Raw genomic sequence first — 112,534 nt, forward strand, 5'->3', positions numbered from 1 at the left:
GACGCGCATCGAATATCGGCTCAACGGCGCAATCACGGTGGGCGATGCGCCTGTCAGCGGCGCGGGCGTGCTGCGTGTGGACGAAGAGAAGCGAATCGGCCTTGGCGAGCTCGGCGAGTTGCGCGTGGTCCCCGGCGTTTCGGACTTGCCCGCGCGCCTGTCCGAACTCGCCGCGCTCGAAGCGCAGCACGCGCAGTTGTTGCAGGCGCTCGGCGTGAGCTCGCTCGCTGAGGCGGAGCTCAGGCGCGAACAATGGAGAGCGCTGGTCGCGCAGCAAAAGAGCCATGCGAAGGTGCTCGAGGCGCATGCGCCGCAAGGCATCGACGCGCTGCGCGCCGCGTCCGCTTCGGCCAGCGCGCGTTTGCAGGCGGCCAGCGAACGGCTGGCGGGCTTGCCCGACGTGTCCGCGGCGCTGCCGCTCGACGAGGCGCGGCGCAGGGCCGAGTTCGCGCACGCCGCATGGGAGAGCGCGCGTAAGCTGTTGAACGATGCTGCGGAGAAGCGCTCGACCGGCATTGCCACAGCCGAATCGCTCGCGCTCCAGTTGCAGCGCAAGGAAGCGCAATTGAGCGACGCGGCGTTCTGCCGCGACCGCGCGCAATGGCAGGCGAAGATCGTCGAACAGCGCGTGCAGGTGGAGGCGCTAGCGAAGCAGCGCGAAGGACGCGAGCGCGAACTAGAAGCCGTGCGTCTGGACGATCCGGCGGCCGAGGCGAAGCGCTATCGGGCGTCGGCGGAACTGGCGCGTCAGGAGCAGCACGAGCGGCAGGTCCGCATTGCGCATTTGCGCAGCCAGTTGGAGACCGTCGGCGCGTCGGGGCTCGGGGAGCGGCTCGCCGCGCTCGAGGCAAAGATCGAGCAGGCCACGCGCCGCAAGGACGAGCTGAGCTTGCGCGCCGGTGCGTTGAGCCTGCTCGACGAAGTGCTCGTCGCCGAGCGCGACGCGGCGGTCGCGCAATTGCGAGCGCCGTTGACCGAGCGTCTGGGCCATTATCTGAAGCGGATCTTCCCGCAATCCACTCTTGCGCTCGGCGACGATCTGAGCCCCGCGACGCTCGACCGCTATGGCCGCGCCGATACGCTGGAGGCGCTCAGTTTCGGCACACGCGAACAGCTCGGTATTCTCACGCGCCTCGCGTACGCGGATCTGCTGAAGGCGTCGGGCCGGCCCACCTTGCTGATGCTCGACGATGCGGCGGTGCATACCGACGCCGCAAGGCGCGACGCGATCAAGCGGGCGCTGCTCGACGCCGCCTCGCGGCACCAGATACTGGTGTTCACGTGCCACCCGGAACTGTGGGACGACCTGGGCGTGAGGCAGCGCGCCATCGACGATATCAAGGCTGCGGCCTGAACCTTCACGCTGTGGGCGCCGCGCTCATTCGTACCAGCGCGGCGTGTACACCCACTGCGCGCCTTTGGTGAACTGCCGCGTGGTGGACGAGCCTACGATCACCATCGTGCGCATATCGACATCGGCAGAGCGCAGTTCCGCGAGCGTCACCGTGCGCAGCGTGGCGCCAGGTCTGCCGATGTCGCGCCCGAGCACGACCTGCGTGTTTGGCGCGCGGTACCCGCGCACGATGTCGAGCGCCTTGTCCAGTTGCCACGGACGCGCGCGCGAAATCGGGTTGTAAAACGCCATGACCAGATCGGCCTGCGCGGCATGCCGCAAGCGTTTTTCGATGATGCTCCACGGCTTCAGGTTATCTGACAGCGAGAGCATGCAGAAGTCGTGGCCGAGCGGCGCGCCGGCCTGAGCCGCGGTCGCCATCGCCGCCGAGACGCCGGGCACGATGCGCAGTTCCACGGCAGCCCATGCGCTGTTGTCCGAGGTGTCGAGCGCTTCGAGCACGGCCGCGGCCATCGCGAACACGCCGGGGTCGCCCGACGACACCATCACCACCGACCGTCCCGCGCTCGCCAGTTCGAACGCGTGGCGCGCGCGCTGTATTTCCTCGCGATTGTCGGTGCCGTGCACCTGCTGATCGGCGCGCAGCGGGCCAGCCATTTTCACGTAGGTCTCGTAGCCGAGGATGTCGGTGGCTTCATCGAGCGCACGGCGCGCGGCGGGCACCATCAGTTCGGCGCTGCCGGGGCCCAGGCCGATCACCGTCAGGCGGCCGCGCGAGCGGCCTATCGTGTCGGGATCGATGGCGAGAGGCGAAAGGGCGAGCGCGACGCCCTGGTCGCGCTCGTCGGGCAGCGTTTCGTAGGGGATGCGCAAGGCGGCTTCGAGAAGGCTCGCCGGTGAACTACTGCTGTCTTCCGTGTGAGCGTGTGCGACCCGCACTGCAGCAAACGGTTCGGCGAAGCGCAGCGGCACACCGAGATCCGCGGCGGCCTCGGCGAGCGCCGGTTTCGCCATATCTTCCGACGATGCCAGCAAAGCCGCGAGCGCCAGCGTGGCGAGGCCGTGGGCGTCGAGGGAAGCGCGAACGCGGGCCGCAATCGCAGACGCGCCGTCGGCACCCATAGCAGCGCCCAACGTCACCGCCGCAACAACGCTGCGCGGATGAATCACGAGCTCATCCTCGCGTCCATCCCACGCGCGCGGCGTCACGCGAATCGCGAGCCGCGCGGATGCCGAGCGGGGCAGTTGCGCGTCGTCGAGCCACGGCGCGTCGCCTTCGACACGCGTGCTCGCGCCCGCCAGCAGATCCGACACGAAGCGCTTGCCCTGGCCGATGTCGGCAAGCGCATAACCCGGCGGCGGATTCAGCACACAGGTGCCGAACCTAAGCTCACCACTCGTCGTAATCGCGGGCGATACAGCAAGCGCGGCTGCTATCTCGCGCGCCATCACATTGACGCCGGCAAGCCCGCCGAGCAGAGGCACGACCGCGCTGCCGTCTTCGGCGATAGCCAGCACCGGCGGTTCGGCGCCCTTGTTCGACAGCAACGGCGCCACGCAGCGGATCACGATGCCGGCTGCGCACAACGCGATAATCGGCGCGCCGCGCGCATATAGCTCGCGCAGGTGCGCGCCAAGCTCGCCATAGGCTACGTCGGCCTCCACGCGCTCGCGCAGCGCATGCACCTGCGAGCCCGCATACAGCGCCTGAATGCGCCGCGCGGTAGCAAGCGCGCCCGCGCCCAGGATCACGATGGCGGGCGGCGTCATCCTTGCCATTTTTCCCCCGGTACGACGAGCAGCGAGAAATACGGCGACGCCATCGGATCGACTTCGGCAAGCGGCACGATGCGCTGATTGCCCATCGTCGCGCGCTCCACATACAGCGCGCGATGCGCGAGACCCAGTTCGCCGAGCACGCGCCGCACCTTGTCGAAGTTGCGGCCTAGCTTCATGACGACGGCGGCATCGGAATCGGCGAGACGGCGGCGCAGTTCGTCTTCGGGCAGCACGCCCGACAGCACCGAGAGACTCTGGTTGCGATACACGAGAGGCGCGCCGAGCACAGCCGCGCCTCCGAGCATCGAGCAGACGCCCGGCACGACTTCGCTCTCATAGCGAGCCGCGAGCCGGTCGTGCAGATACATATAGGAGCCGTAGAAGAACGGATCGCCTTCGCAGATCACGGCGACGTCGCGGCCCGCGTCCAGATGTCCGCCGACGATTTGTGCAGCGGTGTCGTAGAAGTCCGCGATGATCGCTTCATACGAGTGCGGCGGCTCGAGCGCCTCGGTTGTGACCGGGTAGACGAGCGGCAGGCGCTGCTGTCCGTCGTGCAAATGCGCCTCGATGATGCTGAACGCGTTGCCCTTCTTGCCTTTGGCGACGAAGTACGCGACCACCGGCGCGGCCTTCAGCAGACGCAGTGCCTTGAGCGTGATGAGTTCGGGATCGCCCGGACCGACGCCGAGTCCGAAAAGACGCCCTACGGGTTGCTGCGCGACTGTCATTCGACCTCCGTCGCGAGTGCATTGACGGCGGCGGCCGCCATTGCGCTGCCGCCGCGCCGGCCGTGGACGACGACATACGGCACGCCCCGGCTGTCGGCTGCGAGCATCGCTTTCGATTCCGCGGCGCCGACGAAGCCCACCGGAAAGCCGAGAATCAGCGCGGGCTTCGGCGCGCCGGCATCGAGCATGTCGAGCAGATGAAACAACGCGGTCGGCGCATTGCCGACCACGACCACGCTACCTGCCAGATGCGGACGCCACAATTCGAGCGCGGCAGCGGAGCGCGTATTGCCGAGCTCGCGGGCGAGTTCGGGCACCTGCTCGTGCGTGAGCGTGCAGATCACGTCGTTGTTCGCCGGCAGCCGCGCACGCGTGATGCCTTGCGCGACCATGCCGGCGTCGCAGAGAATCGGCGCGCCTTGTGCGAGTGCCATGCGGCCCGCTGTGCCGGCTTGCGGCGAGAACGCAAGATCGTCGATCACGTCGACCATTCCGCATGCGTGGATCACACGCACGGCGAGCTTTTCGAGGTCGGCGGGAATGCGCGACAGATCGGCTTCGGCGCGGATCGTCGCGAAAGATTGGCGATAGATCTCCTGACCGTCGCGAATGTAATCAAGCATCGGTGTCACTCATCTGGGTCATGCGTCGATTCACTGCTGGCGAGCGGCGCGAGCGTGTCGGCGGCCTGCTCGATCGTCAGTCGGCGCGCGACGCATTCGCCGAAGCCCGGCTGTGCGTCGCGTCGATATAGGTCATAGATGCCCGGCGCCACGGCCAGAAGCGTGAACGGCGCGCGATGCGCGGCGGCGCAGGAGCGCATGCAGCCGCTCAGGTGCACGTCGACGCCGGCGGGCAGGCGCTTCGCGAGCGCGAGCGCATCTGTCTTGGTGTCGGCGAGGCTCTTTGCGCAGCCGCTCGAACCGGCACACGCGATGAGGCGTGCGGCCGGGTCATCGGCATTGCACGCGAAGCCGAGCGCTTTTAGCGCGGCAAGCACGACAGGCACTGCGTGCTTGGCGATGTCGGTCAGCAGCACGCTTTGCCACGGCGTGATGTGCAGCGTCGCGTTGCCGTGTTGCCGCGCCAGCGCCGCGAGACGCTGCAGCGTGCTTGCGTCGATGCGGCCGAGGAACGGCTGGCCGCCCACGTGCCATGTCCCCGCGCTACGCTGCGCGTGGGCGCCGACGCGCAGCGTGGCGTCGGCGGGTGTGCTGCGTCGCCAGTTTGCGAGGGCTGCGTCGCGCTCTAACGGGAAGTCGACGTAGGTTTGCGCGTGCTGCAACACTGCATCGACGGAATGGGTGGCGAGCAGGTGACGCATGCGTGTGGCGTCGGCCGGCGCGAGGTCGAGGAACGTGTGCAGCAGCGCGCGCACGAGCGCGGGGACTTGCGACGGCACGACGGACGCTAATGCGGCTGCTGAATGCATCGGACCCACAGGCGGGCAACCCGCAAGGCCGAACACGAAGTGGATTTCGCCCGAAGCATTGCGCGTAGCCGCGAGCCACACGTCATGCGGATGATCGAGCCGCGCAAGACGCTCGCCGCCATCCACGAGCAGCGCGAATTTCGGTGACAGCGCCACGAACCGCGCGTCGCTTTGCAACAGCGCGAGCAGCGCCGCGCAGATTGGTCTGGTGTCGAAACGGGCAGACGGGTCGCGGCCCGCCGTGGGACTGATCATCACGTTGCGGATGTCGTCGGCGGTGCAGGCGGTGAGGGCGGGCAACGAAGCGTCGTCGGCGGCAGCCGAAGCGGTGAGGGTGGGGAATGAGCCCGCGTGGGCATCGGCGCGAGCTGCGGCATTCGCATGCGCCAAAGGCCCGAGCCCCGCATCGACCAACGTCGCAATCAGCGCCGCCTCCTCGCCGCCACGAACGCCGCGCAGCTGCAGGTTCGCGCGATTCGTCAGCTCGATCACACCCGCCGCATGTCGCGCGCTCGCGTCTGCAATCGCCTCCGCCTGCGCCGCGCTCAGTTCGCCGCCCGGCAGCTTGATCCGGCAGATGCCGCCGTCGCGCGCGGCGACGATCCGCACCAGCCCCGGACACGCCGAGGGCCGCAGCGCAGGCGCCGCGTCAGGCAGGACAGAGGAGGACGAAGCTCGATTCAAGACGGACACCGCGGTTAGCGTCGCGCGACGGCCCGAGCAAGCAGTGAAGCGGCTTGGCTGCGGCATCGGTACACCCCGCCCGATGTTGGCTGGCACGAACAGTCTCGCCGGCAGGTCTCCTGGCTCGCAGGTCTTCGTCCGTCGCGGCCTTCCCGGTTAAACCAGTGGCGCTTGGCGCAGGCGGACTCGCTGCATACAGTTGCGGGGGCAGCCACGGCGCAATCTGTTCTGCGCTGTGTTCCCTGTTAGGCCCCGAAGGGCACCGGCGGCTGTATTATGCCTTTTTTCGGATGGCACAACGAGGCTGGACGCTTTGACCGGCGTGGCGCAGCGCATTGTTTGAGATAACACATGAGGAAGGATGCATGCCGGCGTGGCTGACGGTAGTGGGCATCGGCGACGACGGCTTCGCCGGTTTGGGACGGCCCGCGCGGCGTGCGTTGCTCGAGGCGTCGGTGATCTACGGCGGCGAGCGTCATCTGTCGATGCTGCCTGCGAGGCTCGCCGCGCGCCGTGCCGCGTGGCCGCGTCCGTTCGATCTCGCGCCGCTCTTCGCGGAGCGTGGCCGCCCGGTGTGTGTGCTCGCGAGCGGCGATCCGATGCTGTTCGGCGTCGGCGCGACGCTCATGCGGCAGTTGCCGGCTGACGAGTTGCGCGTGCTGCCGGCGCCTTCGTCGCTGTCGCTCGCTGCCGCGCGGCTCGGCTGGCCGTTGCAGGAGGTGGCCACGGTATCGCTGGTCGGCCGGCCTTTGCCGACCTTAAATGCGTATCTGCACGACGGCGCGCGCGTATTCGTATTGAGCGCGGACGGCGGCACGCCGGCCGCGCTCGCAGCCTTGCTGAGCGCGCGCGGCTTCGGCGCGACGCGCATGATCGTGCTCGAACATTTAGGCGGCGACGCCGAACGGCGCATCGACGGCCGTGCGGATCAGTGGTCCGCGGGCGGGGTCGCCGCACTGAATCTGATCGCGCTCGAATGCCACGCCACCGAAGGCGCACCGCGTCTGCCGCTCACGTGCGGTTTACCCGACGACGCGTTTCGTCACGACGGCCAGTTGACCAAACGCGACGTGCGCGCGATCACGCTCGCACGCCTTGCCCCGACGCCCGGTGAATTGCTGTGGGACGTGGGCGCGGGCAGCGGCTCGATTGGCATCGAATGGATGCGCGCGCATCCGGCTTGCCGCGCGATTGCCGTTGAGGCGCACGCGGAGCGGCAGCGCTTCATCGAACACAATCGCGACGCGTTGGGTGTGCCCGGGTTGCAACTCGTCGGGGGCCGCGCGCCAGAAGCACTCGAAGGATTGCCCGCGCCGGACGCGGTGTTCATCGGCGGCGGCGTGACGGCGCCCGGCGTGCTCGAAGCGTGCTGGGCCAATCTGCGCGACGGCGGCCGGCTGGTCGCCAACGCGGTCACCTTGCAGGGCGAGGCCGCGCTCGCAGCATGGCGGGAGCGCCACGGCGGCACCCTCACGCGTATCGCACTGGCCGACGCGCAACCGCTCGGCGGATTCGATACATGGCGGCAGGCGTTGCCGATCACCTTGCTCGACGTCGTCAAGCCTTCCAGCGGCGGTGATTCCGCGAGCCGTCAATCCCGCACTCAATCCGCGTAACCGCAATGCGCGACGAGACTCCTGAACAGCCCGCGCCGCTGCGCAGCGGCTACACGACCGGCAGTTGCGCCACTGCGACGTCGCTGGCGGCGGCGCGTCTGCTGCTCGCGGGCGTCGCGAGCGAGGTCGCCGAAATCGTGCTGCCGAAGGGCCAGCATGTACCCATGCCGCTCGTGTTCTGCCGCCTGACCAATGAGGGCGCCGAAGCCGGTACGATCAAGGACGCCGGCGACGACCCCGACGTCACGCACGGCGCCGTCGTGTTCGCGCGCGTGCGGCTCGTCGCGGAGCCGGGCGTGGTGTTTCGCGCGGGGCCGGGCGTCGGCACGGTGACGCGCGCGGGATTGACGTTGGCCGTCGGCGAGCCGGCCATCAATCCGGTGCCGCGCAAGATGATGACCGAGCACCTCGCGGAACTTGCAGCCGAGCACGCCTATCGCGGCGGTTTCGAAGTGACGATCGGCGTGGAGGGCGGCGAGGCGCTCGCGCAGAAGACGATGAACCCGCGCCTCGGCATTGTCGGCGGCCTCTCGATACTGGGCACGACGGGCATCGTGCGGCCGTTTTCCTGCTCGGCGTATATCGCGTCGATTCATCAGGGCATCGACGTCGCGCGCGCGAACGGCTATACGCATGTCGCCGCCTGCACCGGCAACGCGAGCGAAGACGCGATGCGCGCACATTACGGCTTGCCCGACATAGCGCTGATCGAAATGGGCGATTTCGTCGGCGCGGTGTTGAAGCACATGAAACGCGCGCCGGTCGAGCGCCTGAGCATTTGCGGCGGCTTCGGCAAGCTCAGCAAGCTCGCGGCCGGCCACCTCGATCTGCATAGCCGCAGTTCGAGCATCGACCTCGCGTGCCTCGCGGCATGGGCCGCCGAACATGGCGCCGACGAGACGTTGCAAGCCGCCATCCGCGCGGCCAATACGAGCCAGCAGGCTGTGGCGCTCGCGCATGCGCAGCAGGTGCCGCTTGCGGACATCGTCTGCGGACATGCGCTTCGCGTGGCGCGCGAGATCGTACCGCCGCAGGTGCATGTCGAGATGTTCGCGATCGACCGTCAAGGCAATCTGATTGGAGCCGCAAGATGACGCGGGTTTTGCTGCTCGGCGGCACCGGCGACGCATTGCAGATCGCGCGGCAACTTGCTCCTCGCGACGTGTACAGTCTCGCCGGGCTCGGCAAGGTGCCCGACGATCTGCCTTGCGCGGTGCGCGTGGGCGGCTTTGGCGGCAGCGAAGGCCTCCAGCACTACATCGAACAGGAAGCAATTGGGCTTGTGATCGACGCCACGCATCCGTATGCCGCGCAAATCAGCGCGAACGCCGTTGGGGCGGCGCGCTCGGCTCGCGTGCCATGTTGGGCGCTGCGCCGGCCCGCATGGCAACCGCAAGCCGGCGACGACTGGCGCATGGTCGATAACTGGAACGAACTCACGGCGGCACTCGCGCCGTTCAGGCGACCGCTCTTCACGCTCGGACGCGAGCCGCTCGGGCATCTGGACGAGATTCCCGCGCATCAGTTCTGGTTTGTGCGCTGTCTCGACTCTCACGCGGGTACGCCGCGCGCCCGCATACTCGCGGCGCGTGGACCGTTCACGCTGGAAGGCGAGCGCGCGCTCTTCGCGCTGCAAGGCTTTGACGCGCTGGTCAGCAAGAATAGCGGCGGCAGCGCGACTGAAGCGAAGCTCGAAGTCGCACGCGAGCGCGGTATGCCTGTCGTGATGCTGCGCCGCCCGCTCTTGCCCGCGGTGGATCGCGAATTCGCAAGCGCAGCGGATCTGCTAGCAGCGCTGCGTCCGTCGGACTGAATCGTCCGCATCAATTTTGAGGTCTTAAATGACGGTGTTTTTTATCGGCGCGGGTCCCGGGGACCCCGAACTGATTACGGTGAAAGGGCAGCGCCTCGTGCGCAGCTGTCCGGTGATTCTGTATGCGGGTTCGCTGGTGCCGGCAGCGGTGCTCGAGGGACATTCGGCGGTGCAAGTAGTCAACACAGCGGAGCTCGATCTCGATCAGATCGTGGCCTTGCTCAAGCGCGCACACGATCAAGGCCAGGACGTGGCGCGCGTGCATTCGGGTGACCCGTCGTTGTATGGCGCGATCGGCGAACAGATTCGCAGACTGCGCGAACTCGCGATTCCGTATGAGATCGTGCCCGGCGTGACGGCAACGGCTGCCTGCGCGGCGACGCTCGGCTGCGAGCTTACGTTGCCTGGCATTTCGCAGACGCTGATTCTCACGCGTTTTGCAAGCAAAACGGCAATGCCCGAAGGCGAAGAGCTCGCTGATCTCGCGCGGCATCGAGCGACGATGGCGATTCATCTCGGCGTGCGGCACCTCGCGCGTATCGTCGACGAATTGCGGCCGCACTACGGCGGCGCGTGCCCGATCGCGGTGGTTTATCGCGCGACCTGGCCCGACGAGGAGAAGATCACCGGCACGCTCGACGATATTCTCAGCAAGGTGCAGCCGACGCAGATCGAGCGCACCGCGTTGATTCTCGTCGGAGACGTGCTTGCCGCCGAAGGCTTCGCCAACTCGACGCTGTACGCCAAAAGCTAACGGGCTGGAGGCGCCCCGCGCAACCTGATAGCGGCATCACGGTGGTAGCCACGGCCCGGCCCTAGGCGTTTGAACGGCTCAGTCTTCCAGCGGTGACAGCGCCTCGAGCGGCACCTTTTTCTCCGCGCCGATGTTGATTGCCGGCACGAGCGTCAGCAGCACGACCACGAAAATCGCAATCGCGAAGATCGACACGAAGGTGAGGTGCAGCGATTGATGCAGCACCATGCGGATGGCGTCGCTGCCGCCCAGGCTCGCCGCCTGGTTCTGCAGCAGGCTCTTCAGTTGGTCCGATGTCACCGCCGCGCTGCCTTGCGAATGGCTCAATCCAAAGTTCAGCACGGCGCCGAACAGCGTCGCGCCGAGCGTGCTGCCGAGATTGCGCGAGAAGAGGTTCGACGCGGTCGCGCTACCGCGTTCGTCCATCTTCACGATCTCCTGGATCAGCATGAGGCAACTGACGCTCGAGATGCCCATGCCGAAGCCCATGACGAGCGAGCCCACCCCTGCGACCAACGGCGAGCCGCCCGGCGCGAGAAACAGCAGCAGCACCGCGCCGACGGGAATGAACGTGCTGCCGCCTATCAGCATGCGCCGCAAGCCGATACGGTGAAACGTCTTGGCCGCGAGCGTGGCGCCGGTCGGCCAGCCGACCATCATCATCGTGAGCGCCAGGCCGGCAATCACGGGCGAACGGTTCAGCACGCCTTGCACGTACATCGGCAGGAACGTGGTCGAGCCCATCAGGATCATGCCGGAGAGCAACGTGGCGCCATTGCATGCGGCAATCGGGCGGCGGCTCCACAGTGCGAACGAGATCATCGGTTCCCTGGCGCGGCGCTCCTGTAGCACGAACAGCAGCAGACACACGACGAATGCGCCGCCGGCCATCGATGCATGCGCGAGGTCGTCGTCCCCGGCATAGGTGAGCGCGGTCATCAACGCGGCGATCGCGGCCATGAAGAGCGCCGCTCCCGCGAAATCGATGGAAGGCCGCGCGTGCCGCTCCGATTCGCGCAGGAACGCAATGAAGCCCGCAGCCGATGCGAGGCCGATCGGCACGTTCATCCAGAAGATCCACGCCCACGACATGTTGCGGATGATGAAGCCGCCGACCATCGGCCCGACGACCGCTGAAATCGCCCATACGCTCGCGAGATAGCCCTGCACCTTGCCGCGTTCGCGCGCGGGGTACAGGTCCGCGACGATCGTCAGCGTGACCGGCTGAATGGCGCCCGCGCCTATGCCTTGAATCAGCCGGAACGCGATCATGGCCGGCATGGACCACGCGAAGCCCGCGAGCACGGAGCCGAGCAGAAAGATAGCAATGCCGGCGAGCATGATCGGTTTGCGGCCGTACAGATCGGCGAGTTTGCCGAACACCACAGTTATTGCCGTTTGAGCGAGCAGGAACGACGAAAACACCCAGCTATACAAGTGCAGGTCGCCAAGTTGCGCGACGATCTGCGGCATGGCGGTGGAAACGATGGTGGCTTCAATGGCGACCATCGCCATGGAAGCCATCACAGCGGCAATGACCAGAGGGCGCGACGATTGCGGATTGCGGGACATGGGGCGAAGTTGGTATCAGAATAGTGGATGCGCGTGCCCGAGAGTGCCTCGGCGACGGCCGACACCGAGTATGCACCTTGCGAGCAATCCGTGCAGTCTGTCGGTGCGCGCGCGGGCGTGGCACAGCGATTGCAACCGACGACATTCTTTCGACACATGGAGGGTCATTATGAGGATCGAATTCACCGGACGCCGTGAAGTGGTGGCGGCCGCGCGCGTCGCCTTCGAAGCCAATGTCGATGGAAAGGACGTCTGGTGCAGTGTCTCCCTCGACGCGCTGAACGATCATTTCGGCAACGGCGGGCCGTCGGCTCACAATCTCGTGGGCACCTTCGAGGCGAACCGCGCGCAGATCGAAAACGCCGCCAAGCGGGTGCTCGAAAAGAACGGCGGGCAATCCGTGGAACTCGAAACCCGCGACTTCGACAAGACGGGCCCTTGACGCCGCGTCGCGCGGGTCCGGCATGCGCCGGGCCTGACGCCGACGCACCGATATGCGGGATGAGCAGGAAGCGGCGCGCCTGCCGAGGGCGCGGCAACGCGGTATAGTCGCGCGCATCGCTCGCGGCCGCAGGCGGCGCGCCGCGCAGCGCAATTTCGACTACCTGGAGAACATCGTGCAGGAAATCATCGAGGGCTTGATCCGCTTTCAACGCGAAGTGTTTCCGCAGCAAAGCGCATTGTTCAAGCGCCTGTCTACCGCGCAAAGCCCCAACACGCTTTTCGTGACCTGCTCGGACAGCCGTGTGGTTCCGGAACTGCTGACGCAGGCGGAGCCGGGCGCGCTCTTTGTGATTCGCAATGCGGGCAATATCGTGCCCTCGTATGGTCCTGAGCCCGGCGGCGTATCGGCAACGGTCGAATATGCGGTGGCGGTGCTCGGCGTGCGCGACATCGTGATATGCGGCCATTCGAACTGCGGCGCGATGACCGCGATCACGACCAACACCAACCTGGAGCACCTGCCGGCGGTGGCGGGCTGGCTGCGTCACGCGGATGCCGCGAAGGCCATCAACGCGTCGCGCACCTACGAATCGGCCGCGCAACGCCTGGATGCGCTGGTCAAGGACAACGTCGTCGCGCAACTGGCGAACATCCGCACCCATCCTGCAGTCGCGGTCGGGCTCGCGAATAAGACGCTGCAACTGCACGGCTGGATTTTCGACATCGAGAGCGGTGTGATGCTCGCACTCGACGGCCGCAGCGGTAAATTCGTGCCTTTGCTTGAGAATCCGGACATTTTTGCCGTGTAATGTCCATGCTACGCACGGCTAGTCGCGCGGACCGTTGTAGCAGCGAAACGCGAGACTGATGCGCGGCCCGACGCTCTCGCCAAGCTTGGGAATGCCGTGATCGTGAGTGAACTGCGACGCGTAGCTCATGACGAGGCAACTGCCCGGCTCCAGCTCGACATGCACCGCGCGGCCGGGGCCTTTCTTGGGGCGGATCGTCATGCGGCGGCTCGCGCCGAGCGATACGATTGCGATCGGCGCGCCGCGCACCAGATTAGCCGTCTTATCGTTATGCGGCGCGACGCTGTCGTGTTCGTTGCGATACAGGTTGAGACCCACGCGATTGAATGGCGCGCCGACGAGTGAGCGCACTGCTTCGAACGCTTCGCCGAGCGGCGCGGGCAAGTCCGCGGATTCGCGCAGAAAAGTGGCTATCAGGCGGGGCACGGCCACCTCGCGCTCATACATCATGCGCTGATGGCTGCTCCAGCCGACGTTGTCCAGCAGGTCGACAAACCACCGTTGCGCGAGACCGGGCGCGATGGACTCGGGCAGGTAACGTATTCCGCCTTCATTGTCGCGGAACAGGCTGACCGGTTCCGGGGCAAACAGGTCGTGCTGGGACGCCATGATCGAATGCCGGGCGGGTACAACCGCGCCGGGAAATGACTGGTTCATGCGAGTCATTATACTGTGTTTTTATACAGTATTCCCGGCGCTGGCTAGTGTTGCTCTGCTTCTTGTCTCCTCGCGCCGTATGGGCCGGGCCGCCTGACCCGGGCCGACTTAGGCGCGCGGCATTACTCGCCCGGACTGTACAGGTCGAGCAGTTTCAGCGTGACGCCATTGGTCCAGCCGAAGCCGTCCTGAAGCGGATATTCACCGCCGCCGCCACCGCCCGTGCCTGCGCCTTCAACCACGTATTTCTCCACGAGCTTTTTGTCCGACGCATAGACGCCTTTTACGTCGGCGAGAAAGCGTGTACCGATCTGCTGCGCGAGCGCGTCCTGGCCATAGCGCTTAAGGCCCTGAATCGCGACCCAGTGCAGCGGCGCCCACCCGTTCGGCGCGTCCCACTGTTGGGTGGTGTTGTAGGTCGTGGTGACGAGGCCGCCCGGCTGCAGCAACGTAGACTGCACCTGCTGCGCGGTCTTCTTCGCGCGATCCGGCCAGGCAGCGCCGACGAACAGTGGAAACACCATGGCGGCCGTCTTGTTGTCCCGCGGTTTGGCGAGCTGCCAGTCATAGTCGCCGTAGTAGCCGTTCGGATTCCACAGGTAGCGGTTGATGCCGAGCGCACGCTTCGTCGCGCGTCCCGCGAATTCGCCGACACAGCGGAAATCGCGCGTCTCGCCGCAGCCTTTCGCGATGGTGATCTCCAGGTGGAACATCAGGCTGTTCAGATCGACCGGGATGATCGACGTGGTACGCACCGTCGTAAGTGTCATGTTGTCGCCGAACCAGCGCGAGCTGAAATCCCAGCCGCTTTCGGCGGTGGCGCGCAGTTCACGGTACACGTCGTTCGGATTGCGGCCGGTCGCCTTTTGCGCGGTCTGTATGTCCTCCAGATACGATTCGTCGCGAGGCGTGTCAAGCTCATCCCAATAGCGGTTCAGGACAGTGCGGTCGGGCATCACCACCACGTTGCGCGTGGCTGAGCCGGCCGGCGTCGAGCTCTCGCCCTGCATCCAGTAGCCGTATTCCTTGCGCAGCGCAGGCAGGTACTTCTGATAGACGCCGTGGCCTTCCACTTTAGCCGCGAGCTCCACCATGTGCGAGAAGAAGGGCGGTTGCGAGCGGTCGAGGTAGTACGTGCGATTGCCGTTGGGAATGTGGCCGAACTTGTCGATCATGTACGCGAAGTTGTCGAGCATGTTGTCGACGAGATCTTCGCGGCCCGCTTCCTGCAGGCCCAGCATCGTGAAATAGGTGTCCCAGTAGTAGCCTTCGCGAAAGCGTCCGCCCGGCACTACATAGGGCTTCGGCAACGGAATCAGCGAGCTGTTGGGCGGCGCGCTGGTGGTCGTGCGGGTCAGAGCGGGCCATAACCAGTTGATGTGCTCGCGCAGCGTCTGGTTAGCGGGCGGCGTGATCACCGGTTCGCTCGGCGGCGTGAAGTACTGGTTCACGAAGTTCGCGAGCGAGAACTGCGAGTTGTTCTTCTGCTGCTGATAAAGCTGCACGATGACGGCGGGGTCGGCATTCGGCGTTGCGTCGACGAAGGTCTTCTGGTCCGGATAGATCTGCGCCGTTTGCACCGCAGCAAAAAGCTCGCCATACAGTATGTCCGGCGCGGGCGGAAGCGTGCCGCCGACCTGCGTGTCGGCGTGACAGACCGATGAAAGACCAATGAGGAAGGCGACGCTCGAAACGGCAGCCGCGCGATGCAGGTACTTTGTGCGGGCACCAGGAAGGGAAGGCTGCGGGAAACCGTTGGGACAGCCAGGCATGCCGGGCGCGCGGCCGGCACAGCGAATGCTGCGCGCTTGCGATGACACAATCATGTCTCCTCCTGAAGGAATGGACAACAGGATTGGTCTGCCTCTCACACCCTCTGTTTTGATGACCTGCCGTGACCTGCGTTCGGGGCGTGGCTAGCATGGCACAAAACCGGCCTTGCTTCAAACTATGCGGGGTGAATTGCGTTGCCGATTCGTGCGACATGGTTCGATGCGTCGAACCGGTCGCGCGTCGATTATTTCGGATGGCGAATTGTTATGGAGAGTGGCGCCGCCCCGTGTTTACCGATCGGGGCTGCGACCGCCGTGGCCCGCCGCTCAGATACCCAGCCAGCGCGCGATGACAGGCATCAGCACCGGAACCACAAAAGCGGTGAACACGCCGTTGAGCCCCATACCGAGCCCCGCGAATGCACCCATCTGTTCGCTGACCTGAAAGGCGCGCGCCGTGCCGATGCCGTGCGACGCAATGCCAAGTGCGAAACCGCGCACTTCGGGCTCCGCGATTCTGAGCGCGTTGAGAATGGCGCGCGCGAAGACAGCGCCGAACACGCCCGTCGATATAACCAGCACTGCGGTTAGCGAGGGAATGCCGCCGATTTGCGACGCAACGGCCATCGCAATCGGCGTCGTCGCGGATTTGGGGGCGAGCGACGCGAGCGTCGGATGCGATGCGCCGAATAACGCCGCCACGCCGATTGCCGAGACAATCGCTGTCAACGAGCCGGCGACCAGTCCGCCGAAGAGCGGCAACGCATAGCGCCGCAGCTTCGGCCACTGACGATAGAGCGGCAACGCGAGCGCGACCGTCGCGGGACCGAGCAGGAAGTGCACGAACTGCGCACCTTCGAAATACGTTGCGTATGGCGTGCCGGTGATCTCCAACACTGCGACGAGCAGCGCGACCGCGACCAGCACCGGATTAGCGAGCGGATTGAAACGCGCCTTCGCATACAAGGTCTGCGCGATCAGATACGCGATCAACGTGATGGTGAGGCCAAGCAGCGGGCTCGCTGCAAGATAGACCCAGATCGCGCCGAGCTTCGGTAAGGCGGTCATTGTGCGGCCTCCGCGTCGGCGCGATCGTGCGATTGCCGGCGTTGCTGCCGGCGCATCAACGCGCGCGTGACGAGCGCGGCAACAGCAATTGCCAGCGTGGTGCTGACGGCAATCGAAACGATCACTGCAATTGCATCGCCGCGAATGCGGCTTGCCGAGACCATGATGCCGACGCCCGCCGGCACGAACAGCAGCGACAGATGCTGCAGCAATTCGAGCGCGGTGGGCTCGATGGCATCCGCTGTTTGCGGGCGCATCATGAGGAAGCCGAACAGCAGCAGCATGCCGATCACCGGGCCCGGCACCGGCAAATGGAACACGTAGGACACGCCTTCTCCAAGGCATTGAAAAGTAAGCAGGGCGGCCAGCGCTCCCAGCATGTCGATCTCCAGCGCACGAAACGGAACAGTGGGCATTGTGTACCATGCCGATAGTTTTGTGGTTCATGCGAGTTCATTGCCGCGCATCCCGCATCTCGCGACGCAGAATGCGTTCTATCGACTGCTTCAGTGGACGACGCCCATGCAAATCGAGCCGTTTCGAATCTCCGTGCCTGAAGACGACATCGACGATCTGCGTCGACGGATTCGCGCAACGCGCTGGGCGCCCGCGACGCCGTCGCCCGCGTGGCAGCAGGGCGTGGACGCGGCATGGCTGCGTGAGCTTGCCGCCTATTGGGCCGACCAGTTCCACTGGCGCGCGGCAGAGCAGCGCCTGAACCGGCAGCCGCAATTCATGGCCGACGTAGAGGGACAGCGAGTGCATTTCGTGCATCGGCGCGGCGTGGGCCCGGCGCCTTATCCGCTGGTTGTCACTCATGGTTGGCCGGGCTCGTTTATCGAATTCGAGGCTCTGCTCGAGCGGCTGTGCGACCCTGCCGCGTTCGGTGGCGATCCTGCGGATTCGTTCGACGTGGTCGTGCCTTCGCTGCCTGGCTTTGCGTTCTCACAGGCGCCCGCGCGGCCTGGCATGTCGGCGTTTCAGGTCGCGGATGTGTGGACGTCCCTGATGAACGGCCTCGGTTATAGCCGCTTCGGTGCGCAAGGCGGCGACCTTGGCGCCGGTGTATCTATTGCGCTTGCTGCGCGGCATCCGCAGGTGGTCGACGGCATCCACCTCAATTTTCTGCCTGGCTCCTACGAGCCTGCCATCGGCGCGACGCAACAACCGTTGAGCGCGGAAGAAGAGTGCTTTCTGCGCGACAGGAACGAGTGGGCCGCGCTCGAGGGCGGCTACTCGCATGTGCACATGACGAAGCCGCTCACGCTCGCAGCGTCGCTGAACGATTCGCCCGTGGGCCTCGCTGCGTGGATTGCTGAAAAATTCCGCGCGTGGAGCGATTGCGAAGGCGAAGTCGAGCGCGTGTTCTCGAAGGACGAGTTGCTGAGCAACATATCGCTCTACTGGTACACGCAGAGCATTGGACCGGCCATGCAGATGTACTGGGAAAACCGTCTCCAGCCGATGCGTTTCGCCGAAGCTCGACGCGTGGTGCCGCCGGTCGGTTTTGCACGCTTTCCGAAAGAGATCAGTCATCCGCCGCGCAGTTGGCTCGAGAGGACCTTCAACGTCACGCAGTGGACGGACATGCCAGGCGGTGGCCACTTTGCCGCAATGGAGAAGCCGGACCTGCTTGCAGCGGAGATCCGCAGCTTCTTCAGACCGTTGCGGACCTCGCGCGTCTGACCTGGCGCATCAGATCGTGCCGAACAGCGCGCGCGGACGATCTTTCAGCGTGCCGGCGAGGAGCCGTAAAGCACTGACAAGTTGATCGCGGCTCGCCGCACAGGCGAGGTTGATCCGCACGCCGTGCTCGATTTCCGAGCGGTCCACCGCAAATGCCGATGAGGGCATCACGACCACACCGCGCGCCTTTGCATTCGCGGCGAAGTCGTCGGCACGCCAGGGCAGAGGCAACTTCAACCAGACGAACATGCACGCAGGGTCGGCCTGCAACAATTCCTGCGGCAGCAATTCGCGCGCGAGATCGTGACGGGCGCGAATTTCGGCGAGTTGCGCGTCCATGATGCGGCGCGCCGTGCCGTCCTCTATCCACACGGAGGCGATCAGCATCGACATCGGCGCGGGCATCCAGGCCGTGGTGCGCACGGCTTCCGCACACAGCGCGGCGCTGTCCGGCGGACTCAGCAGATACCCGAGCCGCAAGCCGGGCGCGAGAATCTTCGAGGTCGCCGCGAGATGAAACGTGCGCTCGGGGCACAGACTCGCGATAGTCGGCAGACGCTGCGACACCAACGGCCCGTACACATCGTCTTCGATGATCGCCACATCATGCCGCCGCGCAATGTCGACGAGCGCCATGCGCCGCTCGAGACTCATGGTAATCACAGTCGGATTCTGCAGATTGGGCACCGTGAAGATCGCCTTCACCGGCATGCGCTTGCAGACGCGTTCCACTTCATCGGTGAGCAGGCCGTCGCGGTCGCTCGCAATGCCCACGATCTCGAACTGGAACACCGGCGCGAGGGCCTTCAGGCCGTAGTAAGTGAGCTGGTCGGCGAGAATCACGCCGTCCGTTCCGATCAGGCTGTTGAGCACCGCGTACAAACCATGTTGCGCGCCGCTCGTCACCACCACGTTCCCGGCCTCCGGCGTGAAGCCCGGCGCGGCCATCCACTGCGCGCCCGCTGCGCGTGCCCACAGAGGCCCCTGCGGCGGCTGGTATTCCTGCAACTGCGCATAGCGTGGATCGCGCGGCAATTCGGCAAGCGTGCGCGCGAGGCAGTTCAGAAATTCGCCGGTGGCGGGCCGATTGACGGTCAGGTCGATCGCTGCATTGCTCGCCGCCTGCGCCGGCTCCACGCTCGGCATCGCGCCGCCCGTGACGAGCGAGCCGCGCCGCTTGCTGCCGATCACGAGACCGCGCGACTGCAACTCCTTGTACGCGCGCGAGACGGTCGACACGTTGATGCCCAGGTCGGTTGCCAGTTGCCGTTGCGGCGGCAGACGGCTGCCGGGCGGATAGACGCCGCTGCGGATCTCGTTCTCGATCGAACTCGACACCTCGATGTACGTAGAGCGCTTCACCTGCGCGGACGACCCATTGGCGCCCCGCGCTGCGCCTTTTGCAGAAGCCATAAGAAACGACGTCTCCGTACAAAACTGCTTTGTCCGCGATTGTGCGGAGTTTTGGCGATTCTATACCAGTGGGCGACGGCTGCAAGAAATGAATCGGTGGAGTGCGGCAGTGCGGCTGCAAGTGGACGGACTTGCGGCGGACTCGCGGCGAGTCCGGCCCGGTCCGGGAGTCAGCATCCAGGGAAAGTGCCAGGCCACACAATCAGCGTTTTAATTGCACACAAAAAAATATTGTGTGATTCTGATGACATGGTTCGGGCCACTGCGCCCGTCGCCGTCTTGATCTGGAGAAACTTTCGATGCGCATCCAGCAGTCCGCAGCCCGGCAATATGCGCCGCCGTGTGTTTCCGCGCGGCGTGTGCGGCGCCTACCGAAAGGCCGCCAATAATGCCGCACATCGCGATCATTGGCGCGGGCTTTATCGGCCTCGCGAGCGTCGCGGCGTTGATGCGCGACGGGCACCGCGTCACGCTATTCGATCCGGCGGGAGTGGGGCAGGGCGCGTCGTTCGGCAATGCCGGAACGTTCGCGCCGTATGCCTGCATTCCGGTGAACAACCCGTCCGTGTTTCGCGATCTGCCGCGTTTTCTGCTCTCGAACGACAGTCCGTTCCGCTTGCGCTGGGGTTATCTGCCGCACCTCGCGCCGTGGCTCGCGCGTTTCATGATGAGTTCGCTGCCGCGCCGTTACGAAGCGAGTGCGGGCGCGCTCGCCGCGTTGCTTGCCAAGGCGCACGACGCGTATGCGCCTTTGCTCTCCGATCGCCAACTGGCGCGCTTCGTGCGCCCGCGCGAGTGTCTTTACCTCTATTCGAGCAAGGCTTCGTTCGATGCCGCACAAGCCTCGCTCGCGTTGCGGCGCAAACTCGGCGTCGCGTTCGAGGTGCTCGACGGCGCCGGCATCCGCGCGCTGGAGCCTTCTCTCGCACCGATCTTCGAGCGCGGTGTGCTGTTTTCCCATAGCTGGCATTTCTCGGATCCGCAGCGATTCCTGCAGACGCTCTTCGAACAGCTTGCGGCCCAGGGGCTCACGCTGGAACGCGTCGCCGTCGACAGCATCGAAGCTGGCGCAGAAGGCGTAACGCTCAACGCAGGCGGTCTCGCGCGCAGCTTCAGCCATGTGGTGGTGGCGACGGGGGCGCGCTCCGCGCAGTTCGCGCGCCAGTGCGGCGACGCGGTGCCGCTCGACACGGAGCGCGGCTATCACGTGCGCTTTCCCGGCGCGCAACAACTGATTTCGCGGCCGGTGGGCTGGGCCGAGCGCGGCTTTTACATGACGCCGATGACGGACGGCCTGCGCGTCGCGGGCACCGTCGAACTGGCGGGTTTCGGCGATACGAAGAACCGTTCGCTGCTCGATCTGCTGACCTTCTCATCGCGGCGCGCGCTGCCCGCGCTGCAGCAGCCGGATAGCAACTGGCTCGGCTTGCGTCCAACGCTGCCGGACGGCTTGCCGGTTCTCGCCGCGTCGCGCGCGAGCGTCCGCGTGATTTATGCGTTCGGGCATCAGCACCTTGGCGTGACGCTCGCCGGCGTGAGCGGGCGCATCGTCGCGGATCTGGTCGCGCAGCGTGCGCCGCTGCTCGATCTTGCGCCTTACGCGGCCACGCGTTTTTGATGCACGGAGGCGTCCACTGAACAGTTTTCCAGGCTGGCTTCATCGCCGCTTAAGCAGGACGTTTCGACGCGTCGCGCATCGGACCGCCTACACATACGAACGCGCGACGTCACAACTCGCAAGGAGTGCATCATGAATCGCCGCTATTGGTTGTTGAGTGCCACTGTATGTGCGCTTGCCGCATATCTGCCGTCTTCGTGGGCGGACGACGCGCAGGTGGTGAAGATCGGTTTCGTCGGGCCGTTGACGGGCCCTGTTGCACGCGTCGGCAAAGATCTGCAGTACGGCGCTCAACTCGCGCTCGACGAGGCAAACGCGAAGCATCCCACGGTCGGCGGAAAGCCGGTGAAATTCGTGCTCGACGTTCAGGACGATCAGGCCGATCCGCGCGTCGCGATCCAGGTCGCGCAAAAGCTCGTCGACGACGGCGTGGTCGGCGTGATCGGTCATTACAATTCGGGCTGCAGCATTCCGGCGTCCACCGTTTATCACCAGGCGAATCTCGCGATGATCACGCCCGGTTCGACCAATCCGCAGCTCACCAAGCAGGGCTTCAAGAACGTATTCCGCACGATGGGCCACGACGGCGTTGGCGGCGTGGTGGCGGGACATTTCGTGGTCGAGCAGATGAAGCCCAAGCGCATTGCGATTATCGACGACCGCACCGCATTCGGCCAGGGTCTTGCGGACGCCTTCGAAAAAGGCGTGAAGGAAGCAAACGGCACGATTGTCGACCGCGAGTTCACGAACGACAAGGCTGTCGATTTCCGCGCCATTCTCACTACGCTCAAGAGCAAAAATGTGGATCTGATTTTCTTCGGCGGGCTCGATGAGCAGGGCGCGATGCTCGTCAAACAGATGCGCTCGCTCGGCATGCGTACGCAACTGTTCGGCGCAGGCGCGCTGAAAAGCAATGCATTCCTGCAGATCGCCGGCAATGCCGCGGACGGCACTCAGGATCTCGAGCCCGGACCAGCGCTCGACAAGCTGCCCGCCGCGCAGGAGTTCGGAAAACGCTACAAGGCCCGTTTCAATCAGGATGTCGAACTATATGCGCCGTTCGCGTATGACGCCGCGCTCGCGATGATCGACGCGATTCACAACGCCGATTCGCTGGATCGCGCGAAGATCGTTCAGAGCCTCTCCAAGGTCGCTGTGAAGGGAGTGACAGGCCACATTACGTTCGATCCGTACGGGGACCTCATCAAACCGCCGTACACCCTGTTCCAGGTGCAGCAAGGTCAATGGAAGAGCCTGAAAACCGTGGGCGGCAGCGGCGTGTAACCGCGGTTCCAGCTGCTCCGGGCGCGGCCTTACGCTGGAAACCTCTTTCGCAGCGTCATCGTGAACGCCGCGATTTCCACAGCGGGATCTTCCCACAGGTCCCGCTGAACTCAACTGATAGTACAAAAAAGGCCGCCGATTTATCCATCGGCGGCCCACCTTTCGCCTTATCACATCCGGCAATTGGAAAATAAAAAGTTTTCCGTAGTCACGCCGTGAAAATCCCATGTTTAGAGTATGAATTCGAGGCAATTGGCAGGTCGATTCGTATTGCATACACCTGCGTGCGACTTCAGGAAAGTTTGTGAAAGGAAGTTGACACGATAACGTTTGCCAAACTAGGCTACGCACTGTCGTCAAAACTGATTGGTGGTTCATCGAGCTTCCCGAAAGGCAGGCTGGGTGCGCTTATCCGGCCGATCCGCTCGACCGCAGTAATTGTCTTTATGAAAGCTTTGTAATAAATGGATCTGCGATTATGAAAATCAGCCGCTAGTGCTGAGGGTATAACACGTCCAGATATTCTCGCTCGCAAATCGGTGCGAGTGCGGGAGACCTTTTTCGCTGAAAAAAGAGAAACACGGCTGAAGTGACTCAACGCACTTTGTTTAATACCGATATTGTCAGTCGAGGATTAAAATGCGTATAAATTTCCGATTGCAGATGCAGTGCCTCGCGTTAGCCGGAATAATGGTAATGGCCGGTTGCGGCGGAGGAGACGGCTCGGCTTCATTAACGAGCAAATCGGCACAAACTCCGGCGAGCGCATCCGACACCGCATTGGTGCCGCCGGCGAGCGCGGCGGTCGCGGACACGTCGATCGACAGGACTGTGCAGCCGGTCGAGTTGCCCAACACGGTAACGCCCGTCAACTACAAGCTGTGGTTCAGACCGAACCCGGCGCTGTCGTCGTTCGACGGCCGCGCCGACGTGCAGATCAAGGTGCTCAAGGCGGTCAACGCGATCACGATTGCCGGGCATCGCATCAAGTTCACCAACGGCACGATCATGCTTCAGCCGGGCAACGTTGCGCTGATCGCCACGCCGCAGGACGACGGCGACTTCTACCAGCTGCGGCCCGTCAGCGGCCAGATCGCCGCGGGCAACTACTCGCTGCATATGGAGTGGAGCGGCATCATCAACTTCAAGAGCTACGACGACCCGGTGACGAAAACCGGCGGCAGTTGCGGCGACGATCAGTATCCTGGCTGTTCGGCGGCGGAGGGCGTTTTCCGCGTCGATCTGAAGGCGACCGACGGTACGACGAGCGGCGCGATTCTCACGCAGGGCGAGTCGAATCTCGCGCGGCAATGGTTCCCCGGCTGGGACGAGCCGGCGTTCCGGCCCACCTATGAGGTGAGCGCGGAAGTGCCGCAGAACTGGAACGTCGTGTCGAATGCGGCCGAAAAGCCCCCCGTGAACGTAGGCGGCGGCTACAAGCTGGTGTCGTTCGAAAAGACCCCGCCCATGCCTTCGTATCTGCTGTTCTTCGGCGGAGGTCAGTTCGACATTCTCGAAGACGACTTCACGAGTCCGCTGCCTGACGGCAAAGGCCTGCATCTGCGCATTTTCACGCCGCCCGGCATGCGGGAGTGGGCGAGGCCCGCAATGCAGCAGACCAAGCAGGCGCTCGATTACTACTATCGCTACACCGGCATCGCGTTGCCGCTCACCAAGTTCGACACGATTGCCGCGAACGACGCGTTCAAGGAGCAGAAGGACTTGAACTTCGGCGGCATGGAGAACTGGGGCGCGATTCTCGAATTCGCCGACGACATCCTGCCGGCGCCGGGCACGAGCATGTCCGACTATGGCGTGACCGTGCTCACGCACGAAGCGGCGCACCAATGGTTCGGCGATCTCGTCACGCTCGACTGGTGGGACGACGTGTGGCTGAACGAATCGTTTGCCACGTTCTTCGAGAACAAGACGAAGGTGCGTTTCTTCCCCGACCGCTTCAGCTGGGTCGACGACGTGAAGAACAAGTACGCGGTCATCAACGCCGATCTGAAGTCCACGGCGTTCCCGGTGCAGCCGAACTTCAATGGCTGGGCTTCCAACGACTTCGTGCTGAGCGCGAGCGCGTTCACGTATGACAAGGGCGGCCACGTGTTGAAGATGCTCGAGAACTATCTCGGCGAGGAAACGATGCGCAAGGGTCTGCAGCAGTATCTGGCCGACTACGCGCTTGGCAACGTGACGCCGAAGCGTCTGTGGGACGAGCTAACGAAAGCGAGCGGCCAGCCGATGGCCGCGATTGGCGACAGCTTCGTGCGGCAAACCGGCGTGCCGCTGATCTCGCTCGACACCCAATGCGACCTGACGACGAACCAGACCATCGTGACGCTGAAACAGGCGCCGTTCCCGAATCAGAACCAGTATCCCGGAACGCAGTGGACCATTCCGCTGACGCTTGCTTATGGCGACGGACTCACTTCGCGCAAGACGGTCGCGATGAAGGACCTGCAAACGCAGGTGCGGCTGAATGGCTGTTCCGCGGTGCTCGCCGATCCGAGCGGCCTCGACTACTACGTGACGAACTACAGCAACAGCGCGTGGAGCCAGTTGCTCGCACAAAGCAGTGCGCTGACGGATCCGGTTCTGCTGACGAGCTTGCAGCTGGAAGCGAAACTGCTCGTTGCGCATGGTCTCGCGGACCCGTCGCGTGAAACGAGCATCGGCTCGCTCAGTTCGGCGAACGCAATGGTCGCCCGCCAACTGTTGAAAGCCCCGGCGCCGACCACGCAGTCGCTGCGTCCGACCATCCGCTACCAGGGCAAGCTGCGGCAGAAGGCGCCAGAGCAGTAAGCCGAGACAGGGCATAACCGACGTCGGGCATAACCGACGTCGTCGAAACGGCGTCGGCCACGCAGGTTTGCGCTGCATGCAGCAATTTGCGGCCGCTGGGAATAAAACCCCTGCGGCCGCAGTCATGCCTGACGAACCGGGACCGAAGAACGCTGGATGAGCCGGCGTTCTGTCGGTGGCCCGTCATCGTGAGGCCAACATGTCGTCACATTCATTCGATCCGGCGCGCCGCGGCGCGCTGAAATGTCTTGCGTTCGGCGGCGCGGGCACGCTGTTCGTTCTTGCCGGCGGCGTTCTCACGCCGGTCCAACTCGCGCTGGCCGCCGACGGCAAACCCGCCACGACTGCCGGCGTGCCGCTTTTTCTGCAGCTGAGCGACACGCATATCGGCTTTAACAAGGAAGCCAATCCCGATGTCGCCGGCACGTTGAAGCAGACCATAGAGTTCGTCAACGCAATGCCGGTCAAGCCGGCGCTCGCCATTCATACCGGCGACATCACGCATCTTTCGAAAGCAGCCGAGTTCGATCTGGCCGCGCAGTTGCTGTCTGGACTGCCCGTCACCGAATTGCATACGGTGCCCGGCGAGCATGACGTAACCGACGGACCCGGAGCCGAGTACTTCAGCCGCTTCGGCAAGGCGTCGGATAACAAGGGCTACTACAGCTTCGACCACGACGGCGTGCACTTCGTGGGGCTGGTGAACGTCATGCACTTCAAGCCGAACGGGCTCGGCAGTTTCGGCGACGAACAATTGAAGTGGCTCGAGAACGACCTGAAGGCGCGCTCGTCGAGCACGCCAATTGTGGTTTTCGCGCACATGCCCATGTGGACGATCTACGAGCCGTGGGGCTGGGGCACCGGCGACGCAGGCGAGGCGATGAGCTATCTGAAACGCTTCGGCTCCGTCACTGTGTTGAACGGCCATATCCACCAGATCGTTTCGAAGGTGGAGGGCAATGTCACCTTCCACACCGCGCGCTCCACCGCTTATCCGCAGCCGGCCGCGGGCCAGGGTGCGGGCCCCGGTCCGTTGACGGTCGCAAGCAATCAGCTTCCGAAGATGCTCGGCGTGACCAGTGTCACCATTGCGCGTCATCCGCTCGGAGCGACGCTCGCCGACGCGACGCTCGTGTCGTAGCAGCACAGCCCCACCTCCAGGGAGATCAGTCATGCTAAACGATTTTATTCGCCGCGGATGTTTTCGCCTGTGTGTCGGCGCCGCGTTCCTCGCGGGCGCGGGCATGCTTTCGGCGTGGGCGGAAACACCCGGCCAGGTGGTGATCAAAAACTTCATGTTTTCGCCGATGGCGCTCACGGTCAAGGCGGGGTCCACCGTGACGTGGAAAAACCTCGACGGCGAACCGCATACCGTGGTCAACGATGCGGGTATGTTCCGCTCAGCGGCGCTCGATCAGAACGATACGTATCAGTACAGGTTCGACAAGCCGGGCGTGTACAACGTGTTTTGCGGCATTCATCCGAATATGAAAGAGACCATTACGGTTCAATAATTGGGAGTGCGGCTCTGCCGAAGCCGCCAGGCGTCCGGTTTTCGCCATAGTGATTTTGTGCCGAAACCTCCGCTAAATGTGCCATCGCTCGACTTTTGCGGACAGAAGCACAATCGGCCCTCACGGATCGCGCGGCCAGCATGTCATGCTTCTCCCCCAGCACCAGACCGCGTGAAAAATACTCGATCTGTGGATCACGCAACTATTTCCGTGCGACTATGGCGCGTCTTTCAAGCGCGCGAAGCGCGCGTCCGGGCAGGCCGTCAAAATCCGCCACGACAGGCCCGCTTATTGCATGGTGTTAGGCCCCGCGCATGTTGCCGGCCTCGTTACTCCGCGCAACAGGCCTTCGCAGTGGGGCCGGCCGGCTCGACACGCCAGAATTTTGTCGCATGTGCATGCGGCCTTGAAGGTTTTACCTGCTTTTGCAGCCTCAAATGCGATCTGCCGAACAGACGTGTGAAGCAGAGCCAGTCGTGTTGTCGCTATCGGATGAGAGAGTTACATTCTTCCAGCAGCGTTTGCATCGACCGTGCGAATTATATGAACCAGGCCTGATGCAGCGTCAGACGGAAGAATTGCGGAGCGTATTGCGATGTACAACGATCCTGACTTGCCTCATGTTCACACCGCCGACGACGATGCGGACCCCGACCGGGCAACTGCGCTAGCAGCCGGCGTGACGCCGCGCTTCGGGCGACTTGCGCTGTGCGTGGCCGCGGCGAGCGCGCTCGCTTTCGGCGTGGTGGGCACCGTCGCTTACGGCGTCTGGTTCAACAGCGATCAGCAGACCTACGCGGAGGCCATTGCCCGCGCGCGCCAGGCGTTGCGCATGCCTGCGCCGAACAATGCTGCGGCCGTGCTGGCGAAATCGTCGGAGAATGCCGGCGGTTTGCCGGAGACCAGCGCGGAGATTGCGCCGTCCTCTGCATTGGCAGCACCCGCACCAGCACCGCTCGCGATGTCCGCGCCTGGCGCTCCCGGCCGCAGTCCTGGCGTCGCGACGGGTGGGCCCGCCGACGCCATCGCGCTGCTCGACTTGCCGGCAATTCCAGCCCAATCGTCGGCGGCGAGCGTGGACGAACATCGCAAGCCGTCGACCTGGGCGGGCGAGATCATACGTCCTCAGGATGAAGAAGTGCTCGCGGACGACACCGCCGATGCGCCCTCGACCTCGGCCGCCACACCGGCCGTCTCTCTTCGCGCGACGCAAGCCAGCGCCGGCACCTCCGCAACCGCGGCGCCGCAGCTTGCATCGACCCGCACGGCGCGCGAAGCGAAATACGCACAGCAGGAACGGCGTGCGTCAGCCACCAGTCCGCGGCGTAAAGGCAATCTCTTTGCACGCATGGGCTCCTTCTTTCGACGCGTCAGCTATCGACATGGCAGCGGAAGTCAGCAAGACCTCTACTCGCATCCCTGAGCCGCTTTTCGGGTGGCGCCCGGGGCCGCTGCGCGCCAACGGCTGGCGGCTCACGCATGGACCCGCCACGGTCGCCGTAGCGTCCCTGCTGTGCCTGCTGATCGGCCTGCTGTATCTGGCGCTGCAGATCAAAACCGTGTTCTCCGATCAGGTCAAACAGGAATACGCGAGCCTCGTGCTCGAGGCTGTCGAGCACGCACAAACGGCGCGCGCGCGTGTCGGCGTCTGGGACCAGGTGCCAGGCGCGCACGATACCGCCGCCAGCGGCTATCGCGACGCGCGCGCAGAGCTCACGCGGCGCCTTGCGTCGCTCGCCGCGCTCGTGAATGCGAGCCCCGCCGGCGCGCCGCGTATGCCTTCGTCCGTGTTATTGCCAGATGCCACGCTGACGGAAATGGACGCGTTGCTCGAGAACGCGTCGTCCTATTGGCACGCGCAACGCGACGCGCACAGTGCCGACATCCGCAAACGGATTACCCTCGTCTCGCGCATGCTGATTGCGATCGCCGCGCTGCTGTTCTGCATGCTGATCACGGCGCTCGGCATGTACGCAAAGCGCAACCGGCAACTGGCCGGCCAGTCGCACGAATTCGAGCATGCGGCGCTACACGATCCGATGACTGGCCTCGCGAACCGGCGCAAGCTCGTTGCCGCATTGCAGGAGGCCGCAATGCAGGCTTCCACGGACGCAAGCGCGCGCAAAATGGCCGTCCTGTATGTGGATCTCGACGGCTTCAAGCAGGTCAACGATTCGCTGGGCCATCGGGTAGGCGACGAGTTTCTGATCGAGGTCTCGAAGCGCTTTCGCGAATCGGTGCGCAGAGACGACGTCGTCGCGCGGATCGGCGGCGATGAGTTCGCGGTTCTCGTTCACCAGTTTTGCGCGCAGGAGGAATTGCGTCACATCGCGCAGCGCCTGATTGACTGCGTGGAGCGCACCGATGAACAGATGAGCGTGGGCATGGTTCGCGCAAGCATCGGCATTGCGAGCTATCCCGATCCGGTCGCCGACTATCGCCGCCTCGTTGCCGCCGCCGACGAAGCAATGTATCAGGTCAAGCGTAGCGGCAAGGACGGCTACGCGTTCGCATCGTCCGCGGTTTGAGGGGAGGCGGGGGCGCGTTGGTTGCGGAGCCAGCGGCCTGAGTGTGCCGCGTATGTCGTTCGCGTGCGCGGCCACGAGGTGCGCGCGGACTGAGTGCGCGGCCGGCGGCGTGCACAGTAGAGCGCAACTGCGCCGCGGCCCTGCGGCCCTGCGGCCCTGCGCGATTATTACGCGCTCCGAACCATTTCACCGACTCCGGCGCTAAACGCTTCGTCCCGGTGAACCTGCCGCGCTCCTGCGGACGCCGCGGTTCTCGCGCGGCCAGGCGTCTTGCGAACGCGCGTGTCGCGCCGCGCGGGACGAGCATCGACGAGATCCGCGTACAGCGCGAGATAGTTCGACGTGGACACTTCCCAGCTCGAATCGCGGCTCATCGCATTGCGCTGCAACGCATGCCACGACGACGGCCGCACAAAAGCGGCCAACGCGCGGCCCAGTGCCTGCACCACGTCGTTGGCGTCTTCGCCGTCGAACAGGAAGCCGGTCGCGCAGTCTTCGCCGCGTGCGTGATCCGGCGCGTAGTCGACGATGGTATCCGCGAGGCCGCCGACGCCCGAGGCCACTGGAATCGTGCCGTAACGCATTGCATAGAGTTGCGTGAGTCCGCAAGGCTCGAAGCGGCTGCCGTGCAGCAGGATATCCGCGCCCGCGTGCAGCATGTGTGCGCGCCGTTCGTCGTAACCGATCTGCACGTCCACCCGGCTGGGCCACGCGGCAGCCAGTTCCTGCATGGCGTGTTCGAGCGCCCGTTCGCCCTGGCCGAGAATCGCGAACTGCAAACGTGGATGTTGCTCGAGCAAGACCGGCAATGCACGTATCACCACGTCAGCGAGTTTCTGCTCCGTCAGCCGGCTGCCAATCGCGACGAGCGGGGCGAATGGGTCGCGCGTCAGGCCGGACGCCTGTTGCAACTCGCGCTTGCAGGCCTGCTTGCCGGCCGTGTCGTCGACGGAATAGGGGCGCGCGATGTGCGCGTCGGTGGCCGGATTCCACGCGGACGTATCGATGCCATTGACGATGCCCGAAAGCTTCGCCGCCTGTGCCTGCAGCACGCCCTCCATTCCGTTGCCGAAGCGCGGCGTCAGGATCTCGCGTGCATAGCGCTGACTGACGGTCGTCACGCGATCCGCGTGCACGATGCCGGCCTTCATCATGCTGAGCGATCCGTAAAATTCGATGCTGCGCTCGTCGCTCAGTGCCGGCACCAGCAATTCGGGCGGCACGCCAATCCAGCCGCCCATCGCGAGCGGATGATTGCCTTGGAACGCGAGGTTGTGAATCGTGAATACGCTTTTTGCGGCCACGCCGGCAAGCCGCATGTAAAGCGGCGTGAGGCCTGCGTGCCAATCGTGCGCATGCACGATGTCGGGGCGCTTCAGGTTGCGAACGCCGCGCGCCACGCGCGTGGCCGCTGCCGCTAGCGAGGCGAAGCGCGCGAGGTTGTCGAGGTAGTCGCGTCCTTGCGGGTCTCGGTACATACCCTCGCGTGCGAACAGGTGGTCCATTTGCAGCAGCAGCACCGTCACGCCGCTGTCGGGCATGCGCGCGCGCAACAGACGCGCGTCGCCGCCGGGCAGCCCGGTCATGCGCGCAACCGGCGCGACGTCCACGGCTTTTTCCAGCGCCGCCGGATAGGCGGGCATCAGGATAGAGACGTCGACGCCCGCATCGCGCAGGGCCCCAGCATAGGCACTGACCATGTCGCCGAGTCCGCCGGATTTCGCGAGAGGAAGAGCTTCGGAAGCGACAAGTAGGACGTTAAGCGGCAAGATGGCCCCCGAGGACGCGATTTGCACTTGTGCAGTGCGGCGGAAACACAGGGCCATGAAATAGCAAGCGCTGTGCCCGGCATGGCGTTCGTCACGGGCGGCTCTGAAACCGGGGCGTTTCAACGGCAACCATCAGTTACTGCGCCATCTTCGCGTCGTGCGTTCCGGGCGTTTTTTTCACGCGAGTGTATTTTTGACGTCCCAGTGTGTATGCGCAAAAAACCGTCGCGCAAGGCGACGGCCAGGTGAGAGCCGCTTATAACTAATGCGCCGATGCGTGCGCTTGCTCGACGCGTCCGCCCTGCGTCATCGCACTCACAATAACGAAGACGATCACGTTCACGGCCAGCGCAACGAAGCCAATGTTCACGTCTTTGAGCGCGTCGGGCAGGAAGGGCATCAATTGTCCAATTGTCAGATGCATGGTCGTGGTGATCGCGACCACCGCGACGCCCGCGACGATGCCGCAGAATGCCCCTTGCTTCGTGGCCCGATTGCGCGGAAAGAGGCTGCAAACCACCGCCGGAAAGAGCTGCGTGACGAAGCTGTAGCCCATCAGCAGCAACGCGACGATGGTCTCGCCGCCGTGCAGCGTGAAGGCCACCGCGACCAGTGCGACGACCGGCACGAGAACGCGCGCCAGGTTCGCGACGGAGGCGTCCGATGCATTGCGGTTCACCATGCCGCGATAGACGTCATTGGCGAGCAGCGTCGAGGCCGAGGTGAGGATCATCGAGCCCGGCACCAGCGCCGTGAGAATGCCGGCCGCGCCTATCACGCCGACGAACCACGGGTCGAAGGTCTGCAACGAAAGGCGGAACAGCGACAGGTCGATGTCGCCGCCTTTGAGCCCCGGCACCTTAAGCGTCGCCGCGAATCCCACGAAGAACACGAACAGCAGGATCAATTGATAGAGCGGCAGCACGATCGCATTGCGGCGGAAAATGCGCTCGTCCTTCGCGGTGAAGATCGAGCCGAATGTGTGCGGCCACATGAAAAACCCAAGCGCCGTGAGCAGCACGGTGGACTGGAACCACGTCACGCTGGAGCCTTTCGCCGGGAAAGTCAGGAAGCCGGGGCGGGCGGTGTCGATCGCATGGAACATTTCGCCGAGGCTGCCGTAGTAGTGCAGCGGCAGATAAATGCCGAGGAACAGCACGATGGCGAGAATCAGCAGGTCTTTTACGACCGAGTTCCATGCGGAGCCGCGCACGCCCGAGACGATCACATATGCGGTGACCACGGCGGCGCCGATCCAGATAGCGGCCGTCGACGAAATCGCGCCATACGAAGCGGTCGCGACGATAATGCCGAGCCCCTTCAATTGCAGAACCAGATAGGGAATCAGCGCAGCCACGCCGACCAGCGCGACGAGCGTACCGAGCGCGGGGCTGTCGTATTTGCGGGTGAAAAAATGCGGCTGGGACACGAGACGCTGCTGCTTCGCAAAACGCCAGATGGGCGGCAGCATCCAGTACGACAGGATGTACGCGAGCGTGCCGTACGCGAGAATGTAATAGACAGCCGCGCCTTTGCCGTACGCAAAGCCGCTGCCGCCGAGGAACGTGAACGTCGTGTAGATTTCCCCGGCCATCAGCAGGAACACGAAGGCGGTGCCGAAGCTGCGGCCGCCTACGGTCCACTGTTCGAGGCTCATGTCGTGGCCATGCTTTGCGCGCACACCGAGAAACAGCGCAAACAGCGTAATCGCTGCAATGATGACGAGCGCGCTCATGGGCGGACCTCCTCGCTGTCCGCGGCAATCTGGCGATTCGACGAGTCAAGACGGTAGACAATCGCCATGATGATCGAACTCAGTACCACCCACGCGACGATCCAGCCCAGCACGAACGGCATGCCGAGCACGAGCGGCTCGACGCGATTCACAAACGGAATACCGAGCAGAATGCCGACAAACGGCAGCGCGGCGAGTACACGAAGCAACATGGGGCAACTCCTCGAACTGTAAGTACGTTTCGTTGAAAGTGCGGCTTCGCTGGGGACTGTATGCCTGATGCTTGCGTCGCGTAAAGTAGTTCAAAAAAGCTGTAGGCTGGATGAAAGTTGCGTGCGCATCGATCTACGCTTCCCGCGCGTGTGCTTGTTGCGTTGCAATCCGCGGTCTTCGCGCCCGGCGCACGCAGCCCATGCGTGGCAGCCAGACCCTTTTTCGCGGATTTATATCGCGCCGCGATATGATTCTGGCCACGCAAGGCGCGCGGGCTCTTAAGGCGCCGCGCCTCCGGTTCAACTACACGGCGCGGCGCGCCCACCGCATGGCAGTCGGCATGTTCGGGGCGCCGCTCGACACGGATCGTATATGGTCGAAAGTCTGATCTCGGACATTCTGTTCGGCTTCACCGGGCTGATCAGCATCATCAACCCGATCGGCGTTGCCTTTGTTTTTCTCGACCGTACCGCTTCGTTGACGACGGAGGAACGCACGGCCCTCGCGCGAAAGATCGCGATCAATGTCGTCTGCGTGCTGCTGGTGGCGTTTTTCATCGGTACGCCGATTCTGCATTTCTTCGGCATTTCGATGGAGGCATTGCGCATCGGCGGCGGACTGGCGGTCGCGGTGGGCGGCTGGCAAATGCTGAATGCGCCCGACACGCAGCCCGCCGAACAGCCGGGCGTAAAGCGCGTGGACGCGGAAAACGCGAAGGCGAGAGCGTTCTTCCCGCTGACGATTCCGTTGACCACTGGCCCCGGTTCCATTGCCACGGCCATTGCGCTGACCGCGAACCGTACGCATAAGCTCTCCGAGTTCGTGCTGTCGGGCATCGCTTCGGTGGTGATCTCGCTCGCAGTGGCGCTAACCGTCTACCTGGTCTATAGCCGCTCGGTCGTGTTCGCGCGCTATCTCGGCGCAGAAGGCACCAAGGTGGCAATGCGGGTTTCGTCGTTTCTGCTGTTGTGCATCGGCGTGCAGATCATGCTGACCGGCTTCTCCCAATTCCTGATCCCGATTGCGACGATGCAGCCGGCGCCGGGCCGTTGAGCGCGTACTCACGCGTCACGCATTACGCGTCACGCGGCGCGGCTCACCGCACGAGTAGCATCGAACTGAGCACCGAAAAGACCGTCGATGGCAATTGCGCAAGACGGCTCACCACCACGTTGTGCGGATAGAAGTCTTCGACGGCATCGGTCAGCACGCCGATGCCGACGAGCTCGATACCGCGCTTGCCGATTGCAGCCACACGTTCGCGCAGGTCGCTGCGCAGCACCTGCGGGTCGCCGTCGCCGGTCGAGGGGTAGCCGTCCGACAACACCATCAGGATGCGCCGCCCCGCCGGATGGTCGGCGAGCCGCGCGGCGGCCCAGGCAAGCGCCTCGCCGTCCGGGTTTTCGTAACCGCAGTCGATCGCGGCAATGCCGCTCATGTCGGTCGCGCCAAAGCGCTTGTATACCTTGAGGTCGAGCCGTTCGACGAAGCGGTTGTAGCGCCGCAGATCGGCGCCGTCTGCGCGCTGCCGTTCGTAGAGCTGCTGCATCGGCGCCGATTCGAGCGAGCAGTAGCCGAGCACTTCGCAATCGAACGACAACTGCGTGAGCGCGTCGCACAATGCGCTTGCGCAGAGCCGCGCGAGCTCGATCTTGCGGCCCGCCATCGAACCGCTGCGGTCGATCAGCAGCGTGACGGCAACGTCGCGGCCCTTGGACGGCCGCTGCGTGCGAAACGGCGTGCGATAGCCCGGCGAAGTCGCGAGCCGCGCGAGCGCCGTGCGGTCCAGCTCGCCGCGCTCCTGCTCGCGGCGCCAGCGGATGCGCTCGTCCGCACTCAGTGCGCGCTCAAGTTTGTCCTTCAGCGGTGCGGTGTCCGCGCGCGCCTGGGCCCGCAACGCGCGCCACGCGGCACTGTCGCCCTGACCCGTGAGATCGGCGATTTCATCGAACTCGGTGGCGAGCGGAATCGACAACTGGGGCCGCGCGAAGCCGGGCCGCGCGCTTGCCGCGTCGTGTGAGTCGGTAGACGGATGCTGCGCGCCGGCCAGCGTTTGAGCCATGCCCACTGCGTTTTCTGCCTGCGAGTCTGAGCTCATGGCGGATGGCGGCGAGGGTGCGTTGTCGTTCGCAGTGTTGTCGTGATTCAGCGCCGCATCGTCGAATGGGGCAGACGATGCCGCCGTGTCCGTTTCGATATCTTCGACGGGGCCCGCTGTGAAGCTCATCGTGTTGACGTCGCCCGCCGACAAGGCACGGACGCGTGCCACCAGTGCTTGGGCCGCCTCGATGCTTTGCGCGCTCGAACGGCTCGCGCGAGCCTGCACGAGGATGTCGTGAGCCGCGTGCAGGGCCGCCAGCAGCGAGTGGCTTGCTTCCGAGGCGTCCGCTTGTTCGTCCCAAAGCGCACGCTCGACAAGCCACGCGAGCCGGTCACGCCACCGCAGTTTCGGCCAACGCTGCCTCGCGCGTTCGGCGGCATGCAGACGCAGCTTGCCGATGAACCAGCGCGCCCCCGGATATTCGTCGAGCAGTTGGCCACACACGCGGCGGTCGTCGATCACTTGCGCGAGGCTGGCCGTGACGCCTCGCGGCAAGGCGTCGAGTTGCGCGAGCGACGCATGCTTTGCTCGCGCCACGAGCAGGTCGAGGTAACCGATCAGCACGTCACGCTCGACGCCGCCGTCCAGCGCATAGTCGGGTATCACGATGCGGCCTGGCTCGACGCGCGGGCCGTCGGGGCTGAACACCACGGCCACGCCATACTGTCCGGTCAGCACCCGCGCGATCTTGCCGAGTGTCGATTCGAATGCGAAGCCGCGCGCGTCAGCCATTGCATGCCGGGCGTTCATGAGTGCGTCAGCCCGCCGGTGCAATGTGATGGCGGATGATTCCGCGAATCAGCGCCGCATCCTCGGGGCTGACTTTCGCGTAGATAGCGGGGCCGGCGGCGCGCTCCGGGTCGCCGGTGCGCAGCATCAGCTCGGCCCAGTCGAGCAGGCGCCGCGTGGAGAACGCGCTCGACAGGTCCTCGCGCGCGAAGGCCGCGCGGCAGTCCGCGGCAATCGCGGCGAGCGTGGCAGCAAGCGGGCGGGACATGTGCGGCGCCAGCGTGCGCATGAGCACGTCGGTTTCCTCGGCGGGCGACAGGTAGTCGAGGAGATACACGCGCCAGCGGTCGAGAAACGCCTCGTTCATCAGATTCGCGCCCTGGTACAGATGGCGGAACTGGCTCATTGCGCCCACCGCGTTGGCGGTCGCAAAGAGCCGGAAAGAGGCATGCGGCGCGACGATCTCATTACCCTTTTCCTTCAGTACGAGACGGCCGTGCGGTTCGAGCACCGCGGTCAGCGCCGCGAGAATCGACGGCTCGGCAAAATCGATTTCGTCGACGATCAGCCAGTGGCCTTCGCGCATCGCGGTGGGTAACACGCCGTCGACCCACAGCGTTTCGCCGCCCTTGACCGTCCAGAAGCCGACAAAGTCGCCCACTGTTGTCTGGCCGTTCATATTGGATCGCAGCACGCCGTGATGCGAGCGCGCGGCGACCTGCTCGATCAGGCTGGTTTTGCCCGCGCCCGTGTGCCCGATCAGCATGACGCGCCGGTTTTCCACGATATCTTCGAGAATGTCGTTAAAGCGTGCCGAAAACAGATACGCCGGGTTGAAGCGCGGCACGAGCGGACCGCCGGCGCCGCAAGGCACTTCGATATCGCCGATCGGAACCGTCGTCGCATCAGATGGCGTCTTGCCTTGCCGCGTCGCGCGCGCGTGCGCTGCAGCGCGGTGCAGGTGCGGCATGAAGTTGTCGCGGTCGCATGAGGGCGCGGCGTCTATGGAGTTGTTGGCGGCTTGCAGCGCGAAACCCTCGCGGCGCCATTTCTTCAGCTTGGCGCGCAGGTTCTCGGCGTCGACCACCAGGTCCATGTCGACGGCGCCATGCCGACCGCCGTCGTCGACACCGTGTTCAAGCCGGTAGGTCTCGGGCCGGTCCGCGACGCTCACGCGCCACCACTCCGCGGCGCTTTCAGTCATGCGTCGATAGAGGCCAAGGTATTCTTCTTCGATCAGATCGGGCGTATTCATCGGCATTCTGCGGGGAAATGGGTCCGTCACGAGTCCGGCAGGATAACCAGCCTGGCTCGTGCCGATTGACCGGCTATCTTAACTTGGCCGGCTTTGGAGGCACCGAACTGAGCGACGGCGCGAAGTCGAGTGCGGACCTCGCAAGAAACTATTGCGCAAAACGGATAGTGGCCGTAGCGAGCATCGCCTATAGTTCGGCGGCAATGCGTGCAGTTCGCTTTGCGTCTGCTGTGCCCATACCGCGTCACAAGAAAGCGCATAAGAAAACGTCACAAGAACGGATGGCGAGACAATGAGACTACACACAAAACTGGTGGCCGCACTCGCGTTGGCAAGCCCGCTCGCCTATGGCCAAACGAGCGTGACGCTCTATGGCCGCCTCGATGCCGGCATCGAATACATGAATCACATCAACAACGGCGCGGGCGGGAGTTCGAGCCGCTGGCGCGCCGAAGGCGGCGACTGGGGCACCAGCATGCTGGGCCTGAAAGGCAGTGAGGATCTGGGCGGCGGACTCAAGGGGATCTTCAACCTCGAAACCGGCCTGCAGGTGATGGACGGCACGACGAGCGGCGGACGGCTGTGGTCGCGCCGCGCGTTCGTGGGACTCAGCAGCCAGCAATGGGGCACGCTGCAAGCGGGCCGCAATCTGTTCATCGACAGCGACGGCGTGTGGGAATTCGATCCCTTCGTGCAGCAGGCGTTTTCGTCGGCGTCGCTCGTGCGCGGACGGAACTGGCAGCAGACCAGCAATAACGTCGAATATCACAGCCCGGTGTTCTGGGGCTTCGACGTGCAGGCGCAATACGCATTCGGCAATCAACCCGGCGCGTTCAACAGCGGCGCGAGCGGCGAATTCGGCCGCTCGGACGGCATCATGCTGACCTATCATTCGCAACTCTTCGACGTACGCGGCATTTACGACGAACTGCGCGACAGCAATGGACGTTTCTCGAACATCTTCCAGAGTTCGCGTGAATACTTCGTCGGTGCCAATGTGCATTTCGATGCGGTGAAGATTCAGGGCGCCTATACCCATTACTCGGCACCGGATTCGCCGGCCGGCGTTGCCGATACCGCGGACCACTACTGGCTCGGCGCTACCTACAACTTCCAGCCGCGCTGGGCCGTCACCGCGGGCGGCTACTACGTGAAGGTCGGCGACGGCGCGGGCGACTCCGCGCACGATCCCTCCGGGCACGCCATGATGTACGTGCTCGGCACCACCTATAACCTCTCGAGGCGCACCTTCCTTTACGGCACCGTGGGCTACGTGCGCAACAGCGGCAACGCGAATTTTTCGCTGCAGGCGTCGCCGCGCGACTCGTCGAGCAACACGAGCCCGCTCGTCGGCGAATCGCAGACGGGCGCTTACGTCGGCATGCTGCATCAGTTCTGATTCGCGAGGCGCCGGTTTAAGCGGCGCGATTGCTAACGCGCGAGGCGGCCTCGCACCTCGGTCCGCGCGAGCCTCACGCCAATTGCGAGTCAGTGGCACGCGCGCCGCAGTGCACGCACCGGCGGCGGCTTCGCAGGCGGGTCGCCTTCGGGCGCGCCGGGCGGCGCACCGCCCGGGTCGTCATCCGGCGCGGGCGGCGGATCGGGATCGATGTTCGGGGCCGGCGGCTTCTCCGGGTCGATCTCAGGCGGCGTCGGCGTATGCATCACGCGAGGCGCTGCGTCGTGAGCGTGTGACAGGGTCATCGTTACCTCCACCTGCTTCTGTTTCTGCTGCTGTTTCTGTCGTTCCTTACTGCGCGCAATGCGCATGCCCCTTGTTTCCTTCATCGCCTTTCGCGTAGCGGCTTCCGCACGTGGAACGGTCGTTGCTCTGTTCGATCACGCGCAATGCACGTGGCATTGCGCGCACAGCTTGGGGTGCTTCGTCGAGCACCGCGAATACAGGGACAGGGAAACACAAATGGCGCGACACAAGGCCGACGTTGCTGACGATGAGTTCGAGATTTTCGCCAGCTATCACGGAACAGGCGACGGCCGTTATGTAGGTGGACTGAAGGTCCTCCGCAAAGCGGACAGGAGGATTCTCTTTCCGTTCGACGGTGCGCCGGAGATCGGTCCATACGAGACGGCCGATGAAGCGCGCCGCGCCGCCATCGAGTATGGCAAGCAGATCGTGGCGGCCGATCGCGCTTCGCCGGAAAAGTGATGACGGCGGGCTCGCAACCTCGAGCGCGGCGCGCTCGCGCGCCACATCCAGGCGACGCGCTGACGTGCAACATCCAGGGGCGGCGCGCGAGCGCGCCTCAGGGCATCCCGCCGAGCGACGGCGAAATCGTGCTGCCGCGATCCGGATCGTCGGGATGTTCGTCGGGCACCGTGGGACGTGCCGAGAGCGGCGGATGGCTGCGATAGCAGGCGTCGATGGAATCGTTCACTACGCACTGTGCGAACGCGTCGGCATCGCTCTTTTGGGCGAACGTGTAAAGGGTTCGTTCGACTTGCACTTCCGTATCGGATACGCGAATGGTCGTGACAGGCATGAGGCGCTCCTTTTTACAAAGATGATTCCGAAGCTTCAGCGTTGATCACGCAATGGACGTGCCCAATGGATGCTCAATGCGTACTCAATGCGTGTGCGTGCGCGAATGCATGCCTGACGCGTGCGCGAAGCGTGCCGAAGGCATCAGCTAACCACGCGCAAATGAAGACCTGAGCACGGCAGTTGCAAGGCCACAAGGCAAGCTTCATCGGTTGGGGTCCATATGTTGCTGCGACACAGGAGTAGCCGATAAAAGGAGAGCCACTATGCAGCCCGGAATGCAGCCCGAATCGCACGCCGAGACAAAGCCCGACACACAACCTCACACACAGTCGAACCAGCAGCCCGACACCCCACGCGCGAATGCCGATGCTCCCGAACCGACACCGGAAGTCAAAGCGCGCAACCAGCCGAGCGGCGCGCACTACGTCGAGCCGAGTCCACTGGGCATCGAGTCGGTCGTGCAGACCGGCGTCGATCAACAGACGAATCCGCCGCGCTCGAACCAGCACCCCGAGCAGACCGCAGAGGTTCCGCTCGGCACTGGCGCGCATGCGGAGCCGGCGGGCGGCGGGGGGCGGGCGTCGCACAAGAACTGATCGCGTCAAACACCAAACGGAGAGACATATGCAACAGGACAACGAACCCCTGAATCCCGGTGACGAAGCGCCTCCCGACGCGCCCGGCGTGGGCGAAGACATTTGCCGCGCCTGTCACGGCACCGGCAAGGTGGAGGGAAAGCAATGCACGGTGTGCGGCGGCACGGGGAAAGTGCTGCAGGGCATCGGCGGCGGCTGAGCTTTCGTGTGAAGGCTGTCGGGCGTTGCCTTTTTCCGCACGGTTGCACGGCTGGGCGGTTGCATGGCTGCACCGGCGTCCCGGCCTGCAGCTGACCCGGCAGGTTTTAATCGGCTGACAAGCCGGGGCAGGCGCGCTTTATGCGGCAGTGCGAGATCGCCCGTTACCGGTTCGCGCACCGGACGGGCACCGCCACGCATAGGAGCCAAACATGCAGGAAGATTCGAAGCACGCATTTGACGCGGTCCAGACCGAGTACGAAGCCTTCATGCTTGAGCCGCACGAGTGGGTACCGAATAACCGCAAGCTGCCCGTCGTGATTTACCGGCAGGCAGTCGACCCCGCCATCGGCGATGTTGCCGCCGCATTCGAACTGCTGTTCGCGCGCAATCAATGGCCGCCGCAGTGGCGCGACGGCATCTTCGACTATCACCATTTTCACTCGACCGCGCACGAGGTGCTTGGCGTCACCGAAGGTTCCGCCGAAGTGATCGTCGGCGGTCCGGGCGGCAAGGTGGTCAGCGTTTCCGCCGGGGACGTTCTGCTGCTGCCCGCCGGCACCGGCCACTGCCTGCAATCGTTCGAGGGGCGCTTTCGCGTGGTGGCCGGCTATCCGGCGGGCCAGCAGTGGGACATTCGTCGTGAAGCGCTCACGCCGCAGGAACTCGCGGCCATGCACGCATTGCCGTTTCCGCAAATGGACCCCGTCGACGGCAAGCACGGCCCGCTTTGCGAGCACTGGCTGAACGCGGCCTAGTGCCGCTCGTGTCCTTCGCATTTCGGGGTTGGCATTCGCGCACGTCAACGAACAGCAACAGCAGTTCGCTCAACGCGCCCACGATGTCACGTTGCGTGCAGATTTGCGCGCATCGGCGCATCATCGTCAAGGCTTGCCGGGTTGTCGATCTGTCGTGTCCCGCGAACACCGTTTGTATACCGTTGATACCGTTTGAACACAGCCTGAACAGCGCTTTCCCGCGGCTTCGCAGCAGCAGCGCGCGCGGGCGATGTGGCTGACGGCCGAACAAGGAGTGTCCCATGCAAAACGATCCCGCCCTCGACCAGTTGTGCATCAATACGATCCGCACGCTGTCGATGGACGCTGTTCAGAAAGCGAATTCCGGCCACCCGGGCACGCCCATGGCGCTGGCGCCGGTTGCCTACCATCTGTGGCAAAACCATTTGCGCTACGACCCGGACGAGCCGCTTTGGCCCAATCGCGACCGCTTCGTGCTGTCGGTCGGGCACGCGTCGATGCTGCTGTATTCGCTGCTGCATCTCGCGAACGTGAAGGCCGTCGACGAAGATGGCAAGCCGACCGGCCAGCCCGCTGTGTCGATCGAGGACATCGAGCGCTTCAGGCAGATAGACAGCAAGACGCCGGGTCACCCCGAGTACCGGATGACGACGGGCGTCGAAACGACCACGGGTCCGCTCGGTCAGGGCCTCGGCAACAGCGTCGGCATGGCGATGGCGGCGCGCTGGTACGAGAGCCGCTTCAACAAGCCGGATGCGTCGCTCTTCGACTATCGCGTCTATGCGCTATGCGGCGACGGCGACATGATGGAAGGCATCTCTCACGAAGCGGCCTCGCTTGCGGGGCACCTGAAGCTCTCTAACCTGATCTGGATCTACGACAGCAATCGCGTGACGATCGAAGGGCATACGGATCTGGCGTATAGCGACGACGTGGAGAGCCGTTTTCGCGGCTACCGCTGGCACACACTGCACGTGGACGATGCGAACGACGCGGCCGCGCTGGAAGCCGCGTTGGTCGAGGCAAAGAGCGTGACGGACAGGCCGACGCTGATCGTGGTCAACAGCATTATCGGCTGGGGCGCGCCGAACAAGCAGGACACCGCCGCCGCGCACGGCGAAGCGCTCGGCGTCGAGGAAGTGGCGCTCACCAAGAAGTTCTACGGCTGGCCGGAAGACAAATTCTTCTACGTGCCCGACGGTGTGCACGAACGTTTCGCTGCCGGCATCGGCGCGCGCGGCAAGGCGGCGCGCGAGGAATGGCTGGCGAAATACGACGCCTACAGCAAGCAGTATCCGGAACTGTCGCGCGAATTCGCGCAGATCGAAGCGCACGAGTTGCCAGTGGGCTGGGACAACGACATTCCCACCTTCGACGCAGACCCGAAAGGCATGGCCTCGCGGGAGTCGTCGGGCAAGGTGCTCAACGCCATTGCCGCGCGCGTGCCGTGGATGATCGGCGGCGCGGCCGATCTCGCGCCGTCCACGAAAACGAACCTGAAATTCGAGGGCGCGGGCAGCTTCGAGTACGACAACTACGGTGGCCGCAATCTGCATTTCGGCATTCGCGAACATGGCATGGGCGCGGTGGTCAACGGTCTGGCCTTGTCGAACCTGCGGCCGTTCGGCTCCACGTTCCTCATTTTCAGCGACTACATGAAGCCGCCGATTCGCCTGTCGGCAATCATGGAGGTCGAGGCGATCTACGTGTTCACGCACGATTCGATCGGCGTCGGCGAAGATGGGCCGACGCATCAGCCAATCGAACAGCTCGCGTCGCTGCGCGGTGTGCCGGGTCTCACCGTGCTGCGTCCGGGCGATGCCAACGAGGTGGCGCAAGCGTGGCGCGTCGCGCTGACGCAAAAGCGGCGTCCCGCGTGCATCGTCGTGTCGCGGCAGCCGCTGCCCACGTTGGACCGCAGCCGCTATGCATCCGCCGAGGGCGTGAAAAAAGGCGCCTATGTGCTTGCCGATGCGCCCGATGGGCAAAAGCCGCAAGTGATCCTGCTGGCCACCGGCAGCGAGCTTTCCATCTGCGTGGATGTTTACGAGAAGCTGAAGGCCGAGGGCATTGCGGCGCGCGTGGTGTCGATGCCTTCATGGGATCTGTTCGAACGGCAGGACGAGGCGTATCGCGACACGGTGTTGCCGGCCGACATCGACGCGCGCGTGGCCGTCGAGCAGGCCGCGACGCTCGGTTGGGACCGCTACGTCGGCAGGCTCGGCGCACAGGTGGTGATGCACACGTTCGGCGCGTCGGCGCCGCTTGCCGATCTGAAGAAGAAGTTCGGCTTCACGCCCGAGCATGTGTATGAAGCGGCGAAGCAGCAGATTGCGCGCGTGCAGGGAAAGGGCGCCTCGCGGTAGCGCATTGCTCACATCGTTCAGTTCGCCGGAATCGTCACGACAGGTGCCTTGTTGCTCGTGTCGGCTTCGGCGAGCGCCATGAGGTTCTGCACGACAGTGAACGCGTATTTCGAGTCGAAGTCGTTGCGGTCCACCCAGTAGGACGACGCTCCATATGGGATCGTGACATAGGCATTGTCGGGCGCGGTCTTGCCGGAGTGAACGATGATGGTAGGCCTCGTCTCGCCGCCGATCAGGCCCACGGTCGGTTTCGTGGAGCCGTCGTTTATGCGCTCGGTGGGCACCTGCACCTGTGCGCCGAGATCGGTCAGTATGCCGAGCACCGAGCGCGTCACCATCGGAATCCTGTCGGCCTTATGCCACGCAGACGAAGGCCCATACACGATTTCGTAGCTGCGCGTATTCGACGAGAGATGCAGCAGCTTGCGCACTCGCGCGACGTCGGCGGTGATTTGCGGCGAGTCGCCGCTGGTCGTTGCGCCAATCACGAGGAACACGCTCATCTGGTCGTTCTTATCGCCTACCTTGCGCGATTCGACGTTGAGCTCGCCCGCGAGTTGCAGGCGCCGCAGCGCGCGCAGCAATTCGAAAAAGCCCGGCGCGCCCGCGCTGTTTTCTCCGCCGAGCGCGTTGCCGTTCTGCAGGCCACCCACCGATTGCGCGGTAATGCGCAACAGCAGGTCGATCGGAATGCCGCCTTCGGCGAGCGGCAGGACCAGTGCTGGCGCGAGCGGGCGGATATAAGCGGAGGCGAACGCTTCGCCGGTAGTGGGCGTGTACGTGAATGTCGGGTGATTGGAATACGACACGCTGCCGGTGGCGAGCGCATAGTTCGGCTGGCTGCCGGAGCCCGCATTGGCGGTCGCGCCGCCGCTGGCATCGAATGTATAGGCCGCGATGATGCTGCTGACGGTCAGAAACGCGGGCGCGTCGCCATAACGCAGGCCGACCACGGCCGCGAGAATCTCGCGCTTTTTCGCGTCGCCGAGTGCGCGAGCGTAGTCGACCTGGTCGGCTTTGAGGCGCGAAGGTCCAATATGTACGCAGGCAGAAGAAAGGCAGGCCGCGCAAAGCGCGGCGGCGAGCGAAGCGGTTCTGATCATCGGGAAAAAGGCGGAGTGCTTATCCGCTGAAGAATGAGTCGTCTCGACCGCGGTAGCACGGCGCATTCCCGGATGAGCGGCGGGGACGTCGCTAATGGTCCGTGCCTGTCGAGGTCGGCTGGTCGAGCGCCTCGTCGAGCGTGTTGCGATACGCGCGCGATTCCATTTCGGCAAGACGGCTCAGTGTTCTCGAGAGATCATGCGCGCCTTCCAGACTGCGCAATGCAGCATGAATCGGCTGATCCGATGCAATGAAGAGCGCGCGCTTGCGATCGTAAAGAATATCGACGAGCCATACGAGCCGCTGCAACGTATGTGGTTTCCTCAGCCACCCGGTATGCACGTTATCGACAATGAACCCCTGCCAGCGCTCGGCAAGGTCCAGGTAGTCGAGATGCGAGCGGTTCGCCACGCACAGCGCTTCGAAGTCGGCCCACAAGATAGCGGCGCCCACCGCGCGCGCAATCAGCGGCCGGCCCGCAGCGCTGACTTTCGTCGCTTCCAGTGCGCCGCTGCTTTCATGGCGGAGGAAAAGGTCACGCAGTGCATTGCCGGCCGCTGCGTCGAGCGGAGAGAAGAAACGCGGTGACGGATGCGCCTCGCCGCCGAAGCGATAGTCGCGTGCACCGTCGAAATGAATCACGCGAAAGTGCCGCTTGATCTGCTCGATGGTCGGCACGAAACGCTCATGAAACTCCGGGTCGGACAGCAGGCCGTCCGGCGCATAGTTCGACGTAAGCATGATGCGCGTGCCGAGCCTGATCGCCGTATCGAGAAAGCGGCCCATCAGAAGCGCGTCGGCGATATCGTGCACGTGGAATTCGTCGAAGCACAATAGCTCGATGCCGCCGAGCCATTGTTTCGACACCGAGCCAAGCCGGTCGTCGCCACGCGGTTCGTTCACGAGGCGCTGGTTCATCTCGCGCAGAAACTCGTGAAAGTGTAGACGCCGCTTGCGGCAATCCGCCAGTTCGAACACGGTATCGACCACGAGACTCTTGCCGCGTCCAGGCAGTCCGTGGCAATAAACGCCCTGATATGGTGGCTGCGTGTCGCCTATTGCCGGGCCGGGCAATGCGGCAAGTGCCGCGATTGCATAGCGTTGCTTCGCATCGGGCACGATGCCGCGCGCGGCCAGGCTGCTTGCGATCAGGGCTTCGTCAAGCATAGGCTGCGCCCTGATGCGGAAAGTAGTTGATTGATTTGCGCTGAACGACGTTCATTAGGGGGTTCTGTAGCGTGCCGGATGATAGGCACGATGCGCGCAATGTTACCCCAGCCTCTCACGCGTGCCCCGGCTCCGCAACAGTCAGCCTGTTTTGATGGGCTGCTTCGGCGCGCCTTGCGGCTCAAGTCCGAAGCGCTCGTACTGTGCGATCACTTGCGCGCCGAAGAGCAGCAACGTGGCAAGCCATTCAAGACTGAACAGAATGACGATCGCCATGGTGAGCGACCCGTACACCACGCTGACCTGCGAGAGCGTCGCGAAGTACCACACCAGCACGTGGCGTGTGATTTCCCACAACACGGCGGCGACAACGCCGCCAAACAGCGCGTGCTTGATGGATGGCCGTCCGACCGGCATCACCATATAGATCGACGTCAATACGAAGATCTCGCCCGCAAGACCGAGCAGGTACAGCAGCACCCGCGAAGGGCCCTGCAGCGAAACATGCATGCCGAGGAAGTCGAGACCTTCGGTGCCCACGGCTTCGAGTCCGCTCGACACGAAGGTGACGATCAGCGCGCCGACGCCGAGAAACAGGATGTAGCAATAAGGCAGCAGCGCCGAGAGCAGAAAATGGCGACGCCGTATGACCACGCGATGAACGAAGATCAGCGACATCGCGTTCTCAAGCACGGTGAAGGCGAGCGAACTGAAGAACAGCATCGTCACGAACAACACCCAGCCGATCACCGCGCGATGAGCGAGAAAATTGGCGAGCTCCTGCACGAGCGCGCGCGACTGGCCAGGCACGAGCCACTGCAGCAGGTGCCCTAATGCGGGCAACAAAAGGTGCTGCGGCACGATGCGCGACAGTGCGATGACGATCAGGATCATCAGCGGCACGATGGAAAGCAGCGCGTAATACGCGACCGCGCCGGCGAGCAGCAGCCCCTGGTTGGCGCGGAAAGCCTTCAGCGTTTCGAGCGTGAAGCGGCCCGGATGTTGTGCGACGTAAAGCGTGCGCCGATCGACAATGAAGTGCATGGGTCCTCGCCACGCGCGCATCTCGGGCCGCCGACGGGCGGCGCATACCGACGCGCCTCATGTCAGGGTAAGCAAGAATGCCGCCACGCCTCGCCATGTTTGTTTAGACAGATGGGCAATGCTCGGGCGGGACGTATGACGCATAGCTCCTGGGCAGCGCGCAACGCCGACCGGGAATAGGCTTTGCTTATTGTTCGCCACATGGCATCCGAACCAACATCGAATATCGCAGCGGACAATGCCGGCCCCGGGGACCTCGTCATCGCACGGCCCGAGGGTTTGTATTGTCCGCCGGGCGATTTCTATATCGATCCCTGGCAGCCCGTCGAGCGCGCCGTGATAACGCATGCCCATTCCGATCACGCGCGTTTCGGGCACCGGCATTATCTGGCGTCGCGCGCCGGGGCGAACGTGCTGCTGTCCCGCCTGCCTGACATCTCGCTGCAAACGCTTGCGTATGGCGAGCGGCTCGACATCAGCGGAGTGACCGTGTCGCTGCATCCGGCGGGACATGTGCTTGGTTCCGCGCAATTGCGCATCGAACATCGTGGCCGCGTGTGGGTCGCGTCCGGCGATTACAAGCTGGACCCGGACCCTACTTGCGATGCATTCGAGTCCGTGCGTTGCGACACTTTCATCACGGAATCCACTTTCGGTCTGCCAATCTACCGCTGGGACCCGCCGCAAACCGTGTTCGACGGCGTGGATTCATGGTGGCGCCATAACGCCGCCCAAGGCCGCGCATCCGTTCTGTTCTGCTATTCGTTCGGCAAGGCGCAGCGCGTGCTGGCGAGCGTCGACGCGGGCATCGGACCGATCTTCTGCCACGGCGCGGTGGAGCCGCTCAATCGCGCGTATCGCGACGCCGGTGTGCATTTGCCGCCGGTACGGCTCGTCAGCGAAATTCCGCCGAAAGAGAAGGCTGTATTCAAACAGGCGCTGATCGTCGCGCCGCCGTCGGCGCAGGGCAGCGCGTGGCTCCGACGCTTCGGCGACTATAGCGACGCATTCGGGTCGGGCTGGATGCGCTTGCGCGGCGCGCGCCGCAGACGCGGCGTCGACCGAGGCTTCGCGCTCTCCGATCATGCGGACTGGCCCGCGCTGCAAACGGCGATTCACGCGACCGGCGCAGAGCGCGTGATCGTCACGCATGGTTCTGTCGAGCCGATGGTGCGCTGGCTGCGCGAGCAGGGCCTCGAGGCCGGCGCTTTCGCGACGCAATATGGCGACGATACCGTGGAAGCGGACGCATTGGGCGGCGTCGAAACTGTCGCGGAAGGCACCGTTGCAGGGGGCAGCCTGGCGCATCAGCACAGCGACGAAGCCCCCGCTGCCGCGCTCGACGACACCGCGAGCCGTTCATGAAGCGCTTCGCTGCTCTCTACACCGCGCTCGACGCAACCACGTCTACGCATGACAAGCTCGACGCGCTCACCAGCTATTTTTCCGTAGCCGAGCCGGAAGATGCCGCATGGGCATCGTATTTCCTGGCGGGCGGCAAACCTCGGCAATCGGTGCCCACACGCCTGCTCACTGAGTTCGCGCGCGAACGCGCGGGCTTGCCCGCGTGGCTTTTCGAGGAGTCGTATCACGCGGTCGGCGATCTTGCAGAGACCATCGCGCATATTCTGCCGCCTGCGCAACGCACCTCTGAACTGGGCCTGACACAGTGGATCGAGCAGCGCGTGCTGACCTTGCGCGGCCTCGCGCCAGAAGAGTTGCGCCCGCGTCTTTTCAGCTACTGGGACGAACTCGACTGGAGCGGCCGCTTTCTGCTCACGAAGCTGATTGGCGGCGGCTTTCGCGTCGGCGTCGCGCGGCAACTCGTAGTGCGGGCGCTTGCCGAGGTGGCCGGCATCGACCACAAGCGGATTGCGCAACGCATGGTCGGATGGACCGATTCGCGGCAAAAGCCCGACGCCGCGCGCTATTTGCGGCTCATCGCGCCCGACGTGACCGACGTTGGGGGCGACGACGCTCAGCGTGCCACAGAGCGGCACGACAGCGATCTCGGCCTGCCATATCCGTTCTTTCTCGCGCATCCGTTGCAGGCCGATCCGGGGACGCTCGGCGATCCGGCACACTGGCTGATCGAATGGAAGTGGGACGGCATACGCGCGCAGCTCGTCAAGCGCGCGGGACGTGTGTGGTTGTGGTCGCGCGGCGAGGATCTGATTACCGATCGTTTTCCCGAAGTCGCCGCACTCGGCGAGGCGCTGCCGGACGGTTTCGTGATCGACGGCGAAATTCTCGCGTGGGAACCAGGCGCTGCTGCGCCGTTGCCGTTCGCGCGCCTGCAACCGCGCATTGCGCGCAAGACGCTGAGCAAAAAAATTCTCGCTGATTCGCCTGCCGCATTGCTTGCTTACGACCTGCTCGAAGCCCACGGCGAAGACCTGCGCATGACGCCGCTCGCCCAGCGGCGCGCGCAGCTCGACTCGCTCGCCGCGTCGCTCGACAACACCCTCGCACGCGATCTGCTGCGTGTATCGCCGCTCGTCTTCGGCGCCGACTGGCAGGCACTCGCTGCGCTGCGTGAAGAGAGCCGGGCGCGCGGCGTCGAAGGTCTGATGCTGAAAGAGCGCGAGTCGCTGTACGGTGTGGGCCGCACGAAAGCTTCGGGCACATGGTGGAAATGGAAGATCGATCCTTATGCGGTAGACGCGGTACTGGTTTACGCCCAACGCGGACATGGCCGCCGCGCAAGCCTGTACACCGATTTCACGTTCGCAGTGTGGGACGAAGCCAACGGTGTGCGCACGCTCGTGCCCTTCGCCAAGGCCTATTCGGGTCTTACCGATGAGGAAATGCGCCAGGTTGACGCAATCGTGCGCAAGACTACGATCGAGAAGTTCGGACCGGTGCGCAGCGTGACGCCGACACTCGTATTCGAAATCGGCTTTGAGGGCATTCAGGCGAGTACGCGCCACAAGTCGGGCGTGGCCGTGCGATTCCCGCGCATGCTTCGCTGGCGCACGGACAAGCATATCGAGGACGCCGATACGCTCGCGATGCTGAAGGGTTTCATCGACGATCGCGCGGCTTGAACGCCGCTGTCATTCAGAAAGCATGTAATCAGTCACGCGGTGCAGCGCGGGAGCGAAACTTGCGTCCGTGCGCCGGGGCCGCGACGCGGCGCAAGCAGCAACAAGGGAGGGAAGGGTGACGCTCGATAACCGACTCGACGACAGTGAAGACGTGGTCGTATGGCGGCCGATCCAGTATGCGATGGCTTCGCACCGCCGCGTGCTGGTGGTGGACGACTATCGCGAGGCGGCGGACGCGCTGCAGATGCTGTTGAACGCGGACGGATTCGAATGCCGCGCGCTCGAAGATCCGCACGCGGTATGCGAGCTGGCGTCGGAGTGGCAGCCGTTTGCCGTGGTGCTCGACATCAAGATGCCGGGACTCGACGGCTTCGAGCTCGCGCGGCGTTTGCGCGCGCATCCGTCCACGGCGCATATGCTGCTGGTGGCATGCACGGCCTTTGCTTCGCGCGACGACCGCGCACGCGCGCGCGCCGTCGGTTTCGACGCGCATTGCGCGAAGCCGTTGACGCCCGAGCGTCTTCTGCGCGTGCTGGAATCGGCTGCGGCCTTGCATGCGGTGGGGCCGCCGTAAAGCCTGCGCGAGCTTTGAAAAAACTGCGATTGGCCGATTGCAGTATCTGGTGGCCGTTCCGTGCGCGCCGCGCATTCTCGTGAATCGCCGGTCCGCCGTTCGCAAGCTGTCGTATCGACATGCTTCATTCTCGAGCTTTTTGTTCCGGCATGCCGCGCGTGCATCACGTATGCACCGCCATACCGCATCTCACGCTGGCCCGCCAGTTGCTGGATATGTAGCGACGCCGTGCGCTTCGCACGCCGCACATGTGGATCAGCATTCTGGAGGATCGTATGAGCGACACAGAACGTCCTACACCACCGTTCGAAGGACAGCAGCAGGACCAGACGCCGGGCCGCACCGCGCCGATGCAACCTCAGCCCGATCACGGCGAGAAGTCATATAAGGGCTCAGGCCGTCTTGCCGGCAAGGCGGCGATCATCACGGGCGGCGACAGCGGCATCGGCCGCGCGGTGGCTATTGCGTTCGCGCGCGAAGGCGCGGACGTGCTGATCGCCTATCTGAACGAGGACGACGATGCGCGCGAAACCGCCCGCTGGGTCGAAGACGCAGGCCGCAAGGCGGTGCTCATGCCCGGCGACATCACGGATCGCGCGCATTGCAAGGCGATTGTCGACAAGGCGGTGGAAGCATTCGGCCGGCTCGACGTGGTCGTGAACAACGCTGCATATCAGATGACCTACCCATCGCTCGACGCAATCACCGACGAAGAGTGGGACAAGACCTTCGATACCAACATCGGCGCGATGTTCAGGATCACCCGCGCCGCGGTCAAGCACATGAAACCGGGCGGCGCGATTGTGAACACGACGTCGATCAACGCCGATCATCCGAATCCCGGGTTACTCGCCTATGCGACCACCAAGGGCGCGATTCAGAATTTCACCGGCGGCCTCGCGCAACTGCTGGCCGAGAAGGGCATTCGCGTGAATTGCGTTGCGCCTGGACCGATCTGGACGCCGTTGATTCCGTCGACAATGCCGCCGGAAAAAGTCGAAAAGTTCGGCCAGCAAGTGCCGATGAAGCGGCCAGGCCAGCCCGCCGAACTCGCGCCGGCTTACGTCATGCTCGCCTCGGACGAAGCCAGTTACATTTCAGGCGCGACCATCGCCGTGACGGGCGGCTCGCCGATTATTTAGGCATATTGATTGAATGTTCCGGGCGGCACTGTCTGTACACTCCGGCAGACAGCGGCTCGTCGTCAAGCCGCCCGTTCATCGCGACACCATCATCCTGCCGGGCACAGCGATTGCGCGCACGAATAGTTCGCTTGTAGCGCTCCCTGTGCGTGACTCATCGTCAGGAGAAATCTCCATGAATACCCCCACTGCGGAAATGCCGCTGGACGTTGCGCCGAGCGACGTTCAGCGCGTGCCGGTGAGCTTTGACATCAACGGCAAAAAGCACGAGTTCGAAGTGCAGCCCTGGACGTCGCTGCTTGATCTGCTGCGCGAACACTGTCATTTGACCGGCACCAAGAAAGGCTGCGATCACGGGCAATGCGGCGCGTGCACTGCGATTGTGAACGGTCAGCGGATCAATACCTGCCTCGCGCTCGCGGTCGTGCACGACGGCGCCTCGATCACCACGATCGAAGGACTCGCCAATGGCGAGGAGTTGCACCCTGTTCAGCAGGCCTTTATCGATCACGACGCCTTTCAGTGCGGTTACTGCACGCCGGGGCAGATCTGCTCCGCCGTCGCGATGCTGCAGGAAGGTCACGCGAAAACCGCCGACGAGGTGCGCGAACTGATGAGCGGCAACCTGTGCCGCTGCGGCGCGTATACCAACATAGTCGCCGCGATTGTCGACGCAGCCGACATGGCCGGCAAAGGAGCGCGCCCATGAACCGCTTCTCGTACACGCGCGCGAGCGAAGTGCAACAAGCCATCCAGCAGCATCGCGAAAATCGCGCCGCTGCGTTTATCGCGGGCGGCACGAACCTCGTGGATCTGTGGCGCGAGAACGTCGCACATCCGCAGCTCGTCGTCGACATCAACCGTCTGCCGCTCAGACAGATCGAACCGACCGCCGCGGGCGGACTCAGGATCGGCGCGCTCGTGACCAACAGCGCAGCCGCTTACGATGCCACCGTCAATGCGCGTTACCCGTTGCTCGCGAAGGCCATTCTCGCGGGTGCGTCCCCGCAGATCCGCAATGTGGCGAGCGTCGGCGGCAATCTGCTGCAACGCACGCGCTGCCTCTATTTCTACGATGCCGGCACGCGCTGCAACAAGCGCGAACCCGGTACCGGCTGTCCGGCGATGGAAGGCGTCAATCGCATGCACGCAATTCTTGGCGCGAGCGAACACTGCACCGCCGTGCACCCATCGGACATGTGCGTCGCCCTGGCCGCGCTCGATGCAATGGTGCATCTGTCGGGTCCCGAGGGTTCGCGTGTGCTGCCGTTCGCCGAGTTTCACCGCTTGCCGGGCGACACGCCTCACATCGATACGAACCTGCGCGACGACGAGCTTGTTACCGCGGTCGAGTTGCCGAAGCAGGGCTTCGCGGCGCATCACGCTTACGTGAAAGTGCGCGACAGGGCTTCGTATGCATTTGCGCTGGTCTCGGTGGCGCTCGGGCTCGAACTGGACGGTGACACCATCGTCGAAGCGCATTGCGCGCTCGGTGGCGTGGCGCACAAGCCGTGGCGCAATGTGGATGCGGAAGCGTCGCTGCGCGGCAGGCCGCTGAACGCGGCAACGGTGCGCAATTTCGCTACCGACTTGCTGCGCGAGGCGCGTGGCCGCCGCGGCAACGCGTTCAAGATCGAACTGACGGCGCGCGCCATCGAGCGCGCCTTCGCGATGGCAACGCAACGTTCACTGGAGGAACCGGCGCCATGAACCGCATCGAGACTTTGCCCGCATTGCGCGCGAGCGGCGTGCCGCACAAGCGCGTGGACGGCAGGCTGAAAGTGACCGGCGCCGCGCAGTACGCGGCCGATTTCACGGCCAACGGACTCACGTATGGCTTTGTCGTATCGAGCACGATTGCGGCTGGAAGAATCGTGTCGATCGACTCGTCGGCCGCGCTCGCGTTGCCTGGCGTGCTGCATGTCATGACGTATCAGAACCGCCCCGAGCTGCCTCGCGAGGACAAGCCATACAAAGACATGGTCGCGCCCGGCGGGAGCCCGCTCAGACCGCTTTGGGACGACCGCGTGTGGTACAGCGGCCAGCCTGTGGCGCTCGTGCTCGCGGAATCGCTCGAGCTCGCGCGTCATGCGGCTTCGCTGGTGGACGTGCGCTACGAATCCGCGCCGCATCGAACGGATATGGGCGAGGCGCTGATGAGTGCCGAGCCGCCGTCCACGGAAAAGGGCGGCTTCGATCCGCCGCCCGCGCCGCGCGGCGATGCCGACACAGCGTTGGCGAATGCGGTGGCGCGCGTCGATGCGTTCTACAGCACGCCGGCCGAATATCACAATCCGATGGAAATGCACGGTTGCACTGTGGTGCCGGACCAGCACGGGCACCTGACCGTGTATGAAAAGACCCAGGGCGTGATGAATACCAAGTCGTATCTGACCGCGGTGTTCGGATTGAAGGACGACGAGGTGCACGTGGTGTCGGCGTTCGTCGGCGGTGCATTCGGCTCCGGTTTGCGGCCGCAGTATCATCTCGCGCTCGCGGTCATGGCGGCGCTCGAACTGAAGCGGCCGGTGCGCGTCACACTCACGCGCCAGCAGATGTTTACGTTCGCGCATCGGCCGCAATCCATCCAGCGCGTCGCGCTCGGCGCTGCTGCCGACGGCCGCTTGCAGGCGGTGATTCACGAAGCTGTATCCGAGACCTCGCAGTATGAGGACTATTGCGACGTAGTGGTGAACTGGGCAGGCCAGCTTTATCAATGCGATAACGTGACGCTCGGCTACAAGGTCGTGAGGCTCGATGTGCCCACTCCGGCCGACATGCGCGCGCCGGGCGCGGCACAAGGACTGTTCCCGCTCGAAGTAGCAATGGACGAACTGGCGCAAGCACTGCAGATGGACCCGCTCGAACTGCGCCTCATCAACTACACGGAGCGCGATGCGAACAGGAACCTGCCGTTCTCGAGCAAGGCGTTGCGCGACTGCTATCGCGAAGGAGCGGCCCGTTTCGGCTGGGAAAAGCGGCCGCTCGCGCCGCGCGCGCGCCGCGAGGGCACCGAACTGATCGGCTGGGGCATGGCGACCGGTGCGTGGGATGCAATGCAGAACGAAGCATCCGCGCGCGCCGTTCTCACGCGCGATGGCCGCGTGACCGTTTCCAGTTCGACCGCCGACATCGGCACCGGCACCTACACCGCGATGACGCAGATCGCGGCGGATGCGCTCGGCGTGCCGCTTCACGAGGTCGTCTTCGAGCTTGGCGATACGCGCTTGCCGAAGGCGCCGATAGAAGGCGGCTCGTGGACGGTGTCCTCGGTGGGCAGCGCGGTGGATGCAGCATGCAGGCGGCTCTACAACCGGCTCGTCGAATTGGCGCGGCAACATGGCGGCGCACGTTTCGCGGCTGTTCCGCGCGAGGACATACGGCGCATGGGCAAACGGATCGTATGCGGCTCAGGCCCGGAAGACGCCGTCGAAATCGATACGCTGCTCGTGCGCGCCGGGCTCGACAAGCTCGAAGAACAGGCGAGCGTGAAGCCGCACGAAAAGCAGCAGGCCTACTCGATGGGTACGCATTCGGCGATTTTCGTCGAAGCGCGCGTTGACGAAGCGCTCGGCACCGTGCGCGTGACACGTGTGGTGAGCGCGGTCGCGGCGGGGCACATCGTCAATCCGAAGACCGCGGCGAACCAGGTGGCGGGCGGCGTGGTGTGGGGCATCAGCATGGCGCTGCACGAGGAAGGACAGTTCGACCACGACATAGGCCGCCAGATGAACCACAACCTCGCCGAATATCACGTGCCGGTGAATGCGGATATCCACGACATCGACGTGCTGTTCGTTGAGGAGCACGACGATATTGTCAATCCGCTCGGCGCGAAGGGTGTGGGCGAAATCGGAGTGGTGGGCGTGGCCGCAGCAGTGAGCAACGCGATCTGGCATGCGACTGGCAAACGCGTGCGCGAACTGCCGATTACGCTGGACAAGCTGTTTGCGTGAGCGTGGCTGAAGCGCGGCCGATTGTTTGCGAGGCTGCGCTACAGCTTATTGGCCGCGCGTAAAACGTGGCGTTCGCTATTGCCTTGAGCACTGCGCCCGCTGCGTGGAGCGTCGCGTTGGTGCGCAAGGCGCACCGTCCGCTGCGCAAAACGCGCTGCCGCGCCTTCAATCGGCGTACTTGAATTCCGGCAGCGCCTCTAGCGACTTCTTCGTTGCCTCCGGCAACACCACCCGACGGTTGGTGATCTGCAAATCGTTGAACGGAACCGCCACGAGATGCTTGCCCATGCCGAGAAATCCGCCCACCGACAGGATCGCGTAGGTGCTGCGGTCGCCGCCAGGAGAGACGATCAGATCGTCGACGGTGCCAATGGTGTCCTTGTTCTTGTTGAAGACGTCGGCCCCTGTGAGCTTCGACGCGCGATACCCGCTCGCCAGCTGCACGACGTCGGTGCGTCTTTCCGTAATGGACTGCGGAGCGCCTTGCGCCTGGGCGTTGCCATATGACGCCAGGGTCCCGGCGAATAGCGCTGCCGCGAGCAGCGTTCGAAGTTGCATGCTTCGCATGATGGTTTCTCCTTGTTATGTAGCGCCGTTCCCGGCGCGTCGAATCTGCTTTCAATCGCGTTGTCGCAAATTTCATGCCGTCGCGCGCCTGCTGCTTGCACGGCTGGGCCCGCAGTTTGCTACACGAGCGAGCCTTTGATTCATATCGCCTACACTGAAAAGGCGCGCGAGCGCCCCAGCCTCTCACAGGAATTTCTATGTCATCTCCGGCCACCAGCTCGACGCGCATCGCGGAAGGCACACCGTTCCCACTCGGCGCGACATGGAACGGAAACGGCGTGAACTTCGCGCTGTTCTCGGCGCACGCAACCAAAGTCGAACTATGCCTGTTCGACGAGACCGGTCAGAATGAAATCGAGCGCATCGAACTGCCCGAATATACCGATGAGGTCTGGCACGTGTTCGTGCCGAATCTGAAGCCGGGCGCCATCTACGGCTATCGCGTGCATGGTCCCTATGAGCCGGAGAAGGGGCATCGCTTCAATCCGAACAAACTGCTGCTAGACCCATACGCCAAGGCGCATATCGGCGAACTGAAGTGGGCGCCCGAAATTTTCGGCTATACGCTCGATTCGGAAGACGGCGACCTGTCGTTCGACGAGCGCGACAGCGCGCCCTTCGTGCCGAAGTGCAAGGTGGTGGACGCCACCTTTTCATGGACGCATCCCGAGCGCAATCCGCTGCCGTGGGACCGCGTGATCTTCTACGAAACGCATGTGCGCGGCTTTACCATGCGTCATCCGCAGGTGCCGGAAAATCTGCGCGGCACCTTCGCGGGAATGGGGCAGAAGGCGGTGATCGAGTACATCCGGAGTCTCGGCGTAACCTCGGTCGAACTGATGCCGATCCAGACCTTTGTCAACGACAGCTATCTGCTCGAAAAGGGTCTCACGAACTACTGGGGCTACAACACCATCGGCTTTTTTGCGGCCGACCCGCGTTTCTTCGCTTCGTCGACGGAATCGGTGAGCGAGTTCAAGGGGATGGTGGACGCCTTTCACAACGCAAATCTCGAAGTCATTCTCGACGTGGTGTACAACCACACCGCCGAAGGCAACGAACGCGGACCGACGCTCTCGTTCAAGGGCATCGACAATGCGTCGTACTATCGCCTGATGCCCGACGAGCCGCGCTATTACATCAACGATACGGGCACCGGCAATACGCTCAATCTTTCGCATCCGCGCGTGCTGCAGATGGTGACCGACAGCCTGCGTTACTGGGTGACGGAAATGAAGGTGGACGGTTTCCGTTTCGATCTGGCAACGATTCTCGGCCGCGAGCCGCATGGTTTCGACGAAGGCGGCGGCTTTCTCGACAGTTGCCGGCAAGACCCGGTTCTCTCCAGCGTGCGGCTGATCGCGGAGCCGTGGGATTGTGGGCCTGGCGGCTATCAGGTTGGCGGTTTTCCGCCTGGATGGGCCGAATGGAACGACCGCTTTCGCGACACCGTGCGCGCCTACTGGAAGGGCGACGAAGGCATGGTCGCTGATCTCGCCACACGCCTGACAGGATCCGGCGACAAGTTCAATCATCGCGGCCGGCGCCCGTGGGCGAGCGTGAACTTCATCGCGGCGCACGACGGCTTCACGTTGAACGATCTCGTTTCGTACAACGACAAGCATAACGAAGCAAACGGCGAGGACAACAACGACGGCCACTCCGACAACAGGTCGTGGAATATGGGCGTGGAAGGGCCAACCGACGACCCCGAAATACGCCAGCAACGCGAGCGTCAGAAACGCAATCTGCTCGCCACGCTGCTGCTCTCGCAAGGCACGCCTATGCTGCTCGCGGGCGACGAATTCGGCCGCACGCAGAAGGGCAACAACAACGCGTATTGTCAGGACAACGAGATCAGCTGGGTCGACTGGGAAGGGATCGACGACGACGGCCGCGCGCTCACCGAGTTCGTCAGAAACCTCACGACGCTGAGGCACCGATTGCCGGTACTGCGCCGCAGCCGCTTTCTCACAGGCGAGTACAACGAAGCGCTCGACGTGACCGATGCGCGCTGGCTTTCGCCCGACGGCACCGATCTCACTGCCGAGCAATGGGCCGATCCATTGATGCGCTGCTTCGGCCTCGTGATAGACGGCCGCGCGCAGGCGAGCGGCATCCGCCGTCCCGCGTCGGACGCGACGCTGTTGCTGGTGCTGAACGCGCATCACGACGTCGTCAACTTCACATTGCCCGAAGTGCCCGACGGAGATCGCTGGACCTGCCTGCTCGATACCAACATGCCGGTGCGCGCGGAGTTGCCGGAGTTCAGCGCCGGCGACGAGTATCAGGTCACCGCGCGTTCACTGCTGCTGTTCGCCCTCGAGGCGCAGAGCCGTGCGACGCAGCGCGTGTTCGACAAGCTCGAAGAGCAGCTCACCTCGGACGAAAGCGAGGCGCCGCCTGCCGCCTGAGCGGGAATATCACTTGCTGATCTGACGGTGGCCACGCGCACTCATCATCACGATGATGCGCGCGGCTTCGCCATGCCGGCATCCGCGAGACCTTAACTGTAGGTGATCATATGGAACAGGAGCAGACCTCCCAGGAAGAGCAGATTCGCACGCGCGCTTATTACTTGTGGGAACACGCGCCCGAGCCCAAGGGCACACCCGACGAATACTGGGAACAGGCCCGCAGCGAGATCGAAAAGGAAGCGCCACCAGTGGAGAGTGGGCCGATTGCAGAAGAGCCCAAAAAATAACGACATGACAGGGAGCACCACAACAAATAGCGACAAGCTGCACGTAGCGCAATGAAGGACATTCCCGAACCGTCGCGCGGCAGGCCGCCCACTCGCATCGACGCGCCGCCTGCCGCGTTCGGTCTCGACGCGCTGATCGCGTTGGCGGTCGGCGCCGGGTTTGTCGCGTGTCTGTATTTCGCGCGGGCCGTGCTGATTCCGATAACGCTCGCGATTCTGCTGAGCTTTCTCGTCGCACCGCTCGTGAAATCGTTGGGACGCCTGAAGCTCGGCCACGTCGCGTCGGTGTTCGCGGCAGTGATGATCTCCGTTTCGGTGATCGGAGTACTCGGTGCGGTGATCACGATGCAGTTGACGGAGCTCGCCGCGGGCATGCCGCGTTACCAGGCGACCATCGAGCGCAAGATGGAGGCGGCGCACACGCTGACCGTCGGCAAACTCGATCGCTTTGCGAAAGCCGCCGGTCAGGCGCTGCAACGCGCGACAATCGAACCGTCCCAACCCGCGCCGCGGCACGATGCGTCTTCCGCGGATGGCCGCGCGCCCGCGGCCGTGCCCGTCGAAGTGCGCGAGCCGGTGCCCACTCCGCTGGAAGTGGCGCGCCGTGTGTTGTCGCCGGCCATCAGTCCCATCGAGACCGCGTTCATCGTATTCGTCGTGATGGTGGTGATCCTGCTGCAACGCGACGATCTGCGCGACCGCGCGATCCGTCTTTTCGGCTCACGCGATCTGCACCGCACGACCATGGTGATGGACGAAGCGGCGCGGCGCCTGAGCCGCTACTTCGTTTCGCAGCTCGGCCTGAACGCGGGGCTCGGTGTCGCCATCGGCGCGGGGCTGTTTTTCATCGGCGTACCGAGCCCGATTCTGTGGGGCATACTCGCGGCCTTGCTGCGGCTCGTGCCGTACGTCGGCATCTGGATAGCAGGCGGGCTGGCCACCGCGCTTGCTGCCGCGGTGAGTCCCGGTTGGGACATGGCGGTGTGGTGCATTGCGCTTTTCGTGACCGTCGAACTGCTGGTGGGCCAGGTGGTGGAGCCCTTGCTCTACGGACGCAGCACCGGACTCTCGCCGTTCTCGGTGGTGGTCGCCGCGATCTTCTGGAGCTGGATCTGGGGGCCTATCGGCCTGATCCTGTCGACGCCGTTGACGCTTTGTCTGCTCGTACTTGGCCGGCATATCAGGCGCCTGGAATTCCTCGACGTGATGCTGGGCGATCAGCCCGCGCTCACGCCGGTCGAAAATTTTTATCAACGTGCACTCGCGGGCGACCCCGATGAAGCGATCGCGCAAGCCGAACTGCTGCTGCGCGAGCGTTCGTTATCGGCTTACTACGACGAGGTGACGATCAAGGGCCTGCAATTGGCCGCCAACGACGTGGTACGCGGCAGCGTCACGACGGCGCAGCTTGCGCGCATCGAGTCGACCACGAACGATCTTGTCGACGGCCTCGACAGTTATCCTGACGAGCCGCCGCCGCGGCCCGCGGCCGCTGACCTGAGCGCGGAGTTCGGGCCCGTCGCGCCGTCGCGCAACGCAACGCCTGCTTCCACGTCCACACAAAGGGTCTTTGCGAATCACACTGCACGCGGCACGGTTGACGAACTGCCAGAAAACGCGCGCGAAAGAGCCGTTGAACCTGCGCCCGACCAGGCAGGCGAGCTCGCGCCGGAGATGCCACAAGCCATGCCGCGCGTCACGAATCAGCGCGTCTTGTGCATTCCTGGACGCGGTCCGCTCGATCCTCTTGCCGCCACCATCATGCTGCAGCTGCTCGGCAAACACGGCTTCACGGCGCGCGGGCTGCCGCATGAGGCGGCGTCGCGTGCATCGATCGATCGGCTGGACGCCGACGACGTCGGTATCGTCTGTGTCGTCTACTTGCAGATAGACGGCATTCCTTCGCATTTGCGCTACATGGTCCGGCGCATTCGCGCGCGCTTGCCGAACGTATCGATTATCGTCGGACTATGGACGCCGGAAAATCTGGAGAAGTGGAGCGTCGACCTGCAAAACGCCATGGGCGCTGACCGCTACGTGACTTCGTTGCAGGAGATGCTGGCCGCTTGCCACACGCGTGGCAAAAAATCGAGCGATGTGCCGTTCGCGGTAGCCAGCGCATAACAATCCCCGACGCGATCCACACAGACGCAAATGCGAAAAACGCCCGGCGCTTGCGCGTCCGGGCGCTTTTGTTGATGGACAGCGATGTCTATTTGCCGGTGGCTTCGTCTTCGGAGGAAGTGTCTTCGTCGTCGGTCACGATTTTGGTGGTGCCGCCGGTCGACGGCGGGTCGCTCGCCGGAAAGGTGTCTTCAACCTCCTTGTCGATCTGCTTCTCGGTCTTGTCGGCGTTCGGATGTTGTTCCTTGGGTTCTGGCATGGCACTTCTCCTTTTAGCTAACGAATATGATGCGCAAATTCACTCGCGACTCACGCGGTCCACGTTCTGTGCTTTTTACATGAGCATGTAGAGTTGAACGACAAGGGCGCATGGTCCAAAGCGTGACTTTGCTCAGTCATTGCCGCACGACTCGCGCCCGACAATCTGCAATGCCTGCGCACGCGTGAGCGGGCCCGCGCGCATCGCCTCGACGAGATGCGCGGTTTGCGTGTCGCGATTACACGCAAGCACTGCGGCCACTTTGTCGTTCTTTACATAGAGCGCGGCAAAATCGTGACGCTCGAGTTCGCCGTCGACGACAAGTTCGTCCCATTCGCTCGCATGGCCCAGGTACTCGAAGTTCTTGCCGAAGTGGTAGGTCCAGAAAAACGGCACACCGTTATAGCGGTTACGCGCGCCGCACATGTTCTGGGCCGCGATGCGCGCATGTTGCTGCGCCAGGCGCCAATGTTCGATGCGCAGCGGCTCTTCGTCTTCGTACAGCGGAAAGACCGCGATGTCTCCGGCGGCGTAAAGGCCGGGCGCGGCCTGCATGCCCGCATTCACGATCACGCCGCCATCTTTTTGCAGCGGCAAGCCTTCGACAAAACCGGTGGCAGGCGTAACGCCGGTGCCGAGCAGCACCACGTCGGCGGCAATATGCTCGCCGTTTTCCAGCATGACCTCATGCACATTGCCTTCTTCGCCTTCGAGCGAAGCGACCTTGGCCTGAAGATGAAACTCGACACCGTTGCGTTCGTGCAGCTCGCGAAACATCGCGCCCACGCGCTCGCCGAACTGTTTTGCGAAAGGCACCTTGTCCGGCGAAATAACGGAAACCTGCACGCCGCGTTTGCGCAGCGCGGAAGCGGTTTCGAGTCCGATGAAACTGCTGCCGAGAATGGCGACGCGCGTGGACGCATTGTCGCGTGTCAGTCCGTCCGTATCGCTGTTGGCGAGCGCCTCGACTATCGCGGCGGCGTCGTCGAGATGGCGCAGCACGTACACGCCGCCGAGTTCGCTGCCCGCGATTCGAGGGACTGTTGGCGTGCTGCCGGTGGCGAGCAACGCGGTGTCGTAAGTCAGTTCGCCGCCGCTTTCGAAGTGAATCCTGCGGGCCGGCACGTCGAGGCGCGCGACCTTCGCGACGATCCGCTCCACGCCGTGCTGCTCGTACCAGTCGGTTGCGAGCAGCGGCGGCACGTCGCCAGGCGGCATCTCGTTGGAAGGCACAAACTTGCTGAGCGAAGTGCGGTCGTAGGGCGCGTGCGGTTCGTCGCCAATCAGCGTCACACGGCCGGTGAAGCCATATTCGCGCAGCGCCGCACAGGCGGCCGCGCCTGCCGCGCCGGCGCCGATCACGACGAAATGCGGCTCCTGTGTGCGGGCTAGTTCTGTTTCGCCCGGCAGCTTATCGGGTGTGACCATCACGTCGTCGCCGTCGACGATCACTGCATACCGGTCGAGCGGCACCAGCGGCGGCGGCTCCAGCACCTTGCCGGTGGCGGCGTCGAATGTGCCTTTGTGCCACGGGCAAACAATCCTCCCGCGACACAGCGCGCCTTCCTCGAGCGGTCCGCCGGCATGCGGACAGTCGGCGGAATAGGCGCGCACGGTATCGCCGCGGCGAACCAGCAGAATCTTCTCGTCATCCACGACGACGCGTTGTGCCCGGTCTTCGCGCAATTGCGAAAACTGGGCGACGTGCCGGGCAGTGATGGGCATGCGAGTGTCTCGGGGTTTCAGCAGGGCTCAGGCGCCAGACCCGCGCGGCAATGCAACATGTCGTGGCGGGCGGAATCACGTTACCGGTGAGCAATTCATGTGCCCGACGGTGGCATGCAGAAACATTCGCGTTTCGTTGTGCGCCGCTGTGTGCGTGGCCGAAAAGTGCGGTAGATTCCAGCTAGGGAATTAGCGCACGACCACGGGGCATGATACGTGCGAGCAATTCACCTACTCGTATGACCTTTGAGTGGAGCGTGGGCCGTGCAGCGTGCGGAGCGAGTCGCAGTCGATTTTCCTATGCCGTCGCGCAATTTCGCGGCGACACGGCGCGTGCTTCTTGTCGTGCTTGCCGTTTCGATTCTCTTCCCACTCGCCTGTCTCGCCGGTTACGGCTATTTCGATTACCAGCGCCGTATCGCCGATTCGAACGACATGATCGACCGGCTCGTGCGCGTGGCGGAAGAGCAGGCCGTCAAGGTGCTGGACCTGAACCAGCAGATGGCTTCGCGCATCGTCGAATTGATCGGCACCGAGGACGACGGGCAGATCCGCGCGCGCGAGCGGCAATTGAATCAGCAGTTGCGGGAGATCGGCGGAGACTTTCCGCAAGTGGCGTCCATCTATCTGATCGGCGGGCAGGGCGACCTGCTGGTGTCGAGCCGCGCATATCCCGCTCCGGCCGTGTCGGTCAGTCAACGCGAAGACTTTGTCGCCGCACGCGCCATGCGCCCGCACCCTTACTTCTCGCTGCCGATGCACGGCGCGCTGTCGCAAACCAACGTGTTCAGCACCGCGATAGGCCGTATGGGCGCGGATGGCGCGTTCCTCGGCGTTGTTTCGATTGCATTGCGCACCGAGTACTTCTCGCGCTTTTACCGCGAGTTGACGAATGGCGACGCGTCGCTCGCGCTCGCGCTGTATCGGCAGGACGGCAGTCTGCTGGTGCGTTATCCGCCATGGCCCGGAGGGGTGCGGGCGCCCGCCTCGGACGCGTTTGCTGCCGCGTTGCGCGACAAGCAGTTGTCCGGGCATGTGCGCGTGAAGTCGCCGGTGGACGGCGTCGAGCGGCTCGTCGCGTTCCGGCGCGTCGGCGATTATCCGCTGTACGTGTCGAGCGCTTATGCAACCGGTTCGATCGTCGATGCGTGGCGCCGGCACTTCATCGTGATTGCGGCGCTCACTGCGGTGCCATGCATCGCGATCTGGATTCTGGTGCTTTACTCGCTGCGTCAACTGGACGGCGAGCGCGTCGCGTGGGAACGCTGGCAGGGCGAGGTCGCGATGCGGCTGTCGGCGGAAGCATCGAGCCGGCAATTGCAGCGCATGGGCGCGCTCGGCAATCTGGTTGCCAACGTGGCGCACGACTTCAACAATCTGTTGATGGTCGTATCGGCAAATATCGAACTAGCGCGCCTGAAGCGCTACAACAACCTCGAGAAGGAAATGACCGCTGTGCAGCGCGCCACCGCGACCGCCGAATCGCTGACACGCCGGCTCCTGAGCGTCGCGAAGAAACAGCCGCTGAAACAGGAGCCGATCGACCTCAGCAAATGGATGCCGGGCGCGGCGCCGCTCGTCGAAGCGGCGCTTGGCGATCATATCGAACTGGCGCTCAGCATCGTCGACGATGTGTGGCCGGTGCTGGCCGATCCGACCGACCTGGAACTCGCGATCATGAATCTCGCGGTGAATGCCCGCGATGCGATGCCGCGCGGCGGACGCTTCGTGATCCGTTGCCAGAACAACCGGCTCGTCGGCAGCGACACGCTGCTGCCCGACGGCGAATACGTGCTGATCGCATGTTCCGACGACGGCGACGGCATGCCGGAATCGGTCGCGCGGCGCGCCTTCGAGCCGCTTTTCACCACCAAGCTGAGCGGCTCGGGCGCGGGACTCGGCCTCGCCCAGGTGCTCTCGATGTGCGAGCAGGCGGGCGGCACCGCCAGGATCGACAGCGTGCCGGGCAGCGGCACGACGGTGCGCCTTTACTTGCCGCGCTATCGCGAACGCCGGCAGGCGCATGCCGCGCCACAAGCGGTGGTCGAGAAGCCAGCGCTGCGGCACGCCGGCATGGTGCTGCTAGTGGAAGACAACGAAGATGTCGCGGCGGGCGTCACTGCGGTGCTGGAAACCTTCGGTTGCGAAGTGCGGCACGAGCCTACCGCCGACCAGGCGTTCGATGTTCTCACCGGCGGCGAGCGTTTCGAACTCGTGCTGTCGGACATCCAGATGCCTGGCAAGCTCAACGGCATCGACCTCGCGGAAAGAGTGCGCAGCGCGTGGCCCTCGCAGAAAATCGCCCTGATGACGGGCTATGCCGACGAACTTGAACGCGCTCGGCGTCTCGGCGTGGCGATCCTCGCCAAGCCGTTCAATATCGAGGAACTACACGCACTCGTCGCTTGCGAATCCTGAACGATGCCGTATGCCACGAGCGCGGCACAGCCCTTGCTGAACTCCTGATGAGGCATGCGCATGCAGCCTGCCTGCGTGCGCAATCCGCTTCCATTGCGCTTTCATCCCGACAGGAGAACACTCATGAAGATCAAGAAGGCATTGCTTGTTTCCACACTGCTCGCCGCTTCATCGCTTGCGATGGCGCAAGGCGCGGGCGGCTCCGGCGGTGGTGCCGGCGGCGGTCCGGCCGGCAACGACCCGAGCACGGGCGCTGGCGCGAATACGTCGACACGCGAAGGGGGCGACATGCAGGCACCCGGCGCGACCTCGCATTCGAAGATGAAGAAGCATTCGTCGAAGTCGTCGAAGACAATGAAACCCGCCAACGACAGCACCAATATGCCTGGCGCCAACGCGAGCAGCGACACGAAGGGCAAATAACGCCTGATGTTCGTGTGCGGTTCGCGCACGGTTTGCGATGGTTCGTGAGTGAAGCGCCGTGCGCGCTTCACTCACGTACACCGTGCTGTTGCCTCGGCTGACGCAGCCTGCTAGCTCTGTTTTTCCTGCGCTGCGTCGTATTTGCCGAGCGCCGCGGCGCTGTTCAGACGCGCGCGTTTGAGCAGCGCCTGCTGCGCTTCCTTTACATGAGCCGCCGCGCCTTTCCAGGCTTGCAACGGCGGTTCCTGCAACGCGCGTCCATACGAGAAGCTCAGATTCCAGGGCAGCGGTCCCAGGCGATTCATTGCGTCGAGATTGGCGGTCGCTTCCTCGGGCGATTGTCCGCCAGACAGAAACACGATGCCGGGCACCGCCGGAGGCACGGTGCGTTTCAGAATCCGCAGCGTGTAAGCCGCGATATCCGCGGTGGACGATGGCCGCGCGCTTTCCGAACCGGCGAGCACCATGCTCGGCTTCAGCAGAATATGTTCGAGCACCACGCGGTGCCGGTGCAGCGCGTGAAACACCTCGTGTAGCACTGCCTCGGTGACTTCGGCGCTGCGCTCGATGGTGTGATCGCCGTCCATCAGCACTTCGGGTTCGACAATCGGCACGATGCCCGCTTCCTGCGAGATCGCCGCATAGCGTGCAAGCGAGTCGGCGTTCGCTTCGATTGCGAGACGGCTCGGCAGATTCGCCGCGATGTTGTAGACCGCGCGCCACTTTGCGAAGCGCGCGCCTTGCTGCTTGTAATCGACAAAGCGCCGCGCGAGGCCGTCGAGGCCTTCGGTGATTTCATCGCCCGGAGCATGCGCGAGCGCGATCTTGCCGAGGTCGACCTTGATGCCGGGCACGATGCCGTTTCTGGCGGCGAGTTCTGCGAACGGCGTGCCGTCGTCGGCTTTCTGGCCGAGCGTTTCCTGGTAAAGAATGACGCCGCTCACGTATTCACCGAGTCCCGGCGTGCTAAGCAGCAGGTTGCGATACGCGCGGCGGTTTTCTTCTGTCGACTCGATGCCGATTGTCCTGAAGCGTTTGGCGATGGTCGGGCCGCTTTCGTCGGCGGCAAGCAGACCCTTGCCGGGCTGAACCATCGCGTCGACGGTGGCTTGCAGTTCGCTACGGGTGTCCATGAGATGCACTCCCTTTGTTCCGGTTGCGGAAGAAATCATATGGTCGCGGCGCGTGCCTGAGCGCTCCGGTTCGGCCTATTCGCCGATCAGATGCAACACGATGTCGCGATGCTGCGTATGACGCCGATGCTCGAACAGATACAGCCCTTGCCATGTGCCGAGCACCATCTGCCCATGCTCGACGGGCACGCTCAATTGCACTTGTGTCAACGCGGTGCGCAGATGCGCGGGCATGTCGTCGGGACCTTCGGTGTCGTGCTCGTAGCGTTGCTCGCCTTCGGGCGCGAGGTTCGCGAAGTAGCGCTCCAGATCGCGCTGAACCGACGGGTCCGCATTTTCCTGAATCAGCAACGATGCCGACGTGTGGCGGCAAAAGAGCGTCAGCAAGCCGGTTTCGATCTGCTGTGCCGCGACGAAACGGCGGGCTTCGTCGGTGAACTCGACGAGCCCGCGAGTGCGCGCCTTGACGCTCAGATGATGGATGGCCTGCCTCATGATGAAAGCGCACTCGCCTCCAGTTAAAGCGACGCGAACGCGTCCGTGATCTGCTCGACGCTGGTGGGGCGCACGATGCGCGCCACTTCAGCACCGTCGCGCATGAAGATCAGCGTGGGCCACAGTTTGACCTTGAACGAGCGGCCGAGCGGGCGGCCGGGGCCGTCTTCGATTTTCAGGTGCCTCACGCCCGCATGCGCTTCGAAAGCCTTTGCAATGGAAGGCTGTGCGCCCTGGCAGTAGCCGCACCAGTCCGTGCCGAACTCGATAACGGTAGCGCCCGGCAAGGCGTCGATTTCGGCTCGCGTGGGGGCGTTGGTGGAATAGGGTCTCCGGGTTGCCATGCATGCTCCGCTGCGGGTTGAGTGATGCGCGTGGACGTGTGAAGGCGACGGTGCGCTGCCCTCGACACGCGCTGCACGTTGGTTTGATAAGAGTACCAGCTATTGGTTCGGGGGGGCCGGGCAGCGGACATTGTCGATGTGGCACGCGAGACAACGATCGCATGCGCGCCTGTCGCGACTCTTGTCTTAATGGCGATCGCGCAACCCCGAATCGCGTCGTGCGAATTTGGGATGCGCCCCCGCGGCTTTACGCGCCCGCACGAGCGGTCGATAATGCCCCGTTCATTCCCGCCACGAAGCTTGCCCGACGCGCCACGCCGCGCAGGCTCGCTTCTTCAGAGCACACCGCCGCCCGTGTTGAAAAACTCGCGTTTTTTTGGTCTGCTGCACATTCCCGGCTTCAAGCCGCTTGCCGCCGCCACGCTGATGCTCGGCGTGGCCATGTCGTTCACTGCGCCGTACCTGTCGCTGTTCGGCGTGGAGCGCGCCGGCATGACGCCGTTCCGGCTCGGCGTTTTCATGACGCTGATTGCGGCGAGCGGCGTGCTCGCCAGCACCTTCGCAGGCCGCTGGAGCGATGCAAGCGGACGGCATCGGCCGTTGCTGCTTGTCGCGCTCGTGCTCGCCGCCCTCGGTTATCTGTGTTTATGCGTGGTGCGCGATTACCGGCTATTGCTCATGGTCGGCATTGTGTTTATCGGCGCCGGCGGCTCTGCTATTTCGATGGTCTTCTCGTTCAGCCGCGCCGCGCTGCCCGTGCCCGACGCGGCCGAGCGCGTATTTGCCAGTGCGACGTTGCGCACGATTCTCTCGGCGGCTTGGGTGTTTGGGCCTTCCGTGGGCGCGCTGGTGCTCGCGGCGACCAGTTTCACCGGCCTGTTCCTGTTCGCCGCCGCGAGCTTCGCGGCGTGCGCCGCCATTGTCTGGCGCATGCGGGAGCCGCAAGGGCATCTCGGCGATCACACCGTGGAGGACACCGCGTCGGAACCGTCGGCGTCCATCACCGTGCCGCCGCTCAGGGAGCCCGGGCCGGATGCGCACGAGGACCTGCCCGGCGTTGCATCGGCGAACGATATCGGCCGCGCCGTCGCTGCGCTGACCTTGCTCGGGCTCGCCGCGAACGCCACGATGATCGTGTTGCCGCTCTACATCGTGCATGGTCTGGAAGGCACGCATCTGGACGTATCCGTCATGCTCGGCCTCGGCGCATTGACCGAGATTCCAATGATGCTCGCGCTCGGCGCCAAGTCTTCCAGGCTGCACAAGCCGAACTGGCTTGCGGCATGCGCGGCGGTCCACGCAGCGTACTTCGTGGCGATGTCGCTTGCGGGAAACGTGCATGTGCTGATTCCAATGCAGATTCTCAACGCGTTCGTGGTCGCTGTGACCTCGTGCCTCGGCATGACCTACGTGCAGGACCTGATGCCGCACGCGCCTGGCCGCGCCACGGCGCTCTTCTTCAACGCGGCGCGGGTCGGCTCGATTCTGTCAGGCGTGTTATCCGGCTTGCTGGTGCAGGCATTCGGCTATCGCGGCACTTTTCTCTTCTGCGGCCTGCTCGCGCTGTGCGCGCTCGTGCTGTTTGCCGTGCCGGGTTATCGCTATCCGCTTATGTGGCGAGCCGTGCGGCGCTTTGCGCTCACGCAGTACGGCAATTTCAGGGCGAGGCGTTCGGTGCGGCGGGGGCGTGAGCTTTGATGGAGGCGCTTGCGGTGCCGTGGGCGTAGGCCTTGGATGCAGGCGCTTGCGGTGCCGTGGGCGTAGGCCTGGATGCAGGCGCTCGCGGTGCCCGCGGGCGAGAGCTTTGATGCAGCGCTCGCTGCGCCGGGGCGCGAGCCTTGATCGAGCCGCAACGCATCGCCTGCGCCTCACGCCAGGTTGCGGGCGAGCTGGACGAACCGGGGCAAAGGGAACTTTACGCCGCTCACAACCTCTGCAATGAGGCGTATCGTTGTCGGGACACACGCGGTCAGACGCAGCCGATGCGACCATACCGCGCCCGCACCTCCGCGCGATACACAATGAATACAACCCGCAAGAAGCGAACAAGCGAAAAATCGAACAAGCGCAACATCGACATCTGACTAAAACCACGCAGCATCACGAGGCACTTTCGGGAGCGTTGAAATGCAGCTAGGCATGATCGGATTGGGACGCATGGGTGCCGACATGGTGCGGCGCCTCACGAAGGGCGGTCAGCAGTGCATTGTCTATGACGTTCAGCCCGCCGCCGTCGAGCGGCTGGCGCAAGAGGGCGTAAGCGGCGCGTCGTCGCTGGAGGACCTCGTTGCCCGGCTCGACAAGCCGCGCGCGGTGTGGCTGATGGTGCCCGCCGCGGTGGTCGACGGCACGCTGGAAAAGCTGGTGCCGCTGCTCGAGCCCGGCGACATCGTGATCGACGGCGGCAATTCCTATTATCACGACGACATTCGCCGCGGCGCCGAGCTTGCCGCGCGCCAGCTGCATTACGTGGACGTCGGCACAAGCGGCGGCGTCGCTGGGCGCGAGCGCGGCTATTGCCTGATGATCGGCGGCGAGGCGCAGGTTGTGCAGCGGCTCGAGCCGATCTTTGCGACGCTCGCGCCAGGCGCGGCTGCCGCGCCCGCCACGCCGGGGCGCACGCCCGGCAACGGTACGGCGGAGCAGGGCTTCCTGCATTGCGGTCCGCTCGGCGCGGGGCACTTCGTCAAGATGGTCCACAACGGCATCGAGTACGGCCTGATGGCCGCGTATGCCGAGGGACTCAACATTCTTCGTCACGCCGACGCCGGCAAGCACCCACGCGACGCGGACGCCGAGACGTCGCCGCTGCGCCGCCCCGAGCTGTATCGATACGATCTGAATCTGGCCGATATCGCTGAAGTGTGGCGGCGCGGCAGCGTGATCGGCTCGTGGCTGCTCGACCTGATTGCAGGCACACTGGCCGGCGACGCCGATCTTCAGCACTACGCAGGCCGCGTATCCGATTCGGGCGAAGGGCGCTGGACGATGGCGGCGGCCATCGACGAAGGCGTGCCCGCACCTGTGCTCAGCGCCGCGCTGTTCGGGCGTTTCAGTTCGCGCGGCGAAGCGGACTTCGCAAACCGCGTGCTGTCGGCCATGCGTCACGACTTCGGCGGCCATGTCGAGAAGCCCGCCGAGGCGCCGCCAGGTCCGCAGGGTTGATCGTTCGCCAGCTCACCGCACCGCACAATCCACGGAGCCGCACATGCCAGCTGCACAAGTCACCACAAGCACGGCCGCGAGCACTACGTCGCACGACGTCGTGTTCCTGTTCGATTGCGACAACACCTTGCTCGACAACGATCACGTGCTGTCGGATTTGCGCGCCCACATGATGCGCGAGTTCGGCACCGACAACAGCACACGCTATTGGGAAATCTTCGAGCAGCTACGCAGCGAACTCGGCTACGCGGACTATCTCGGCGCATTGCAGCGCTATCGCACGGAGCATCCGCGGGACACGCGCCTGTTGCTGATGTCGTCTTTCCTGATCGACTATCCGTTTGCGAACCGGCTCTATCCAGGCGCGCTCGACGCGTTGCGCCACGTGGGCCAGTACGGACCCACGGTGATTCTGTCGGACGGGGACGTGGTATTCCAGCCGCGCAAGGTCGCGCGCTCGGGCTTGTGGGAAGAGGTCGAAGGCCGGGTGCTGATCTACATTCACAAGGAACTGATGCTCGACCAGGTGATGGAGTGCTACCCGGCGCGCCACTATGTGATGGTCGACGACAAACTGCGGATTCTCACTGCAATGAAAAAAGCCTGGGGCGGCAGGCTCACCACGGTATTTCCGCGCCAGGGCCATTACGCGCTGGATCCGAAGGAGATACTGAGCAATCCGCCAGCGGACGTGACTGTCGAGCGGATCGGCGATCTCGCGCAACTCGATATAAAGACGCTGCTGGCCGAAAAGACCTAGGCGTTACCCAGTTTCGCCTGCGCATCCACCGCGCCCATTCTTCGGGCGGCATCCAGGGCGCTGGCGCCGGTGGCATCGCGAGCATCCGGATTCGCGCCGTGCGCGATCAGCAAGTCCATGATCGCGGTGCGGTTGAACATGGCGGCCACCATCAGCGCCGTGCGGCCGTCGGGCGAGGCGCCCTCTACATCGGCGCCATGCGCGAGCAGAGTCTGGATCACGGCGTCGAAGCCCTTGAACGCCGCGCCCGCGATAGGCGTTTGACCGTTGTTGTTGCGCAGGTCCGGATCGGCGCCGCGTTCGAGCAGCGTGCGCACGGCGTCCACGTGTCCGTGATAGCTCGCGAGCATCAGCAGACTGTCGCCGTTGTCGTTGCGCAGATTCGGCGGCACCCCTTTTTCGATCACGGCGGCGAGCATCGCGGCGTCGCCACGGCGCGCGAGATCGAACACCTGTTGCGCGAGTTCGATCAATTGCGGGTCGACAGGTTGACCGGAGGGCGGAGAGGAGTCGGCCGGATTCGTCAATGAAATCTCCTTGCAGGCATGCTGCGCGGCTTCGCGCATGAACACCGGCAGCATACACAGTTTGCGCCGCGGACGCGCACAGCGTGCCGGGTCAGAGGTGGCCGAACAGCTTCACGAGCAGGCCGAACACGCCGACCAGCACGGCCACGCCCGCACATAGCAGCACGAGCGTGAGAAGAAGAACGAGCGGTGCTTTCAGACGGTTGGATGTCGACATGATCAATGTGTATGGTTAAGGGCGAGTAACCCGAACCCGCAGCCCCATTGCACAGCTTAAGCGTTTCGCCGGATACGTGCAGCCTGCCTGGCGCAGGACTTGCAGCCGGATGCGCCCCGCGCGGCGCCGGCGACTCTTGAGCGCGATCAAGCTTGGCGCCGACTTTTCACGAACCATGATGCGCGCATCCGGTCACACGGCTGACGACCGACGCTCGACGGCAAAAGCTCCTGCACCGGGCCTTTCGCGCTACACGCCTGTCATGTCGTGCGCATGACGTTCATCGGCCGAGCTTCGCAACGCCCGCCAACCTGCCTGACAGTCCTTACGAGGAGTGACGCCATGGCTGAAGCAACCTCCCGTTCCGCCCCGCCGCAAACCCTGGATCCCGACACGCTGCGCAAAATGGATCGCTACTGGCGCGCGTGCAACTACCTGTCCGCCGGCATGATCTACCTGCGAGACAACCCATTGCTGCGCGAGCCGCTCGCGCCCGGGCACATCAAGAATCGTCTGTTGGGGCATTGGGGCTCGGACCCTGGGCAGAGCTTCCTGCTCGTGCATCTGAACCGGCTCATCAAGAAGCTCGACCTCAACGTGATCTACATTTCCGGCCCCGGGCACGGCGCGCCTGCCACGCTCGCGCACAGCTATCTGGAGGGACATTACTCGGAAATCTATCCGGACCGCAGCGAAGACGAAGCCGGCATGCAGCGCTTTTTCCGGCAGTTTTCGTTTCCCGGCGGCATCGGCTCGCACTGCACGCCGGAGACGCCGGGCTCGATTCACGAAGGCGGCGAACTCGGCTACAGCCTGTCGCACGGCTACGGCGCGGCATTCGACAATCCCGATCTGATTGTCGCGGTTATGATCGGCGACGGCGAGGCCGAAACCGGTCCGCTCGCCACGTCGTGGCATTCGAACAAGTTTCTGAACCCGGTACGCGACGGCGCCGTGCTGCCGGTGCTGCATCTGAACGGCTACAAGATCGCCAACCCCACCGTGCTCGCGCGCATTCCGCGTGAGGAACTCGAGGCGCTTCTCACCGGTTACGGCCACAAACCGTATTTCGTCGAAGGCGACGAGCCGGAGATCATGCATCAGCAGATGGCTGCGACGCTCGAACAATGCATCGGCGAAATCCGTTCGATCCAGCAGCATGCGCGCGCGAACAACGACACCACGCGCCCGCGCTGGCCGATGATCGTGCTGCGTTCGCCGAAAGGCTGGACCGGTCCGAAAGAAGTGGACGGCCACAAGGTGGAAGGCTCATGGCGCGCGCACCAGGTGCCGATTGCCGATCCGGCGACCAACCCGGCGAGCCTCGCACTGGTCGAGGCGTGGCTGCGCAGTTACGAGCCCGAGTCGCTGTTCGACGAAACGGGGCGCCTCGTCGAGGAACTGCGCGAACTCGCGCCAAAGGGCGCGCGCCGCATCAGCGCGAATCCGCATGCGAACGGCGGCGTGCTGTGCAAGATGCTCGATATGCCCGCGTTTCGCGAATACGCGGTCGAAGTGAAGCAGCCGGCGTCCGCGTATACGTCGCCCACTCAGGTGCTCGGCACGTTTTTGCGCGACGTCATGCGCAGGAACATGAGCAACTTTCGGGTGTTCGGCCCCGACGAAACCGCGAGCAACAAGCTCACGGCCATCTATGAAGCATCGGACAAGACGTGGCTCGCCGACGCGCAGCCGAACGACGCGGACGGCGGCGCGTTGTCGGCGGACGGCCGCGTGATGGAAATGCTGAGCGAACACACGCTGGAAGGCTGGTTCGAAGGCTATGTGCTGACCGGCCGGCACGGCCTTTTCGCCACGTACGAGGCCTTCGTTCACGTGATCGATTCGATGTTCAACCAGCACGCCAAATGGCTCGAAAAGGCGAAGCGCGAACTGGGCTGGCGCCAACCTGTGCCGTCGATCAACCTGCTCATCACGTCGCTCGTCTGGCGTCAGGACCATAACGGTTTCACGCATCAGGACCCCGGCTTTCTCGACGTGGTGACCAACAAGAGCCCTGACGTCGTGCGCATTTACCTGCCGCCCGACGCGAACTGTCTGTTGAGCGTGGCCGATCACTGCCTGCGTTCGCGCGACTACGTGAACGTGATCGTGTCGGACAAGCAGCCGCATCTGCAGTATCTCGACATGGAGTCGGCCGTCACGCATTGCACGAAGGGCATCGGCATCTGGGACTGGGCGTCGACCGACCAGGGCGCCGAGCCGGACGTGGTGATCGCCTGCGCGGGCGACATTGCGACAATGGAAGCGCTCGCCGCCGTGCAGATTCTCAAGCAGCATTTCGCGGATCTGAAGATCCGCTTTGTCAATGTGGTCGATCTGTTCCGCTTGATGCCGGAGCATGCGCATCCGCATGGGCTGTCGAGCCGCGATTTCGATTCGCTGTTCACCACGAGCAAGCCGGTGATTTTCAATTTTCATTCGTATGCTTCGCTGGTTCACAAGCTGACCTATAACCGCACCAATCACGACAATCTGCATGTGCATGGCTATCACGAGAAGGGCAACATCAACACGCCGCTCGAACTTGCGATCATCAACCAGGTGGACCGTTTTTCGCTGGCTATCGACGTGATCGACCGCGTGCCGAAGCTGCGCGGTGTCGGCGATCACGCGAAGGAATGGCTGCGCGGACAGATCATCGAGCATCTCGCCTATGCGCATGCTGAGGGCATCGACAAGGAAGAAATCCGCAACTGGACGTGGCAAGACTGAGCGAGGCGCGTCATGAATACGAAAGAGGGCGCTTCGCCGCAAACTATTCTGGTGCTGAACAGCGGATCGTCGTCGCTGAAGTTTGGACTGTTCGCGCGCGCGGACGGCGACGAGTCGCTGCTGCTCGAAGGCAGCGCGCAAGGCATTGGCCGCGGCGACGGCAGCTTGCGAATCTCCGCGCCGGACGGCCGTGTGCTGGTGCAGCAGGATCGTGTGCTGGAGTCGCAAACCGATGCGTTGCAAAAGCTCTCAGCAGTGCTTGCCGGGCAGCATCATGCGCAACCGGCCGCGGTCGGGCACCGCGTAGTGCATGGCGGGCCGCATTTGCGAACGCATCAGCGGCTCACGCCCGAGGTGCGCCGCAACCTGGAGGATGCGGTGCATTTCGCGCCCTTGCATATTCCGCCGGCACTCGCGTTGATCGACGAAGCGCAGCAGATCTTCGGCGGCGCCGTGCACTTTGCCTGCTTCGACACCGCGTTTCATGCGACGCTGCCGCCGCGGGCGGCGCAGCTTGCTTTGCCGCGGCGCTATGCGGATGCCGGCGTGATTCGCTACGGCTTTCACGGGCTCTCGTACGAATCGCTCGTCGCGCAATTGGGCGCGACACTGCCGCCGCGCGCCGTGTTCGCTCATCTCGGCAACGGTTCGAGCGTCTGTGCATTGCGCGACGGCCAGTCGGTCGATACGTCGATGGGCATGACGCCGACGGGCGGCGTGCCGATGGGCACGCGCTGCGGCGACCTCGATCCAGGCGTGCTGCTGTATCTGCTGCGTGTGGAAAAGCTCGACGCGGACGCGCTGGAAACGCTGCTGAACCGGCACAGCGGCCTTGCGGGTTACGCCGATGGCGAAAGCGACATGCAGGCGCTCGAACAACGCGCGGCGGCGGGCGATGCGCACGCAGCGCTGGCGCTCGATGCGTTTGCGGCCGCTGTGCGCAAGACCATCGGCGGATATGCGGCCTTGCTGGGCGGTATCGATCTGTTGGTGTTTACCGGCGGCATCGGCGAGCACAGCGCGGAAATGCGCAAGCGCATTTGCGAGGGGCTAGCGTTTCTGGGTCTTCGCGAAGGCGATGCGTCCGGCAAGGTGAGGGCAATTCATACCGAAGAAGAGAAACAGATCGCGAGGCATTGCCGCGCGTTGCTGCGTAGTTGAGCGAAGGCTCAAGCCTCTTTCACGACAAGCCGATCGCACACGCCGCTCACCCCGAATAGCCGCGTCACGTCTTGGAGCGCCGCGAGCTTTTGCGCAGGCTGCTCCAGTTCGCCGTGGAGCGTGACGCAGCCGTCATGCACTTCCACGTCGATCGTGCGCCTCGGGACAGCGGCGTCCCATGCGAGACGCCGCATTGCCTCGGCGGCGATGGCGTCGTCGCTCAGACGCACGCCGTTTGCGTGGTCGGAGTCGCCGTTGTGCGGCGTGGCAAAGCGCGAGTGGGCCATAACGGTTGGATCAAGGAGTCGCGGGTTCCCAGTTGCAGAACGCCACGATGATAGCGGGCAAAAAATTTGCGCCGATTGCATTGTGGCGGCTAGCCGTGCTGTATGACTAACGCGCAACTCCATAACGGCAAATTGCGCACCGGCAAGCAGGCAGCATGCCCAGTAGCGTGCCGCCGGCGCAGGCGCCGCTTCGATCGATACGCCGCACGCGCGTGGGCCGTTTATCATAGTGGCCACAACCACAAACCTGCCGCCTCGCTGTGCAATGGTAAGGCGTTTCATTGACGACCACAGCGGCCTATCCGCTACATCACATGAATTCCACTCCCGATGTTCCCTCGCGTCCCTCGATCCGTGCGTTGACCTTGCTCGAGGGGCGCGTGCTTGGCGTGCTGGTCGAAAAACAGCACACCGTGCCCGACAGTTACCCCCTTTCGCTCAATGCGCTGACCTTGGGCTGCAATCAGAAGACCGGCCGCTCGCCAGTGATGAATGCGACCGAAGCCGAAGTGCTGACCGCGCTCGACGGTCTGAAACGGCTGAGCCTCGTGATGGAAGGCAGCAGCAGCCGCGTGCCGCGTTTCGAACACAACATGAACCGCGTGCTCGGTTTGCCGAGCCAATCTGCCGCTCTGCTGACCACCTTGCTGTTGCGCGGCCCGCAGACGGCGGCTGAATTGCGTTTGAACAGCGCGCGCCTGCATGGCTTTGCCGATATTTCATCGGTCGAGGCGTTTCTCGATGAACTCGCCGCCAATGAACCGCCGCGAGTCGTCAGGCTGCCTCGCACGCCGGGCGAGCGCGAACATCGCTGGATGCATTTATTGTGCGGCGAAGTGAGCGTGAGCGAGTTCGCACAGTCCACCGGCAGTGCGGACGAAACCGTGCCGCTGTCCGCGTTCGAGGCCCTCAGAGCCGAGCAGAAAAGACTCGCCGACGAAGTGAGCCGGCTTCAGGCGGTCGTGCGGCGCATGGCCGCCGAGCTCGGCATCGACGCAAACGACCTGGATGCGTGAGAGGCGACGCTCAGGCGTCGGCGCCGCGCCGCGGATCGGTGGATAACGCACGCTGGGTGCGGTAAAAGTTGCGCGGCGGCACATTCGGCGAATCTTGTGCGAGCCGGTCCAGCTCGTCGCGAATCGCGGTGAGATAGTGACCGTCGAGCGCATCGGGGTCGCCCGCGAAAATGGATTCGAGCCGCCGCCGCACCGCTCCATAACGCGCGCCTGCCGCACGATGTTTTTCCGCGCGCTCCGCATAGCGCAGATACGTTTGCAGCGCCGAAGAGATAGCGGCGACCACGCTCACGAGCCCGACAAGCAGCCTGATTTCGAACGAAACCCCGCTCGTGTTCAGCGATGCGAACACAGCCGTCCCCACGAACGCGGCTAGCACGGTGACGAGCCAGCCCATCTGACGGTCGCGCGCGGACAGCAGGTCCGCCATGTCGTAATGACTCATCTGGGATTCGCGCGCGCGCCGGATCCATTTCAGCAAAAGCTGCTGTTCGTCGACCGGCGGCTCGTAGGCTGGCAGATTCTTCATGGGACTGGTCAGGGCAGTGGATTGCCGCGCGCGATGCGCATGCACTGACGCTACTGTGCCACATGAGGACCCAGCCCGGAGCCCTGTGTGTCAGGCTGCCGCGGCTGCCGGCCGTGCTATGCCAAAGCGTTCGTTGTGCGGATTGCCATTCAGATAGAAGTCGCCGATGGCGGCCTCGCGAATGATGGCCGGATTATGCGATGCGAGCACGCGGGCATTGCGCCAGTAGCGGTCGAAGCGCCGCGTTTCGCTGGTCGCCGAAGCGCCGCCCACTTCGAAGAGCAGCGTGGCGGCCTGCAAGGTCTGCTCGATGACGATCTGCTGCGCCTGGAAGGTCTGAATGTCGAGGCGGAAATAAGTCTCTTCCGTCGTGCGGCCTTGCTGCCGCGCTATCAATACTTCGTCGATGGCGCGCGCGAGTGATGCAGTAATGCTTTGCGTGGAATAAGCGAGGCTCGCCAGTCTGCCGATCACGCGCTGCACGAGCGGATTGTCACGCGGACTGGATTCGCCTGGGATTCCGAAGGTTCGCGTCTTGCCTTGCGTGAAGGCGACCGCATCGCGCAGCGCGGCCCGGCTGATGCCCGCGAGATTCGCCACGTGCAGCGCCTGATAGTACGAGGTGAGCACGCTGTGGCGGCGCGGCGCCGACGCGTCGTAGCGCCGGTACATGTTCTCGGGCGCCACCGGCACATGATTAAAGCGCGCGGTGCCGCTGCCCGTCAGGCGCTGACCGAAGCCGTCCCAGTCGTCGATACGCTCGAGGCCGGGCGTGTCCGTCTTCACGAGCACACGCACGTCGTTCTGTCCATCGTGCGCCGTTACGTCTACCCAGTCCGCGTAGAGCGTGCCCGTTGTGTAGTACTTCTCGCCGTCCAGATGCCATGTGCCGTCGCTTTGCGTAAGACGCACGCTGTTGCTCGTGACGGCGGTCCGCTCGGCCACGGCGCCGCCGATTATCTGCCCTTGCGCGACGCGGGTCAGCCAGCGGTCGCGCAAGGCGTCGTCGCCATATTCCAGCAGCGATTCGATGAAGCCGCCGTGTACGCGCAAAATTTGCGGCAGATTCGAGTCTGCTTCGCCGAGGCGCGTGACGAGAGCGAGGAACTCGCCGAACGAGACGCCTTCGCCGCCGTATTCGGTGGGCACGCGCAGCTTCGTATAGCCGGCTTCGCGCAACCACTCGACGGGATCGTAGGCAAGCTCGCGCTGCCGTTCCCGATGCACCGCGCCTTGCGCGATCCGCTCGAATACGGGCGCGAAACGGCGCGTGAGTGCACTGTCGTCGAAAAGCTGCGCGGCGTCGGCAATGCCTCGCGCATGCGGCGGGTTGTCGTGCGGGAAAGACGAGGACATGGGTTCTCCGTATTGAGGCGCGCGCGCAATGCGCAATCCGGCAACGGTACGGCATCCGGCATGCCGGGAGCAACGAAGCATTTGGCCGATTCTTAGCAGCAGAAGCGAAATGGTCCCTGGCCGTGTGCCGCGCGCTCATCGCCATTGCTCTCACGCATGAACGGTCAAGCGTGCGGCCGCGCACACACGCCGCAACGCGTGAGGTGCATGCTCGTCGTCACGCCTGCGCGAGCGGGTTTGCGCTGCGCCGCGGCCCCGTGGCCACGTCGCGCACGATGACCGATACAAGAAAGCGGCCAGCGGATCCGCACCCTGTGAGAAGGTATGAACAAGACGACGCCTCGCGCGCGGCGCTACGACGTGATCGCCGACGAAACGCAATTTCGCGCGCTGCAGACCGAATGGGATGCACTGTGGACGCGCGCACAAGGTCACTACTATCAGTCGTTCAGCTATTGCTGGCTTGCATGGCGGCATGTGTCGAAGCCGCACGGACGTCTGCTCAGATGCATCGTCGGCCGCGAGGACGGGCAGCTCGTAATGGTGTGGCCGCTCGAAGCCGTCAAGCGCGCGCTATGGACCTACGTCGTGCCGCTCGGGCCCGAAGGCGGCGACTACACGAGTGTGCTAGTAGCGGACAACGCGTCGGCCACGGCACTTATCGAAGGCGCATGGAACACTGCCCGCCGGCGCTGCGGCGCGGACTTCATCCACATGCCCTATGTTCGCGAGACGCTTCATCTGCACACGCTCGTTTCGCGCGAACGACGGGTGCTGTTTGCCGAGGCGCATAAGGCGTCGGCCGCGCGCTTGCGCGGACAGGGCACGTGGGACGAATATTGCCGGTCCCTTGGCACCTTGTTCGGCAAGCGGCCCGGCACCTTCGTCAAACGTCTGTCGAAGGAAGGCACGGTGGCCGTGCGCGTGCTCGATCCCGCCGAGCAAAGCGAGACGGCGTCGATCATCGAATGGATGTTCAACTGCAAGCGCAGCTGGAGCGACCGTGTCGGCAAGCGCAGTGTCTGGCTCGACTCAGCCGAGTTCGAGGTGTTTCTCGGCAAGCTGATTCATTCGACGGAGGTGCCGTCGATGGCGCGCCTCATCGTCGTTACGCTGAACGACGCGCCGGTTGCGGGGATTATCGTCAGTCTGGGCAACCCTTGGGCGAGCGCGATTTTCGCCGGCTACGATCCATACTACGGACGCTGCTGCCCGGGCCTGATCGCGGTCGAGCAATGCGTTAAGTGGGCGTTCGACAACGGCTTCGACCTCGACTTCGGTGTCGGCGCGGAGCGCTTCAAGGCCTATTGGGCGCGCGGCGAAGCGTCGACCGCATGGACCACGCAGATCGTCAACTCGAACTGGGGGCTGCTGGCGATCCACGCACGGCGGCTTGCCCGCGCGCTTGCATCCGGCGCGCGCAGGCACACGCATCGTGCTACGAGCGGTCGCGATTGCGCGCTCGCGTCGCACCGGTGATGACCGCGATACCGAGCAGAATCACAGCCACGATCGCAATGACATGCTGTGCGACATGCAGCGCCATCAATCCCCAAGCCACGCCGCCGATAAAAATGATCCATCCGACCAGGTAGATAAGCAGGGTCATCGTTTTTCTCCTTGTGGTTTCGGCTCATGGCGCCGGCAGCCTGCCGTGAAAAACTTACCGTGCGCCCCGATGGGCCGCCGACAGCGACCCGGACAGTAGCGCACGCTCAGTGCGCCGCTGCCGCGAGACCATCAGCGGGGCCTATCTTCAAGCACATTGCGCGCCTGGCTGTGACGTTGCAAGCAGCGCGCCCGGCCGGAACGAGGTTTGCTTCTCCTCGGTATCCGTCACACGCCCCATCCACAAGCGAGAAGTGCAAAGCGACGAATCATGGCCACTACCCGGCGCACATCCAAAGGCACTCCACCGGCAGAAGGCGAAAGCCCTGCCAGCCCCGAGGTCGATCCCGACCAGCACCCCGCAACGCTCGACGATTGCCGCCGCTGCCCGCTGTGGGCCAACGCGACCCAAGGCGTGCCGGGCGCGGGCCCGCGCCGTGCGCCGATCATGATGGTCGGCGAGCAACCAGGCGACAAGGAGGATCTGGCCGGCCTGCCGTTTGTCGGACCAGCCGGCGCGTTGCTCGACGACGCGCTCGCCGAGGCAGGCGTCGCGCGCAAGGAAGTGTATGTGACCAACGCCGTCAAGCATTTCAAATGGACGCCGCGCGGCAAGCGCCGCATGCATAAAACGCCGGCACAACGTGAGGTGGACGCTTGCCGCTACTGGCTCGACCGGGAGCTTGAAAGCGTGGGCGCGCATGTGATCGTGGCATTGGGGGCCACTGCGTTAAAGGCCGTGCTGGAAGATCCCAAATCGCGTTTGCAGGATTCGATCGGCAAGGTAGTCGAACATGGCGACCGTCTGGTGGTCGCGACGTATCACCCGTCGTTCGCTTTGCGCGCGCCGGACCCCGAGACGCGCCAGCGCGCGTATGCGGCGATTGTCGCCGCGTTGCAGGACGCGAAGAAGCTCGCGCAACGGCGCAAATAAGCGAGGTTCGGCGTTCTATCAGGCCGCCGCTTCGTGCGCGTGCAGCCCGAGGCGCTCCATCAACCGTTGTGCGTCGAATGGCGCGTTCGTCTTTGCGTCGTTGTCGAAATAGCAGTACACGTCACGCGTTTGCGCGCGAGGCGGCTGTAGTTGCGGTGCGGCTAGACGCGCATCGGCGGGCTGCGAGCCGCGGCTCCATGCCTCGATTCTGCGCGCCCAGCGTTCGAGCGATGCATCCGAGTACTCGCCGGAATATCTGGTTTCGGTGCCGTGCAGCCGTATATAGACGAAGCCCGCGCTCAGGTCCTCGAACTGCGGCCAGGCTTCGGTCGAATCGGACACGACCAGCGCCACCTTGTGACGGCGCAGCAGCCTCACAAATGCCGGATCGACAAAGCTCTCATGACGCACTTCCACCGCATGCAGCAACTTGCGCTTGCGGTCGATCTGCACGTACGGCGTTTTCACGCGCTGGTCGTGCTGCTGCGCAAGCGCGAGCGCCGCTTCGGTGTCGCGCGGCAGCAGGCTCAGAAAACGCTCCATGTGCTCCGGGTCGAAGCGCAACGATGGTGGGAATTGCCACAGTATCGGCCCGAGTTTGTCCTTTAGCGCGAGCAGTCCTTGCGCGAAAAAATTCGCGCACGCGACGGTGGCCGTTTCGTCGCGAAAGCGCAGCAGGTGGGTCAGGTAGCGCGCGCCTTTCACGCTGAACACAAAGCCGGGCGGCGTTTCGGCGTACCAGTGCTGCCAGCTGTCGAGCGATTGCAGACTGTAGTGCGTGCCGTTGATTTCGATTGTCTGCATGAGGCCCGCTGCGTACTGCAACTCGCTCGCCTGCTTCAGGCCTTTCGGATAGAACGTCCCGCGCCATCCTTTGTAGCGCCAGCCCGAAATGCCGATGTGAATACCGTCCGATGTGCTTTTCACGTCGCTATCCGAATCGTTTTGAAGTCGGGGTGTGAACCTCGCGGACAGCAATGCACGTGCCACAGCACGGCACATCTGTTGCTGTACCCGCATATCGGACAATGCATCCGCACACGGCGGATCGCGCGACCTGTCGCGCGAAACACTCGCAACACCTCGCAACACTCTGGAGGCACGCATGGCACGCACGGATTTCCGCAGCACGGACCTGGAGACGCACAGCGACGGCACCATGCGCGTCACGCATCGCGGCGTGGACATCGTGGTCAGCGCGAAGCAGAACGACCGTGGCGCGTGGGTCGCGCACATCGAGGCGTCAGTTGATGGCAAACCCTTCGCGCTGCCCGACGTCGAACCGGTCACCCCCGAATGGACGACGCACGCCGAGGCATTGCGCGATGGCGTGGAGCGCGGCTGCTATCTGGTCGAGCGAAAGGCCGGCCACGGCCTCGAGGATTCCGCGCACGGATCGGGAGCAAGCTGATGAATCACATCGTCAATCTCATCTGCCGCGCGATGGTGTCGGGCACCGCGGCGGGCGGCGCCGCAGCCGTCACGGCCGCCGCGCGGGCGCGCGCCGACGGCAGCACGCCGTACGCGCCGCTCAACGCAGTCACCCATTGCCTGTGGCCGCGCCGCGCATTCAGCGAGACGGGGTTGAGCGCGCGCTTCACGCTGACGGGTCTCGCGATCCACCAGGCGTCGGCGATTTTCTGGGGCGTGCTGTTCGAAGGACTGCTGGAGCGCTGGCAGTGCCGCGTCAAGCGCCGCGCGGGCGTGGCAGAAATCGTGGCGGGCGCGGCGACCACAGCGGCCGTCGCCTATACCGTCGACTATCACATGGTGCCGAGCCGTCTCACGCCCGGCTTCGAAGCGCACCTCTCGAAGCGCTCGATGTTCTACGTGTACGCCGCGCTTGCCGCCGGTTTCGCGGCAGCCGCGCTCTGCCGCAGTAGAAACAGCGAGTGAACCGGGCAGAGCGCGCCCGGCGCGAGAGCAACACAGCGTGACGGCTCAGGCCGCTTCCGCCTTGCGTGCATCCGCCGCGCGCTCGACCAGAATCACGAACGGCTCGCCCTCGTGGACCTCATAGCGGCGAATCTGCGCGACCTGGTCGGCGGACAGCACCTTGCCCTTGGTCATCAGCAGCGTACCGCGCGAGGTGCGCAGGTCGTCGGCGAGTTTCATGCCTTCCTTCAGATGCGAGGCGTCGACGCGGTCGGGTACGCCTTCCGGCGTCAATTCCGCGTGCTTCGTGAGCAGCTCGATGTATTTCTCGGCAATCGCGGGATCGTAGCGAATTCCGCTTTGCGCGCGCACGGTGGAGATGATCTGCGCGTCGTTCATCTTTTGTGGCGCGATCACGCCGATGCGCAGGTCTTCCGCGTCGCGCGCGAGAGCCAGCACGCGCGCGCCGAGTGGAATCAATCCGCCGATCAGGCCATCCGGCGTGCCGCGCCCATCGTAGCGTTCATACTGATGACGGATCATGGTCTGCACGCCGCTCAGTTGCGACACGGGCGTAAGCGCCATCTGCCCATGCAGCGGATGAAGCTGATAGAGCTTCGCCTCCTGGGGTTGGAGCTTGGCTATCGGCGTTTTCAGCAGCGCATCGGGCAGGAAGAGTTTGCCGATGCCGTGCAGCAGACCGGCCATCAACAGTTCGTTGCACGCGTAGTCGCTCAGGCCGAGCGCGGCGCCCAGTTGTCTGGCCGTCTCGCCGATTCGCGCTGAATGGCCGGGCAAACCGCAGCGCATTTCGACCATGTTCGCGCAGACCTTCACCATCGTGAGGAAGTTGCTTTTGAGGTCCTGCTGCGCGCCTTCGAGAAACATCACAGTCTGACGTATTTCCTCGGTGCGTGCATGGACCTCGCGCTCCAGTTCCATGTTGAACGACGCGAGCTTGCCGTTCTGCTCCTGCAGCAGCGCGGTAAGCCGCTCGGCCTTGCGGTGCAGGGCGAGCTGTTCCAGCGCGCGCTGGATCGTCAGCAGCAGATCCTGGTCGTCCCACGGCTTGTGCAGATAGTGATAGACGTGGCCTTCGTTGACCGCGCGCACCACCGCATCCACTTCCGAATAGCCGGTGAGCAGAATGCGAATGGCGTCGGGCGTCACCGTGCGCGAGCGCGCGAGAAACTCGGCGCCGTCCATGTTCGGCATGCGCATGTCGGAGATGATCACGTCGACTGGCGCCGATTCGAGCAGCGCAAGCGCCTCGGCGCCGCTATTCGCGCTCAGCACCTCGTACTTCAATGGGCGCAACAGGCGTTTGAGCGACGAGATTACGCCGGGCTCGTCGTCCACCAGCAGCAGGGTGGGGACCGGTGCGGGTTCGGCTTCGGCGGCAGGCGCCGCAACAGGGGAAGCGAGCGATGCCGGCTCCGCCAGTTCGGCGTTGCCCGGTTCGAACGGAGAAGCGGTTGCCCGAAGTTCAGACATGTTTAACCTCGTGATTGATTTCGCGCGACAGCGCCAGGTGCATCAGACCGCATCAGCGTGCCTCACTGCGCCTCACAGCGCCTCGAGAAAGTGGTCGAGCGCTTCTTTCATGCCGCGGATCGCCGCATCGGGCAACAGCAGCACCATGCGCGCGCCGAAGCCGCCTTGCTCGAGCGTGAAGTGAATCTCGAGCAGTAGCGCGACGTCCCAGCGCCCGCCGGGCAACAGGGCATCGTGCCTGTTGCCCGCGAGCGGCAACAGCGTCGGCTGCGAGAAGCAGATGTGCCGGCCCAACTGCTCGAACACGCTTTGCACGCATGCGCCGACCAGCAGGTTCGTGATGTCGCACAACACTTCGACTTCAGTGTCGGGCTCGCCGACGTCATGGCCCATCAGCTGTTGCAGTTCGCGCTGGCCGTCCTTGCCGACCAGCACGATTGCCTCGCCGGATATATCCGACTGGAAGGCCTGGCGCACGGGCCGCAATTCGCTTTCGTCCTGTGCGCCGAGCGCGGTACGCAACTGTTCGACGCCGACAAGACGGATGTCGGGCACGGACAGCGTGACGAATGCGCCCAGCAGTCTGGCCAACGCGGCGGCCGCTTTGCCCATGCCGACGTTGCAGATTTCCTGCAATGCGTCGCGCTGGTCTTCGTTCAGAGACTGTTCATTCATGGAGACCGTACTCCGCGAGAATCGGCCGGATTGCTTCGGGGGACACCGGCTTGGAAATGAAGCCGATCGCGCCCAGGGACTTCGCACGCTCGACGGCACCGCACTGCACGTCCGCCGAGACGACGATAACGAATGTATCGAGGCCCTCGTGCTGGATCGCTTCGAGCACCTGAAAGCCGTTCATGACGGGCATCGTCAGATCCAGAAAGATCACGGCGCCCTTGCCGGCGCGATACAGTTCGAGCGCGGCTGCGCCGTCCGACGCCTGGGTGATCTCGACGTCCCATTCCTCGGGCAGCGAGCGGATCAATAGTTTTCGGGCGAGTGTCGAATCGTCGACAACGAGTACGGGCAATGGCATAGGTCTACCTCATGTGGCCGCCGGCGATTGCGCCGGCAACGCGATTGCATCCAGCGAGCCGCTTTGCGCGAGCGCTTCGGCTTTGCTGCTTTCTTCAAACCGGGTTGCGTCGACAGGCAGCGTGACGCGGAACGTCGTGCCCTCGCCGACGGTGCTCGCCACCGAAATCGTGCCGCGGTGCGCGTTGACGATTCCATAGGTCACCGACAAACCCAGGCCGGTGCCCTGGCCAACTGGCTTCGTCGTAAAGAACGGGTCGAAGATACGTTTCAGATGTTCGGGCGGAATGCCACAGCCCGCATCCGCGATTTCGAACCACACGTGGGACGGATCGGCCGCGTCCATGCCGGTGCGCACGGTGATCGTGCCGCGCGGAGCGCCGTGCTGCTCGTGATTGCCGCCGTACGCCTGCGCAGCGTTGACCACCAGATTCAGCACGACCTGGCTGATCTGCGAGGGGATGCAGCGCACCAGCGGTATCTCGGCATAGTCGCGCACGAGATGCGCGCAGTACTTCACCTCGTTATGCACGATGTTGAGCGTCGACTCGATGCAGCGATGAATGTCCGCAAGCTCCCACACATGCGTGCTGTCCACCCGTGAGAAGTCGCGCAGATCCACCACGATGGTGCGCACGCGCGCGAGTCCTTCCTTCGATTCATGCACGAGCGTGGGCGCGTCGCCGAGCAGATACTCAAGGTCCGCCTGTTCCGCGAGGGTCTGTATGTCCTGTTTCAGCGCGGGCGCGGCCTCGCTCACCATGCGCTCGACATCGGCTGCATAGCGGATCAGCGTCTTCACGTAGTTGTCGAGCGTATTGAGATTCGACAGCACGAAGCCCACCGGATTGTTGATCTCATGCGCGACGCCCGCCGCAAGCTGACCGATCGCGGCGAGCTTTTCCGATTGCAGCAACTGCTGATGCGCATGCGCGAGCGCTTCGTTGAGCGAAGTAAGCTGCTCGTTGCGCACGGTCAATTCGGCGAGCGCGCTGGTCACCGCTTTCTCGCGGTCCTGAAGCTCGCCGTAGGCGATGCAGACGTCGGTCGTATCGACAATCGCGACGCCCACCGCGAACACCTCGCCGTCATCGTCCTCGATTGGAATGAAGCTGCAGTTCTGACGCATGGCGTCGATCGTGCCGGTGATCGGCCGCGAATGCTCGAAGCGAAACAGATACGGGCGGTGCTCCCACGACGAGTAAGCCGGCGTGCCGAGCACGAACACGCCCTCGATCTTGCGGCTCAGCCACTGCCGCGGCAACTCGGGAAACGTTTCGAGCAGATTCTGCCCGATCACGGATTCGGCCGAACGTCCGCTGTGCGAGTGCATGAAGCGATTCCACGTGAGAATGCGCAGCGTGCGATCCACCGTGAAGACCCCGCAATTCACCCGCTCGACAATAGCTTCCGACAGTTTGGTTTTCACCGAAATGGCCCGTGAAATGACAAAGCATGCGGCGCTCTCATCGCCGGGCCTGTGAGCGCTGCTGCGTCCGGGCCCGGCGTCGCCGCTATGAATGAATTAACGGAGCGCGAGGGGCCGGCACGGAGCGGTATTTACCCTGGTCCAGAACGCATAAAGTGCGACGGTGCGCGGGCGCCGCGCCGATCCATCCGCCGCCGTCGAAGCGGCGCAGGCGCGCTCCGAGGGTTTCCCGTAATGCGCGCCGTATCAAGCAGGCCGCGAATGCGCCGTAAACAGGGTGAAGAGGGACATCTCGCCTCGCGCAATCCGCCTGGTCGGACGGGCCGCGGCGCACATCGTTCGGTATATTCGGGAGGATTCATGCATTCACGCCTTGGGCTCACGGCCGCGCTGCTCGTGCTCTGCGGCCTATGCATGCGTCCGGCATGCGCGCAGAACACGCAGCAGACCGCTAAGCGCGCGCCCGCGGATACGCAGCTCGATCTCGCCGCGATGCAGCGCGCCGTGGATAGCGCGAGCGAACCGGCATCGCGCTGGAACGGACCGAAATCCGGACCCGCGGCGGTGCCCGGCGCGACGATTGCGATCATCAGCGAGGACCTGCGCAACGGCGGCGTGCTGGGCGTCGCCAAAGGCATCAAGGAAGCCGCCAACGCGATCGGCTGGAACACCCGCGTCTACGACGCGCGCGGAACCGCGGCGGGCCGCAGCAAGGCCGTTGCTGCCGCGCTGGCGTTGCAGCCGGACGGCGCGATTCTGGTCGGCGTCGACGCGGGCGACATGAAGCCGGACCTGCTGCCGTTCGCCGCGCGAAAGATTCCGCTTGTCGGCTGGCATGTCGGCCCGGTTGCGGGCGCAATGACGAACGGTCCGGTGGCGATGAACGTGTCGACGAATCCGCTGGATGTTGCGCGTATTACGGCAATGGCAGCCGTGATCCAGTCAGGCGCGCGCGCCGGCGTCGTAGTGTTTACCGACGGAAATTTCCAGATTGCGCGAGCCAAGACCGATGCCATGCTCGACGTGATTCGCGCATGCCGCGATTGCCGTCTGCTTGCCGTGCGCGACGTTGCAATTTCGAAAAGCGCGGAGCAGATGCCAGCGGTCACCGACGAACTGCTCGTGCAATACGGCAAGCGCTGGAGCTACGCGCTCGCGATCAACGACATCTACTTCGACTACGCCGCACCGACGCTCACCCGTGCCGGCGACAGGAACCAGGGCCTCAGCATGCTGTCGGCCGGCGACGGCAGCGCGGCGGCTTTTCTACGCATCCAGGCCGGGACTTTCCAGACCGGCACAGTCGCGGAACCGCTGAATCTTCAGGGCTGGCAACTGGTGGACGAATTGAATCGCCTGCTCGCGCATCAGCCGGTAACGGGCTACGTGTCGCCGGTTCATCTGGTGACGGCCGCGAACATCCGGTTCGACGGCGGCTTGCAAGGGCAGTTCGATCCCGACAACGGCTATCGCAACGTCTACCGCGGCATCTGGAAGCGGTGATGGCAATGGCGAACTCAGCTGGAGCGGGCGCATGCGATTAGCCGCCACACGCCTGAAGCTGTTGCCGCGCTCGTTGCGCTGGCAATTCACGCTGGCCACGGTCGTGCTCACGCTGCTGATCGCGACGAGCGGCCTGACTGCCGTCTATACATTGCGCGTGGCGACGAACGAGACGCGCCTCTTCGCCACCGGCGAGCTGACCCGCATGCAGGCCGCCGACACGCTCGTGCAGCACACATTGATGATCGAGCGCGAAGCATCGCGGCTTGCGAGCGCCGGCTCGCTCGATGCGATGCGCGCGAGCTATGCGGACATCCTCAAGCAGCTGGAAAACTTCGACCGGCTTTCCGACCGGCTCGCCGCTGCCAATGACGACGTCAGCGTGCTCGACCTCCATCAGGCGAGCCAGTTGTTCCGCAACACGGTGAATATCGTCGCGCAATTGCGCGAGAGCGATCTGCGTGCGGCTGCCGGGCAGGCGTCGAACCGGTCGCGCGAGAGCAGCGCAAGCGGCGCAAGCGTGCGCGCCGTTCCTCAACCCCTCGCGCCGCGCGATACTTTCAGCGACGGCCTGCGCCAGCAGGCGAGCGCGATGGTCGCCTCGGCCCAGCTTCAATCGGATCGATGCACGCAGGAGTTTCAGCAGGCCGTGCAACAGCTCGCCGGCGCGTCCGCGCGAAACGAGCGCTGGATTGCGGGCCTCGTTGCAGTGAGCCTGCTGTTCGCGTGGCTCGTCGCGCATGCGTTTCTCGGCAAGCATGTGCTCGCGCGGCTGGAAGTGGTCAGCAGCAATCTGCGCAACGGCGACGCAGCGCAAGCGCAGCACGCCGCTCGCATCGTGAAGGGTCGCGACGAGATCGGCGAAATGGCACGCGCCGTCGAACAGTTCCAGGAGGACAGGCGCGAACTGGCACGCGCGTATGCAGCGCTGCGCGAAGAAAAAGCGCGTCAGGAGGCGCTGATCAACGAGCTTGCGCAAGCGCACAGTCAGTTGTTGCAGTCGGAGAAGCTGGCCTCGATCGGGCAGCTCGCGGCTGGCGTCGCGCATGAAATCAATAATCCGGTGGGCTTCGTGAATGCCAACCTCGGCACGCTGCAACGCTATGTAGCGGACCTGTTGACGGCGCTCGCCGCTTACGAGCGCACCGAGGCCGAGCTGATAGCGGAATCGCGGGCCGCGCTGGCCGCATTGAAGCGCGAGATCGACATCGACTATCTGCGCACCGATATTCCCACGCTGCTGTCCGAATCCGTGGAAGGCTTGCAAAGAGTGAAACGCATCGTGCAGGGCTTGAAGGACTTCTCGCATGTCGACAAGGCGGAGAAGCAGTGGGCCAATCTCGAGAGCAATCTGGATACGACCATCAGCATCGTCTGGAACGAGTTGAAATACAAGGCAGAGTTAAGGCGCGAATTCGGCGCCATTCCCGAACTCGAATGCATTCCGTCGCAGCTCAACCAGGTGTTCATGAATCTGCTGATGAACGCGGCGCAATCCATTGAAGGACACGGCCGTATCACCGTGCGCACCGGCCACGACGACAACTCCGTGTGGGTCGAGGTGGAGGACAGCGGGCAAGGCATCAAGCCGGAACATCGCGACCGTATCTTCGACCCGTTCTTTACGACCAAACCGGTCGGCACGGGCACCGGGCTGGGCTTGTCGATCTCGTATGGCATCGTCAGGAAGCAGGGCGGGCGAATCGAGGTGCGCTCCGAAGTCGGACAGGGTTCGACCTTTCGCGTGGTGCTGCCGAAAAGCTCCGAAGAGGCGCTCGCCGCAAGCGGCGCATAGCAATCAGATGGAGGCGATCAATGCCTCGGCTGGCGCAAGACGGTTTGTGCCTTCCACGAGCCGCTGACCATCGCGTCCCGCAAGCGTCGATAACAGCACGATGCCCGCGTGCGCCTGCACCTGCGCATCCGCCGCACCCATGTTCAGCGCGATGAAGAAGCGTTGCTTGCGAAAGTGCCGCTCATAAGTCAGCACGTCGCCATAGGCCGCGACGTTTTCAATCGAGCCCTGCACAAGCGCCGCATTGGTGCGCCGCAGTTTCAGCAACCGGCGATACAGCGACAACATGCTCGACGCGTCGCCCTCCTGGCTCTGCACGCTGGTGGGAGTCGAGACCGGTAACCATGACTTGCCGGTTGTAAAACCGGCATTGGGCAGCGATGCGTCCCATTGCATCGGCGTGCGCTCGGGATCGCGTCCCTGGCCGATGCCGGGCTGGCGCAGTTCGGCCGGATCCTGGACCTGATCCGGCGGAATCACGGCATCTGTCATACCGATTTCATCGCCGTAATACAGCGTCGGCGTGCCGCGCAGCGTCAGCAGCAGCACGGCGGCCACACGTGCCTGCGCATCGCCCACGCGCGATGCGACGCGCGGATTGTCATGATTGCCGAGCACCCAGTTGGGCCACGCGTGTTCAGGTAGCGCGCTGTCGTAATCGCGGATCATGCGGGCGATGTCGCCGGCATGCCATGTCGCGTTGAGCAACTGGAAATTGAACGGCATGTCCGCGCCGTCGCCGTTAGCGCCGTAATAGCGGACCAGTTGCGGGACCGGCAGATAGATCTCGCCGATCAGCACGCGCTCGCCGTATGCGTCGAGCGTGGCGCGCATCGAGCGCACGATCTCGTGTACCTCGGGCTGGTCTTCGGTATAGGTCTGCAGTTGCCGGTGATGGTCCGGCTCGCCCGGCTCGTACGCGGGGTTGGGCGGGTTGTCGCGGAACTGCGCGTCCTTGATCAGCAGCCACAGTACGTCGACGCGAAAGCCATCCACCCCGCGGTCAAGCCAGAACCGCAGCACGTCGTCCATGGCGCGGCGCACGTGCGGATTGCGCCAGTTCAGATCCGGCTGTTCGCGCAGAAACGCGTGGTAGTAGTACTGGCGGGTCCGCGCGTCCCATTCCCACGCGGAGCCGCCCATGCGGCTCAGCCAGTTGTTGGGCGGGCCGCCGTCGGGCGCCGCATCGCGCCACAAATACCAGTCCCGCTTCGGATTGTCGCGCGACGAGCGGCTTTCCTCGAACCACGGATGCCGGTCGGACGAGTGGTTCGGCACGAAATCGAGCAGCACCTTGAGCCCCAGGTCGTGGGCCCGGTCCACTAATTGCTTGAAGTCGGCAAGCGTGCCGAACATCGGGTCGATGTTGCAGTAGTCCGCGACGTCGTAGCCGAAGTCGGCCATGGGCGACGGGTAGATGGGGGAAACCCAGACTGCATCGACGCCCAGCTCGGCGAGATACGAAAGACGCGAGCTGATGCCCGCGAGATCGCCGATGCCGTCGCCGTCGCTGTCCTGAAACGAGCGCGGATAGATCTGGTAGATCACGCCGCGTTGCCACCATGCCAGTTCCGACATTGCAAGTCCTCTCAACGATCGATTGTCAAGGCGCGAGGCGCGGATCGCATGCTCAATGACCTCTGGTACAAGAACGCCATTGTCTACTGCCTCTCGGTAGGCACGTTCATGGACGCGAATGGCGACGGCGTGGGCGACTTCAAGGGCCTTTTGCGCCGCCTCGACTACCTGCAAGGGCTCGGCGTGACGACGATCTGGCTGATGCCGTTCCAGCCTTCGCCGGGCCGCGACAACGGCTACGACATTTGCGACTACTACAACGTCGATCCCAGATACGGCACGCTCGGAGACTTCTCCGAATTCACGCATGCGTGCCGCGAGCGCGGGCTGCGTGTGATGATCGATCTCGTGGTCAATCACACGTCCGATCAGCACCCCTGGTTCAGGGAAGCACGCAGCGATCCCGGCTCGCAGTATCGCGACTGGTATGTGTGGTCCGACAAACAGCCGCAAAATGCAAAAGACGGCGTGGTATTTCCCGGCGTGCAGAAGTCCACATGGAGTTTCGACAAGCAGGCAAAGCGCTGGTATTTCCATCGCTTCTACGACTTCCAGCCGGATCTGAACACCGCGAACCCGTACGTGCAAGCCGAATTGCTGAAGATCATGGGCTTCTGGATCCAGCTCGGCGTGTCGGGATTCCGCATGGACGCGGTGCCCTTTGTGATCGCGACGAAAGGCCCCAAGGTGCGCAAGCCCGTCGAGCAATACGACATGTTGCGCGCATTTCGCGAGTTTCTGCAATGGCGTCAGGGCGACGCGATCATCCTTGCCGAGGCCAACGTGCTGCCCAATACGGACCTCGAATATTTCGGCGACGAAGGCGAGCGTCTGCAGATGATGTTCAACTTCCAGCTCAACCAGAACACGTTCTACACGCTTGCGACCGGCGATACGGCGCCCTTGAAAAAAGCACTGACGGCGACGAGGCCGCGTCCGCCGACCGCGCAATGGGGCGTGTTCCTGCGCAATCACGACGAGCTCGACCTTGGCCGTCTGACACCAGAACAGCGCGCGGCTGTGTTCGCCGCGTTCGCGCCCGATTCCGACATGCAGCTCTACGAGCGCGGCATCCGCCGACGCCTGGCGCCGATGCTCGCGGGCGACAGGCGCCGGCTCGAGCTTGCCTACAGCCTGATGCTCACCTTGCCCGGCACGCCGGTGTTCCGTTACGGCGACGAAATCGGCATGGGCGACGACCTGAGCCTGCCCGAGCGCGAATGCGCGCGCACGCCGATGCAATGGTCGGCCGAACCGCACGGCGGCTTCACCAGGCACGCGAAGCCGTCGTGCCGCGTGATAACGGGCGGGGCTTACGGGTTCGAGCGCATCAATGTGGCAAGCCAGCGGCGCGATCCGAATTCCATGCTGAACTGGATGGAGCGCATGATCCGCATGCGCCGTGAAGTGCCGGAGATCAGTTGGGGCGACTTCGAGGTGCTGCGTGCGTCGCGCGGCGATGTGCTCGCGCTTCGTTACGACTGGCGCAACAACTCGGTGCTGTGCCTGCATAACTTCGGCGCCGCGGCCTGCACGGTGAGATTCCGCTCGGGCTGCACGGAGCCGGGCCAGACGCGGCTCATCAACCTGCTCTCGGACGATCACAGCGAGGAGAACGACGACGGCCGCCATGCGGTCGTGCTCGAGCCGTATGGGTACCGGTGGTATCGGGTCGGCGGGCTCGACTATCTGCTGCGGCGCAGCGAAATCTAGACACGTTCATGGAGTCGGCAACCTGCGAGGCTATGCAATGAACAAGCTTTACGCCGCATCCGGCAAGGCGCGCCTGGGTGCCGTGGCCACGCTGCTCGCGCTGAGTCTGACGGCCTGCGCGTCGACGGCAGAGGATATCGGCGACACCGGTCTGGGCCCGCACCCGGAACTGCCGGCGCCGCAAACCTCGCTGCTGCCGACGATCAACATCGCGCCTGTGCAAACGCGCGCGAGCCAGAGCACGCCGAGCGCTCCGGAAGGTTTTACGGTGACAGCCTTCGCGAGCGGACTCGAGCATCCGCGCTGGCTCTATGCGTTGCCGAACGGCGATCTGCTGGTCGCCGAAAGCAATGCGCCGGCCCAGCATGACGAGCACCAGAGCATTCTCGGCTGGGTGCGCAAGCAGGTAATGAAACTGGTGATGAAACGCGCGGGCGCGGGCGTGCAAAGTCCCGACAGGATCGTGCTGTTGCGCGGCGCGGGCGGCACCGCGCAAAGCCGCAGCGTGTTGATCGCGGGGCTTCACTCGCCGTTCGGCATGGCGCTCGTCGGCGACTCGCTTTATGTCGCGGATACCGACGCGTTGCTGCGCTTTCCGTATCGCGCGGGCGACACGCAGATCACGGCGGCCGGCGAGAAGCTCGCCGATCTGCCCGCGGGGCCGATCAATCATCACTGGACCAAGAATGTGGTGGCGAGCCGCGACGGGCAGCGTCTCTATGTGACGGTCGGCTCGAACAGCAACGTCGCGGAAAACGGCATCGAGCAGGAAGAGGGCCGCGCGCTCATTCTCGAATACACGCTCGCGACGGGACGCTCGCGCGTGTTCGCCTCGGGCCTGCGCAATCCGAACGGAATGGACTGGCAGCCCGACAGCGGCGCATTGTGGGCCGCCGTCAACGAGCGCGACGAACTGGGCGACAACCTCGTGCCCGACTACATGACCGCGGTGAAAGACGGCGGCTTCTACGGTTTTCCTTATAGCTACTACGGGCAACATGTCGATACGCGCGTGAAGGCGCAGCGGCCGGACAAGGTGGCGAGCGCGCTCACGCCGGACTATGCGCTCGGCAATCACACGGCGTCGCTCGGATTCGCGTTCTACACCGGCAGGAGCTTCCCGCGGCATTACTGGGGCGGCGCGTTTGTCGGGCAGCACGGATCGTGGAATCGCAAGGAGCCTAGCGGCTACAAGGTCATTTTCGTGCCGTTCGAGAACGGGCGGCCCGCGGGCATGCCGGAGACCTTTCTGAGCGGTTTCCTGAGTCCGGACGGGCACGCGTGGGGCCGCCCCGTCGGCGTCGTGGTCGACAGAACCGGCGCACTGTACGTTGCCGACGACGTGGGCAACGCCGTATGGAAAGTCGTCTACAGCGGTAACTGACGGTGCGCTGTATTCGCCCTCGCAACGGCGTGAAGCCGCGCCGCCGCGAGCGCCAGGAATTGCCCGGTAAAATACCTGCCACCAACGACGGCGCGGAAGGCTCGATCCCCGCCTGCTTACTTTGAATCTCGAGGCGTTCATGTCCATGGAAACAGACACCGTCACCGACGAACGGGTGGCTCAAATAGCGGACCGCATGGCCGGCGAAGGCAAGAAGGTGTCCGCGCTGGCGATCTGGGGAGAAGTCCGCAGCGGTTCGATTGTCGCCGTGTCCGCGGCCTTGGAGCGTTGGCGGCAGGCGCGGCAGCCCGCGTCGGCAGAGGCGCCCGCGCCGGTCATGACCAGCTTGCCGGACGACGTCGCGCAAACCATGCTGAGCGCCGCCGGCAATCTGTGGGCGAGCGCGCGCGAGGAAGCCGAGCGCGTCGTCAATCAGCGGCTTGCGCTTGCAGGCGGCCACGCCGATGCGATTGCCGCCGAGCGCGACGAGGCGCTTGCCGAATATCAGAACACGCTCGCCGAAGCCGAGTTGGCGCGCGAGCGTGTCGCGACGCTCACGAACGCGCTGAGCATTTCCGAAGACGCAGTGAATCGCCTCGCGACGGAACTGCCGGCGTTACGGGACCGTGCGAAGGCCGCCGAGGACCGCGTCGCCGAACTAGAAGACCGCGCTGCGGCAGCCGAGTCGCGCGTTGCGCAAACCGAGGAGCGCGAAGCCGCGAGCGAGGCGCGCATAGCCGAGGCTGAGGAGCGGGCCAGGGCTGCGGAAGCACGCCTTGTGGAGTTCGAGCAACGGGCCACGGCTGCGGAATCACGGGTTGCGGAATTTGAGCAACGTGCGTTGGCTGCCGAAGCCCGGCTGCAAGCCGCTGAGACGTCCTTGACCGAAGAACGTCAGGCTCGCGAAGGGTTGAGTACCGCGGCGATCGCCAAAGACGAAGAAATCGCGCGCCTCATCCACGAACGCGATGTCGCACACGAAAATGCAGCCGCGCTGGGCGAGGCCGGCGAAGCGCATGCGAAGGAAGTGCAGCGCTGGGCGGAGGAATCAAGCGCGGCGTCGTCGCGTGCAGAGGACGCTGCACTGCAGGCCAGCGAAAGCCTCGCGCAGCTCGCCGCGTTGCAGACCGAACTGGATCAGACCCGCGCCCAACTATCGGCCGAGCGCGACGCACAGGCTGCTCGCGGCGACGAAGCCGCGGCCCAGCGCGCCGAACTCGAGCGCGTGCGGCAGGAGCTCGCCGCCGCCCGCGAACAGCTTACGTCGATGAGCGAAGCCAACGCGGCCGCGACCGCAGAGACGACCCGCCTCGCGCAGGACGTATCGGCGGCCGCAAGCCGTGCGGAGACGGCCGAACAACGCGTGACGGAACTCGAGCGTCAGCTTGCCGAGCTCGAAAGCACGCATGCGCAGCGGCTCGCGCAGGTTCAGCAAGAGAACGCGGCGACGGACACGGCGTCTCCCGAACACGAGTCGAAGGAAGCCGCGATGGCCGAGGAACTCGCGTCGCTACGCCGTCAGATGACCAGTCAGGCGAAGGCGCACGAAAAGGCCTACGGCGAACTGCGCACGCTGGCCGAGCAGTGGATCGCACACGCGAAGGAACTGAAGCAGCGGCTCGGCGCGACGAATCAGAAAGTGACGTTCCTCGACGCCCGCAGCGCGGCAGAGGTCGCGCTTCTGCGCAGGCTGTCGTCGGAACTCGAGCGGTTGAAGCCCGACCACGATCTCGTCTCGCGCGACGCGCAGCAAAAGCTCATCAGCGCGACGCTCGCGGAACGGCTCGAGCAGAAGGGCTATCGGTACGATCCGGCGACTGCGGTGATGTCGAAGATCGAGGCCTGAGCGGCTTGCGGGCGAGCCGCAAGCCGGCCTCCGCTTACAACGGCTTCGGCGGCGAGCCGGCATCGTCGACACTATGACTACCCGCGCCTGGCGCAGAGGCCGTGTCGCGCAATTGCGTCTCTTTGGGATCTTTCGGTACGACCTTGTCGGCATCGGTTTCGTCGATGGCGTCCAGCTGATTGCCGCCCGGCGTGCGCGGCGTGCCCGGCGCGGGCGACGGGACCGGCTGCGGCTGAGCCGGCCCCGGCCCCGACAAGCCTTCGCGCGAAGGTGTGGACGGTGAGGGCGGCGCGGCGGGCTCCCCGTTCGAAGTGGAAGAAGCGTCTTGCTGCTCGGTCATGAGTCGTCTCCTGGCTGAGGTCGGTAGCGAACGACATCTGCGTGCAATGTTTCAGGCACACGCAGCGCACCAGCATGCGCAGCACGCGCCGTTCCATCGGCCCCGGGCACTCCGTTTGGACATCGCTCAATAGCACGCGAATCCGCAAAGCGAACGGGCAAATCGGCGCTTCAGCGCAGCACGCGCGCAACCAGCGGTAGATGATCCGACGCGATGCGCGCGGGCTCGCTTCTATCCACCTGAATATCGACAAGACGCGCGGCCGGATGCACCCACACGCGGTCGAGCGCAAAGGCCGGAAACCGCGACGGAAACGTGCGCGGCGCCGCCACCCGCCCGAAACGCGTGAGCAGTGCCCGCAGCGGCCATCCCCAGACGAACCATTCGTTCAGATCGCCGAGCAGGATCACCGGAAGATCGGGCGTATCGAACGCTTCGAGCAGCAGCCGCACCTGGGCGCGGCGTTCGCGCGCCGACAGCCCGAGGTGCGTCGCGACGATCCGCATCAGCCCGTTGCCGGTGTCGATATCGACGTCGAGCGCGCCGCGCGCCTCTCTGCTGCCGAACGACAGGTCCAGCGTGCGCACCGCGCGCACCGGCAGATTGGTCAGAACCGCATTGCCGAAGCGCCGGTCGGGGCCGTCGAGCGTCGGGCCGGGCACCGCGTGCATGCCGGTCAGATCCTGCAGCTCGCGCAGTATGTCGATGCTCGCGGCGCCGCCGAGCGGCACTTCCTGCAACGCCACCACGTCCGCGTTCAATGCCGTGATCACCTCCGCGATGCGCGCCCCCGAGCGCTTGCCATCCGTGCCTACCGCGCCATGAATGTTGTACGTGACGATGCGCAGCGGCTCGCCCGCATGGCTCGCGTGCGCCGGCCGCGTGCGCACGCGCGGCGCGGGTTGCGCTTCTTCGAGGGCGACGGTTTCGTTCGCGCGCCCGCTCATTGCCGCCTCGTCAGCATGCGCCGCAACACCAGCGACATCGACACCAGCGCCACGCCGATGGCGGCGACGAGCAGCAGCGAGAGCGGCGTCGGATGCCGGACCGCCGTCACCAGTTGGCGCGCGAACGAGGTCGCGAGCACGACGCCTGGCGCCATGCCGATCGCCGTGCCCGCCATGAAGTCCCAGAAGCGGATATGCGAGGCGCCCGCCGCGAGATTGACAATCGAAAACGGCGCGACCGGCACGAGCCGCAACAGGATGACTGCGACCAGCCCCTTGCTGCGCAGTCGTTCGCTGAGCTGATTCAGGCGCGCGCCGGCCAGCTCGCGCACGGCGTCGCGGCCGAGCCAGGCGCCCGCGGCCCAGCCCGCTGCCGCGGCGATCAGCGTGCCGGCGAGCGCATACGCGGCGCCGGCTATCGCGCCGAACACGAGACCCGTCACGGCGATCAGCAAGGTCACCGGCACCGAGAGCAGCGCGGCCAGCGCGTACATCGCCACCACGGCGATCGGGCCGAAATGCGTGGCGGCGAGCCGTTGCGTATCGGCGGTCAGCTTCGCAAAGCTCAGCTCATGGCCGAACGGCGTGAAGCGCCATGCAATGGTCAGCGCGACGACGCCGAGCGCGAGTGCGCCGAGCACCAGCAGTTTGGCGATCACCGGACGATGCGTGGGCTCGGGCAGAAACTGCGCGAGCAATTCGTTGGCGGCAATCGGCGCTTCGGGATCGAGCACGTGAACCCGGTCGGCAATGTCGCGCAGTTCGGGCGGCACCTCAGGCGTCAACCGTTGCAGCGTGCGCACCGCATCGCGCTGGAGGCTCGCTATCGCTGCATTGAGCCGGCCATGTTGCGCGAGCGCCTGTTCGACATCGGCTTCGCTCGCATCCAGGTGTTCGGCGAGCAGACGGTTGCGAATGCGCGCAATCGCCGCCTGGCGCTCGGGATTGTCCCGCGCGTCGATCACGATGCAGCACTCGGAGTCGAGCACCATCGAGCGATTGTTCAGATTGGCGCTGCCGATCACGAGCAAACGCTCGTCGACGATCATGATCTTGCTGTGCACGTTGATGAACTGGCCGTTCGGCGCATCCACGGCAGGGGCGTACATCGCGTAGCGGCCGTTGCTGTCGGCCGCTTCCAGCAGCTTGTGCAGACGGGCGCGCAGCACGCCCATCGTCGCCTCCTGAAGCCAGCCGCTCTGGCGATAAGGACACACCACGGCGAGATCGGGCCCGTCCGGTTCCGCGATGCGTTTTTGCAGCGCCGAGCCGACCGAATTCGCCGTGAAGTACTGGTTCTCAATATAGATGTTGCGGCGCGCGGCGGCCACGGCGGCCAGATGCAACGCCTTCACCTGCTGGATGGCCGGCCTGCCGTCGTAGGCGGGCTCGGTGAGCGAAATGCCGAGATCGACATCGACGAAATCCGGCTCTATACCGGCCGGCCACAAATCCGTGCGCGACGGCGGCTTGCCGTTGAACGGCCGGCCGGCCTTGCCGCTGCGGCGCGAGCGGCGCCAGCGCTCGCGCGCCAGATGCGCGATGGCGGCGGCCGCCGGGCCGTCGAACATCAGCTGCGCGTCGTGCATGGGCTCGTAGCTCGTCTTGCCGAGGTTCTTGCGCAGCGGATCGCCGGGCCGATGCTCGGGCGTGTCCCAGCGCGAGCCGGTGAGGTCGATGCCGCCGGTGAACGCCAGGCTGTCGTCGATCACGACGATTTTCTGATGATGCGACGCGCCGAGCGGATGCCGCCCGTCGAGCCGGAACGACAGCCGCCGGTGCGCATGCCATGCTGGTTTGTAGGAGGGCAGCCATTCGCGCTCGAACGCATACAGCATCGCGAAATCCCAGCCGAGCAGGTAAATGCGCAAGTGCGGATTTTCGTCGAGCACCGCGCAGAGGAACTCGGAGAGTTTCGCGGGAAAGCCGTCGTCGGCGCCGCCCGGAACCAGTTCGATACGGCTGTCGATATCCCAGCCAAGGATGAAGATCGAATGCCGCGCGCGCGGAATCATCCTGCGCAGTACCGCGTAGTACGAAGCGGCGTCGATCAGTACGCTGGCGCGGTGCGCCTTCAGAATCCATTCGCAGGTGGAGCTCGTGTCCATCACCTCGCCGTTATGAACGACGGGCGGCGCGTCGGCGGTGTCGCGCGACGGCGGATCGAGCAGTTCGGGCTGCATGGGGTCGGGTTCACTCATGGCAATTGGGCGACGGTTACCCGGGAACTCGTACGCAAATGCCATTCCACCGGCCGGTGGCGCGGCGCGCTGGCCCGCGCGTGAGGGCGGTCGTCGCATCGCCAGGCTGCGCGCGACGTGTATTTGCTCTACGCCCGTTGAAATTTTTCGCAGACATAAAGGCTTCTCTCGTCTGACCAGGCCTGCGGAAACCATCGCGGCACAGGTTATGCGAAACCTTTCGGATGAAGCTCTTTTCCACTGGCAAGGAGACGAACATGGCCCAGCATCCCGCTCGCTCGCAGAACCACCGCCATCCCGACGAACCGCGTCCGGACGAAATCACACGTGCGCTGGAGGGCGCCCAATTTCCGACCACGCGCGACAAGCTGGTCGAACTCGCGCAACGCAACGGCGCGGACGGCGAAGTGCTCGCCGTGCTCAAAAGAATGGGCGACCGCAGTTTCGACAGCGTGTCCGCTGTCATTCGCGAGGCGTCGAACGTGGAATAAGAAGACAAGGGCGTCGCCGCGACCGTATCAGTTTTCCCTACCGGAATTCAGCCTTTCCGGACGCCATTCGCGCTATGCCGCAGGGCGTCCGCGTCCGTCAACAAGGCAGGAGACTGGCCGCGATCAGGGGCACAACATGCTTGGCATCGCGCTCGGCGGCGCCATCTGCGCGGGGGACGAGCGGCGGCTACGGCCTGCTCGGCTACGGCCAGCTCACCTGCACGCGCGACGCGACCGGCAACTCGTGTCCGCGCCCTGGCGTGTCGGTCCCGCCACGCAGAACTGGATTGGACGCTTCCAGTATTCGGGAGACCAGTACTTCCATGGATCGATCGACGAGTTCCGCATCTATCGCGGCGCGATGTCGGCCGATCAGATCACGGCGCTTGTAGCAGCCTTGTAGCGTCATACCGTGAGAGGACCGGACGGCGAAACGCGCAGCCCGGTCCCTTCACGAGCTTGACAAATCACCGGCATTGAGAACGAGCGCCAGCGTGCCGACCAGAATGAAACTGATGGCCCACACCGTGTCCAGATTGAACCAGCTGCGCAACACGAACCTGAGCCCCAGATAACGGTAGACGAGCCACGCGATGAACCCGCCCGCGAGCATCATCGTGGCCGCATGCACGCCGGAGACGACGAGCGCCATGCCGAGTCGCGACTGCATCAGCGCCCGCGCGGCTTCGTGCGCGCGGTCAAGTTCGTCGGCACGGCAAAGGCCGAGGTATATCGGCACCAGCATCAGTCCCGCGCCATGCGCTAGCGCAATCGCAAACGACCAGAGCGCGAGCCGCGACGGCGCGATGCGCGCGAGCACACGCGGATGACGCCGCCGCACCAGCAAAACAACGCCGAAGCCGATCACTAGCGCGCTGGCGCCCGCCTGGATTTCGCGTTGCCACGCGAGCAGCATGCCGAGCATCGCGAAGGGCAGCATCATCAGAAGGATCGCCAGCAGATGTCCGGCGCCGAGCCAGCAGAGGGCGCTCAACAGGCCGGACGCCTTCCTTTGCATCAGCGCGTTCGATACGGCGAGCGGCCAGCCCATCGCCGGATTGACGCCGTGATAACAACCGCTTGCGACGACCGCAAGCCAGAGGCCGGTTTGCGACCAGCTTGCGCTCAAACGCCCACCGACGGGTAGCAGAACGAATCGGTCGAGCAGTCGCCGCCTTCCAGGCGAATCTGGTGCGCGCGATAGCCGTCGGGAAACTTCACCCAGAAATCGTCCGCGAGCGTGAGGCCGCCTGCCGGGTCCGCGTGCGCCATGACCTGCGCGGCGGGCACGCCGTTCGGATAGAACTGGTTGTCCCAGGTCGAGTAAAGCGAGTTGGTCCAGTAGACGCGCTTGCCGTCGCGGCTGATCTCGACCATCTGCGGGCCGCCCGCGAACGCCTCGCCGTTCGGATGCGGCGTGCGCCGCACGATGCCGCCGAGATGCACCGAACCCACGAGCTTCGGCTTGCGCGGTTCGCTCACGTCGTATTGGCGCATTTCGCCGGTGCCCCAGCAGGCGACGTAGAGAAATTTGTCGTCGATGGAAAGATCGATGTCCGTGACGAGCGGCGGCACCGCGCCGAAGCCCTGCAGCAGCGGCGGCAGCGATGCGGGGTCGGCGGGCTCCGGCGCGATGGTCGCGGTCTTCTCGATGTGAAACTGTCCGCCTTCGCGCCACCAGGTCCAGATCGAGCCTTCCAGGTTGGTTGTGTCCACCACCACGCCGATAAAGCCGTACTCGCGGCTCGGATCGTGCGCGGGCCGCACCTCGAGCGCCATCTGATGATTCGCGCCGAGATCTATCGTCTGCACGTTGCGCCGGGCGCGCAGGTCCCAGAAGTGCACGGCGTGCCCGTATCTGTTCGCGAGCAGGTCCTCGGCAACGATGCCGTTTTCGAATTGCGGCGGCAGCGCCCATTCGCTCGACACCATGTAGTCGCGCGGCAGGTTCCACCAGAAGTCATAGTGCTTCTGTTGCGGACCACGGTCGATCTCCCAGCGGCCAAGCACCTCGAATGTTTCGCAGTCCATGATGAAGATGCCCGGAGGCCCCCCGGTGCCGTCCGGCCCCGCGCCGCCGAGCGTGCTGACGTAAATGCCTTCGGGTCCGCAATGGACGGTATGCGGACGCGAGTAGCCCGTTTTGCGGAAAATTTCCTCGGGCTCGATGATCTTGTGAATCTTCGCCTCGGTCGGATGCGGCTTCGTATCGACGATATAGATGCGCGACGAGCGCATGCCCGGAATGATCAGATAGCGCCGCTCCAGAAAGGCGTGGCCCGTGAGCGGCGAGAGCGCCGACGAACACGCATTCCAGCCGAAATGATGGAATTCGTCGCCCTTGTTCGGCACCGGCACGGTGTGAACCACCTGGCTATACGTCGGCGAGCCGGGCTTCACGTCGATGACAGCGAGCGCGTCCGGCTGCGAGAAATCGGGGCTCAGCAGCAGCGTGTACGCGTATTCTTCCGCGGGCGCATCCATGGCGAGGCGCGGCGACGCGTGAAAGGTGGGATCGGGGCGCATACCCATGACGGTTTCTCCTCTGGCGGACTCGGGGCGCGGCCTCGGCGGGCTCAGCCGCGCTGAACGCGCCGGATGCGCCCCGGCTTTAGATGTAGTCCACGGCCTTCAGGAGAGCAACCCGAAGTTTCGCGGAGCTTTTCATTGAAGCACTTGCCGCACGGTTCTTGCGGCGCGCTTTTAAGCGGCGGCCGGATGGCTTGCGGGGCTGGCGCACGGTCTGCACGGTCCGCAGGGTCCGCAGTGTCCGGACATCAGGCGAGATTCGGCGGCCCGGCCCGCAGCACGTCGACGTGTTTGGGAATCAGGCCCAGGTCGAGAAACGCATCCGCTATCTGCTGCTGCTCGCCGAGAATCGCGCGCGTGATGCGCTCAGTGCCGAACTGCTGACGCGCCACGACGGCATCCACGACCGGCTTTGGCAAGCCCCAGAGCTGCGCCAGTTCGCTCGACAACTGATCCTTGTTGCGGCTGCCCCACTGGTCGACCTTTTCGATTTCCTCGATCACGATCCGGATCACGTCGGGATTTTTCGCCGCATAGCTTTGCGACGAAAAGTAGTAGCCGCGATTGCCGACGACGCCGCTCGCATCCGCGAGCACGCGCGCACCGAGCGACTTCTGCGCCGCCGCAAAGAACGGGTCCCAGATCACCCATGCATCGATGGATGCGCGCTCGAACGCCGCGCGCGCGTCGGCGGGCGCAAGGAAAGCCACGTTCACGTCCGCGTATTGCAGGCCATGCTGACGCAGCAGCTTGACCAGAAAGTAGTGGACGTTGCTGCCCCGGTTGAGGGCGATCTTCTTGCCCTTCAGGTCCGCCACAGTGCGGATCGGCGAGCCCGGCGGCACGAGTACCGCTTCGGATTGCGGACGCGGAACCGTGGCCGCCACATAGGCGAGCGGCGCGCCAGCGGCCTGCGCGAAAATGGGCGGCGCTTCGCCCACATCGCCGAAATCGATCGAGCCGACGTTCAGCGCCTCGAGTTGCACCGGGCCGGCGGCAAACTCCGTCCAGCTCACCGATACGTTGAGCGGCGCAAGCCGCTTTTCGAGCGTGCCGCGCCCCTTCAGCAAATTCAGGTAGCCCTTCTGATTGCCGATCCGCAGAGAGCGCGGCCCGCTTTGCGACGGCGCCTGCGCGAACGCAAGCGGCGCGACGAACGGCGCAGAGGCGACCGTTGCCACGGCCGCGGCGGCGCCCACGGAAAGTTTGATGAATGAGCGGCGATGGTTCGGCGTTTTTATCGTGGACATGGCAGGCGGAAAGGTTAGAAGTGCATACGCCGAGCCATCCTACCTGCGGCCGCGAGCCCGACGAACCGATCTTTCGCCGTAAGCAAATCACCGCAGATGGAATAGGCGCGCTTCGCACGGCCGCGCCGCGGTTCGCGCGCATAGCGTGTCGCGCGCAAGCCTCGGGGCATGATGAGAGCCCGATTCGCAACGCGCGTTCTTATGGCAATGTCCATTCTTTCCACTTTGCGCCCGAGTCGTCGGGTCGACACGCGCGCCACACATGAGCGTTGCGCGTCGCGCGTGCATGCATATGCCACGGGGATCGCAATGGCTTGCGCGGCGAGCGTCGCCGTGCCCGCGCATGCCAACTGTTTCGACGATGCCGCCGCCTATCAGCACGTCAATCCGCTGATACTGCGCGCGATTGCGTGGCAGGAGTCACGCAACCAGCCCGGCGCGACGCATGCGAACGCGAACGGCTCGACCGATTACGGCGTCATGCAGATCAACTCGATTCATCTTGGCGCGCTGTCGCGCTACGGCATTACGCGCGACGAACTGATGGCGCCGTGCAAGAACATCTACATCGCCGCGTGGCAATTGCGGCGGATGATCGTGAAGTACGGCAACACGTGGGCCGCGGTGGGCGCCTACCATTCGGCGACGCCCGCATTGCGCGACCGCTACGCGCGGCAGATCGCGGCAATCCTGCGTTCGTGGAACGTGCTGCCTGAGCGGCGCGGCAGCGCTGGCGGAATCGAGCGCGTGTCCGCGTCAAGGGATGCACAACGCTGAGCGCAGCATGCGGGCGGCGTCGCGATGTGCAAGCGATGCCTCGGGAATCATGCCGCCCATTGAGAAAAAGCCGTGAATCATGCCCGCATAATAGACAACGCTGGCCTCGTTGCCGTAGCGCCTGAGCTTTTCCACGTAGCGCGCGTGCTCGTCCTGCAGCGGGTCGTATTCCGCCGAGACGATCCATGCGGGCGCGAGCCCGCTCCAGTCGCGCGGCGCATCGCGGTCGCCGTCGAGCGGCGCGAAGCGCCAGTCGCGGCGGTCGTCGGCGTCGGCGAGGTAATGGCGCTGAATCCAGCGGATGATATCGAGCGACAGAAAATAGCCGTCGCCATAGCGGCGATGCGCTTCCGTATCCATTCCCGCCGACAGCGCCGGATAAACCAGCAGTTGCAGCGCGAGGCGAATGCCTCTGTCGCGCGCGTTGACAGCGCAGACTGCTGCGAGCGTGGCTCCCGAACTTTCGCCGCCGACGGCGAGCCGCGTGCCGTCGACGGCGAGCGAAGCCGCGTTGCGATGCAGCCAGTGGAGCGCGTCGAGCGCATCGTCGACGGCATGGGGGAAGCGATATTCGGGTGCCAGCCGATAGCCGACCGAGACCACCGCGCAGCCAGCTTCGTCGGCGAGCGTGCGGCATAGCGCGTCGGCGGTTGCAACGCTGCCCACCACATAGCCGCCCGAATGAAAGAACAGCAACGCCGGTTGTGGATCGGCCCAGCACGGCGGCGCGGGATAGTAGATGCGCGCGTCCAGCTGGGCGTGGTCGCGCGTTTCGATGCTGATGTCCTCGACGGCCGCGAGCGCACGCGGCGGCACGTCGCCGAGCGGCGTGTAGTAATCGAAACGCTGCCGCGCGTTGCGCAGGTCGACGGCATCGAGGGTCTGCGCGCCGGCGCTCGCGCGTCGCACGAGAAACTGTTGCACGCTGGGAGCAAGCGACATGGCTTCGTCCGATACGAGTTGACCTGATCGAGCGTAAAAATCCGTCCATGCAGGAAGCTTGCAGGCGCGAAACGGTTTGCGGTGCGGCGAAGTGGGGTGTTGGAGGTGATGCTAGTGCTGACACGCAGATGCGTGGGCCAGCATGCTCAATCAGAAGCCTGGTTGCCACGCGGTTCGGCGTCGGGCGGCCACGCGCGCGGGCGCCGGGCGCCGGAGCCGCTCTAGTCGCCGACGGTCGGCCATCCAGCAGGCGGCGACGCCGGTCGAGGCGGGGCCGGCGGGCGCGCTGTGGGCGGCGCGCCGTTTTCAGCGGGCCGCTGCTCCCAGCCGGTGCGGCCCGCAGGCGGCGGAGCCGCAGCCGGGTACGCTCGCGGTTGTGGTTGTGGTTGTGGCGGAAACGACGGCCCCCATCCGGACTGTGAAGCAGGGTCGGGCTGTTGCCAGGAGCCAGGCTGCGCCCCGGCCGAAGGCCAGGCTTGCGCTGCCGCGTTTTGTTGCCAACCTGTGGCTTGCCAGGGAGTTGGCCCCGCATAGGGTGGGGGCGGAAACGGCGCCTGACCTGGCGCGCCGGCATAAGGCGCCTGTGGACCACCTTGCCACGGCTGCGCATACGAGCCCGGCTGCTGTCCATATTGGCCCCAACGCCCGGCGAACTGGCCCGCGCCACGGCTCGCGCGAAACAGCAGCATGCCGACCAGACCCATTTCCGCGATCGAGCTCAGGCCGAACAGCGCAGTCATCGCACCGGGGGACATGCCGCCGCCCATCATGCCGAGCGACAAGACCGACGGTATCGTCATCAGGCCCGCCACCAGCGCCCATCGCTTTGCACCTGGATTACTTTGCCACAGGCTTTGCGCACGCCCCTGATAGTTTGGCGCTTGCGGTGGAGGCGGTGGATAAGGGGGCTGCGGAGGATGCGGCTGGCCGGCCGCGCTGGAACTGTGTGCGCCGGACCCGTCGGGAAATGGCCCGCGAGTTGGGCGGGGACCGCCAGCGCTGCCGGCATCACCATCCCCGCCCACACCCCATTGCACCCTGTGCGCGCCACCCGCGGTCCTACCGCTGCCCGCGCGCCGCAGGTCATCAATAGGCGAGTTCGAGCCCGGCTGAACCCGAGCGTCGCGAGGACGCTTCGCGCGAGGCGACGAGTCGCCATCGTAAGGGGGTTGCGGACCATATTGCCCATACTCGATGCGCGGATCGGGCGATTGCGCACTACCGCCAACCGGAGTCGACATGATTCCTCCTGTGCCGCCGAACGGCTCAATCAGTCGATTGTCGTCTCGTCGCACGGACCTGCGCGCGTTGATGCGAACCTCGCACCGCCCGCACGAAGCGCGCAACCTTACTCACCGATCCAACGTCTCAAGCACAGCGAACGGCACACCTTCGGTCACGATCTCGCGGTCGCCGACCGCGCCGGTGCGTGTCGTCAGTTGCAGCACCACGTTCGGGCCGAAGCTACGCGCGCTCGCATTGCGCTCTTTCACCTTCAGCTCGGTGGCCATCCACGAAGCGGGGTGGTCGAGAATGCTCGCGTTAGTCTCGGCGATACGCGCCTGAAGCCACGGGTCGCCGTCTGCTTGCACGAGCGCCGCGTGATTGGCGTCGAGCCGCAACGCGGCATGCCGGCGCAGCCGGTAGCGCTGCACATAAGTCAGATTGGGACGCTGGTTTCTGCGCACGTTCGCCAGATGCTCGTCGATGCGCTCGCCGGCCTGCGCCTCGGGCGAAGGCGCATGAGGCGCATGAGGCGCATAAGGTGCATGAAGTGCATCCGGCGCACCAGGCGCCCGCCGCCTCCCGCCCAGCGCCTCATTGCGTTCGCGTCGCGCGATGGCCTCGGCGGCGAACAGCGCGATCAGTTCGCCGCGCGCTTCGTCGACGGCGCGCGTGTAGGTGCGCGCGTCCTGATACTCGATGTCGAGAATGGAGCCGCGATGATTGAGCCGCCCATCGTCGCGCACCAGCAGCAGCTTCGCGGAGCGGTTGCGTTCGCGCAGCGCCATGGTCGCGGCCGGGGCGTCGATTGAAAAAAGCCCCACGGTGTGCCGGCCTTCGGCATCGAGTGGATGAGAAAAGCCCGGCGCGATGCCGCCGCGCAACTGCCACTGACTGCCTATGCCGACGCGGTGCTCTTCGACCTGCACACGACCGCTGTGCTCCAGCACCTGCGCGCTCTGCCGCGAGCGCTGCCAGCCGCCGCCCGCCGACGGCCCGGTGCGCGCCGACAACGGACGCGTGCGCTCGCCGCTGTGTGGATCGACGAGCGTTTCGCCGCCAAAACTCGCGACCTTGACGGTGGCGTTTGCGTCGAGCGTAACGCCGCGTCGCCGCACGAGCGTGTGCGCGTCCGTCCAGCTGACCGACACGTCCGGGTCGTCCCAGTAGCGCGACGCCAGGCGGTTCCAGACACCCTCGGGTCCGTCGTCGTGCGAGCCGCCCGATTCGTCGAACAGATGCTCGACGATGCCGGCCAGCTTCGCGCGCAGCGTCGCGTCGTCGTAGCCGCTGCCGTCCGGCAATAGCCGGCGCGCCACGCGCAGCGTCACGCCGCGCGGCTCGCTCAGTTCACGCGCATGCAGCGTGGCGTTCGCGACGAGACCCGCGCGCAGCGTCGTCAATGCGGTCGTCACGTCATAGCCGACGAGGAGCCCCGCGCCGACGTGTCGCATGCTCGACTTCGCGGTGCCGATGAAAATCGCCGCGCCATGCGTCGAGCGGCTGATGTCGACCACCGCCTCGCGCGTGCGCGACGCGCGCAAATCGAGGCGCGGCGAGACCGGCATGCCGTGGCCGCGCAGCACGGTTTCCACGGTCATGTTCAGCCCGCGCGTGCTGACGCCTTGGCGCCCGCCGTCCGTGAGCCGCAGACGCTGCCCCGATTGCAGGTTCGCGGCTACGTCGAGCAGCGTCTCTCGCACGTCGTCGACATTGTTTGCGGCGCGTGCGTCCGGCTCGTGCTGAGTGGCCGTGTGCAGTTCATTCACCGTGTGCCAGAACGGCGCATGCTCAGGCAGGCCCGCGACCTTGCCCCACACCGCAAGCCGCTCGACGGTGAACGGCCGTTTGACGATCGAGCGGAACGGTTTGGTCCGCGCGAGCTGCTGCGGCGTCATGGCGAGCCAGCTAGCAGTGGCCTCGCGGGCCCTCGCGCGCACGCGCCGCGCCACCGCGAAGTGTGCCGCCGATGCCGCGGCGTCCGCGCCGGCGGGCAGGGGCTGCAGCGCCTCTTCGCACATCGAGTGAGCGCGCTGCACAATCGCGCGCAGGGCGTCGTCGTCGAGACGGCCGGGCGGAAAACCGCCGCGTTCGAGCCACACGCAAAGCGCCGCCAGTTCCACGAGCGATGCTTCGGGTCGCGCATGCGCGAGCGCGGCACGCGGATTCATCGCCGGGCTTTGCAGCAACTGCGGCAGCGCCGCTTGCAGGTGCTTGCGCACCTTCGCCTGTTCTGCCGCGATGGTTTGGCGCGGCACGCCTTGCGTGCCCAGACGCAACGCCGAGAGCGGCGAGCCGTGCCGGCCGCGGAACATGCGCGGCAACAAGGTCTTCCAGCGTTTTTCGCCGACGCGTGGAATCGTGTTTCCGACAAAGCGGGCGAGGCGTTGCCTCGTTTGCGAAAGATCGCTATGGCGGCCGTTTGCGCTGAACGACTGGCGCCACGCGAACAGCGCGCCTTGTTGATCGGCTGTCAATGCGTCGCGTCCGTGGGCGAGCAGGGTCGAGGCGGCGTCGAATGCGCGGGCGGCGAGCGTGGTCAGGGCTCCATTAGGCGTGCTGATGCCTGGGGCTGATTTGTTGGCAGTCTCGCTCGTGCGGGCCACAGCGTTCTCGCCGGTTTCGCTTCTGCGGGGCGCCTGCTTCGCGCTCACGCGGGCCGCGAGCGCGCCGGGCGCCGGGTCGCTGGTCGCCGGGTCGCTCATCGCGAGAGGATCGTCGATAGCGATCGGCTCCAGTGCATTGGCGCTCGTGAGGAGCACCTCGATGCCCAGGCGCTGCAACTCATCGCGGTATGGATTGAACGTCGCCGTGCGCAATGCCGCGAGTATCTCGCGGCCCTCGCCGGAGCGCGCGAGCACACGCGCCGCGCGCCATGCCTCGCGTTCGGCGCCGCTGTCCGAGGAACGAAGATGCGGTGCGGCGAAGTCAAGCATGCCAATGCGCTCAATCGTCAGATGCGCCGACCGGCAATCGGTCGCGCCCGCCCGGGCGAGCGCGTCGGCGAGCAGCGCGCCGCGCAGCGCAGCCTGAGTGTCGTCGGAGTCCGTGGCGTCGGCGGCATCATTGCCGCGTGGCGCAACAGCGCGAGCGTGCCCGGCTGTTGCGCATAGCCGGTACAGACGCTCGGCGAGGGCCGTTGCGTCGGCGGTCTGATGGGCTGGTGGGTTCGATTGGTGCTGCGCAATGGCGGTGAAATCAGCACCGTCATTGAACCGCTGCTGCACATAAGCAGCGAGATCGGCACGCGTCATGACAGTGTCGATGCGCAGCGCCTGCGATGCCGCTGCTGCCTGTGCGCCTCTTTCATGTGCGGCCGAAGGGCGTTGCGCGTCGCCGGCAGACTCCACCTCCGCCTCGGCCCCACGCACACTCGACACAGACGCGGCGCGCGCAGCCAGCACTCCGGTATCCGCGAGCGGACCGCTTTCGCGCCGCGCATGTCGTGCGGCATTGACCGGGGGAAAGCGGCGGTCGCCTGGTGCGTGATGCTCGGGTCCGGACGCGCTGCCATGCGTGCTGTGCTGAAACAGGGCCGTGCTCAACTCGACGCGCCGCGCGCCGACGATCCGCGCCGGCCGCGCCAGCGAAGCGCGGACCCACCCAGGCATGCGCCGCTGCGTCGGCTGCACCGGCGCGGTTGCTTCCTCCGGTTGCGCTGCGGCGGGCGCATTCTCGAGCAGGCTGTCAGTGGACGAAACATCGAGCAGACGATAGCGGAACATGTCGACGCGGCAGAAGGAGACCGCGTTGCACTATGTCCTCGCAATGTGACAGCCGGGGTGGTACAGCGCCGCGCGATGCGAAGCGCCGCGCCGAATTACGAAGCGGCGATTCGCGGCTCCTGCGCATGCACGAGCGCATCCGATACAGCGTCGATGTCGCCCGGCTCGAGGTCGGCCTCGAGCGCCGCGTATTCGGCGAGCCAGCGGGTCGCGGGTGTGTCGTCGAGTGCCTGCAATGGACGCGTCATCGCGTAGAGGTAGCTGTCGCCGGCCAGCACGCCGAGATTGGGCCGGCATTCGTAATTGGTCAGCTTCGCTTCGAGCGTGAAGCCGAGCTTTTCCATGCTGCTGTGCGCGTCGCCATCCACCGCGCAA

At 64.6% G+C, this 112,534-nt stretch carries 100 protein-coding genes and 1 riboswitch (2 of these 101 running past the window's edge); of the genes, 52 read left to right on the plus strand and 48 right to left on the minus strand.

The features are described 5' to 3' along the window. Window positions 1-1,354 carry the 3' portion of an AAA family ATPase gene (locus A3AC_RS0104175; RefSeq protein ID WP_025597560.1) on the plus strand. It extends 1,271 nt beyond the left edge of the window, so the window shows 1,354 of its 2,625 coding nt (coding positions 1,272-2,625); the start codon falls outside the window, past its left edge; it ends in the stop codon at window positions 1,352-1,354. A gap of 24 nt (window positions 1,355-1,378) precedes the next feature. Here the strand turns inward: A3AC_RS0104175 and cobJ are convergent, their stop codons facing one another. Genes cobJ through cobG form a run of 4 tightly spaced genes read right to left on the minus strand, consistent with a single transcriptional unit; the run spans window position 1,379 to window position 5,989 of the window. Next, the gene (gene cobJ / locus A3AC_RS0104180; RefSeq protein WP_025597561.1) at window positions 1,379-3,124 is read right to left on the minus strand and encodes a precorrin-3B C(17)-methyltransferase; all 1,746 of its coding nucleotides are present in this window, start codon (window positions 3,122-3,124) and stop codon (window positions 1,379-1,381) included. Then, the gene (locus A3AC_RS0104185; RefSeq protein ID WP_025597562.1) at window positions 3,121-3,864 is read right to left on the minus strand and encodes a precorrin-2 C(20)-methyltransferase; all 744 of its coding nucleotides are present in this window, start codon (window positions 3,862-3,864) and stop codon (window positions 3,121-3,123) included. Before A3AC_RS0104185 ends, cobJ begins: the two co-directional genes overlap by 4 nt. Then, on the minus strand, window positions 3,861-4,487 hold the full coding sequence (locus A3AC_RS0104190) for a precorrin-8X methylmutase (RefSeq protein WP_025597563.1): 627 nt from the start codon (window positions 4,485-4,487) through the stop codon (window positions 3,861-3,863). The genes A3AC_RS0104185 and A3AC_RS0104190 overlap by 4 nt, the downstream gene beginning before the upstream one ends. A 5-nt stretch (window positions 4,488-4,492) precedes the next feature. Then, the gene (gene cobG, locus A3AC_RS0104195) at window positions 4,493-5,989 is read right to left on the minus strand and encodes a precorrin-3B synthase (protein WP_332261454.1); all 1,497 of its coding nucleotides are present in this window, start codon (window positions 5,987-5,989) and stop codon (window positions 4,493-4,495) included. 83 nt (window positions 5,990-6,072) lie between these two features. Next, window positions 6,073-6,262, minus strand: a riboswitch (cobalamin riboswitch). A gap of 83 nt (window positions 6,263-6,345) precedes the next feature. On the opposite strand from cobG, the gene A3AC_RS0104200 reads away from it, so the two are divergent. From A3AC_RS0104200 to cobM, 4 genes are read left to right on the plus strand one after another with little or no spacing between them, the layout of a single operon-like run. Further along, the gene (locus A3AC_RS0104200; protein ID WP_025597565.1) at window positions 6,346-7,596 is read left to right on the plus strand and encodes a bifunctional cobalt-precorrin-7 (C(5))-methyltransferase/cobalt-precorrin-6B (C(15))-methyltransferase; all 1,251 of its coding nucleotides are present in this window, start codon (window positions 6,346-6,348) and stop codon (window positions 7,594-7,596) included. A 5-nt stretch (window positions 7,597-7,601) separates the two neighbouring features. Continuing rightward, on the plus strand, window positions 7,602-8,690 hold the full coding sequence (locus tag A3AC_RS0104205; RefSeq protein ID WP_025597566.1) for a cobalt-precorrin-5B (C(1))-methyltransferase: 1,089 nt from the start codon (window positions 7,602-7,604) through the stop codon (window positions 8,688-8,690). After that, window positions 8,687-9,409: a cobalt-precorrin-6A reductase gene (locus tag A3AC_RS0104210; protein ID WP_025597567.1), complete on the plus strand. Its 723-nt coding sequence runs from the start codon at window positions 8,687-8,689 to the stop codon at window positions 9,407-9,409. The genes A3AC_RS0104205 and A3AC_RS0104210 overlap by 4 nt, the downstream gene beginning before the upstream one ends. 28 nt (window positions 9,410-9,437) lie before the next feature. Then, complete coding sequence (gene cobM, locus A3AC_RS0104215) at window positions 9,438-10,163, plus strand: precorrin-4 C(11)-methyltransferase (protein ID WP_025597568.1); 726 nt, start codon at window positions 9,438-9,440, stop codon at window positions 10,161-10,163. 78 nt (window positions 10,164-10,241) lie between these two features. Here the strand turns inward: cobM and A3AC_RS0104220 are convergent, their stop codons facing one another. Continuing rightward, on the minus strand, window positions 10,242-11,735 hold the full coding sequence (locus A3AC_RS0104220; protein WP_025597569.1) for an MDR family MFS transporter: 1,494 nt from the start codon (window positions 11,733-11,735) through the stop codon (window positions 10,242-10,244). A 169-nt stretch (window positions 11,736-11,904) separates the two neighbouring features. Between A3AC_RS0104220 and A3AC_RS0104225 the strand changes: the two genes are divergently transcribed. After that, the gene (locus tag A3AC_RS0104225; RefSeq protein WP_025597570.1) at window positions 11,905-12,177 is read left to right on the plus strand and encodes a DUF1488 domain-containing protein; all 273 of its coding nucleotides are present in this window, start codon (window positions 11,905-11,907) and stop codon (window positions 12,175-12,177) included. Between the two features lie 175 nt (window positions 12,178-12,352). After that, complete coding sequence (locus A3AC_RS0104230) at window positions 12,353-12,988, plus strand: carbonic anhydrase (RefSeq protein ID WP_025597571.1); 636 nt, start codon at window positions 12,353-12,355, stop codon at window positions 12,986-12,988. Window positions 12,989-13,006: 18 nt separating this feature from the next. Here A3AC_RS0104230 and A3AC_RS0104235 read toward each other — a convergent pair whose 3' ends face one another. The 4 genes from A3AC_RS0104235 to A3AC_RS0104250 all read right to left on the minus strand — a co-directional run bounded on the left by A3AC_RS0104235 (window position 13,007) and on the right by A3AC_RS0104250 (window position 16,865). Beyond that, complete coding sequence (locus tag A3AC_RS0104235) at window positions 13,007-13,645, minus strand: alpha-ketoglutarate-dependent dioxygenase AlkB (protein ID WP_035474548.1); 639 nt, start codon at window positions 13,643-13,645, stop codon at window positions 13,007-13,009. Between the two features lie 122 nt (window positions 13,646-13,767). Continuing rightward, window positions 13,768-15,471, minus strand: coding sequence for an alpha,alpha-trehalase TreA (treA, locus tag A3AC_RS0104240; protein ID WP_025597573.1), 1,704 nt, complete (start codon window positions 15,469-15,471; stop codon window positions 13,768-13,770). Window positions 15,472-15,744: 273 nt separating this feature from the next. Further along, window positions 15,745-16,485 carry an LrgB family protein gene (locus tag A3AC_RS0104245; protein ID WP_025597574.1) on the minus strand — a complete coding sequence of 247 codons (741 nt, stop codon included), beginning with the start codon at window positions 16,483-16,485 and terminating at the stop codon, window positions 15,745-15,747. Then, window positions 16,482-16,865: a CidA/LrgA family protein gene (locus A3AC_RS0104250; protein WP_025597575.1), complete on the minus strand. Its 384-nt coding sequence runs from the start codon at window positions 16,863-16,865 to the stop codon at window positions 16,482-16,484. Before A3AC_RS0104250 ends, A3AC_RS0104245 begins: the two co-directional genes overlap by 4 nt. A 142-nt stretch (window positions 16,866-17,007) precedes the next feature. On the opposite strand from A3AC_RS0104250, the gene A3AC_RS0104255 reads away from it, so the two are divergent. After that, window positions 17,008-18,171: an epoxide hydrolase family protein gene (locus A3AC_RS0104255; RefSeq protein ID WP_025597576.1), complete on the plus strand. Its 1,164-nt coding sequence runs from the start codon at window positions 17,008-17,010 to the stop codon at window positions 18,169-18,171. A 9-nt stretch (window positions 18,172-18,180) separates the two neighbouring features. Here A3AC_RS0104255 and A3AC_RS0104260 read toward each other — a convergent pair whose 3' ends face one another. Next, complete coding sequence (locus tag A3AC_RS0104260; protein ID WP_025597577.1) at window positions 18,181-19,584, minus strand: aminotransferase-like domain-containing protein; 1,404 nt, start codon at window positions 19,582-19,584, stop codon at window positions 18,181-18,183. Between the two features lie 388 nt (window positions 19,585-19,972). Here A3AC_RS0104260 and A3AC_RS0104265 point away from each other — a divergent pair, with 388 nt between their 5' ends. The 7 genes from A3AC_RS0104265 to A3AC_RS0104295 all read left to right on the plus strand — a co-directional run bounded on the left by A3AC_RS0104265 (window position 19,973) and on the right by A3AC_RS0104295 (window position 29,336). After that, a complete protein-coding gene (locus A3AC_RS0104265; protein WP_025597578.1) occupies window positions 19,973-21,202 on the plus strand; it encodes an NAD(P)/FAD-dependent oxidoreductase in 1,230 nt (409 codons plus the stop codon). Between the two features lie 132 nt (window positions 21,203-21,334). Continuing rightward, entirely contained in the window at window positions 21,335-22,486 is a 1,152-nt protein-coding gene (locus tag A3AC_RS0104270; protein WP_025597579.1) for a branched-chain amino acid ABC transporter substrate-binding protein, read from the plus strand. A gap of 639 nt (window positions 22,487-23,125) precedes the next feature. After that, on the plus strand, window positions 23,126-25,294 hold the full coding sequence (locus tag A3AC_RS0104275; protein WP_025597580.1) for a M1 family metallopeptidase: 2,169 nt from the start codon (window positions 23,126-23,128) through the stop codon (window positions 25,292-25,294). A 199-nt stretch (window positions 25,295-25,493) separates the two neighbouring features. Next, window positions 25,494-26,435 (plus strand): metallophosphoesterase family protein, encoded by a 942-nt coding sequence (locus tag A3AC_RS0104280; RefSeq protein WP_025597581.1) that lies wholly within the window; start codon window positions 25,494-25,496, stop codon window positions 26,433-26,435. A 31-nt stretch (window positions 26,436-26,466) separates the two neighbouring features. Beyond that, entirely contained in the window at window positions 26,467-26,808 is a 342-nt protein-coding gene (locus A3AC_RS0104285; protein ID WP_025597582.1) for a cupredoxin domain-containing protein, read from the plus strand. A 595-nt stretch (window positions 26,809-27,403) separates the two neighbouring features. Further along, on the plus strand, window positions 27,404-28,231 hold the full coding sequence (locus tag A3AC_RS0104290; RefSeq protein WP_025597583.1) for a hypothetical protein: 828 nt from the start codon (window positions 27,404-27,406) through the stop codon (window positions 28,229-28,231). Further along, window positions 28,191-29,336, plus strand: coding sequence for a GGDEF domain-containing protein (locus A3AC_RS0104295; RefSeq protein ID WP_025597584.1), 1,146 nt, complete (start codon window positions 28,191-28,193; stop codon window positions 29,334-29,336). The genes A3AC_RS0104290 and A3AC_RS0104295 overlap by 41 nt, the downstream gene beginning before the upstream one ends. Before the next feature lie 167 nt (window positions 29,337-29,503). Here the strand turns inward: A3AC_RS0104295 and glgA are convergent, their stop codons facing one another. The 3 genes from glgA to A3AC_RS0104310 form a co-directional block, all read right to left on the minus strand. Further along, window positions 29,504-31,105 carry a glycogen synthase GlgA gene (gene glgA / locus A3AC_RS0104300; RefSeq protein ID WP_025597585.1) on the minus strand — a complete coding sequence of 534 codons (1,602 nt, stop codon included), beginning with the start codon at window positions 31,103-31,105 and terminating at the stop codon, window positions 29,504-29,506. 262 nt (window positions 31,106-31,367) lie between these two features. Beyond that, a complete protein-coding gene (locus A3AC_RS0104305; protein ID WP_025597586.1) occupies window positions 31,368-32,840 on the minus strand; it encodes a sodium:solute symporter family protein in 1,473 nt (490 codons plus the stop codon). After that, window positions 32,837-33,052 carry a DUF3311 domain-containing protein gene (locus A3AC_RS0104310; RefSeq protein WP_025597587.1) on the minus strand — a complete coding sequence of 72 codons (216 nt, stop codon included), beginning with the start codon at window positions 33,050-33,052 and terminating at the stop codon, window positions 32,837-32,839. Before A3AC_RS0104310 ends, A3AC_RS0104305 begins: the two co-directional genes overlap by 4 nt. Before the next feature lie 373 nt (window positions 33,053-33,425). Here A3AC_RS0104310 and A3AC_RS0104320 point away from each other — a divergent pair, with 373 nt between their 5' ends. Beyond that, entirely contained in the window at window positions 33,426-34,106 is a 681-nt protein-coding gene (locus A3AC_RS0104320) for a MarC family protein (protein ID WP_025597588.1), read from the plus strand. 43 nt (window positions 34,107-34,149) lie between these two features. Here the strand turns inward: A3AC_RS0104320 and A3AC_RS0104325 are convergent, their stop codons facing one another. Then, window positions 34,150-35,904 (minus strand): cobaltochelatase CobT-related protein, encoded by a 1,755-nt coding sequence (locus A3AC_RS0104325; RefSeq protein ID WP_025597589.1) that lies wholly within the window; start codon window positions 35,902-35,904, stop codon window positions 34,150-34,152. Window positions 35,905-35,911: 7 nt separating this feature from the next. After that, window positions 35,912-37,138, minus strand: a complete 1,227-nt coding sequence (locus A3AC_RS0104330; RefSeq protein ID WP_025597590.1) for an AAA family ATPase — start codon at window positions 37,136-37,138, stop codon at window positions 35,912-35,914. Between the two features lie 292 nt (window positions 37,139-37,430). Between A3AC_RS0104330 and A3AC_RS0104335 the strand changes: the two genes are divergently transcribed. After that, a complete protein-coding gene (locus tag A3AC_RS0104335) occupies window positions 37,431-38,537 on the plus strand; it encodes a porin (RefSeq protein WP_035474551.1) in 1,107 nt (368 codons plus the stop codon). Between the two features lie 89 nt (window positions 38,538-38,626). On the opposite strand, the gene A3AC_RS0104340 is transcribed toward A3AC_RS0104335, so the two are convergent. Next, window positions 38,627-38,842 (minus strand): hypothetical protein, encoded by a 216-nt coding sequence (locus A3AC_RS0104340; protein ID WP_025597592.1) that lies wholly within the window; start codon window positions 38,840-38,842, stop codon window positions 38,627-38,629. A gap of 217 nt (window positions 38,843-39,059) precedes the next feature. Here A3AC_RS0104340 and A3AC_RS29010 point away from each other — a divergent pair, with 217 nt between their 5' ends. Next, window positions 39,060-39,305: a DUF6723 family protein gene (locus tag A3AC_RS29010; protein ID WP_013341193.1), complete on the plus strand. Its 246-nt coding sequence runs from the start codon at window positions 39,060-39,062 to the stop codon at window positions 39,303-39,305. 97 nt (window positions 39,306-39,402) lie between these two features. Here A3AC_RS29010 and A3AC_RS0104350 read toward each other — a convergent pair whose 3' ends face one another. Further along, a complete protein-coding gene (locus A3AC_RS0104350; RefSeq protein ID WP_025597594.1) occupies window positions 39,403-39,639 on the minus strand; it encodes a hypothetical protein in 237 nt (78 codons plus the stop codon). 265 nt (window positions 39,640-39,904) lie between these two features. On the opposite strand from A3AC_RS0104350, the gene A3AC_RS0104355 reads away from it, so the two are divergent. The 4 genes from A3AC_RS0104355 to tkt all read left to right on the plus strand — a co-directional run bounded on the left by A3AC_RS0104355 (window position 39,905) and on the right by tkt (window position 43,559). After that, the gene (locus A3AC_RS0104355) at window positions 39,905-40,237 is read left to right on the plus strand and encodes a hypothetical protein (RefSeq protein WP_025597595.1); all 333 of its coding nucleotides are present in this window, start codon (window positions 39,905-39,907) and stop codon (window positions 40,235-40,237) included. Between the two features lie 28 nt (window positions 40,238-40,265). Continuing rightward, complete coding sequence (locus A3AC_RS30600) at window positions 40,266-40,436, plus strand: hypothetical protein (RefSeq protein WP_006047046.1); 171 nt, start codon at window positions 40,266-40,268, stop codon at window positions 40,434-40,436. 211 nt (window positions 40,437-40,647) lie between these two features. Beyond that, entirely contained in the window at window positions 40,648-41,193 is a 546-nt protein-coding gene (locus A3AC_RS0104365; protein ID WP_025597596.1) for a cupin domain-containing protein, read from the plus strand. Window positions 41,194-41,474: 281 nt separating this feature from the next. Then, entirely contained in the window at window positions 41,475-43,559 is a 2,085-nt protein-coding gene (gene tkt / locus A3AC_RS0104370) for a transketolase (RefSeq protein WP_025597597.1), read from the plus strand. Window positions 43,560-43,576: 17 nt separating this feature from the next. Here the strand turns inward: tkt and A3AC_RS0104375 are convergent, their stop codons facing one another. From A3AC_RS0104375 to A3AC_RS0104385, 3 genes are all read right to left on the minus strand, one after another. Next, a complete protein-coding gene (locus A3AC_RS0104375; RefSeq protein ID WP_025597598.1) occupies window positions 43,577-44,662 on the minus strand; it encodes a hypothetical protein in 1,086 nt (361 codons plus the stop codon). A 91-nt stretch (window positions 44,663-44,753) separates the two neighbouring features. After that, window positions 44,754-45,830 (minus strand): cell division protein ZapE, encoded by a 1,077-nt coding sequence (zapE, locus tag A3AC_RS0104380; protein ID WP_025597599.1) that lies wholly within the window; start codon window positions 45,828-45,830, stop codon window positions 44,754-44,756. A gap of 141 nt (window positions 45,831-45,971) precedes the next feature. Then, a complete protein-coding gene (locus tag A3AC_RS0104385) occupies window positions 45,972-46,874 on the minus strand; it encodes a YihY/virulence factor BrkB family protein (protein ID WP_025597600.1) in 903 nt (300 codons plus the stop codon). Window positions 46,875-47,075: 201 nt separating this feature from the next. On the opposite strand from A3AC_RS0104385, the gene A3AC_RS0104390 reads away from it, so the two are divergent. From A3AC_RS0104390 to A3AC_RS0104420, 7 genes are all read left to right on the plus strand, one after another. Next, the gene (locus A3AC_RS0104390) at window positions 47,076-48,239 is read left to right on the plus strand and encodes a ligase-associated DNA damage response exonuclease (RefSeq protein WP_025597601.1); all 1,164 of its coding nucleotides are present in this window, start codon (window positions 47,076-47,078) and stop codon (window positions 48,237-48,239) included. Further along, window positions 48,236-49,921: an ATP-dependent DNA ligase gene (locus A3AC_RS0104395; protein ID WP_025597602.1), complete on the plus strand. Its 1,686-nt coding sequence runs from the start codon at window positions 48,236-48,238 to the stop codon at window positions 49,919-49,921. The genes A3AC_RS0104390 and A3AC_RS0104395 overlap by 4 nt, the downstream gene beginning before the upstream one ends. Before the next feature lie 115 nt (window positions 49,922-50,036). Continuing rightward, window positions 50,037-50,495 carry a response regulator gene (locus A3AC_RS0104400; protein WP_025597603.1) on the plus strand — a complete coding sequence of 153 codons (459 nt, stop codon included), beginning with the start codon at window positions 50,037-50,039 and terminating at the stop codon, window positions 50,493-50,495. Window positions 50,496-50,770: 275 nt separating this feature from the next. Continuing rightward, complete coding sequence (locus tag A3AC_RS0104405) at window positions 50,771-51,637, plus strand: SDR family oxidoreductase (RefSeq protein ID WP_025597604.1); 867 nt, start codon at window positions 50,771-50,773, stop codon at window positions 51,635-51,637. Between the two features lie 175 nt (window positions 51,638-51,812). Next, window positions 51,813-52,346, plus strand: coding sequence for a (2Fe-2S)-binding protein (locus tag A3AC_RS0104410; protein WP_025597605.1), 534 nt, complete (start codon window positions 51,813-51,815; stop codon window positions 52,344-52,346). Next, window positions 52,343-53,347 (plus strand): FAD binding domain-containing protein, encoded by a 1,005-nt coding sequence (locus tag A3AC_RS0104415; protein WP_025597606.1) that lies wholly within the window; start codon window positions 52,343-52,345, stop codon window positions 53,345-53,347. The genes A3AC_RS0104410 and A3AC_RS0104415 overlap by 4 nt, the downstream gene beginning before the upstream one ends. Next, the gene (locus tag A3AC_RS0104420; protein ID WP_025597607.1) at window positions 53,344-55,593 is read left to right on the plus strand and encodes a xanthine dehydrogenase family protein molybdopterin-binding subunit; all 2,250 of its coding nucleotides are present in this window, start codon (window positions 53,344-53,346) and stop codon (window positions 55,591-55,593) included. Before A3AC_RS0104415 ends, A3AC_RS0104420 begins: the two co-directional genes overlap by 4 nt. 165 nt (window positions 55,594-55,758) lie before the next feature. On the opposite strand, the gene A3AC_RS0104425 is transcribed toward A3AC_RS0104420, so the two are convergent. Continuing rightward, entirely contained in the window at window positions 55,759-56,160 is a 402-nt protein-coding gene (locus tag A3AC_RS0104425) for a PRC-barrel domain-containing protein (RefSeq protein ID WP_025597608.1), read from the minus strand. Window positions 56,161-56,357: 197 nt separating this feature from the next. Between A3AC_RS0104425 and glgX the strand changes: the two genes are divergently transcribed. From glgX to A3AC_RS0104440, 3 genes are all read left to right on the plus strand, one after another. Then, window positions 56,358-58,574 (plus strand): glycogen debranching protein GlgX, encoded by a 2,217-nt coding sequence (glgX, locus tag A3AC_RS0104430; RefSeq protein ID WP_025597609.1) that lies wholly within the window; start codon window positions 56,358-56,360, stop codon window positions 58,572-58,574. Window positions 58,575-58,684: 110 nt separating this feature from the next. Beyond that, window positions 58,685-58,864, plus strand: coding sequence for a DUF2934 domain-containing protein (locus tag A3AC_RS0104435; RefSeq protein ID WP_025597610.1), 180 nt, complete (start codon window positions 58,685-58,687; stop codon window positions 58,862-58,864). A 51-nt stretch (window positions 58,865-58,915) separates the two neighbouring features. Further along, entirely contained in the window at window positions 58,916-60,988 is a 2,073-nt protein-coding gene (locus A3AC_RS0104440; RefSeq protein WP_025597611.1) for an AI-2E family transporter, read from the plus strand. An 88-nt stretch (window positions 60,989-61,076) separates the two neighbouring features. Here the strand turns inward: A3AC_RS0104440 and A3AC_RS30605 are convergent, their stop codons facing one another. Both A3AC_RS30605 and A3AC_RS0104450 read right to left on the minus strand, forming a co-directional pair. Then, on the minus strand, window positions 61,077-61,247 hold the full coding sequence (locus tag A3AC_RS30605) for a hypothetical protein (protein ID WP_198017964.1): 171 nt from the start codon (window positions 61,245-61,247) through the stop codon (window positions 61,077-61,079). Between the two features lie 132 nt (window positions 61,248-61,379). Next, on the minus strand, window positions 61,380-62,972 hold the full coding sequence (locus A3AC_RS0104450; RefSeq protein WP_025597612.1) for an FAD-dependent oxidoreductase: 1,593 nt from the start codon (window positions 62,970-62,972) through the stop codon (window positions 61,380-61,382). Window positions 62,973-63,236: 264 nt separating this feature from the next. On the opposite strand from A3AC_RS0104450, the gene A3AC_RS0104455 reads away from it, so the two are divergent. Beyond that, entirely contained in the window at window positions 63,237-65,390 is a 2,154-nt protein-coding gene (locus A3AC_RS0104455) for a hybrid sensor histidine kinase/response regulator (protein WP_025597613.1), read from the plus strand. A gap of 123 nt (window positions 65,391-65,513) precedes the next feature. Continuing rightward, window positions 65,514-65,813, plus strand: a complete 300-nt coding sequence (locus A3AC_RS0104460; RefSeq protein ID WP_025597614.1) for a hypothetical protein — start codon at window positions 65,514-65,516, stop codon at window positions 65,811-65,813. 110 nt (window positions 65,814-65,923) lie between these two features. Here A3AC_RS0104460 and A3AC_RS0104465 read toward each other — a convergent pair whose 3' ends face one another. The 3 genes from A3AC_RS0104465 to A3AC_RS0104475 all read right to left on the minus strand — a co-directional run bounded on the left by A3AC_RS0104465 (window position 65,924) and on the right by A3AC_RS0104475 (window position 67,785). Further along, window positions 65,924-66,946: a class I fructose-bisphosphate aldolase gene (locus A3AC_RS0104465; RefSeq protein WP_025597615.1), complete on the minus strand. Its 1,023-nt coding sequence runs from the start codon at window positions 66,944-66,946 to the stop codon at window positions 65,924-65,926. 75 nt (window positions 66,947-67,021) lie between these two features. Next, window positions 67,022-67,441, minus strand: a complete 420-nt coding sequence (locus A3AC_RS0104470; protein ID WP_025597616.1) for a secondary thiamine-phosphate synthase enzyme YjbQ — start codon at window positions 67,439-67,441, stop codon at window positions 67,022-67,024. Between the two features lie 23 nt (window positions 67,442-67,464). Then, on the minus strand, window positions 67,465-67,785 hold the full coding sequence (locus A3AC_RS0104475; RefSeq protein ID WP_025597617.1) for a thioredoxin family protein: 321 nt from the start codon (window positions 67,783-67,785) through the stop codon (window positions 67,465-67,467). A gap of 354 nt (window positions 67,786-68,139) precedes the next feature. Here A3AC_RS0104475 and A3AC_RS0104480 point away from each other — a divergent pair, with 354 nt between their 5' ends. The 3 genes from A3AC_RS0104480 to A3AC_RS0104495 all read left to right on the plus strand — a co-directional run bounded on the left by A3AC_RS0104480 (window position 68,140) and on the right by A3AC_RS0104495 (window position 71,710). After that, window positions 68,140-69,483, plus strand: a complete 1,344-nt coding sequence (locus A3AC_RS0104480; RefSeq protein ID WP_025597618.1) for a sugar efflux transporter — start codon at window positions 68,140-68,142, stop codon at window positions 69,481-69,483. A gap of 429 nt (window positions 69,484-69,912) precedes the next feature. Continuing rightward, a complete protein-coding gene (gene gnd, locus A3AC_RS0104490; protein WP_025597619.1) occupies window positions 69,913-70,950 on the plus strand; it encodes a phosphogluconate dehydrogenase (NAD(+)-dependent, decarboxylating) in 1,038 nt (345 codons plus the stop codon). A 43-nt stretch (window positions 70,951-70,993) separates the two neighbouring features. Continuing rightward, the gene (locus A3AC_RS0104495) at window positions 70,994-71,710 is read left to right on the plus strand and encodes an HAD family hydrolase (RefSeq protein ID WP_025597620.1); all 717 of its coding nucleotides are present in this window, start codon (window positions 70,994-70,996) and stop codon (window positions 71,708-71,710) included. On the opposite strand, the gene A3AC_RS0104500 is transcribed toward A3AC_RS0104495, so the two are convergent. Both A3AC_RS0104500 and A3AC_RS31155 read right to left on the minus strand, forming a co-directional pair. Beyond that, window positions 71,707-72,237, minus strand: coding sequence for an ankyrin repeat domain-containing protein (locus tag A3AC_RS0104500; protein WP_025597621.1), 531 nt, complete (start codon window positions 72,235-72,237; stop codon window positions 71,707-71,709). The genes A3AC_RS0104495 and A3AC_RS0104500 overlap by 4 nt on opposite strands. Before the next feature lie 91 nt (window positions 72,238-72,328). Next, entirely contained in the window at window positions 72,329-72,454 is a 126-nt protein-coding gene (locus A3AC_RS31155; RefSeq protein ID WP_269663223.1) for a hypothetical protein, read from the minus strand. Between the two features lie 342 nt (window positions 72,455-72,796). Between A3AC_RS31155 and A3AC_RS0104510 the strand changes: the two genes are divergently transcribed. Both A3AC_RS0104510 and A3AC_RS0104515 read left to right on the plus strand, forming a co-directional pair. Next, on the plus strand, window positions 72,797-75,190 hold the full coding sequence (locus tag A3AC_RS0104510; RefSeq protein ID WP_025597622.1) for a phosphoketolase family protein: 2,394 nt from the start codon (window positions 72,797-72,799) through the stop codon (window positions 75,188-75,190). A gap of 12 nt (window positions 75,191-75,202) precedes the next feature. Then, entirely contained in the window at window positions 75,203-76,351 is a 1,149-nt protein-coding gene (locus tag A3AC_RS0104515) for an acetate/propionate family kinase (RefSeq protein ID WP_025597623.1), read from the plus strand. A gap of 8 nt (window positions 76,352-76,359) precedes the next feature. On the opposite strand, the gene A3AC_RS0104520 is transcribed toward A3AC_RS0104515, so the two are convergent. After that, entirely contained in the window at window positions 76,360-76,638 is a 279-nt protein-coding gene (locus tag A3AC_RS0104520; protein WP_025597624.1) for a BON domain-containing protein, read from the minus strand. Between the two features lie 314 nt (window positions 76,639-76,952). Here A3AC_RS0104520 and A3AC_RS0104525 point away from each other — a divergent pair, with 314 nt between their 5' ends. Beyond that, a complete protein-coding gene (locus tag A3AC_RS0104525) occupies window positions 76,953-77,654 on the plus strand; it encodes a YceH family protein (protein ID WP_025597625.1) in 702 nt (233 codons plus the stop codon). Window positions 77,655-77,664: 10 nt separating this feature from the next. Here the strand turns inward: A3AC_RS0104525 and A3AC_RS0104530 are convergent, their stop codons facing one another. Continuing rightward, on the minus strand, window positions 77,665-78,183 hold the full coding sequence (locus A3AC_RS0104530; protein ID WP_025597626.1) for an SLATT domain-containing protein: 519 nt from the start codon (window positions 78,181-78,183) through the stop codon (window positions 77,665-77,667). Between the two features lie 90 nt (window positions 78,184-78,273). Then, window positions 78,274-79,539, minus strand: a complete 1,266-nt coding sequence (locus A3AC_RS0104535; protein ID WP_025597627.1) for an acyl-CoA dehydrogenase family protein — start codon at window positions 79,537-79,539, stop codon at window positions 78,274-78,276. A gap of 324 nt (window positions 79,540-79,863) precedes the next feature. Between A3AC_RS0104535 and A3AC_RS0104540 the strand changes: the two genes are divergently transcribed. Further along, window positions 79,864-81,018: a GNAT family N-acetyltransferase gene (locus A3AC_RS0104540; protein ID WP_025597628.1), complete on the plus strand. Its 1,155-nt coding sequence runs from the start codon at window positions 79,864-79,866 to the stop codon at window positions 81,016-81,018. On the opposite strand, the gene A3AC_RS30610 is transcribed toward A3AC_RS0104540, so the two are convergent. Further along, entirely contained in the window at window positions 80,978-81,148 is a 171-nt protein-coding gene (locus A3AC_RS30610) for a hypothetical protein (protein WP_198017965.1), read from the minus strand. The genes A3AC_RS0104540 and A3AC_RS30610 overlap by 41 nt on opposite strands. 270 nt (window positions 81,149-81,418) lie before the next feature. Here A3AC_RS30610 and A3AC_RS0104550 point away from each other — a divergent pair, with 270 nt between their 5' ends. Beyond that, a complete protein-coding gene (locus A3AC_RS0104550) occupies window positions 81,419-82,081 on the plus strand; it encodes a UdgX family uracil-DNA binding protein (RefSeq protein ID WP_025597629.1) in 663 nt (220 codons plus the stop codon). Window positions 82,082-82,099: 18 nt separating this feature from the next. Here the strand turns inward: A3AC_RS0104550 and A3AC_RS0104555 are convergent, their stop codons facing one another. After that, window positions 82,100-83,008 carry a DUF72 domain-containing protein gene (locus tag A3AC_RS0104555; protein WP_025597630.1) on the minus strand — a complete coding sequence of 303 codons (909 nt, stop codon included), beginning with the start codon at window positions 83,006-83,008 and terminating at the stop codon, window positions 82,100-82,102. A gap of 178 nt (window positions 83,009-83,186) precedes the next feature. Here A3AC_RS0104555 and A3AC_RS0104560 point away from each other — a divergent pair, with 178 nt between their 5' ends. Together A3AC_RS0104560 and A3AC_RS0104565 are read left to right on the plus strand one after the other, a co-directional pair. After that, on the plus strand, window positions 83,187-83,492 hold the full coding sequence (locus A3AC_RS0104560; RefSeq protein ID WP_025597631.1) for a DUF6566 family protein: 306 nt from the start codon (window positions 83,187-83,189) through the stop codon (window positions 83,490-83,492). After that, window positions 83,492-83,977 carry a hypothetical protein gene (locus A3AC_RS0104565; RefSeq protein WP_025597632.1) on the plus strand — a complete coding sequence of 162 codons (486 nt, stop codon included), beginning with the start codon at window positions 83,492-83,494 and terminating at the stop codon, window positions 83,975-83,977. The genes A3AC_RS0104560 and A3AC_RS0104565 overlap by 1 nt, the downstream gene beginning before the upstream one ends. A 45-nt stretch (window positions 83,978-84,022) precedes the next feature. Here the strand turns inward: A3AC_RS0104565 and A3AC_RS0104570 are convergent, their stop codons facing one another. The 4 genes from A3AC_RS0104570 to A3AC_RS0104585 form a co-directional block, all read right to left on the minus strand. Further along, a complete protein-coding gene (locus A3AC_RS0104570; protein WP_025597633.1) occupies window positions 84,023-85,450 on the minus strand; it encodes an HD domain-containing phosphohydrolase in 1,428 nt (475 codons plus the stop codon). Window positions 85,451-85,522: 72 nt separating this feature from the next. Further along, window positions 85,523-86,125: a chemotaxis protein CheC gene (locus A3AC_RS0104575; protein ID WP_025597634.1), complete on the minus strand. Its 603-nt coding sequence runs from the start codon at window positions 86,123-86,125 to the stop codon at window positions 85,523-85,525. Further along, window positions 86,118-86,486 (minus strand): response regulator, encoded by a 369-nt coding sequence (locus A3AC_RS0104580; RefSeq protein WP_025597635.1) that lies wholly within the window; start codon window positions 86,484-86,486, stop codon window positions 86,118-86,120. The genes A3AC_RS0104575 and A3AC_RS0104580 overlap by 8 nt, the downstream gene beginning before the upstream one ends. Window positions 86,487-86,495: 9 nt before the next feature. Further along, complete coding sequence (locus A3AC_RS0104585) at window positions 86,496-87,914, minus strand: ATP-binding protein (RefSeq protein ID WP_025597636.1); 1,419 nt, start codon at window positions 87,912-87,914, stop codon at window positions 86,496-86,498. 360 nt (window positions 87,915-88,274) lie between these two features. On the opposite strand from A3AC_RS0104585, the gene A3AC_RS0104590 reads away from it, so the two are divergent. Together A3AC_RS0104590 and A3AC_RS0104595 are read left to right on the plus strand one after the other, a co-directional pair. After that, a complete protein-coding gene (locus A3AC_RS0104590) occupies window positions 88,275-89,417 on the plus strand; it encodes a substrate-binding domain-containing protein (protein ID WP_025597637.1) in 1,143 nt (380 codons plus the stop codon). 31 nt (window positions 89,418-89,448) lie between these two features. Next, entirely contained in the window at window positions 89,449-91,212 is a 1,764-nt protein-coding gene (locus A3AC_RS0104595) for an ATP-binding protein (RefSeq protein WP_025597638.1), read from the plus strand. 3 nt (window positions 91,213-91,215) lie between these two features. Here the strand turns inward: A3AC_RS0104595 and A3AC_RS0104600 are convergent, their stop codons facing one another. Beyond that, window positions 91,216-92,790: an alpha-amylase family glycosyl hydrolase gene (locus A3AC_RS0104600; RefSeq protein ID WP_025597639.1), complete on the minus strand. Its 1,575-nt coding sequence runs from the start codon at window positions 92,788-92,790 to the stop codon at window positions 91,216-91,218. Window positions 92,791-92,838: 48 nt separating this feature from the next. Here A3AC_RS0104600 and A3AC_RS0104605 point away from each other — a divergent pair, with 48 nt between their 5' ends. The 3 genes from A3AC_RS0104605 (at window position 92,839) to A3AC_RS0104615 (ending at window position 97,733) form a co-directional block, all read left to right on the plus strand. After that, the gene (locus tag A3AC_RS0104605) at window positions 92,839-94,503 is read left to right on the plus strand and encodes an alpha-amylase family protein (RefSeq protein WP_025597640.1); all 1,665 of its coding nucleotides are present in this window, start codon (window positions 92,839-92,841) and stop codon (window positions 94,501-94,503) included. Between the two features lie 37 nt (window positions 94,504-94,540). Next, a complete protein-coding gene (locus A3AC_RS0104610) occupies window positions 94,541-95,887 on the plus strand; it encodes a PQQ-dependent sugar dehydrogenase (protein ID WP_025597641.1) in 1,347 nt (448 codons plus the stop codon). Window positions 95,888-96,026: 139 nt separating this feature from the next. Continuing rightward, window positions 96,027-97,733, plus strand: a complete 1,707-nt coding sequence (locus tag A3AC_RS0104615) for a DNA-binding protein (protein ID WP_025597642.1) — start codon at window positions 96,027-96,029, stop codon at window positions 97,731-97,733. A 34-nt stretch (window positions 97,734-97,767) separates the two neighbouring features. Here A3AC_RS0104615 and A3AC_RS0104620 read toward each other — a convergent pair whose 3' ends face one another. From A3AC_RS0104620 to A3AC_RS0104630, 3 genes are all read right to left on the minus strand, one after another. Beyond that, window positions 97,768-98,073 (minus strand): hypothetical protein, encoded by a 306-nt coding sequence (locus A3AC_RS0104620; protein ID WP_025597643.1) that lies wholly within the window; start codon window positions 98,071-98,073, stop codon window positions 97,768-97,770. Window positions 98,074-98,243: 170 nt separating this feature from the next. Then, window positions 98,244-99,020 (minus strand): endonuclease/exonuclease/phosphatase family protein, encoded by a 777-nt coding sequence (locus A3AC_RS0104625; protein ID WP_025597644.1) that lies wholly within the window; start codon window positions 99,018-99,020, stop codon window positions 98,244-98,246. Next, window positions 99,017-101,221 carry a VTT domain-containing protein gene (locus A3AC_RS0104630; RefSeq protein WP_025597645.1) on the minus strand — a complete coding sequence of 735 codons (2,205 nt, stop codon included), beginning with the start codon at window positions 101,219-101,221 and terminating at the stop codon, window positions 99,017-99,019. The genes A3AC_RS0104625 and A3AC_RS0104630 overlap by 4 nt, the downstream gene beginning before the upstream one ends. A 257-nt stretch (window positions 101,222-101,478) precedes the next feature. Here A3AC_RS0104630 and A3AC_RS0104635 point away from each other — a divergent pair, with 257 nt between their 5' ends. Further along, window positions 101,479-101,712, plus strand: coding sequence for a DUF2795 domain-containing protein (locus A3AC_RS0104635; RefSeq protein WP_025597646.1), 234 nt, complete (start codon window positions 101,479-101,481; stop codon window positions 101,710-101,712). A 244-nt stretch (window positions 101,713-101,956) separates the two neighbouring features. Beyond that, entirely contained in the window at window positions 101,957-102,115 is a 159-nt protein-coding gene (locus A3AC_RS31260; RefSeq protein ID WP_442856462.1) for a LamG-like jellyroll fold domain-containing protein, read from the plus strand. A 48-nt stretch (window positions 102,116-102,163) separates the two neighbouring features. Here A3AC_RS31260 and A3AC_RS0104645 read toward each other — a convergent pair whose 3' ends face one another. From A3AC_RS0104645 to A3AC_RS0104655, 3 genes are all read right to left on the minus strand, one after another. Further along, window positions 102,164-102,841, minus strand: a complete 678-nt coding sequence (locus tag A3AC_RS0104645) for a hypothetical protein (protein WP_025597648.1) — start codon at window positions 102,839-102,841, stop codon at window positions 102,164-102,166. Next, window positions 102,838-104,244 (minus strand): selenium-binding protein SBP56-related protein, encoded by a 1,407-nt coding sequence (locus tag A3AC_RS0104650; protein WP_025597649.1) that lies wholly within the window; start codon window positions 104,242-104,244, stop codon window positions 102,838-102,840. The genes A3AC_RS0104645 and A3AC_RS0104650 overlap by 4 nt, the downstream gene beginning before the upstream one ends. A 245-nt stretch (window positions 104,245-104,489) precedes the next feature. Next, window positions 104,490-105,491, minus strand: coding sequence for a sulfonate ABC transporter substrate-binding protein (locus tag A3AC_RS0104655; protein ID WP_025597650.1), 1,002 nt, complete (start codon window positions 105,489-105,491; stop codon window positions 104,490-104,492). 309 nt (window positions 105,492-105,800) lie between these two features. Between A3AC_RS0104655 and A3AC_RS0104660 the strand changes: the two genes are divergently transcribed. Beyond that, entirely contained in the window at window positions 105,801-106,268 is a 468-nt protein-coding gene (locus A3AC_RS0104660; protein ID WP_051361587.1) for a lytic transglycosylase domain-containing protein, read from the plus strand. Here the strand turns inward: A3AC_RS0104660 and A3AC_RS0104665 are convergent. The 4 genes from A3AC_RS0104665 to A3AC_RS0104675 form a co-directional block, all read right to left on the minus strand. After that, window positions 106,248-107,210, minus strand: a complete 963-nt coding sequence (locus A3AC_RS0104665; RefSeq protein WP_025597652.1) for an alpha/beta hydrolase — start codon at window positions 107,208-107,210, stop codon at window positions 106,248-106,250. The genes A3AC_RS0104660 and A3AC_RS0104665 overlap by 21 nt on opposite strands. 221 nt (window positions 107,211-107,431) lie before the next feature. Continuing rightward, entirely contained in the window at window positions 107,432-108,010 is a 579-nt protein-coding gene (locus A3AC_RS30885; RefSeq protein ID WP_232231884.1) for a hypothetical protein, read from the minus strand. Between the two features lie 552 nt (window positions 108,011-108,562). Then, window positions 108,563-112,159, minus strand: coding sequence for a hypothetical protein (locus A3AC_RS0104670; protein ID WP_025597653.1), 3,597 nt, complete (start codon window positions 112,157-112,159; stop codon window positions 108,563-108,565). Window positions 112,160-112,254: 95 nt separating this feature from the next. Further along, window positions 112,255-112,534, minus strand: the 3' end of a protein-coding gene (locus A3AC_RS0104675) for a GNAT family N-acetyltransferase (protein ID WP_025597654.1). It continues 407 nt past the right edge of the window; the window shows 280 of its 687 coding nt (coding positions 408-687); its start codon lies off the right edge, out of view; it ends in the stop codon at window positions 112,255-112,257.

Origin of the sequence: Burkholderia sp. WSM2230 (assembly GCF_000472445.1) — a bacterium.
In the GTDB taxonomy this organism is placed as follows: Bacteria; Pseudomonadota; Gammaproteobacteria; order Burkholderiales; family Burkholderiaceae; genus Paraburkholderia.

What these genes read in the sequence shown, in the direction of transcription:
- cobJ (WP_025597561.1), bottom strand. Translation starts at nt 3,124, where the DNA reads ATGACGCCGCCCGCCATCGTGATCCTGGGCGCGGGCGCGCTTGCTACC.
- A3AC_RS0104185 (WP_025597562.1), bottom strand. Translation starts at nt 3,864, where the DNA reads ATGACAGTCGCGCAGCAACCCGTAGGGCGTCTTTTCGGACTCGGCGTC.
- A3AC_RS0104190 (WP_025597563.1), bottom strand. Translation starts at nt 4,487, where the DNA reads ATGCTTGATTACATTCGCGACGGTCAGGAGATCTATCGCCAATCTTTC.
- A3AC_RS0104200 (WP_025597565.1), top strand. Translation starts at nt 6,346, where the DNA reads ATGCCGGCGTGGCTGACGGTAGTGGGCATCGGCGACGACGGCTTCGCC.
- A3AC_RS0104205 (WP_025597566.1), top strand. Translation starts at nt 7,602, where the DNA reads ATGCGCGACGAGACTCCTGAACAGCCCGCGCCGCTGCGCAGCGGCTAC.
- A3AC_RS0104210 (WP_025597567.1), top strand. Translation starts at nt 8,687, where the DNA reads ATGACGCGGGTTTTGCTGCTCGGCGGCACCGGCGACGCATTGCAGATC.
- cobM (WP_025597568.1), top strand. Translation starts at nt 9,438, where the DNA reads ATGACGGTGTTTTTTATCGGCGCGGGTCCCGGGGACCCCGAACTGATT.
- A3AC_RS0104220 (WP_025597569.1), bottom strand. Translation starts at nt 11,735, where the DNA reads ATGTCCCGCAATCCGCAATCGTCGCGCCCTCTGGTCATTGCCGCTGTG.
- A3AC_RS0104225 (WP_025597570.1), top strand. Translation starts at nt 11,905, where the DNA reads ATGAGGATCGAATTCACCGGACGCCGTGAAGTGGTGGCGGCCGCGCGC.
- A3AC_RS0104235 (WP_035474548.1), bottom strand. Translation starts at nt 13,645, where the DNA reads ATGAACCAGTCATTTCCCGGCGCGGTTGTACCCGCCCGGCATTCGATC.
- treA (WP_025597573.1), bottom strand. Translation starts at nt 15,471, where the DNA reads ATGATTGTGTCATCGCAAGCGCGCAGCATTCGCTGTGCCGGCCGCGCG.
- A3AC_RS0104245 (WP_025597574.1), bottom strand. Translation starts at nt 16,485, where the DNA reads ATGACCGCCTTACCGAAGCTCGGCGCGATCTGGGTCTATCTTGCAGCG.
- A3AC_RS0104250 (WP_025597575.1), bottom strand. Translation starts at nt 16,865, where the DNA reads ATGCTGGGAGCGCTGGCCGCCCTGCTTACTTTTCAATGCCTTGGAGAA.
- A3AC_RS0104255 (WP_025597576.1), top strand. Translation starts at nt 17,008, where the DNA reads ATGCAAATCGAGCCGTTTCGAATCTCCGTGCCTGAAGACGACATCGAC.
- A3AC_RS0104260 (WP_025597577.1), bottom strand. Translation starts at nt 19,584, where the DNA reads ATGGCTTCTGCAAAAGGCGCAGCGCGGGGCGCCAATGGGTCGTCCGCG.
- A3AC_RS0104265 (WP_025597578.1), top strand. Translation starts at nt 19,973, where the DNA reads ATGCCGCACATCGCGATCATTGGCGCGGGCTTTATCGGCCTCGCGAGC.
- A3AC_RS0104270 (WP_025597579.1), top strand. Translation starts at nt 21,335, where the DNA reads ATGAATCGCCGCTATTGGTTGTTGAGTGCCACTGTATGTGCGCTTGCC.
- A3AC_RS0104275 (WP_025597580.1), top strand. Translation starts at nt 23,126, where the DNA reads ATGCGTATAAATTTCCGATTGCAGATGCAGTGCCTCGCGTTAGCCGGA.
- A3AC_RS0104280 (WP_025597581.1), top strand. Translation starts at nt 25,494, where the DNA reads ATGTCGTCACATTCATTCGATCCGGCGCGCCGCGGCGCGCTGAAATGT.
- A3AC_RS0104285 (WP_025597582.1), top strand. Translation starts at nt 26,467, where the DNA reads ATGCTAAACGATTTTATTCGCCGCGGATGTTTTCGCCTGTGTGTCGGC.
- A3AC_RS0104290 (WP_025597583.1), top strand. Translation starts at nt 27,404, where the DNA reads ATGTACAACGATCCTGACTTGCCTCATGTTCACACCGCCGACGACGAT.
- A3AC_RS0104295 (WP_025597584.1), top strand. Translation starts at nt 28,191, where the DNA reads ATGGCAGCGGAAGTCAGCAAGACCTCTACTCGCATCCCTGAGCCGCTT.
- A3AC_RS0104305 (WP_025597586.1), bottom strand. Translation starts at nt 32,840, where the DNA reads ATGAGCGCGCTCGTCATCATTGCAGCGATTACGCTGTTTGCGCTGTTT.
- A3AC_RS0104310 (WP_025597587.1), bottom strand. Translation starts at nt 33,052, where the DNA reads ATGTTGCTTCGTGTACTCGCCGCGCTGCCGTTTGTCGGCATTCTGCTC.
- A3AC_RS0104320 (WP_025597588.1), top strand. Translation starts at nt 33,426, where the DNA reads ATGGTCGAAAGTCTGATCTCGGACATTCTGTTCGGCTTCACCGGGCTG.
- A3AC_RS0104325 (WP_025597589.1), bottom strand. Translation starts at nt 35,904, where the DNA reads ATGAACGCCCGGCATGCAATGGCTGACGCGCGCGGCTTCGCATTCGAA.
- A3AC_RS0104330 (WP_025597590.1), bottom strand. Translation starts at nt 37,138, where the DNA reads ATGAATACGCCCGATCTGATCGAAGAAGAATACCTTGGCCTCTATCGA.
- A3AC_RS0104335 (WP_035474551.1), top strand. Translation starts at nt 37,431, where the DNA reads ATGAGACTACACACAAAACTGGTGGCCGCACTCGCGTTGGCAAGCCCG.
- A3AC_RS0104340 (WP_025597592.1), bottom strand. Translation starts at nt 38,842, where the DNA reads ATGACCCTGTCACACGCTCACGACGCAGCGCCTCGCGTGATGCATACG.
- A3AC_RS29010 (WP_013341193.1), top strand. Translation starts at nt 39,060, where the DNA reads ATGGCGCGACACAAGGCCGACGTTGCTGACGATGAGTTCGAGATTTTC.
- A3AC_RS0104350 (WP_025597594.1), bottom strand. Translation starts at nt 39,639, where the DNA reads ATGCCTGTCACGACCATTCGCGTATCCGATACGGAAGTGCAAGTCGAA.
- A3AC_RS0104355 (WP_025597595.1), top strand. Translation starts at nt 39,905, where the DNA reads ATGCAGCCCGGAATGCAGCCCGAATCGCACGCCGAGACAAAGCCCGAC.
- A3AC_RS30600 (WP_006047046.1), top strand. Translation starts at nt 40,266, where the DNA reads ATGCAACAGGACAACGAACCCCTGAATCCCGGTGACGAAGCGCCTCCC.
- A3AC_RS0104365 (WP_025597596.1), top strand. Translation starts at nt 40,648, where the DNA reads ATGCAGGAAGATTCGAAGCACGCATTTGACGCGGTCCAGACCGAGTAC.
- tkt (WP_025597597.1), top strand. Translation starts at nt 41,475, where the DNA reads ATGCAAAACGATCCCGCCCTCGACCAGTTGTGCATCAATACGATCCGC.
- A3AC_RS0104375 (WP_025597598.1), bottom strand. Translation starts at nt 44,662, where the DNA reads ATGATCAGAACCGCTTCGCTCGCCGCCGCGCTTTGCGCGGCCTGCCTT.
- zapE (WP_025597599.1), bottom strand. Translation starts at nt 45,830, where the DNA reads ATGCTTGACGAAGCCCTGATCGCAAGCAGCCTGGCCGCGCGCGGCATC.
- A3AC_RS0104385 (WP_025597600.1), bottom strand. Translation starts at nt 46,874, where the DNA reads ATGCACTTCATTGTCGATCGGCGCACGCTTTACGTCGCACAACATCCG.
- A3AC_RS0104390 (WP_025597601.1), top strand. Translation starts at nt 47,076, where the DNA reads ATGGCATCCGAACCAACATCGAATATCGCAGCGGACAATGCCGGCCCC.
- A3AC_RS0104395 (WP_025597602.1), top strand. Translation starts at nt 48,236, where the DNA reads ATGAAGCGCTTCGCTGCTCTCTACACCGCGCTCGACGCAACCACGTCT.
- A3AC_RS0104405 (WP_025597604.1), top strand. Translation starts at nt 50,771, where the DNA reads ATGAGCGACACAGAACGTCCTACACCACCGTTCGAAGGACAGCAGCAG.
- A3AC_RS0104410 (WP_025597605.1), top strand. Translation starts at nt 51,813, where the DNA reads ATGAATACCCCCACTGCGGAAATGCCGCTGGACGTTGCGCCGAGCGAC.
- A3AC_RS0104415 (WP_025597606.1), top strand. Translation starts at nt 52,343, where the DNA reads ATGAACCGCTTCTCGTACACGCGCGCGAGCGAAGTGCAACAAGCCATC.
- A3AC_RS0104420 (WP_025597607.1), top strand. Translation starts at nt 53,344, where the DNA reads ATGAACCGCATCGAGACTTTGCCCGCATTGCGCGCGAGCGGCGTGCCG.
- A3AC_RS0104425 (WP_025597608.1), bottom strand. Translation starts at nt 56,160, where the DNA reads ATGCGAAGCATGCAACTTCGAACGCTGCTCGCGGCAGCGCTATTCGCC.
- glgX (WP_025597609.1), top strand. Translation starts at nt 56,358, where the DNA reads ATGTCATCTCCGGCCACCAGCTCGACGCGCATCGCGGAAGGCACACCG.
- A3AC_RS0104435 (WP_025597610.1), top strand. Translation starts at nt 58,685, where the DNA reads ATGGAACAGGAGCAGACCTCCCAGGAAGAGCAGATTCGCACGCGCGCT.
- A3AC_RS0104440 (WP_025597611.1), top strand. Translation starts at nt 58,916, where the DNA reads ATGAAGGACATTCCCGAACCGTCGCGCGGCAGGCCGCCCACTCGCATC.
- A3AC_RS30605 (WP_198017964.1), bottom strand. Translation starts at nt 61,247, where the DNA reads ATGCCAGAACCCAAGGAACAACATCCGAACGCCGACAAGACCGAGAAG.
- A3AC_RS0104450 (WP_025597612.1), bottom strand. Translation starts at nt 62,972, where the DNA reads ATGCCCATCACTGCCCGGCACGTCGCCCAGTTTTCGCAATTGCGCGAA.
- A3AC_RS0104460 (WP_025597614.1), top strand. Translation starts at nt 65,514, where the DNA reads ATGAAGATCAAGAAGGCATTGCTTGTTTCCACACTGCTCGCCGCTTCA.
- A3AC_RS0104465 (WP_025597615.1), bottom strand. Translation starts at nt 66,946, where the DNA reads ATGGACACCCGTAGCGAACTGCAAGCCACCGTCGACGCGATGGTTCAG.
- A3AC_RS0104470 (WP_025597616.1), bottom strand. Translation starts at nt 67,441, where the DNA reads ATGAGGCAGGCCATCCATCATCTGAGCGTCAAGGCGCGCACTCGCGGG.
- A3AC_RS0104475 (WP_025597617.1), bottom strand. Translation starts at nt 67,785, where the DNA reads ATGGCAACCCGGAGACCCTATTCCACCAACGCCCCCACGCGAGCCGAA.
- gnd (WP_025597619.1), top strand. Translation starts at nt 69,913, where the DNA reads ATGCAGCTAGGCATGATCGGATTGGGACGCATGGGTGCCGACATGGTG.
- A3AC_RS0104495 (WP_025597620.1), top strand. Translation starts at nt 70,994, where the DNA reads ATGCCAGCTGCACAAGTCACCACAAGCACGGCCGCGAGCACTACGTCG.
- A3AC_RS31155 (WP_269663223.1), bottom strand. Translation starts at nt 72,454, where the DNA reads ATGTCGACATCCAACCGTCTGAAAGCACCGCTCGTTCTTCTTCTCACG.
- A3AC_RS0104510 (WP_025597622.1), top strand. Translation starts at nt 72,797, where the DNA reads ATGGCTGAAGCAACCTCCCGTTCCGCCCCGCCGCAAACCCTGGATCCC.
- A3AC_RS0104515 (WP_025597623.1), top strand. Translation starts at nt 75,203, where the DNA reads ATGAATACGAAAGAGGGCGCTTCGCCGCAAACTATTCTGGTGCTGAAC.
- A3AC_RS0104520 (WP_025597624.1), bottom strand. Translation starts at nt 76,638, where the DNA reads ATGGCCCACTCGCGCTTTGCCACGCCGCACAACGGCGACTCCGACCAC.
- A3AC_RS0104525 (WP_025597625.1), top strand. Translation starts at nt 76,953, where the DNA reads ATGAATTCCACTCCCGATGTTCCCTCGCGTCCCTCGATCCGTGCGTTG.
- A3AC_RS0104530 (WP_025597626.1), bottom strand. Translation starts at nt 78,183, where the DNA reads ATGAAGAATCTGCCAGCCTACGAGCCGCCGGTCGACGAACAGCAGCTT.
- A3AC_RS0104535 (WP_025597627.1), bottom strand. Translation starts at nt 79,539, where the DNA reads ATGTCCTCGTCTTTCCCGCACGACAACCCGCCGCATGCGCGAGGCATT.
- A3AC_RS0104540 (WP_025597628.1), top strand. Translation starts at nt 79,864, where the DNA reads ATGAACAAGACGACGCCTCGCGCGCGGCGCTACGACGTGATCGCCGAC.
- A3AC_RS30610 (WP_198017965.1), bottom strand. Translation starts at nt 81,148, where the DNA reads ATGACCCTGCTTATCTACCTGGTCGGATGGATCATTTTTATCGGCGGC.
- A3AC_RS0104550 (WP_025597629.1), top strand. Translation starts at nt 81,419, where the DNA reads ATGGCCACTACCCGGCGCACATCCAAAGGCACTCCACCGGCAGAAGGC.
- A3AC_RS0104560 (WP_025597631.1), top strand. Translation starts at nt 83,187, where the DNA reads ATGGCACGCACGGATTTCCGCAGCACGGACCTGGAGACGCACAGCGAC.
- A3AC_RS0104565 (WP_025597632.1), top strand. Translation starts at nt 83,492, where the DNA reads ATGAATCACATCGTCAATCTCATCTGCCGCGCGATGGTGTCGGGCACC.
- A3AC_RS0104570 (WP_025597633.1), bottom strand. Translation starts at nt 85,450, where the DNA reads ATGTCTGAACTTCGGGCAACCGCTTCTCCGTTCGAACCGGGCAACGCC.
- A3AC_RS0104575 (WP_025597634.1), bottom strand. Translation starts at nt 86,125, where the DNA reads ATGAATGAACAGTCTCTGAACGAAGACCAGCGCGACGCATTGCAGGAA.
- A3AC_RS0104580 (WP_025597635.1), bottom strand. Translation starts at nt 86,486, where the DNA reads ATGCCATTGCCCGTACTCGTTGTCGACGATTCGACACTCGCCCGAAAA.
- A3AC_RS0104590 (WP_025597637.1), top strand. Translation starts at nt 88,275, where the DNA reads ATGCATTCACGCCTTGGGCTCACGGCCGCGCTGCTCGTGCTCTGCGGC.
- A3AC_RS0104595 (WP_025597638.1), top strand. Translation starts at nt 89,449, where the DNA reads ATGCGATTAGCCGCCACACGCCTGAAGCTGTTGCCGCGCTCGTTGCGC.
- A3AC_RS0104600 (WP_025597639.1), bottom strand. Translation starts at nt 92,790, where the DNA reads ATGTCGGAACTGGCATGGTGGCAACGCGGCGTGATCTACCAGATCTAT.
- A3AC_RS0104605 (WP_025597640.1), top strand. Translation starts at nt 92,839, where the DNA reads ATGCTCAATGACCTCTGGTACAAGAACGCCATTGTCTACTGCCTCTCG.
- A3AC_RS0104610 (WP_025597641.1), top strand. Translation starts at nt 94,541, where the DNA reads ATGAACAAGCTTTACGCCGCATCCGGCAAGGCGCGCCTGGGTGCCGTG.
- A3AC_RS0104615 (WP_025597642.1), top strand. Translation starts at nt 96,027, where the DNA reads ATGTCCATGGAAACAGACACCGTCACCGACGAACGGGTGGCTCAAATA.
- A3AC_RS0104620 (WP_025597643.1), bottom strand. Translation starts at nt 98,073, where the DNA reads ATGACCGAGCAGCAAGACGCTTCTTCCACTTCGAACGGGGAGCCCGCC.
- A3AC_RS0104625 (WP_025597644.1), bottom strand. Translation starts at nt 99,020, where the DNA reads ATGAGCGGGCGCGCGAACGAAACCGTCGCCCTCGAAGAAGCGCAACCC.
- A3AC_RS0104630 (WP_025597645.1), bottom strand. Translation starts at nt 101,221, where the DNA reads ATGAGTGAACCCGACCCCATGCAGCCCGAACTGCTCGATCCGCCGTCG.
- A3AC_RS0104635 (WP_025597646.1), top strand. Translation starts at nt 101,479, where the DNA reads ATGGCCCAGCATCCCGCTCGCTCGCAGAACCACCGCCATCCCGACGAA.
- A3AC_RS0104650 (WP_025597649.1), bottom strand. Translation starts at nt 104,244, where the DNA reads ATGGGTATGCGCCCCGATCCCACCTTTCACGCGTCGCCGCGCCTCGCC.
- A3AC_RS0104655 (WP_025597650.1), bottom strand. Translation starts at nt 105,491, where the DNA reads ATGTCCACGATAAAAACGCCGAACCATCGCCGCTCATTCATCAAACTT.
- A3AC_RS0104660 (WP_051361587.1), top strand. Translation starts at nt 105,801, where the DNA reads ATGGCTTGCGCGGCGAGCGTCGCCGTGCCCGCGCATGCCAACTGTTTC.
- A3AC_RS0104665 (WP_025597652.1), bottom strand. Translation starts at nt 107,210, where the DNA reads ATGTCGCTTGCTCCCAGCGTGCAACAGTTTCTCGTGCGACGCGCGAGC.
- A3AC_RS30885 (WP_232231884.1), bottom strand. Translation starts at nt 108,010, where the DNA reads ATGACGATACCGTCGGTCTTGTCGCTCGGCATGATGGGCGGCGGCATG.
- A3AC_RS0104670 (WP_025597653.1), bottom strand. Translation starts at nt 112,159, where the DNA reads ATGTTCCGCTATCGTCTGCTCGATGTTTCGTCCACTGACAGCCTGCTC.